Source organism: Kitasatospora sp. NPDC058184 (genome assembly GCF_042883725.1).
Taxonomy (GTDB): domain Bacteria; phylum Actinomycetota; class Actinomycetes; order Streptomycetales; family Streptomycetaceae; genus Kitasatospora.
The window spans coordinates 113,178-227,382 of the sequence record NZ_JBHVVE010000015.1; the positions used below are offsets into that span (position 1 = coordinate 113,178).

At 73.5% G+C, this 114,205-nt stretch carries 97 protein-coding genes, 1 tRNA gene and 2 pseudogenes (2 of these 100 only partly in view); 46 read left to right on the plus strand and 54 right to left on the minus strand.

Annotation, left to right across the window (positions count from 1 at the left end):
* The 5 genes from ACFVXH_RS26615 to ACFVXH_RS26635 form a co-directional block, all read right to left on the minus strand.
* Positions 1-62, minus strand: partial view of a cytochrome P450 gene (locus tag ACFVXH_RS26615; RefSeq protein WP_387827779.1) — the beginning only. Its footprint begins 1,138 nt before the window's first position; the window shows 62 of its 1,200 coding nt (coding positions 1-62); it begins with the start codon at positions 60-62; its stop codon lies beyond the left edge, outside the window.
* Complete coding sequence (locus ACFVXH_RS26620) at positions 59-814, minus strand: tRNA-dependent cyclodipeptide synthase (protein WP_049655871.1); 756 nt, start codon at positions 812-814, stop codon at positions 59-61. The genes ACFVXH_RS26615 and ACFVXH_RS26620 overlap by 4 nt, the downstream gene beginning before the upstream one ends.
* Positions 811-1,566, minus strand: coding sequence for a TylF/MycF family methyltransferase (locus ACFVXH_RS26625; RefSeq protein WP_387827783.1), 756 nt, complete (start codon positions 1,564-1,566; stop codon positions 811-813). Before ACFVXH_RS26625 ends, ACFVXH_RS26620 begins: the two co-directional genes overlap by 4 nt.
* Positions 1,567-1,640: 74 nt before the next feature.
* Complete coding sequence (locus ACFVXH_RS26630) at positions 1,641-2,885, minus strand: hypothetical protein (protein ID WP_387827786.1); 1,245 nt, start codon at positions 2,883-2,885, stop codon at positions 1,641-1,643.
* Complete coding sequence (locus ACFVXH_RS26635; protein WP_387827789.1) at positions 2,882-4,084, minus strand: nucleotide disphospho-sugar-binding domain-containing protein; 1,203 nt, start codon at positions 4,082-4,084, stop codon at positions 2,882-2,884. The genes ACFVXH_RS26630 and ACFVXH_RS26635 overlap by 4 nt, the downstream gene beginning before the upstream one ends.
* A 239-nt stretch (positions 4,085-4,323) precedes the next feature.
* Here ACFVXH_RS26635 and ACFVXH_RS26640 point away from each other — a divergent pair, with 239 nt between their 5' ends.
* Entirely contained in the window at positions 4,324-5,481 is a 1,158-nt protein-coding gene (locus ACFVXH_RS26640) for a hypothetical protein (RefSeq protein ID WP_387827792.1), read from the plus strand.
* Between the two features lie 209 nt (positions 5,482-5,690).
* On the opposite strand, the gene ACFVXH_RS26645 is transcribed toward ACFVXH_RS26640, so the two are convergent.
* A complete protein-coding gene (locus ACFVXH_RS26645; protein ID WP_387827795.1) occupies positions 5,691-6,746 on the minus strand; it encodes a PIG-L deacetylase family protein in 1,056 nt (351 codons plus the stop codon).
* 552 nt (positions 6,747-7,298) lie between these two features.
* Positions 7,299-8,015, minus strand: coding sequence for a flavodoxin family protein (locus ACFVXH_RS26650; protein WP_079272196.1), 717 nt, complete (start codon positions 8,013-8,015; stop codon positions 7,299-7,301).
* 271 nt (positions 8,016-8,286) lie between these two features.
* Between ACFVXH_RS26650 and ACFVXH_RS26655 the strand changes: the two genes are divergently transcribed.
* Complete coding sequence (locus tag ACFVXH_RS26655) at positions 8,287-9,312, plus strand: DUF5937 family protein (RefSeq protein ID WP_387827799.1); 1,026 nt, start codon at positions 8,287-8,289, stop codon at positions 9,310-9,312.
* Between the two features lie 23 nt (positions 9,313-9,335).
* Here ACFVXH_RS26655 and ACFVXH_RS26660 read toward each other — a convergent pair whose 3' ends face one another.
* The gene (locus ACFVXH_RS26660; RefSeq protein WP_387827802.1) at positions 9,336-9,851 is read right to left on the minus strand and encodes a hypothetical protein; all 516 of its coding nucleotides are present in this window, start codon (positions 9,849-9,851) and stop codon (positions 9,336-9,338) included.
* Positions 9,852-9,958: 107 nt separating this feature from the next.
* The gene (locus ACFVXH_RS26665; protein WP_375872929.1) at positions 9,959-10,744 is read right to left on the minus strand and encodes a class I SAM-dependent methyltransferase; all 786 of its coding nucleotides are present in this window, start codon (positions 10,742-10,744) and stop codon (positions 9,959-9,961) included.
* Between the two features lie 279 nt (positions 10,745-11,023).
* Between ACFVXH_RS26665 and ACFVXH_RS26670 the strand changes: the two genes are divergently transcribed.
* The 6 genes from ACFVXH_RS26670 (at position 11,024) to ACFVXH_RS26695 (ending at position 22,469) form a co-directional block, all read left to right on the plus strand.
* Positions 11,024-11,692: a DUF7019 family protein gene (locus ACFVXH_RS26670; protein WP_387827806.1), complete on the plus strand. Its 669-nt coding sequence runs from the start codon at positions 11,024-11,026 to the stop codon at positions 11,690-11,692.
* A 14-nt stretch (positions 11,693-11,706) separates the two neighbouring features.
* A complete protein-coding gene (locus tag ACFVXH_RS26675) occupies positions 11,707-15,300 on the plus strand; it encodes a WD40 repeat domain-containing serine/threonine protein kinase (protein WP_387827809.1) in 3,594 nt (1,197 codons plus the stop codon).
* 1 nt (position 15,301) lies between these two features.
* Complete coding sequence (locus ACFVXH_RS26680; protein WP_387827812.1) at positions 15,302-16,594, plus strand: protein kinase; 1,293 nt, start codon at positions 15,302-15,304, stop codon at positions 16,592-16,594.
* A 159-nt stretch (positions 16,595-16,753) separates the two neighbouring features.
* Entirely contained in the window at positions 16,754-18,550 is a 1,797-nt protein-coding gene (locus ACFVXH_RS26685) for an RNA ligase family protein (RefSeq protein WP_387827815.1), read from the plus strand.
* Positions 18,550-21,387 carry a poly(A) polymerase gene (locus ACFVXH_RS26690; protein ID WP_387827818.1) on the plus strand — a complete coding sequence of 946 codons (2,838 nt, stop codon included), beginning with the start codon at positions 18,550-18,552 and terminating at the stop codon, positions 21,385-21,387. Before ACFVXH_RS26685 ends, ACFVXH_RS26690 begins: the two co-directional genes overlap by 1 nt.
* Before the next feature lie 191 nt (positions 21,388-21,578).
* Positions 21,579-22,469, plus strand: coding sequence for a transglutaminase family protein (locus ACFVXH_RS26695; RefSeq protein ID WP_074002884.1), 891 nt, complete (start codon positions 21,579-21,581; stop codon positions 22,467-22,469).
* A 43-nt stretch (positions 22,470-22,512) separates the two neighbouring features.
* Here the strand turns inward: ACFVXH_RS26695 and ACFVXH_RS26700 are convergent, their stop codons facing one another.
* Complete coding sequence (locus tag ACFVXH_RS26700; RefSeq protein ID WP_049652949.1) at positions 22,513-23,019, minus strand: winged helix-turn-helix domain-containing protein; 507 nt, start codon at positions 23,017-23,019, stop codon at positions 22,513-22,515.
* A gap of 58 nt (positions 23,020-23,077) precedes the next feature.
* Between ACFVXH_RS26700 and ACFVXH_RS26705 the strand changes: the two genes are divergently transcribed.
* Positions 23,078-23,989 (plus strand): S41 family peptidase, encoded by a 912-nt coding sequence (locus ACFVXH_RS26705; RefSeq protein WP_387827822.1) that lies wholly within the window; start codon positions 23,078-23,080, stop codon positions 23,987-23,989.
* 90 nt (positions 23,990-24,079) lie between these two features.
* Here ACFVXH_RS26705 and ACFVXH_RS26710 read toward each other — a convergent pair whose 3' ends face one another.
* Positions 24,080-24,223 carry a hypothetical protein gene (locus ACFVXH_RS26710; protein ID WP_159028481.1) on the minus strand — a complete coding sequence of 48 codons (144 nt, stop codon included), beginning with the start codon at positions 24,221-24,223 and terminating at the stop codon, positions 24,080-24,082.
* A 10-nt stretch (positions 24,224-24,233) separates the two neighbouring features.
* On the opposite strand from ACFVXH_RS26710, the gene ACFVXH_RS26715 reads away from it, so the two are divergent.
* Entirely contained in the window at positions 24,234-24,905 is a 672-nt protein-coding gene (locus tag ACFVXH_RS26715; RefSeq protein WP_387827825.1) for a hypothetical protein, read from the plus strand.
* A 216-nt stretch (positions 24,906-25,121) separates the two neighbouring features.
* Here the strand turns inward: ACFVXH_RS26715 and ACFVXH_RS26720 are convergent, their stop codons facing one another.
* The 3 genes from ACFVXH_RS26720 to ACFVXH_RS26730 form a co-directional block, all read right to left on the minus strand.
* Positions 25,122-26,291 (minus strand): cytochrome P450, encoded by a 1,170-nt coding sequence (locus ACFVXH_RS26720; protein WP_387827828.1) that lies wholly within the window; start codon positions 26,289-26,291, stop codon positions 25,122-25,124.
* Between the two features lie 81 nt (positions 26,292-26,372).
* Entirely contained in the window at positions 26,373-27,350 is a 978-nt protein-coding gene (locus ACFVXH_RS26725; RefSeq protein ID WP_387827831.1) for a pentalenene synthase, read from the minus strand.
* A gap of 136 nt (positions 27,351-27,486) precedes the next feature.
* Positions 27,487-28,845, minus strand: coding sequence for a cytochrome P450 (locus ACFVXH_RS26730; RefSeq protein WP_387827834.1), 1,359 nt, complete (start codon positions 28,843-28,845; stop codon positions 27,487-27,489).
* A gap of 435 nt (positions 28,846-29,280) precedes the next feature.
* Here ACFVXH_RS26730 and ACFVXH_RS26735 point away from each other — a divergent pair, with 435 nt between their 5' ends.
* Complete coding sequence (locus ACFVXH_RS26735; protein WP_387827837.1) at positions 29,281-30,669, plus strand: pyridoxal phosphate-dependent decarboxylase family protein; 1,389 nt, start codon at positions 29,281-29,283, stop codon at positions 30,667-30,669.
* A gap of 68 nt (positions 30,670-30,737) precedes the next feature.
* Here the strand turns inward: ACFVXH_RS26735 and ACFVXH_RS26740 are convergent, their stop codons facing one another.
* Positions 30,738-31,241: a DinB family protein gene (locus tag ACFVXH_RS26740; RefSeq protein WP_074002893.1), complete on the minus strand. Its 504-nt coding sequence runs from the start codon at positions 31,239-31,241 to the stop codon at positions 30,738-30,740.
* An 83-nt stretch (positions 31,242-31,324) separates the two neighbouring features.
* On the minus strand, positions 31,325-31,771 hold the full coding sequence (locus ACFVXH_RS26745) for a hypothetical protein (protein WP_074002894.1): 447 nt from the start codon (positions 31,769-31,771) through the stop codon (positions 31,325-31,327).
* A gap of 214 nt (positions 31,772-31,985) precedes the next feature.
* Between ACFVXH_RS26745 and ACFVXH_RS26750 the strand changes: the two genes are divergently transcribed.
* Positions 31,986-32,414, plus strand: a complete 429-nt coding sequence (locus ACFVXH_RS26750; RefSeq protein ID WP_049652970.1) for a PPOX class F420-dependent oxidoreductase — start codon at positions 31,986-31,988, stop codon at positions 32,412-32,414.
* Positions 32,415-32,510: 96 nt separating this feature from the next.
* On the opposite strand, the gene ACFVXH_RS26755 is transcribed toward ACFVXH_RS26750, so the two are convergent.
* Positions 32,511-33,302 carry a putative protein N(5)-glutamine methyltransferase gene (locus tag ACFVXH_RS26755; RefSeq protein WP_117486140.1) on the minus strand — a complete coding sequence of 264 codons (792 nt, stop codon included), beginning with the start codon at positions 33,300-33,302 and terminating at the stop codon, positions 32,511-32,513.
* A gap of 357 nt (positions 33,303-33,659) precedes the next feature.
* Here ACFVXH_RS26755 and ACFVXH_RS26760 point away from each other — a divergent pair, with 357 nt between their 5' ends.
* Complete coding sequence (locus tag ACFVXH_RS26760; protein WP_387827841.1) at positions 33,660-37,349, plus strand: hypothetical protein; 3,690 nt, start codon at positions 33,660-33,662, stop codon at positions 37,347-37,349.
* Positions 37,350-37,469: 120 nt separating this feature from the next.
* On the opposite strand, the gene ACFVXH_RS26765 is transcribed toward ACFVXH_RS26760, so the two are convergent.
* From ACFVXH_RS26765 to ACFVXH_RS26775, 3 genes are all read right to left on the minus strand, one after another.
* Positions 37,470-38,189, minus strand: a complete 720-nt coding sequence (locus ACFVXH_RS26765) for a ScbR family autoregulator-binding transcription factor (RefSeq protein ID WP_387827844.1) — start codon at positions 38,187-38,189, stop codon at positions 37,470-37,472.
* A 155-nt stretch (positions 38,190-38,344) separates the two neighbouring features.
* Positions 38,345-39,244 carry a BTAD domain-containing putative transcriptional regulator gene (locus tag ACFVXH_RS26770; protein ID WP_387827847.1) on the minus strand — a complete coding sequence of 300 codons (900 nt, stop codon included), beginning with the start codon at positions 39,242-39,244 and terminating at the stop codon, positions 38,345-38,347.
* A gap of 314 nt (positions 39,245-39,558) precedes the next feature.
* The gene (locus tag ACFVXH_RS26775) at positions 39,559-40,314 is read right to left on the minus strand and encodes a ScbR family autoregulator-binding transcription factor (RefSeq protein WP_380782531.1); all 756 of its coding nucleotides are present in this window, start codon (positions 40,312-40,314) and stop codon (positions 39,559-39,561) included.
* A gap of 340 nt (positions 40,315-40,654) precedes the next feature.
* On the opposite strand from ACFVXH_RS26775, the gene ACFVXH_RS26780 reads away from it, so the two are divergent.
* Positions 40,655-41,527 (plus strand): glycosyltransferase family 2 protein, encoded by an 873-nt coding sequence (locus ACFVXH_RS26780; protein WP_387827850.1) that lies wholly within the window; start codon positions 40,655-40,657, stop codon positions 41,525-41,527.
* 382 nt (positions 41,528-41,909) lie between these two features.
* A complete protein-coding gene (locus tag ACFVXH_RS26785; RefSeq protein WP_387827853.1) occupies positions 41,910-42,524 on the plus strand; it encodes a hypothetical protein in 615 nt (204 codons plus the stop codon).
* A gap of 394 nt (positions 42,525-42,918) precedes the next feature.
* Here ACFVXH_RS26785 and ACFVXH_RS26790 read toward each other — a convergent pair whose 3' ends face one another.
* Entirely contained in the window at positions 42,919-45,384 is a 2,466-nt protein-coding gene (locus tag ACFVXH_RS26790) for a DEAD/DEAH box helicase (protein ID WP_387827856.1), read from the minus strand.
* A 60-nt stretch (positions 45,385-45,444) separates the two neighbouring features.
* Positions 45,445-46,743: a hypothetical protein gene (locus ACFVXH_RS26795; protein WP_387827859.1), complete on the minus strand. Its 1,299-nt coding sequence runs from the start codon at positions 46,741-46,743 to the stop codon at positions 45,445-45,447.
* 378 nt (positions 46,744-47,121) lie between these two features.
* Here ACFVXH_RS26795 and ACFVXH_RS26800 point away from each other — a divergent pair, with 378 nt between their 5' ends.
* Positions 47,122-47,973 carry an alpha/beta fold hydrolase gene (locus ACFVXH_RS26800; RefSeq protein ID WP_387827862.1) on the plus strand — a complete coding sequence of 284 codons (852 nt, stop codon included), beginning with the start codon at positions 47,122-47,124 and terminating at the stop codon, positions 47,971-47,973.
* Positions 47,974-48,129: 156 nt separating this feature from the next.
* Here the strand turns inward: ACFVXH_RS26800 and ACFVXH_RS26805 are convergent, their stop codons facing one another.
* Positions 48,130-49,494, minus strand: a complete 1,365-nt coding sequence (locus ACFVXH_RS26805) for a M14 family metallopeptidase (RefSeq protein ID WP_387827865.1) — start codon at positions 49,492-49,494, stop codon at positions 48,130-48,132.
* Positions 49,495-49,910: 416 nt separating this feature from the next.
* Between ACFVXH_RS26805 and ACFVXH_RS26810 the strand changes: the two genes are divergently transcribed.
* The 3 genes from ACFVXH_RS26810 to ACFVXH_RS26820 all read left to right on the plus strand — a co-directional run bounded on the left by ACFVXH_RS26810 (position 49,911) and on the right by ACFVXH_RS26820 (position 52,247).
* A complete protein-coding gene (locus tag ACFVXH_RS26810) occupies positions 49,911-50,492 on the plus strand; it encodes a hypothetical protein (RefSeq protein WP_380778713.1) in 582 nt (193 codons plus the stop codon).
* Between the two features lie 148 nt (positions 50,493-50,640).
* Positions 50,641-51,474 (plus strand): DUF4389 domain-containing protein, encoded by an 834-nt coding sequence (locus ACFVXH_RS26815; RefSeq protein WP_387827867.1) that lies wholly within the window; start codon positions 50,641-50,643, stop codon positions 51,472-51,474.
* A gap of 140 nt (positions 51,475-51,614) precedes the next feature.
* The gene (locus tag ACFVXH_RS26820; RefSeq protein ID WP_387827870.1) at positions 51,615-52,247 is read left to right on the plus strand and encodes a peptidase inhibitor family I36 protein; all 633 of its coding nucleotides are present in this window, start codon (positions 51,615-51,617) and stop codon (positions 52,245-52,247) included.
* A 33-nt stretch (positions 52,248-52,280) separates the two neighbouring features.
* Here ACFVXH_RS26820 and ACFVXH_RS26825 read toward each other — a convergent pair whose 3' ends face one another.
* Complete coding sequence (locus ACFVXH_RS26825) at positions 52,281-52,472, minus strand: hypothetical protein (protein WP_049652898.1); 192 nt, start codon at positions 52,470-52,472, stop codon at positions 52,281-52,283.
* A 152-nt stretch (positions 52,473-52,624) separates the two neighbouring features.
* Here ACFVXH_RS26825 and ACFVXH_RS26830 point away from each other — a divergent pair, with 152 nt between their 5' ends.
* Together ACFVXH_RS26830 and ACFVXH_RS26835 are read left to right on the plus strand one after the other, a co-directional pair.
* On the plus strand, positions 52,625-53,971 hold the full coding sequence (locus ACFVXH_RS26830; protein ID WP_387827873.1) for a hypothetical protein: 1,347 nt from the start codon (positions 52,625-52,627) through the stop codon (positions 53,969-53,971).
* Between the two features lie 66 nt (positions 53,972-54,037).
* Complete coding sequence (locus ACFVXH_RS26835) at positions 54,038-55,333, plus strand: hypothetical protein (RefSeq protein ID WP_387827876.1); 1,296 nt, start codon at positions 54,038-54,040, stop codon at positions 55,331-55,333.
* A 145-nt stretch (positions 55,334-55,478) separates the two neighbouring features.
* On the opposite strand, the gene ACFVXH_RS26840 is transcribed toward ACFVXH_RS26835, so the two are convergent.
* The 3 genes from ACFVXH_RS26840 to ACFVXH_RS26850 form a co-directional block, all read right to left on the minus strand.
* Entirely contained in the window at positions 55,479-56,777 is a 1,299-nt protein-coding gene (locus ACFVXH_RS26840; RefSeq protein ID WP_387827879.1) for a nucleotidyl transferase AbiEii/AbiGii toxin family protein, read from the minus strand.
* On the minus strand, positions 56,774-57,505 hold the full coding sequence (locus tag ACFVXH_RS26845) for a hypothetical protein (protein WP_387827882.1): 732 nt from the start codon (positions 57,503-57,505) through the stop codon (positions 56,774-56,776). Before ACFVXH_RS26845 ends, ACFVXH_RS26840 begins: the two co-directional genes overlap by 4 nt.
* Positions 57,506-57,650: 145 nt before the next feature.
* Positions 57,651-58,058 (minus strand): RidA family protein, encoded by a 408-nt coding sequence (locus ACFVXH_RS26850; protein ID WP_049652920.1) that lies wholly within the window; start codon positions 58,056-58,058, stop codon positions 57,651-57,653.
* Positions 58,059-58,286: 228 nt separating this feature from the next.
* Here ACFVXH_RS26850 and ACFVXH_RS26855 point away from each other — a divergent pair, with 228 nt between their 5' ends.
* Entirely contained in the window at positions 58,287-58,913 is a 627-nt protein-coding gene (locus tag ACFVXH_RS26855; RefSeq protein ID WP_375876804.1) for a C40 family peptidase, read from the plus strand.
* A 22-nt stretch (positions 58,914-58,935) separates the two neighbouring features.
* Here the strand turns inward: ACFVXH_RS26855 and ACFVXH_RS26860 are convergent, their stop codons facing one another.
* Entirely contained in the window at positions 58,936-59,433 is a 498-nt protein-coding gene (locus tag ACFVXH_RS26860; protein WP_387827886.1) for a MarR family winged helix-turn-helix transcriptional regulator, read from the minus strand.
* Between the two features lie 81 nt (positions 59,434-59,514).
* Between ACFVXH_RS26860 and ACFVXH_RS26865 the strand changes: the two genes are divergently transcribed.
* Entirely contained in the window at positions 59,515-59,943 is a 429-nt protein-coding gene (locus tag ACFVXH_RS26865) for a VOC family protein (RefSeq protein WP_387827889.1), read from the plus strand.
* 69 nt (positions 59,944-60,012) lie between these two features.
* On the opposite strand, the gene ACFVXH_RS26870 is transcribed toward ACFVXH_RS26865, so the two are convergent.
* The 7 genes from ACFVXH_RS26870 to ACFVXH_RS26900 all read right to left on the minus strand — a co-directional run bounded on the left by ACFVXH_RS26870 (position 60,013) and on the right by ACFVXH_RS26900 (position 66,329).
* A complete protein-coding gene (locus tag ACFVXH_RS26870) occupies positions 60,013-60,297 on the minus strand; it encodes a hypothetical protein (RefSeq protein ID WP_387827892.1) in 285 nt (94 codons plus the stop codon).
* 208 nt (positions 60,298-60,505) lie between these two features.
* Positions 60,506-61,807 (minus strand): threonine--tRNA ligase, encoded by a 1,302-nt coding sequence (gene thrS, locus ACFVXH_RS26875; RefSeq protein WP_387827895.1) that lies wholly within the window; start codon positions 61,805-61,807, stop codon positions 60,506-60,508.
* Positions 61,808-62,031: 224 nt separating this feature from the next.
* Positions 62,032-62,754 carry a leucine-rich repeat domain-containing protein gene (locus tag ACFVXH_RS26880; RefSeq protein WP_387827898.1) on the minus strand — a complete coding sequence of 241 codons (723 nt, stop codon included), beginning with the start codon at positions 62,752-62,754 and terminating at the stop codon, positions 62,032-62,034.
* 23 nt (positions 62,755-62,777) lie between these two features.
* A complete protein-coding gene (locus ACFVXH_RS26885; RefSeq protein WP_387827901.1) occupies positions 62,778-63,329 on the minus strand; it encodes a GNAT family N-acetyltransferase in 552 nt (183 codons plus the stop codon).
* Between the two features lie 151 nt (positions 63,330-63,480).
* Positions 63,481-64,278: a hypothetical protein gene (locus tag ACFVXH_RS26890; protein ID WP_387827904.1), complete on the minus strand. Its 798-nt coding sequence runs from the start codon at positions 64,276-64,278 to the stop codon at positions 63,481-63,483.
* A 153-nt stretch (positions 64,279-64,431) separates the two neighbouring features.
* Entirely contained in the window at positions 64,432-65,673 is a 1,242-nt protein-coding gene (locus ACFVXH_RS26895; RefSeq protein WP_387827907.1) for a serine hydrolase domain-containing protein, read from the minus strand.
* Between the two features lie 167 nt (positions 65,674-65,840).
* On the minus strand, positions 65,841-66,329 hold the full coding sequence (locus tag ACFVXH_RS26900; protein ID WP_074002918.1) for a carboxymuconolactone decarboxylase family protein: 489 nt from the start codon (positions 66,327-66,329) through the stop codon (positions 65,841-65,843).
* Between the two features lie 93 nt (positions 66,330-66,422).
* On the opposite strand from ACFVXH_RS26900, the gene ACFVXH_RS26905 reads away from it, so the two are divergent.
* Complete coding sequence (locus ACFVXH_RS26905) at positions 66,423-67,376, plus strand: pirin family protein (protein ID WP_387827910.1); 954 nt, start codon at positions 66,423-66,425, stop codon at positions 67,374-67,376.
* Positions 67,377-67,450: 74 nt separating this feature from the next.
* Here ACFVXH_RS26905 and ACFVXH_RS26910 read toward each other — a convergent pair whose 3' ends face one another.
* Positions 67,451-67,600 carry a hypothetical protein gene (locus ACFVXH_RS26910; protein ID WP_387827913.1) on the minus strand — a complete coding sequence of 50 codons (150 nt, stop codon included), beginning with the start codon at positions 67,598-67,600 and terminating at the stop codon, positions 67,451-67,453.
* Between the two features lie 431 nt (positions 67,601-68,031).
* Here ACFVXH_RS26910 and ACFVXH_RS26915 point away from each other — a divergent pair, with 431 nt between their 5' ends.
* Both ACFVXH_RS26915 and ACFVXH_RS26920 read left to right on the plus strand, forming a co-directional pair.
* Complete coding sequence (locus tag ACFVXH_RS26915; protein WP_387827916.1) at positions 68,032-70,026, plus strand: FkbM family methyltransferase; 1,995 nt, start codon at positions 68,032-68,034, stop codon at positions 70,024-70,026.
* A gap of 3 nt (positions 70,027-70,029) precedes the next feature.
* Positions 70,030-70,761, plus strand: a pseudogene (locus ACFVXH_RS26920) (glycosyltransferase family 4 protein).
* A 699-nt stretch (positions 70,762-71,460) separates the two neighbouring features.
* Here ACFVXH_RS26920 and ACFVXH_RS26925 read toward each other — a convergent pair.
* The 7 genes and pseudogenes from ACFVXH_RS26925 to ACFVXH_RS26955 all read right to left on the minus strand — a co-directional run.
* Positions 71,461-71,862, minus strand: a pseudogene (locus tag ACFVXH_RS26925) (acyl-CoA dehydrogenase family protein); the annotation flags it as partial.
* Positions 71,856-72,758: a CaiB/BaiF CoA transferase family protein gene (locus ACFVXH_RS26930; protein WP_387827919.1), complete on the minus strand. Its 903-nt coding sequence runs from the start codon at positions 72,756-72,758 to the stop codon at positions 71,856-71,858. The gene ACFVXH_RS26930 and the pseudogene ACFVXH_RS26925, both read right to left, overlap by 7 nt.
* 54 nt (positions 72,759-72,812) lie before the next feature.
* Positions 72,813-74,258, minus strand: coding sequence for a CoA transferase (locus ACFVXH_RS26935; RefSeq protein ID WP_387827922.1), 1,446 nt, complete (start codon positions 74,256-74,258; stop codon positions 72,813-72,815).
* Positions 74,259-74,327: 69 nt separating this feature from the next.
* Positions 74,328-75,065 (minus strand): helix-turn-helix domain-containing protein, encoded by a 738-nt coding sequence (locus tag ACFVXH_RS26940; RefSeq protein ID WP_117486169.1) that lies wholly within the window; start codon positions 75,063-75,065, stop codon positions 74,328-74,330.
* Positions 75,066-75,251: 186 nt separating this feature from the next.
* A complete protein-coding gene (locus tag ACFVXH_RS26945) occupies positions 75,252-75,977 on the minus strand; it encodes a DUF4232 domain-containing protein (RefSeq protein ID WP_380740864.1) in 726 nt (241 codons plus the stop codon).
* A gap of 127 nt (positions 75,978-76,104) precedes the next feature.
* Positions 76,105-78,822, minus strand: coding sequence for a BTAD domain-containing putative transcriptional regulator (locus ACFVXH_RS26950; RefSeq protein ID WP_387827926.1), 2,718 nt, complete (start codon positions 78,820-78,822; stop codon positions 76,105-76,107).
* A 478-nt stretch (positions 78,823-79,300) separates the two neighbouring features.
* Positions 79,301-80,575 carry a hypothetical protein gene (locus ACFVXH_RS26955; RefSeq protein ID WP_387827929.1) on the minus strand — a complete coding sequence of 425 codons (1,275 nt, stop codon included), beginning with the start codon at positions 80,573-80,575 and terminating at the stop codon, positions 79,301-79,303.
* 341 nt (positions 80,576-80,916) lie between these two features.
* Between ACFVXH_RS26955 and ACFVXH_RS26960 the strand changes: the two genes are divergently transcribed.
* Positions 80,917-81,102, plus strand: coding sequence for a hypothetical protein (locus ACFVXH_RS26960; protein WP_387827932.1), 186 nt, complete (start codon positions 80,917-80,919; stop codon positions 81,100-81,102).
* Between the two features lie 18 nt (positions 81,103-81,120).
* Here ACFVXH_RS26960 and ACFVXH_RS26965 read toward each other — a convergent pair whose 3' ends face one another.
* Complete coding sequence (locus tag ACFVXH_RS26965) at positions 81,121-81,747, minus strand: hypothetical protein (protein WP_387827934.1); 627 nt, start codon at positions 81,745-81,747, stop codon at positions 81,121-81,123.
* 792 nt (positions 81,748-82,539) lie between these two features.
* On the opposite strand from ACFVXH_RS26965, the gene ACFVXH_RS26970 reads away from it, so the two are divergent.
* Complete coding sequence (locus tag ACFVXH_RS26970; protein ID WP_387827937.1) at positions 82,540-82,977, plus strand: hypothetical protein; 438 nt, start codon at positions 82,540-82,542, stop codon at positions 82,975-82,977.
* A gap of 587 nt (positions 82,978-83,564) precedes the next feature.
* On the opposite strand, the gene ACFVXH_RS26975 is transcribed toward ACFVXH_RS26970, so the two are convergent.
* The 3 genes from ACFVXH_RS26975 to ACFVXH_RS26985 form a co-directional block, all read right to left on the minus strand.
* A tRNA-Met gene (locus tag ACFVXH_RS26975) sits at positions 83,565-83,641 on the minus strand.
* 33 nt (positions 83,642-83,674) lie between these two features.
* A complete protein-coding gene (locus ACFVXH_RS26980; RefSeq protein WP_074002931.1) occupies positions 83,675-83,938 on the minus strand; it encodes a hypothetical protein in 264 nt (87 codons plus the stop codon).
* Between the two features lie 171 nt (positions 83,939-84,109).
* A complete protein-coding gene (locus ACFVXH_RS26985) occupies positions 84,110-86,176 on the minus strand; it encodes an FG-GAP-like repeat-containing protein (RefSeq protein ID WP_387827940.1) in 2,067 nt (688 codons plus the stop codon).
* 433 nt (positions 86,177-86,609) lie between these two features.
* Here ACFVXH_RS26985 and ACFVXH_RS26990 point away from each other — a divergent pair, with 433 nt between their 5' ends.
* The 4 genes from ACFVXH_RS26990 to ACFVXH_RS27005 all read left to right on the plus strand — a co-directional run bounded on the left by ACFVXH_RS26990 (position 86,610) and on the right by ACFVXH_RS27005 (position 90,745).
* A complete protein-coding gene (locus tag ACFVXH_RS26990) occupies positions 86,610-88,562 on the plus strand; it encodes a PIG-L family deacetylase (RefSeq protein WP_387827943.1) in 1,953 nt (650 codons plus the stop codon).
* Between the two features lie 181 nt (positions 88,563-88,743).
* Positions 88,744-89,793, plus strand: a complete 1,050-nt coding sequence (locus ACFVXH_RS26995) for a LacI family DNA-binding transcriptional regulator (protein WP_387827946.1) — start codon at positions 88,744-88,746, stop codon at positions 89,791-89,793.
* A 153-nt stretch (positions 89,794-89,946) separates the two neighbouring features.
* Complete coding sequence (locus tag ACFVXH_RS27000) at positions 89,947-90,387, plus strand: helix-turn-helix domain-containing protein (RefSeq protein WP_387827949.1); 441 nt, start codon at positions 89,947-89,949, stop codon at positions 90,385-90,387.
* 178 nt (positions 90,388-90,565) lie between these two features.
* A complete protein-coding gene (locus ACFVXH_RS27005) occupies positions 90,566-90,745 on the plus strand; it encodes a hypothetical protein (RefSeq protein WP_387827952.1) in 180 nt (59 codons plus the stop codon).
* A 3-nt stretch (positions 90,746-90,748) separates the two neighbouring features.
* Here the strand turns inward: ACFVXH_RS27005 and ACFVXH_RS27010 are convergent, their stop codons facing one another.
* Both ACFVXH_RS27010 and ACFVXH_RS27015 read right to left on the minus strand, forming a co-directional pair.
* On the minus strand, positions 90,749-91,204 hold the full coding sequence (locus ACFVXH_RS27010) for a hypothetical protein (RefSeq protein WP_049651369.1): 456 nt from the start codon (positions 91,202-91,204) through the stop codon (positions 90,749-90,751).
* Between the two features lie 544 nt (positions 91,205-91,748).
* Positions 91,749-92,813, minus strand: coding sequence for a glycosyltransferase (locus ACFVXH_RS27015; protein WP_387827955.1), 1,065 nt, complete (start codon positions 92,811-92,813; stop codon positions 91,749-91,751).
* A 90-nt stretch (positions 92,814-92,903) separates the two neighbouring features.
* Here ACFVXH_RS27015 and ACFVXH_RS27020 point away from each other — a divergent pair, with 90 nt between their 5' ends.
* The 3 genes from ACFVXH_RS27020 (at position 92,904) to ACFVXH_RS27030 (ending at position 95,630) form a co-directional block, all read left to right on the plus strand.
* Entirely contained in the window at positions 92,904-93,653 is a 750-nt protein-coding gene (locus ACFVXH_RS27020) for a Stf0 family sulfotransferase (protein ID WP_158077789.1), read from the plus strand.
* Positions 93,654-93,887: 234 nt separating this feature from the next.
* Positions 93,888-94,535 carry a hypothetical protein gene (locus tag ACFVXH_RS27025; RefSeq protein ID WP_387827958.1) on the plus strand — a complete coding sequence of 216 codons (648 nt, stop codon included), beginning with the start codon at positions 93,888-93,890 and terminating at the stop codon, positions 94,533-94,535.
* Positions 94,536-94,871: 336 nt separating this feature from the next.
* Complete coding sequence (locus ACFVXH_RS27030; RefSeq protein WP_387827961.1) at positions 94,872-95,630, plus strand: endonuclease/exonuclease/phosphatase family protein; 759 nt, start codon at positions 94,872-94,874, stop codon at positions 95,628-95,630.
* A gap of 66 nt (positions 95,631-95,696) precedes the next feature.
* Here the strand turns inward: ACFVXH_RS27030 and hppD are convergent, their stop codons facing one another.
* From hppD to ACFVXH_RS27045, 3 genes are all read right to left on the minus strand, one after another.
* Positions 95,697-96,761 carry a 4-hydroxyphenylpyruvate dioxygenase gene (hppD, locus tag ACFVXH_RS27035; RefSeq protein WP_387827964.1) on the minus strand — a complete coding sequence of 355 codons (1,065 nt, stop codon included), beginning with the start codon at positions 96,759-96,761 and terminating at the stop codon, positions 95,697-95,699.
* Positions 96,762-96,910: 149 nt separating this feature from the next.
* Entirely contained in the window at positions 96,911-99,805 is a 2,895-nt protein-coding gene (locus tag ACFVXH_RS27040) for a phytanoyl-CoA dioxygenase family protein (protein ID WP_387827967.1), read from the minus strand.
* Positions 99,802-101,721, minus strand: coding sequence for an amino acid adenylation domain-containing protein (locus ACFVXH_RS27045; RefSeq protein WP_387827970.1), 1,920 nt, complete (start codon positions 101,719-101,721; stop codon positions 99,802-99,804). The genes ACFVXH_RS27040 and ACFVXH_RS27045 overlap by 4 nt, the downstream gene beginning before the upstream one ends.
* Before the next feature lie 796 nt (positions 101,722-102,517).
* Here ACFVXH_RS27045 and ACFVXH_RS27050 point away from each other — a divergent pair.
* Both ACFVXH_RS27050 and ACFVXH_RS27055 read left to right on the plus strand, forming a co-directional pair.
* Positions 102,518-103,852, plus strand: a complete 1,335-nt coding sequence (locus ACFVXH_RS27050; protein ID WP_387827973.1) for a hypothetical protein — start codon at positions 102,518-102,520, stop codon at positions 103,850-103,852.
* Positions 103,853-103,943: 91 nt separating this feature from the next.
* On the plus strand, positions 103,944-105,137 hold the full coding sequence (locus ACFVXH_RS27055) for an argininosuccinate synthase-related protein (protein WP_387827976.1): 1,194 nt from the start codon (positions 103,944-103,946) through the stop codon (positions 105,135-105,137).
* A 79-nt stretch (positions 105,138-105,216) separates the two neighbouring features.
* Here the strand turns inward: ACFVXH_RS27055 and ACFVXH_RS27060 are convergent, their stop codons facing one another.
* Positions 105,217-106,137, minus strand: a complete 921-nt coding sequence (locus tag ACFVXH_RS27060) for an ROK family protein (protein WP_074005877.1) — start codon at positions 106,135-106,137, stop codon at positions 105,217-105,219.
* Between the two features lie 121 nt (positions 106,138-106,258).
* Here ACFVXH_RS27060 and dcd point away from each other — a divergent pair, with 121 nt between their 5' ends.
* From dcd to ACFVXH_RS27095, 7 genes are all read left to right on the plus strand, one after another.
* On the plus strand, positions 106,259-106,786 hold the full coding sequence (gene dcd, locus ACFVXH_RS27065; RefSeq protein WP_074005876.1) for a dCTP deaminase: 528 nt from the start codon (positions 106,259-106,261) through the stop codon (positions 106,784-106,786).
* Positions 106,783-107,307 (plus strand): deoxycytidine triphosphate deaminase, encoded by a 525-nt coding sequence (locus ACFVXH_RS27070; RefSeq protein WP_375874638.1) that lies wholly within the window; start codon positions 106,783-106,785, stop codon positions 107,305-107,307. The genes dcd and ACFVXH_RS27070 overlap by 4 nt, the downstream gene beginning before the upstream one ends.
* Positions 107,304-108,404, plus strand: coding sequence for a glycosyltransferase family 4 protein (locus ACFVXH_RS27075; RefSeq protein WP_387827981.1), 1,101 nt, complete (start codon positions 107,304-107,306; stop codon positions 108,402-108,404). Before ACFVXH_RS27070 ends, ACFVXH_RS27075 begins: the two co-directional genes overlap by 4 nt.
* Positions 108,401-108,922 carry an HIT family protein gene (locus tag ACFVXH_RS27080; protein ID WP_387827984.1) on the plus strand — a complete coding sequence of 174 codons (522 nt, stop codon included), beginning with the start codon at positions 108,401-108,403 and terminating at the stop codon, positions 108,920-108,922. Before ACFVXH_RS27075 ends, ACFVXH_RS27080 begins: the two co-directional genes overlap by 4 nt.
* An 87-nt stretch (positions 108,923-109,009) precedes the next feature.
* Complete coding sequence (locus tag ACFVXH_RS27085; protein ID WP_387827987.1) at positions 109,010-110,317, plus strand: MFS transporter; 1,308 nt, start codon at positions 109,010-109,012, stop codon at positions 110,315-110,317.
* Positions 110,314-111,054: a class I SAM-dependent methyltransferase gene (locus ACFVXH_RS27090; RefSeq protein WP_387827990.1), complete on the plus strand. Its 741-nt coding sequence runs from the start codon at positions 110,314-110,316 to the stop codon at positions 111,052-111,054. Before ACFVXH_RS27085 ends, ACFVXH_RS27090 begins: the two co-directional genes overlap by 4 nt.
* A 74-nt stretch (positions 111,055-111,128) precedes the next feature.
* On the plus strand, positions 111,129-112,475 hold the full coding sequence (locus tag ACFVXH_RS27095) for a hypothetical protein (protein WP_387827993.1): 1,347 nt from the start codon (positions 111,129-111,131) through the stop codon (positions 112,473-112,475).
* A 102-nt stretch (positions 112,476-112,577) separates the two neighbouring features.
* On the opposite strand, the gene ACFVXH_RS27100 is transcribed toward ACFVXH_RS27095, so the two are convergent.
* Positions 112,578-113,336 carry a hypothetical protein gene (locus ACFVXH_RS27100; protein WP_387827995.1) on the minus strand — a complete coding sequence of 253 codons (759 nt, stop codon included), beginning with the start codon at positions 113,334-113,336 and terminating at the stop codon, positions 112,578-112,580.
* Positions 113,337-113,588: 252 nt separating this feature from the next.
* Between ACFVXH_RS27100 and ACFVXH_RS27105 the strand changes: the two genes are divergently transcribed.
* Positions 113,589-114,101: a SigE family RNA polymerase sigma factor gene (locus ACFVXH_RS27105; protein ID WP_387827998.1), complete on the plus strand. Its 513-nt coding sequence runs from the start codon at positions 113,589-113,591 to the stop codon at positions 114,099-114,101.
* A protein-coding gene (locus ACFVXH_RS27110) for a hypothetical protein (protein ID WP_387828001.1) crosses the window boundary here: on the plus strand, positions 114,094-114,205 show its beginning. Its footprint extends 731 nt past the window's final position; only the first 112 of its 843 coding nucleotides appear in the window; its start codon is at positions 114,094-114,096; its stop codon lies off the right edge, out of view. The genes ACFVXH_RS27105 and ACFVXH_RS27110 overlap by 8 nt, the downstream gene beginning before the upstream one ends.

Below are 114,205 nucleotides of genomic sequence, written 5' to 3' on the forward strand. Positions count from 1 at the left end.
GGGGTCCCGTGCTCCCCCGCGGGCAGCGGCCACTGGAGGATGTCGGTGTCCGACAGGGTCACGACTGGGCTCCTCTGGTACCGGCGTTCGGCGGCGCGGCCTGCTCGACGGCCGGTGCCACGGCCGGCTCGACGGCCAGTGCGATGGTGGCGAAGCCGTGGCCCGGCGCCGGCGCCAGGGCCGGGACCTCGCCGTTCCACAGGGCGAGCTGCAAGGGCCAGGGACGGTTGTAGAGGAGGAGGGCGGTCCGGGTCCCCGTGATGCCGGGCAGGTCCAGGACGAGCGGGAGTTCGGCGAGGACGTAGCCGAGGTTGAGTTCGATCTGCGCCGGGGTCGGTTCGCCGCCGAGGACCGTCATGAGGTAGCCGCGGGACGCTTCCCGGCACAGTTCCCGTAACCGGCCGTCCGAGCGGAAGGCGTCGTCGACCTGCGCGCGCAGCTCGCGGTAGCGCTTCCGGTTGATGAGCCGGGTCCAGCTGTTGACCCGGTCGTGCGGGTTCGGGCCGGAGGCGTGGAGGGCGCGCCGTGCCGCCGCGCGCATCCTGCGCACGGCCCGGGTCGCGCTCTGTGCGGCCTCCCGGGGTGCCCGCCCGCAGGCGATGAGGCCGAAGGCCGTCTCGTAGCCGGGCAGGACGGCTTCGACGTGCCGAAACCTTCCGGCGGCCCAGGCCAGCAGGGTCTCGACGGTCGCGGGCCGGTAGAACCCGTTGAACGGGCTCAGTCCGAACACCGCGGCCTCACCGGTGTCGAGGATCTCCCGCGACTGCTCGTTGAGCGGGTGGACCGTGACGGCTTCCGCCGGGACCGCGATCACAGGCTCCGCCGCCAGTACGCGCCGCAGACGTCGATCCGTCGGATCGGGTCGTCGATCCGCTGCTCCTCACGGAAGTCGTGCACAGCGGCCCGGCACGCCGGGATGACGTAGTCGTCGATGATCACGAACCCTCCGGTGGACAGCCTGGGGTACAGGTGGGTCAGGGCGTCCCAGGTGGATTCGTAGAGGTCGCCGTCGAGCCGGAGCAGTGCCAGCTTCTCGACCGGCGCCTGGGGCAGGCTGTCCCGGAACCGGCCCGGGAGGAAGGCGACGTGGTCGTCCAGCAGCCCGTAGCGGCGGAAGTTCTCCGCCACCTCCTCCTGGGGCACGCCGAGGACCCCGTTGGCCTCGTGCAGGGCCAGTTCGCGGTCCAGGGGGTGCCCGTCCGCGCCCACCTCGGGGATGCCGGTGAAGGAGTCGGCCACCCACACGCGGCGGTCGGTGATGCCGTGCGCCTTCAGGAAGGCACGCATGAAGATGCAGGCCCCGCCGCGCCAGACGCCGGTCTCGATGAGATCGCCGTCGACGCCGTCCGCGACGACCCGCTCCAGGCAGTCGTGCAGGTTGTCCAGCCGCTCCCTTCCGATCATCGTGTGCGCGGCAGCGGGCCAGTCCAACCCTCCGTGCCGCTCCTCGGCCTGGTAGCCGGTCGGTCCGTCCGGAGTGAGCCCACCGTCCTGGTAGATGACATTGGTCAGGACCTTCTTCATGAGGTCCAGGTAGAGGTGCCGGTCACTGTCGCAGTCATCCACTGGCTGTCTCCCTGGCAGGTCGGTTCTGGTCCGGATCGGTCCGGATCGGATCGGTCCGGAGGGCTTGGCGGACGTCACGCTGGTGGTGCGGACCACCCGCGGTCGATGAAGTCGGGAGCGCCCTCCTCGGAGTTGACGCCCTTCTCGACGAAGGCGAGGTTGTGGTAGACCGTCAGAGCCACGGCATGCCGGTCGGCGTAGGACGGTCCGGGCGCTGCCGCCGGTGGCACCCACTCCCGGTGGTGCAGGCCGTCGACGAGCTGCTTGAGCAGGCCGACCGAGGTTCCGGGCCCGGCGACGGGGCCGGCGGTGCCGCCGTAGCCGGGCCAGTAGGCGGTCTGGAGATCCTCGACGACGTACAGCCCGCCTGGCCGCACGTGCGGGAACAGGGCGGTGAAGGAGGCTCGCACATGGGCGTTGAGGTGGCTGCCGTCGTCGATGACGATGTCGAACGGCCCGAACCGACGGCCGAGGTCGTCCAGGAGTCCGGGGTCGCCCTGGTCCCCGACGGCGGTGGCGATGCGGGGGCCCCGAACACCGGGTTTGGGGACGATGTCGAGCCCGAGGACCAGTCCCGCCGGGAAGTAGCGCTGCCACATGCGCAGTGACGCGCCGCCCTGGTCGGGTGCGTCGTAGCCGCCGATCCCGATCTCCAGCACTCGGACCGGCGCGTTCCGGAAGCGGGCGAAGTGCCGCTCGTAGTGCTGGGTGTACCAGTGGAGGTCGGCCCACTTGTCCGAGCCGAACCGGGTCGAGAGCCCGCCGAGGTCGACCGGGTGCCGTTGGCAGGCGGCCACGACCGCCTGGACCGCGACCGCCAACCGCTGGCGTTCGCGGACGATCGCGGTGAGCCCACCGGGGTCCGGGTTTGGAGCATTCAGCTCGGCGCAGGTGGTGACCCGCCGACTGGTCCGGCGATCGGTGCCGGGGCCGTAGAGGCCGCGCAGGAGGTCGACGGCGTCATGGGTGATCCGCACCGGCGCCGCCTGCCAGCCGTCCCGCTTCGAGGTCAGCCCGTCGCGGTCGACGGTGAGGAGGCGACAGGCCCGTTCACCGTCCGACGTGAGCTCGAAGGCGAGGTGCGCGGCGCCGTCCACCGGCACCGGATCGCACCGCACGGCCAGTTCCTCGACGACGACCTCCGCGACCCGGTCGAGCCCGAGGTCGGCGACGGCCCGCGCCAGCCGGTGCTCGTCGGCCGCCGCGCGCAGCAGCGGTTCGATCGCGGGCCAGCCGGGGCCGGCCGCCGCGCCCACGGGGGCGTCTCCGGCCGGTGCCGCGGTCGGGGCGCCGACCGGTCCTGGGCCGGTGCGGGTCATGACGCGGCCTCGACCAGCTGCCGGACGACCTGCTCGGGGCCGGGCATGGCCTTGATCTCCTCCCGGACCTGCCGGCAGGCCTCTCGGATCCGCCGGTCGGCCAGTGCGCGGCGGATGCCGTCGGCGAGTGCCGCGGGGTCGATGTCCCGGTCGGGGAACGCCACCCCCACCCCCCGCTCCACCACCGCTTGTGCGTTCACCGGCTGATCCGCCACCTGGGGCAGGACCAGCTGTGGCACCCCGTTGGCGAGTGCGGTGAAGGTGGTGCCCGACCCGCCGTGATGGACGACGGCGGCGCAGCTCGGCAGCAGAGCGCTGAGCGGCGCCCAGTCGACGGCACGGAGGTTCGGCGGGAGCGGCCCCAGGCCGGACAGATCCGCCCCGCCCGTGGTGAGGACGACCTCGGCGTCCTCGGCGGCCAGCGCGTCGACCACGTCCCGCAGGACCGGGGTTCCACCGACCGCGGGAAGCACCGATCCCCAGGTGACGCAGATGCGTGGGCGCCGCGGCGCAGCGCTCACCCAGTCGGGCAGCACGGCACCGCCGTTGTACGGCACGTAACGCATCGGCCATCCGGCCTTGGCGTCCGGAGGGCGCAGGCTCTCCGGGCACAGGTCGACCGTCGCCACCGGACCGGTGAGCGCACCGGTGATCCCGTGGCGTGCCCGCACGTCCTCCAGCGCGCTCAGCACCGCGGCGAAGGACGGGTAGGGCAGCCCGATCCCGTGCATCACGCAGGGGATTCCGGTGGCCTCGGCGGCGAGCTGACCGCCGGCCAGGAAGGTCGTGAAGACCAGGAGGTCCGCGCGCCACCGGCGGATCAGGTCCACGGTGCCGTCCACCATCCGGCCTCCCACCCCGAGGACCAGGGCGGCGACGTCCTCGCGCGCGGGGTCCGGCCGATCGGCGGCCGTCGGGCCCGGCCGGCCCGCCGCACCGGTGAACCGGCGCCAGGCGTCGGACAGGTCGTACCGGTCCGGCCGGTTCTTCGTGACCCGGACACCGAGCCGGTGGTAGGCGTCGGCGGCGTCGCCGTCGGATACGTCCACGGCGGCCAGGCCCGAACGCGCGGCCATGTCCAGGCTCGGTCCGGTCGCGGCCACGAGTACCTCGTGGCCGGCCGACTGCGCCGCCCACATGGTGGGCACCGCGGGCATGAGGTGGCCGACCCCGGGTGCCACCACGAACAAGATGCGCACGAAGTGCTCCTAACCGGCTGGAGGCATCGAGGACCGCCGAATTCGGCGTGATTCGTTGGGATTGTCCAGCTCGGCCACACCGTATTCAAGTACGCCGGGCCGGGACCGTCACCCCGGGACCGATCGCACCGGATTGCCTGGCACGCGCATTCCGGGGGAGCTTGACCGGAAGCAACGGACACGAGAACGTGTCACGCGACGGTCATTCCAACAGAGTTCGGACAAAGGGATTTCATGTGATGAGCACATTCTCGGATCCCATGGCGGACAGGAAAGTCGATTCGGCCACACCCATCGAATGTCTCAGGCTGGCCGGAGACGACACCCGCTCCCTGCACTCCGTCGTCCACTCCTTCGAACTGGCCGACCTCACAGCCGTGTTGGTCGACGAGATCCTGTTCCGCTGCGATCCACCGGGCAACGCCGATCCGGTCACCGTCGTCCTGGACGTCACGCGCGGCGAGGACCGGGTCAGCACCTCCTTCCTCGTCCAAGCCGGTCGACCGGTCGGCCTGAACGGTGCGGACGGCCCGGCCGCACTCTTCCGCATCGAATACGATGTGCTCGACCTGGTACGGGAGTTGTTCGGGCCGTCCGCGCCCGGCGGGCCGGCGAACCGACGGACCGAGCTGCGGTTCGTCCCGGAGTCCATGACAGTGGAGGGTGTTCGCCCGCTCGGCTCGATCATGGCGGCGGCCAGCACCATCCTCACCGGCTGCTCCTCCGACCACCCCGGACTCGCCCGGCTGGCCCTGCGCCACGACTCGGACAAGTGGGGCGGCCTGCACTGGTTCGCCGCCCTGTACGAACGCCACCTGCGCCAGCTGCGCGACCAACCCGTCCGAGTGCTCGAAATCGGAATCGGCGGATACGACCACCCCACCCTGGGCGGCGGGTCATTGAAGATGTGGAAACACTACTTCCCGCGCGGTCTGGTATTCGGCGTCGACCTGTACGACAAGAGCGGCCTCGATCAACAGCGCCTGCACACACTGAAGGCGGACCAGAGCGACCCCGCCCAGATGATCGAAATCGCCGAACGGCACGGTCCGTTCGATATCGTCATCGACGACGGAAGTCATATCAACGAACACGTCAGGACAACATTCCGGGCGCTGTTCCCCCACGTCCGCGCCGGAGGCCTCTACGTCATCGAGGACCTGTGGACCTCCTACGCCCCGGGCTTCGGCGGAAGCGAGGACCCGGAGGCGTGCGACAGCACCACGCTCGGCCTCGTCAAACGGCTCGTCGACGACCTGCACTACGAGGAGCAGCCGTTGAAGACCACCGGCGGAGTCGGTCCGTCCCTGGCCGGAATGCACCTCTACCGCAACATCGCGTTCCTGGAGAAGGGCCGCAACGCCGAAGGGGGGATCCCGGGCTGGATCCGCCACTGAGTCCGCAACACCGCTCGTTCCACAGGCAGAGCCCGGCGAAGAGCCAGGCGGACCCCAGCACGGCGCGGGCCTCGTCGAGGGTGCGACAGTGCGTCCGACCGGGGTCGGCGATCATCACCTCGCAGTCCCGACCGGCGGTCAGGAAACGAACCGCCCGGGGCGGTCGGCGACCGACCGTCCCGGGCGCCGGACCGCGCCCGGCGGCCCCGTCAGGACCACCCCCACTGCGGCTTGGCGCCGTAGGGGCCGTCCTCGAGGCCGATGTCCCCGTACTGGTACTTGTTGTTGGGGAGGGCGAAGACGTACTCGCGCGGGTCGGCCGCTGCGCCCTCCAGCTTCTCCGGGACGCTGTGGTAGCCGAGCGCGTAGAGGTTCTTGGACGGATCCCAGCTGTTGTAGCAGGCGATGGCCTTGAGCTTGGTCTTCATGTGGGCGTCGGGGATGTTCAACACGTAGGCGGCGCCCCTGCTGCGGTCGGGGAGCTCGTGGTCGTAGGCGTAGACGAAGTTGAAGCGCACATCGGTGAGCTTGCCCTCCCTCGCCAGCTGCACGGCCGCGTCGGTGATCGCCTTGTGGGTCGCGCTGACCTCCAGCCAGCCCGCGGTGAACTTGTGCGAGGCGCCCGGGTACTGATCCGCGATGGACGCGATCTTCGACTTGACCGTGCTGGTGAACTTCTTGAAGGCGTCGTCCCCGCCCCACGCGGAGTCGGGGAGCTTGAGGTTGATCACCTTGTCGACGCCGAGGCGGGCCGCCGAGGCCATGAACTCGGCGGTCCGGGCGGGCACGATGACGCTGTCACTGGCGCTCGCAGGTATGGTCGGCCAGTTCAGCCCGTGGTGGCCGTGGGCCACGCACGGATGCCGGCGGTCCTCTGTGGTCATCGGACAGGGATCGGCGTTCATCCGCCTCGCCAGCCCGTCGTTCTCACCCCGTGTCACCAGCACCAGGTACACGGGCCGTCCGGCCGCCTTGTGCTCCAGGATCGACCCGGCCAGACCCAGCGCCTCGTCGTCCTGGTGCGGCGAGTAGAAGATCGCCGGAGCTGACGCGGCCGACGCCCTGCCCCCCGACAGACCGGTACCCAGGAGCGTCGCACCGGCCAGCGCCCCCGCCGTCAGCGCCCGCCGCCGGGACAGGCCCGCCCCTCCGCTGTCCACCATTGCCGCCTCCTGCCGGCCCCACCGGGCCGGCCCGTACCCCGGCCCGCCGTCGCCGGTGGCAGCGGAGGAGTCGAAGCGGTGGAGGAAGTGACGATCGGCCATGGGCAGGCTCCTTGGACAGCGGCCCCACGGGGGCGGCACGGGAAACGGGAGTCAACGGTGACGGCGGACGAGCCACCAGGTCACGCCCCCGACGCTACAGAGCGCCCCCGTCACCCGGCGTCACCCATCGGAACGGGGACCGTACTCCCGCTCCCACCCTCGCCCGGCACCGTGCTCCCGGGACCCACCCCGCCCATCGGCGGGGGTGGCGGCGCACCGAACCGGCTCCACGGCCGCCGGATCCGCTCCGCCGGCCGCCTCGCCCTGCCCGTTCGTGCGGGAGCACGGGAAGCGGCGGGCGCGTGCGGCGTCCGGGGCTCGTTCGGCCACCAGCGGCGGGCCGGCGCCCGGTGCCGGCGCACAGCGCGGGGCTCGTCCTCACGGGGTCGGTGCCGGCCGGAGCACGAAGCCGCAGTTCAAAACATGCGAGGACCAAGCCCGGGTGCGGGTTGCATCGGCTGTGCTGAGGACGTCTTCACGACGGCGAGGGTTCTTCACCCCACGAGGGCATACCCCGCACGCGTTCTGCTCGGCCGAGCCGTGGACGGCCGCTCAGCGGTGCTCGGGGTTCTCGAAGTCGAAGCGGCAGCCGGCGTCCCACTCGGAGCGCTGGTTGCCGTGGGCCGGGATGCCGCCGGCGTCCTTGAGCATGCGGGCCAGGTGGAGCTGGTTCCAGGTCATGAAGGTGGTGTTGCGGTTGGTGAAGTCGTTCTCGGGGCCGCCGGAGCCGGGGTCCAGGTAGGACGGGCCGGGGCCGGCCTCCCCCACCCAGCCGGCGTCGGCCTGGGGCGGGATGGTGTAGCCGAGGTGCTGGAGGCTGTAGAGGACGTTCATCGCGCAGTGCTTGGCGCCGTCCTCGTTGCCGGTGATCAGGCAGCCGCCGACCCGGCCGTAGTAGGCGTACTGGCCTTCGGAGTTGAGGATCGAGGAGCAGGCGTAGAGCCGCTCGATGACCTTCTTCATGACGGAGGAGTTGTCGCCGAGCCAGACCGGCCCCGCCAGGGTGAGGATGTCGGCGGCCATCACCTGGGAGTAGATGACGGGCCACTCGTCGGTCTCCCAGCCGTGTTCCGTCATGTCCGGCCAGACGCCCGTCGCGATGTCGATGTCCACCGCCCGCAGGACGTCGACCGCGACACCCTGGCGTTCCAGGATGCCGGTGCTGACGTCGATCAGTCCCTGGGTGTGGCTGCGCTCCGGGGAGCGCTTCAGGGTGCAGTTGATCACCAGGGCGCGCAGGTCGGCGTAGGACGTCGTCGGGTCCGGCACGGATTCCTCCTCCAGGGGCGGCGGGAGGCCGGTCGGGCCGCGGACTCCCGGTACAGCTCAGCAGTCCGGCCTCCTGGGCGCTCGCGGAACTGGGCCGGTCGCCTGACGGCACAGCACCTGATCAAACCGTTCGGGGCCGGCGGCCCGGTCCCGATTCCGGCCCGTCCCCCTACTGGCCCGCGTGCCCGCCCTCGACGAGGATGGCCGTCGAGCGTAGGAGGACGGCAGCACCGGCGGAGGCGCCGGTCGGGCTTGGGGAGAGGGCGACGACGTGCCGTTACGCATCCACTTCACCATGGAGGACCTCGCGCGGACCCGCGTCGCCGACGGACCGGCGCCCTGCATCGAGCTGAGCACCGCGGCGCGGCAGCTGCAGGAGCGCACCCAGCCGGTCCGGCTCGGGGCCTGGCGCCACCGCACCCTGTCCGCCCTGCAGCCCGCCTCGCGCATGGTCCTCGCCCTCATGCCCTCGCGCGGGCGGATCACCGACTTCCTGAGCGGCGCGAACGCCGCGACGCCCGCCGAACTGATCGAACAGGTCCGTGCCACGCCCCGCAGCCGCGTACGGGCCAGCCTGGAGAACACAGCCCGGCACCAGCCCCTGCCCTCGTGGGCCCGCCGGCTGCCCGACGACCCGCTGCTGCTGCGGCAGTTGTGCGACAGCCTGGAACACGTGGCCGGCCATGCCCTCGTCCCGCACTGGCGGGAGGTCGAGGCCCTGACGGCGGCCGACGCGGCGGTGCGGTCCCGCCAGCTGCTCGGCGGCGGCGTCGAGGCGCTGCTCGCGCGCCTCAACCCGCGGCGGGTCCGCTGGCGGGCGCCCGTGCTGGAGATCGCGACGGTCTCCGGTCTGGACGCCGACGTGCACCTGGCCGGGCAGGGGATGCTGCTCCAGCCGTCGGTGTTCGCCGTCGAGGCCCCGATCGTCAACCTCGACGCGGTGCCGCAGCCGGTCCTCACCTATCCGGTGGCCCGGCTCCAGGAGGGTGCGGCCATGCCGCTGTTCCCGGCCCTCCCGTCCGGCGGCCGTCGGGAGTCGCCGCCGGCGGTCGGCGCCGTCGGATCCCTGCTGGGCCACACCCGGGCGGCGGTGCTCGGCGCCGTCGCCAATCACCCGGGCTGCTCGACCCGGCAGCTCACCGCGCTCGTCGGCATCTCCATGGCCAGCGCCAGCGAGCACGCCACGACGCTGCGCAACGCGGGCCTGATCGCCACCCACCGGGACCGCCAGACGGCCGCCCACGTCGCCACCCCGACGGGCATCGCGGTGCTCGACGCGCCCTCCGGACGGCCCTGAGCGGCCCACTACCACCCCACCGGTCAGTCGGCGCCGGACCGATGCACGGCGTCCTCCCAGAGGTCCAGCCCGGCTCGCAGGAGTTCCCGTACGGCCGCGGTCTCCTCGTCCGTCAGGGCTTCCTCGTCGGCGGCCGGTTCGAGGGTGTCGCCGCCGAAGACCTTCTCGTAGGCGCGGTCGTGGACCGGCCCCTGGGAGGGAAGGGGCGGGCCGGCCGTCACGCTGTGGGCGAGGTCTTCGAAGAAGTTCCACGCCTCCAGCAGCAGTCCCGCCGGCACCGGGCCGGGGCCGGGGCCGGGCTCGGGGTGCTCGACCCACCGCCGTACGGCGGCCAGGTCGAGCGTGCCCTCGCCCTCCCAGACGAGCTCCCGGCCGTTGCGATCACAGTGGTCCCGCAGCGTCTCGATGTCCCGGAAGACGAGGAGTCCTCCGAGGTCGTCGACGAGGAGCTCATCGGGTGCGTCGCCCTCGCCGGGCCGCCAGATCACCGTCAGGTCCCCGCTCCTGGTCGCGATGCGGTACGGATAGTGGTCGGCCATGCGGGTCTCCCGTGGTGTCGCGGCGGCACCCGCCGCGCGGGTCGTTCTGCCCGCAGTGATCGTCACACACGAGGGCTGCCGGGAGGGGGCGAGGGCCGGGGAGCGACTCAGGCCCGGTCGGCCCGGCGGATGACGAGCATGTCCTGGGTGTGGCCGATGCCGTAGCCGCCGCCGGGAAGGGCGAAGTGCTCCTGGACGTAGGCGGCCAGGGCCGCGCGGGAGGGGCGGGGGTCGAGGGTGGCCAGGTCGGCGACGTTGACCATGAACTCGGCGACGTCCACCGCCTCGGCGAGGTCGGGCGCCCGGTAGTGGAGGTCGAGGGTTTCGAGGGCGTAGTCGTGCTCCGGGTGCCGCTCGTGCAGGCGGTCGGCGAGCGGGGCGAGGTCGTAGCGGACGCCGGTGAAGTGCGCGGCCATCCGCATGCACGGGCTCTCCGGGTTCTGGAGCACGACCAGGAGGGTGCCGCCGGGGGCCGTCCAGTCCAGGGCGCGGCTGACGGTGCCGAACCAGTCCGCCTCGGGCACGTAGTAGAGCACGTGGGAGAGGTGGACGAGGTCGGCCTGCTCGGGCGGGTGGACCCGGTCGAGCGGTTCCGGGAGGACGAGGGCGTCGGGGCAGGCCACGCCCAGCTTCTCGCGCATCGCGGCGCTGGGTTCCACCGCGATCGTGCGGTCGAAGGAGCGGCTCAGGTGGGCGGTGGTGCGGCCGTCGCCCGCGCCGAGGTCGAGCAGGACCCGGCGGTGCGGCAGGGTGGCCACGATCTCGCTCAGCCGGGCGTGGGTGATCGGCTTCTCGTCCGTCCCGGCCAGGAACAGTTCGAACGCCCGGCGGTAGTCGGCGCTCGTCACGTCCAGGACCCGGACCGGGTCCGCGTCCCTCGTCGTCGTCTCCACCTGTCGGCCTCCCCTGTTGACGGTGTGCCAGGTGGCGCCCATTGCACCCCGGGGCGGCGGCGCGGGGGTGCAGGGACGTTCCTGCCCGCGTGTCGGCCACACCTCCGCGACCGAGGACCCCGTCGGACAACCTGCTGTCCGGCAAGGTCAACTTCACTGCCGTCAGCAGGCGTTGGCGATCGCGAGGCACCCACGACCCGCCCGCCCTGACTCACCGGGCGGCCTCGAGGTTTCTCGGCGAAAGCCGTGACCGGCGGGACGGTGACGGGATACCCTCATATGGTGACGGTGCGCTATTACCTGTACATCAGCGACGCCAAGATCGACATGCTGCTCTCCCAGGTCGACCCCGCCTTCGGCCGCCGGAGCACCACCGAAGCAGGCCTGAGCGTCAGGCTGTTCAACATCAAGCGGAGCGTCGAGACGCCCGCGCCGGACCGGACCGCCAAGCTGGAGCGCGTCCTGCGCCACCTGGAGGAGACCGACCAGATCGGATCGGTGGACGAACCGGGGCCGTACTTCCGCGGCAGTCTGCCCATGCAGTGGGGCACCCTCCACGGCGGCGGCGACGGCTCGCTGGTGTACTTCGGCGGCCGAACCGACCGGACGGTCCTCGGCCTCGGCGGCGCCGTCGGCCACGTGCTCGGCACGACCGCACCGCAGGCCCAGGTGTTCGCCCCCTCCTCGGGGCCGACCCTCCTGGCCGGTCTGGCCTCGGCCTTCGCCCCCGAAGGCACCGAAGACAGCGAATGCACCGAAGCCCCTGGCGAGGAGGCCTCCCTGGCCGCGGTGCACACCGCCGGGCGGCTGCTGCGCGGCCCGCGGCAGACCGTCGAGTTCGTCGCCCGCCGCCTGCTGACCGGGCCCAGTCCCTACCCCGAACTCGACGCCGGGCCCGACATGCGGGTGCTACTCGGCAGCCCCCTGTACGTGGCACTGGCCGACTGACGATGCGGCGCACGATGCCCCCCGCCTGGCGGCCCGGCGACGTGGTCCTCGACCTCTACGAGGTGCTCGACGACGTGCGCAGCGGCGGCATGGGGGTCGTCCAGCGGGTCCGGCACCGCGGCTGGAACGTCGACCTCGCGGTCAAGACGCCCCGCCCGGGCCTCGTCGCCTCCGAAGCGGGCCGGCTCCGGTTCGAGGCCGAGGCCGGTACCTGGGTGGGCCTGGGCCTCCACCCGCACACCGTGAACTGCGCCTACGTCCGCACCGTCGACGGGCTGCCGCGGGTGTTCGCCGAGTGGGTCGACGGCGGCAGCCTCGCCGAGGCGGTGGCCGACGGCCGCCTCTACGAGGGCAGTCGGGAAGCCGCCCTCGCACGCGTGCTGGACGTCGCCGTCCAGACCGCGTGGGGGCTCCAGCACGCCCACGACAGCGGCCTGGTCCACCAGGACGTCAAGCCCGCCAACGTCATGCTCGAACCCGACGGAACCGCCAAGGTCACCGACTTCGGACTGGCCCGGGCCCGTGCGGCGGGCCCCGACGGCGCACCCGCCGCCGGCGCACCCCTCGCCGGGGCAGCCGTCACCTTCGGCGGCATGACCCCCGCCTACTGCTCCCCCGAACAGGCGCTCGCCGCCCTGGGCCGCCGGGCCGTCCGGCTGACGCCCGCGACGGACGTGTGGTCCTGGGCGCTGACGGTGCTGGAGATGTTCACCGGCCACCGGCCGACCCGGTACGGCCAGATCGCCGACGCCGTGTTCGAGGAACTGCTGGCGACCGGACGGCTCGACCCCCGACTGCCGCCCGTACCCCCCGCGGTCGTGGCGCTGCTGCGCCGGTGCTTCACGACCGACCCGACGACGCGGCCCGCCCGGCCGGCGGACGCCGCCGACGTCCTGATCGGCGTCCACCGCGACCTCACGGGCATGCCGTACCCGCGCCCGGCCCCGGAGCCGGCCGCGCTGCTGGCCGACGGACTCTCCAACCAGGCGCTGTCCCTGCTCGACCTCGGACGCACGGAGGAGGCCGAGGCACGGTGGCGGGAGGCGATGACGGCCGACCCCCACCACCTCGTCGCGGCCTTCAACTTCGGCCTGCACCGCTGGCGTTGTGCGCGCAAGACCGACCTGGACCTCGTCGCCGAGCTGGAGGTCGCCCGCCGGGCCGGTGGCGACGACGCCCTGGGCGCGCGGCTGCTCGGGCTCGTCCACCTGGAGCGCGGCGACCGCGAGCGCGCCGCCGAACTGCTGCGCCCCTCGGCCCCGGGGGAACCGGAACCGGCCGAGATCTCCGAGGCACTGGCGGAGCTCGCCCGCGACCCGGGGACGCGCCCGGCGGTCCTCGCCGGCCACCCGGCCGGGGTGGCCGCACTGGCGGTGTCGGCCGACGGCGGTCTGGTGCTGTCCGGCGACCACCGGGGTGGGCTGCGGCTGTGGGAGACGGGCAGCGGCCGCTGCCTGCGCGAGCTGACGCCGGAGGGCGAGGGGCCGGGCGTCGTGTCCGTCGCCACGGACGCCGCAGGACGGATCGGCCTGGTGGGCCGCGGGCAGGGTCCGCCGGAGGCGTGGGACCTCACCCGCGGCCGGCGGCTCCCCCTCCCGGCGGGCCCGACCGCCGGTCCCGTCGCGGCGGTCGCGCTCAGCGCCGACGGGACGGTCGCCGCCACCGGGCACGACGACGGCACCCTGTGGTTCCGGCGCCTGGACACCCCCTGGCTCCTGGGCCCGGTGCAGAGCCGGGCGGAGCGGTTGACCGCACTCGGACTCAGCGACGACGGCGAGTTCGCCGTGACGGCCGGCGACCTGCGCGACGACAAGCTCCGCGGCTGGCTGGTGTCCACCGGGGTGTGCGGGGCGGTCTTCACCGAGCCGCGCGCCAAGCCCCACCACTCGGCCTGGGGCGGCTTCGTGCGAGGGGCCGCCGTGGCCCCGGGGGCGATGTACGCCGTGCAGGTGTGGGCCGGGCCGATGGTGCTGTGGGACGTGCGGGCGAACCGGATCGCCGCCCAGGTGCGCCACGCGCTGACGGACGTCTCGGCGCTCGCCCTCACCCCGGACGGCTCGCTGGCCGTCGTCGGAGGCGGCCAGCCGCTGCAGGTCGTGCAGACGGCAACCGGCCGCTGCCTGCGCACCGTCGACGACGGCACGTCGCAGCACACGCGGGTCCTCGCGGTGAGCGCCGACGGCCGCTACGCCGTGCTGCCCCTGTTCGGCGACGGCCGGATCAGCGTGCTGCCCCTGCCCGTCCCCGGCTACCGCGCGCCGTGGGCGTACGCCAGGCCCCGGGCCGCCGGTGAACTGTCCGACCACGCCGGGCGGTTCAGGGCGGCGATGCGCGAGGGCGAACGGCTCCTGCGGGAGGGCCGCCACGCGCGGTCGGCGGACGCCCTGCGCGCCGCGCGGGCGGTGCCGGGCCACGAGCGGCACCCCGAACTGCTGCACGCGTGGAACGCCCTGGGCCGGCACGGGCGCACCACGGGCCTGCGCGGCGCCTGGCAGACGTTCGACTTCACCGTGCGCCTCGCGAGGCCCGCGGCGACGGCGTTCGCCGGGGACACCAGCTGGTTCCTCGCCGCGGTGCTGTACGACCGGTTCGTGCTGTGCGACGCCGCCAACGCCCGCCGCCACCGGGTGGTCGCCTCGGATGCCGGGGCCGGCCAGGCCCTCCTGCTGACCCACGACGGCGCCAGGGCCGTCCTCCACGGCGGCGGGGAGGCCGCGCTGTTCGACCTCCGGGACGAGCGGACCGTCACGCTGCTGCCCGACGGCGTCGAGGCCGTGGCGCTGGCCGACGCCGGCCCGTGGCTGCTGACCGGCGACGACGGCGGAAGGCTCTGCCGCTGGGACATCGCGGACCTGCCGGACCGCGGTGGCCGCCCCGGGCCCGCCTTCCGCTTCCCCGCCCACCGGGGACCGGTGGCCACGGTGGCGATCAGCCCCGACGGCCGGTACGGGGCCTCGACCGCCTCCGTCGACGCCCGGGACGGCGGCGGGGACGGCAGCCGACCGGGCTCCGATCGAGGCGAACTCTGCGGATGGGACCTCGCCTCGGGCGAGCGCCTCTGGCGGCATGCCGGGCGCCCCGTCCGGGCGGGCTTCCGCTTCGCCCCGGACGGCCGGACCCTGCTGGAGCACGACCACCTCGGCGTGCACGGCTACGACGCCGCGAGCGGCCGTCGGATCTACTCGCTCGACGGCCTCTACAACTCCCACCACCTGGCGATCTCCGCGGACGGCCGGCACTCCGTGGCCGCCGGGTACGGAAGGCTGGCCGTGTTCGACACAGCCACCGGCCGGGTGCTCCGGGAGTTCCGCGACCCCGGCCTCGTCAACGCGCTGAAACTGACCTCCGACGGCCGGTTCGCGCTCGTGGGCCTCACCGACCAGGAGGTGCACGTGTGGGACCTGGACCGGGAGCGGAGGCTGCGCGTCCTGGGCGGACACCAGGGCCCGGTCTTCGGCCTCGCCCTCAGCGCCGACGACCGCTACCTGCTGGCGTCCGGACTCGACTCCGTCCGCTGCTGGGAGCTCGACTGGGACCACACCTGGGAACCGGACCCGGCGCCGGGTGCGGGCGGCGGCCCGGGCGCCGCGCCGCGGCGGGAGCGTTGACATGCCGTTCTCCGTCACCCTGACCCTCCGCGGCTCGCCGGCGGCGGCCCGCGTCTTCGGCCGCCGCACCACCTGCCTGGTCGGCCGGGCGGCCGAGTGCGGGATCCGGCTGGCCCCGACCGAGACCCGGACCTCCCGCCACCACTGCGTACTCGACGTCGACCCCCCGCACCTGCGGGTGCGGGACCTCGGCAGCCGCAACGGCACCTACGTCAACGGCGAGCGACTGCGGCCGGGGCCGCCCGGGCGGCACCTGTCCGACGGCGACGAGATCCGCGTCGGGCGCGCGGTCCTGCGCGTCGCCGTCCACGCGGCGGAGCCCATGGCCGGCGACCCGGGCCCGGACGCGGACGCCCGCACGCCGGACCCCGTCGAGGCACTGCACGTGCTGCTCGACGCGGCCGGGGCCGGGGCGCCGGAGCTCACCGGCATCCGCGGCTACCAGGTGCTCCAGGAACTCGGCCGCGGCGGGCAGGGCGTCGTCCACCTCGCCCGTCACGAGGAGACCGGCGAACTCCTCGCCCTCAAGACCCTGTCGGCGCACGGCGCCGTCGACCCCTCGGCCCGCGAAGGCTTCCTGCGCGAGTTCGCCTGCACCCGCGCGCTGCGCCACCCGAACATCGTCGCCTTCCACGGTGCCGGCGCCCACGGCAGCACCTTCTACTTCACCTGCGAGTTCTGCCGTCTGGGCAGCGTCGCCGACCTCGTGGCCCGGTCCGGCGGCCGGCTGGATGTCGACCGCGCGGTGGGCATCACCCTCCAGGTGCTCCGCGGACTGCACTACGCCCACACCGCGCAGGTTCCGGTCCGGCACGCCGACGGGTCCTCGGCCCTCTATCGCGGGCTGGTGCACCGCGACATCAAACCGCAGAACCTCCTGCTCACCGGGACGCGGGAGAACCCGGCCGTGAAGGTCGCCGACTTCGGCCTGTCCAAGGCGTTCGACAGCGCCGGCCTCTCCGGCCACACCCTCACCGGTGCTCTGGGCGGCAGCCCGGCCTTCATGCCGCGCGGCCAGGTGCTCGACTTCAAGTACGCGCTGCCCGAGGTCGACCTCTGGGCCACGACCGCCTGTCTGTACTGGATGCTCACCGGCTCGCCACCGCGCGACTTCCCCTCGGACGCCGATCCGGTCACCGTCGTCCTGCACCGGCCGCCCGTACCCGTGCGCGACCGACTGCCCACGCTGCCGCCCCGGCTCGCGGCGGCCATCGACACCGCCCTCGTCGACGAACCCGGAATCGCCCCCACCACCGCGGCCGACCTGGCGGAGGTGTTCCGCCGGGCGCTCTGAGCCGCGCGGACTGTTCGCCGACCGCGGTGACGACGACGGCAAGTACCGTCGCGTCCTGCTCCGCCGCGCACCCACTCCGAAGCTCGGTAAATCGGTGGCCCGGCGTCCGTGGCGGCTCCTACAGTGTCCGCCTGATCAAGAACGCCCAGGGAGCCGGACATGCGTGTGCACTACCCCCGGACGCCGCATCTGCCCTGGTCACCGGGCGCCGCGGCGGACGACGTACGGACCGGGGACCTGTCCGCGCTGGCCGGCGCCGAGGTCGTCGTCACCGAGAAGCTCGACGGCGAGAACACCACGCTCTACCGCGACGGCCTGCACGCCCGCTCGCTGGACTCCGCCCACCACCCCTCCCGCGCCTGGGTGAAGGGCCTCCAGAGCCGGATCGCCCCGCGCATCCCGGACGGCTGGCGGATCTGCGGCGAGAACCTGTTCGCCCAGCACTCGATCCCGTACACCGACCTGGAGAGCTGGTTCTACGGCTTCTCGGTCTGGACGGGCGGCACCGACGGCGGGGACCTCGACGGCGACCACTGCCTGGACTGGGACGACACCGTCCGCTTCCTGCGCCGCCTCGGCGTGCCCGTCCCCCGGGTGCTGTGGCGCGGCCGCTACGACGAACGGGCCCTGCGCGCCCTGCGGTTGGACCTCGACCGGCAGGAGGGGTACGTGGTGCGGACGGTCCGGGGCTTCTCCCGGGCCGAGTTCGGCGAGCGGGTCGCCAAGTGGGTCCGTCCGCGGCACGTGCGTACCGACACCCACTGGATGCACGCCGCGGTGGTGGAGAACGGGCTCGCCCCGGGCTCCGCGCTCTGGGCCGTGCGCTCCGGTGCGCTGCCCGAGCCCGCCGCCCTCGCAGCGGCCTTGGGCATACCCGAACTCTCCTGCTCCCCCGATGAGTTGGCCGAGGTGTCGGCCCGGCTGGACGAGCTGGGCCGGGGCGGGGACGCCCGGCTGGCCGGCGTGCTCGCCACCGCGCTGCGCACCGCCCGCCGCCAGTCGCTGGCACCGCTGCTGGCCGGGCCGCTCGGGCTGCCGCTGGCCCGGCGGGTCGCCGACCTGGTCGGGCTGCACCCCGCCCTCCAGCACCCGTACCCGGACGAGGAGCGCCGCGCCGGGCTGGTCCGGCTCTCGGCGGCCGCCGACCTCGGAGTGCTGCACGCCGTCGCGGCGACCGCCGCCCCCGGACGGGCGGAGCGCGAGCAGGTCGCCTGGTCGGCGCTGTACGCCGAGGACGCCGGGCTGCTCACCGAGGCTCCGCTCGCCCGGCTGCGGGCCGAGCTGCGGACGGCGCTGGCCGGTCTGGACCGCGACGCCGCCGACCGCTGCTGGGCCCAGGCCCGCGAGGCGTACGCCCTCGGCCGGATCGCCACCGCCGAGGAGGCCGTCGCGGCCACCTGGCGCTGGCGCGACGGCCGGTTCCCCCGGCTGGTCCACCTGTGCGGCCCCTCCGGCAGCGGCAAGAGCAGCTTCGCCGCCGGGCTCACCGGCGTGACCGCCCGGATCAGCCTGGACGACCTGCGCGCCGCCCGGGGCTCGCGCGCCGACCAGCGCGACAACGCCGATGTGCTGCGCGAGGGCCTGGCCCGACTGGACGCCGCCCTGGCCGCCGCACCGGCCCCCGGCCCTGGAGAATCCACCGGTGACCCTGCGGGATCCACCGGCGCCACCGCCGTCTGGGACGCCACCTCGCTCAACCGCCAGCAGCGCTCCCACGTCCACGCCGTCGCCCAGCGCCGCGACGCCCTGGTCACCCAGGTGGTGCTGGTGGTCGGCGAGGAGGAGCTGCTGCGCCGCAACGCCGTCCGCCCGCACCCCGTGCCCGACCAGGTGCTCACCGCGCAGCTGCACCGCTTCGGCCCGCCCTACCCCGGCCAGGCGCACCGCACCTGGTACGTCGGCCCCGGTGGCACCGTGGAGGACACCGCGGGCACGCTCGACGAACAGGAGGACTGATGCGCCCCATCGAACAGATCTGCCAGCGCATCCGCTGGGACGCCCGCTTCGACCCGGCGCGGTTCTCCCTGGGCGTGCGCCACCGCGACGACCGCACCGAGCGCGTCCCGCTGGAGGCCTTCACCGCCTCCGGCGAGATCCCCTGGCACCGGGTGCACTGGGTCGAGGCGGACGGCGTACGGGTCTGGGACCGCGCCTCGGGCGTGGACCTGCTCGACCGCACCGAGGCCGGGCGCCGCACCGACCCGCCGCTCCTGCCCGCGCCCTTCTTCACCGCGACCACCCCGTACGCCTGGCACCCGGACGGCGGCTGGCGGCCGGCCCGGACCGGCGAGACCACCGAGACCGCCGAGGGCACCCCGACGACCACCGGCCTGCGCGTGGTCACCTGGAACACCCTGTGGGACCGCTACGACGCCGACCGGATCGCCACCGCCCGGCGCCGCCCGCTGCTGCTCGCCGCGCTGGCGGCCGCCGACGCCGACGTCATCGCCCTCCAGGAGGTCGAGCCGGAGCTGATCGCCCTGCTGTTGACAGCGCCCTGGGTCCGCGCCGGGTACACCCTCGGCGCCGACCCGCTCGGGCCGGAGGTCGACGACCACGGCCTGCTGCTGCTCAGCCGGCTGCCGGTGCTGGCGGCCGGGCGGCACGCGCTGGGCCCGCACAAGGCCGTCACGGCCCTCGCGGTACGGACCTCCGGCGCTCCGCTGACCGTCGCCGCAGTCCACCTCAGCAGCGACCACTCCCCGGACGGCGCCGACCGCCGCCGCTCCGAACTCGCCCGGCTCGCCGAGGGATTGGCGGGCGTGGAGGGCGAGCTGCTGCTGCTCGGGGACTTCAACGACGGCCGCTCCGGCCCGGCCGGCCCGGCCGCCGCGCTCGGCCTGCGGGACGCCTGGGCCGAGGTGCACGGGCCGGGCGACGACACCCCCACCTTCGACCCGACGGCCAACCCGCTCGCCGCGGTCTCCTCGCTGACCGGCCGACCGGGCCGGCTGGACCGCGTCCTGCACCGCACCGACGGCACCCGCGCCACCGCGGCCGTCCTGCTCGGCGACCGCCCGGACGAGGACGGGCTCCTGCCCTCCGACCACTACGGCGTGGCCGTCGACCTCCTCCTCGAAAGCGGCGACGGCGACGGAGCCGCGGCCCTCGACGCCGCGCCCACCGCCCGCACCGCCGTCGCCTGGCTGCCGCCCGAGGAGCTCTGGCCGCCGATCCAGCGCCTGCGCGAGGCGTACGACCCGCAGGTGCGCCGCTGGCCCCCGCACGTCAACCTGCTGTTCGGCTTCGTCCCGGAGGCCGAGTTCGACCGCGCCCTGCCGCTGCTGGGCGCGGCCGCCGCCGAGGTGGCGCCGTTCACCGCCCGGCTGGAGGGCGTGCACACCTTCGGGCACCGCGAGGACGCCACCGTCTGGCTGGACCCGGCCGCCGCCTCCGCCGCACCCTGGTCGGCGCTGCGGCACGCGCTGGAACGGCGCTTCCCGCGCTGCCGCGGCCGGGCCGAGGGCTTCACCCCGCACCTGAGCCTCGGGCGCAGCGCCGACCCGCAGCGGGTGGCCGCCGACTGCGCGGCCCGGCTGACCGGGGCCTCGGCCCGGGTCGGCGAGCTGGTGGTGCTCTCCCGCCGGGGCACCGAGCCGATGCGGCCGCGCGCCGTGGTCTCGCTGGGGACCGGCGAGGTTCGGCCGGTGCCCGAGCAGCCGCTCGCCTCACCGGCCCCGGAGCCGCCCGAACATGCTTCAGCAGCAACGGAGTTGGCCCGCCGGATCGCGGCGGCCCTGCCCGAGGGCGTGGTGCACACCGTCGGCTCCCGACGGCTCGGCTGCCAGTTGGACGGAGGCGACCTGGACCTGGTGGTGGCGCTGCCCGGCGCCGCCGATCTGCCCGCCGTCCGCGCCCGGGTGGCGGCCGCGCTGCCGGAGGCCCGGCGGCTGCGCGAGGTGCGCGGTGCCCGGGTGCCGGGGCTCCGGCTGACCGCCGACGGCCTGTCGGTCGACCTCGTGGTGGTCTTCACCGGCGCTCTCGATCCGACCCAAGCCGTAGACCGCCGTACGGAGTTGGGCGAGGCGGAGGCCGTCGCGCTGAGCGCCGTCACGGACGCCGAGGCGGTCCTGGCGGCGCTCGGCGACCGCCACGCCCGCTTCGTCCGGCTGGCCCGCCAGGTCAAGGCCTGGGCGCGGGCGCGCGGCCTGGACTCGGCACCCTTCGGCCAACTGCCCTCGCTCGCCTGGTCGGTGCTGGCCGCCCGGACGGTCCTGGAGGCGCCCGACGGCCCCGAGGACGACCTCTTCCAGCGCTTCACCGAGACCTGGGCGGGCTGGGACTGGCGCCGGCCCGTCGCCCTCACGGGTGGTCCGACGCCGCCCTCCTCGGGCCCGCTCACCGTCCTCACCCCCTCCGCCCCGGTCCGCAGCTGCACCACCCAGGTCAGCGCCGACACCCGCGACCTGCTCACCGAGGAGCTCTACCGCGCCTGGGAACTCACCACCGAGGCCGCCGAACCCCCGTGGCCCGCCCTGCTCGCCGCTCCCCCGCTGCACCGCCGGCACGCCGCCTGGGCCGTGGTCAGCGCCGACGAGGAGTCGCTCGGCCTCGCCCGGGGCCGCGTCCGCGCCCTGCTGGCCGCCCTGGAGGACGCCGGGGCCACCCGGCTGCACGCCTGGCCCCACCCGTACCGGACCGCCGACGGCCGCTTCCACCTCCCGATCGGCCTCGGCCCCGCCCCGCTCTCCGCCGCCCGTCTCGCCCCGCTCGCCAAGGCCTGGTCCCGGAACCTGTCCGGCGTCCGGGTCGAGCACGTCGACGGCGGCGGCGCTCCCACCCCGACCCGCTGAACCATCCCTCCCGCCTGGACCACCCCTCCTGCCTGGACCACCCCCACCTGCTGGACCGAGCCGACCACCCCGATGGGCCGAACCACCCCTGCCCATCGGTCTCTTCTGGACAATCGCCCCCGAAATTTGCCACGGTGAGGACCAGCGGCCCAGTCATCGATCATGCGGCCGAAGCCCCATGGGAGTTCCCCGTGCCCTCCGCCGACTTCCCCGCCTTCTACCTCGGGCAGAGCACCTTCTCCGACCCCGGCGCCCACCTCCCCCGCTACGCCGACCTCCCCAAGGATCCGCGCCGCCTCGCCCGGATCGCCCGCGACCTGATCATCCACCGCCTCGAAGGCTGGCTGTTCCACCACCCCATTCCGGCGAACCGGCTCCACCACGACGCCGAGACCCGCTACCTCGACGACATCCTGCACCTGATCACCGACCGCGACCCGGCCCCGCTCAACCACCCGCGCGCGCCCGCCGACCGCTTCGTCGGCGTCTGCCGGGACCTGGCGCTGCTGCTCTGCTCCTTCCTCCGCCACGTCGGCGTGCCGGCCCGGTTGCGCTGCGGCTTCGCCGGCTACCTCGGCCCGGACGGCTTCCACTGCGACCACGTGGCCACCGAGTACTGGGACGACCGGCGCGGCTGGCTGCTCGCCGACCCTCAGCTGGCCGACCCGAAGGTCGCCGCCGCCTGGCGGGTGGACTTCGACCCGATGGACGTCCCGCGCGACCGCTTCCTGGTCGCCGGCCGGGCCTGGCGCACGATCCGCGCCGACAGGTCCACCGCCGGCTCCTTCGGCGTCCACCCGCCCGAGGAGGGCCCGCTCAACGGCGAGTGGTTCGTCGCCCACTCCACCCGGCTCGACCTCGCGGCCCTGAACAAGGTCGAGACCCTCCTCTGGGACACCTGGGGCACCGGCTCCACCAACACCCCCCACGCCCCGTACGACGAGGTCGCCCACCTGACCGTCGGCCCGGTCGACCTCCCCGCCGTCCGCCGGCTCTTCTCCGAGCACGACGCGCTGCGCACCCCGAAGACCGTCCTGTCCCTGGCCCCCTTCAACGGCCCCCGCGAGGTCACCCTGCGCTGACGGCCCCGGCCCCCTCGCCCCCTCCTGGCCGAGCAGGCCGCCCCTACGCCCCGGCCTGCTGGTAGAGCGTCACCAGCAGGCCGTACACCGGCTCGCCCTCCGCGTCCTCCTCCGTCTCGTCGACCAGTCCGGCCAGCGCCTCGACGAGCCGCGCCGCCTTGGCCGGGCTGAGTCGGAGGTGGCGCAGCGCCAGGAGGTGGTCGACGGGCGAGCGGTCCAACTCCTGGGCGACGGCGCCGAACAGCGCGGCCGTACCCTCGACCTGCGGCTCGGCGACGAAGAAGCGATCGGCGGTCCGCCGGTAGTACTTCTCGGTGCCGCCGCGCACCCGTCGCGTTCCCGCGTCCTGGACCAGCCCCGCCTCGCCCAGCACCCTGAGGTGGTGCGAGACGCTGCCCTTGTTCGCCCCGAGCTGCGCGGCGAGCCGGCTGATCGTCGACGGACGGCTGCTCAGGGCGAAGAGCAGGCGTTGGCGCAGGGGGTGGGCGAGCGCGGCGTGCTGCAGCGGCGCGCTGATCTGCTGGACGGTCTCGTCCGGTCGGTGACTCATCTGATCAAGCGTTAAGTACGGTTGACGCTTTGGCAAGTCGCTGGTCTACTGCCTCTCCATGACCTCCACCACAACGCCGTCCGCCCTGGACACCGTCACCCTCGTCGAGTCGATAGCCGACCTGGTCCGTGAGAACTACGTCTTCCCCGACGTCGCCGGGCAGCTGGCGGACCTGCTGAGGGGCCGGAGCGCCGAGGGCGCCTACCGGACCGAATCCGCCGAGGAGCTGTCCGAAGCGGTCACCGCGGACCTGCGGTCCGTCAACGGCGACCTGCACCTGGGCCTCAAGTACCACGCCGTGCCGGTGCCGCCGGAGCCGGGCGCGGCGGTACTCGCCATGGTGCGCAGGGAGTTCGACACCTTCCTGAACGGCGTTCCCCGCGTGGAACTCCTCGACCACGGCGTCGCGGTCCTGGAGATCGGCCCCAAGCTGTTCCCGCTGGACTGGGCGGCACCGCCGCTGACCGCGGCGCTCTCCCTGGTGGCCCCCGCCCGCGCCCTCATCCTGGACCTGCGCCGCAACACCGGCGGCGACCCGAACACGGTCGCCTTCGTCTGCGCCTACCTGCTCGACGGCCGCACCCACCTGAACACCATGTTCTCGCGGAAGGACGAGGTGGGCGCGCAGTCCTGGACGCCCCCGTTCGTCCCCGGCGCCCGCTTCGGCGGCACCAAGCCGATCTACGTGCTGACGAGCGCGGACACCTTCTCCGGGGGCGAGGAACTCGCCTACGACCTGCAGCAGCTCGGCCGCGCCGAGGTCGTCGGGGAGGTCACCCGCGGCGGCGCCCACCCGCGCGAGGGCTTTACGGTGCACCCGCACCTGGAGCTCAGCGTGCCCTTCGCCCGCGCGGTCAACCCGGTCTCGGGCACCAACTGGGAGGGCGTCGGCGTCCAGCCCGACGTCCCCTGCGACGCCGACGCGGCACTCGACCGCGCCCTGGCCCTGGCCGCGACGCGCCTGGCGTAGGGCCTGTCCTCGGACTCGCCTCTGCGGGACGAGGCCGGGGCATGGTCGAGACGGCGAAGGAGTCCGGGGCCCCGATGACCGCGGCCCCGTTCACCTGACGGGCTCGCGGTTGATGCTCAGCAGGGCCTGGACCAGGCCGCCGGGCACCCGGCCGGTGAGCACCGGGACCCGGGCGACGGCCCCGCGGCGGCGGTCCAGGCAACCTGCGGCAGTGATGTCGCTGTCACTTGGCATGATGCCCGGCATGGTGAGAACACAGCGCATCAAGGGCTTCTCCGCGACCGGCCGGCTGATCTCCACGCCGACCACCAAGTTCGGCGGCCAGCCCGTGTGGCTGGCCGGCCCGCAGTGGCCGATCAGCGCGGCATGGGACCGGCCGATGCGGTTCGTCGGTCAGATCGAGCTGGGCCCGGTGATCGGAGCGGCCGGCGACGGAAAGGTCGCCTACGTGTTCGTCACCCACGCCGATCACGAGGAGCACTTCTTCGACCCCGACATCATCGACCCCGACGGCGGCGAGAACGCGGTGATCGTGCAGCCGGGCGGCGGCTATGCCGGCCCGGTGCGCCCACTGCTGACCGGCCCCGGGCTGTACGGAGTCGACGGGTCGGAGGTGGAGTTCACCGTCGACCTCCGCCCCGCCGACGAGCCCGATTCCATGACGGACGGGGAACTCGACTCCCTGCCCTCCGCCGACCGGGACCGCTGCATCGAGCTGATGGACGGCGACAAGATCGGCGGAACACCGCTGTTCTTCCAGGGCGACGAGTGGCCGGAGGGCGGCCCTTGGCGGCTGCTGCTGCAGCTGGACTCGAACTGGGTGCCGTTCCAGCTCAATCTCGGCTCGTCGCCGAGGTTGTTCGCCTTCGTGTCCGAGGACGGCGCCCAGGGCAGGCTGCTCGTCCAGGACTCCTGACCTGATCAGGCTCCTGGAAGCCCGTACCCGCCTGCCTGGCCCTCCTCAAGGCCGAACGCGGCGAGGTCCTCGCCTCCCCCGCCGTCCGCCGCGCGGAGCTCCCCCGCGCCGAACTCCCCCGCGTGGCCTCCGGCTGAACCCCCAGCACCGGGCTCGGCCGCCCGCCCGCCAGACACCGCCGACCCGTCACCAGGTGACCGGGAGCGCCTCGACGCCTTAGACCGTCGACCCCTCGCGGAAGCGGAGCCCGGCCTCGGGAACGGCGAGGCGCAGGGTCGGGAAGCGCCGCAGCAGGGCCGGCAGGGCCACCTTCAGTTCCAGCCGGGCCAGCTGCTGGCCGAGGCACTGGTGGGCGCCGAAGCCGAAGGCCAGCTGGGCGACCGGACGGCGGCGCAGGTCGAGGTCGTCCGGTCGTTCGGGGACGAGCTCGGGGTCGCGGTTCGCGGTCAGCGGGGAGAGCAGGACGTGCTCGCCCTCCGCGATCCGGTGGCCGTTGACCTCGACGTCGGCCACGGCGGTGCGCAGGAGCGGTGCGGGGATGGCGAGATGGCGCAGCAGTTCCTCCACCGCCGTGCCGGTGACCGCGGGGTCGTCGCGCAGGGCGGCGAGCTGGTCGGGGTGGCGGAGCAGCGCCAGCACGCTCAGGGCGAGCTGGGTCGCGGTGGTCTCGTGGCCCCCGACCAGGAGGGTGGTGCCGAAGCCGATGAGCTCCTCGTCGGTGAGCTCCGCGCCGTGCTGCCGCACCACCGCGCCCAGCACGGCGCCCCCGGGGGCGGCCCGGTTGCGGGCGACGATGTCCGCCATGGCGGCGTTCAACTCGTCGGAGGCGGCGACCAGTTGGCCCGCGTCGGCGGTCCCGTCCATGATCACCTGGGAGCAGCGCTGGAACATCGTCCTGGTCCCGTACGGGACGTCGAGCAGTTCGCAGATCGCCGCCGAGGGGATCGGCAGGGCGAAGGCCTCGACCAGGTCGACGACCGGCCCCTGCTCCGCCATGGCGTCGAGGTGCTCGGCGACGATCGCCTCGATCGCGGGCCGCAGCCGCTCGACCTGACGGACGGTGAAGCTGCCGGTGAGCATCCGGCGCAGCCGGGCGTGCTCCGGGCCGCTGTACGCGGGCAGGAAGCCCGGGTGGTTGAACAGGGTGCGCGGCAGTGCCGGGTCGATGCCGTTGCCCGTCACCAGGCGCTCCTCCGCGAAGGCGGCCCGGACGTCGCCGTACCGGGTGATGACGACGGCGTCGATCTCGCCGCGGACCGGATGGGTCACGCGCAGCCGCGGCAGGCCGTCCTCCTCGCGCATCCGGCGGAGGTCCGGCGACGGGTCGAACGGGCAGGTCCGGTCCCGTTCGGAGGCGACGAAGGACGCCGAGCGGTGATCGGGCATGGTGCGGGCTCCTCAGCTGGATCGGTCCGGGGGCGCGGTCGCGCGACGGGAGTCGTGCGACAAAAGACGGGAAGCGTCGGCCTAGCCGTGGTACCGGGTGGAGGCGTGGTGCCAGTCGTGGGCGCCGCGGATGGTGGTCTGCAGCGCCTCGGTGCAGTAGCGCCGCAGCAGGTCGCGTTCGGCCGGGGTGAGGTGGTCCGCCGCCGTGCCGGCGAGCAGGGCCCGGTGGGCGCCGGTGAACAGTTCCAGGGCTTCGGCGCGGCGGCGCAGGGCCCGGTCGAGCGCCTCCGGCCGGGAGAGCCCGTGCTCCCGTTCCAGGCAGAGCACCAGGTTGTTCCGCTCCCCCTGGGCCGCGTCCTTCTCCAGGGAGACGATGTCGTTGTCGCAGATGATGAAGGTCTTCGTCATCTCGCGCATGACGGACAGGTGCGGCAGCGCGTACAGGTGGTCCGGCAGGACGCAGGAGGACAGCCGCTCGGCGAGGTCGACGACCGGTGCCACCCCGATGGTGTGGCGCCGGACCCGCAGGTAGGTGCTGAGCGGCATGGGCGCACCGGACTGCCGGCTGCGCGCCTCGTGGACGTGGTGGTCGAGGTACGAGGACCAGTGGGCCGCCGAGCGCCGGATCCAGTCCTCCGGCATGCCGTGGCAGCTGCGCCGCCGCATGTCGGCGAAGGCGGCGGCCAGCGGCAGCGGGGACGCCTGCCCGGTGACGCCCTCCTGGACGAGTCCGACGAGGTGGCGGACCCGCTCGGGCGTGCCGCCCCACTGTTCGTCGAGCGCGTCGTCGAACAGGAAGTACCAGCTCTGCTGGTCGACGCCGATGTCCAGTTCGGCCCCGGTCGCGTTCGGGTAGAACATGGCCGCGATCAGCGGGAACTGACCCTTGAGGTGGTGGTCCCGCTCCGCGTCCGTGGCCAGGAAGCCGAAGGACCGCGGCCAGTGGAGGTGGCGGTCGTGGGCGGCCCGGAAGTCCGGGCTGGTCCGGCTCGGGAAGGGGAGCGGGTCGGGGGCCGGGGCCTGCGGGCCCGGGGAGAGGGTCTCCGCCGTGGCTGTCATGGTGAGGTGCACCTCCGGGAACGGGAACAGGAACGGGGCCGGGTCAGGGTCGGGGCAGTGCGGAACGAAGCCGTACGGAACGGAGCCGAGCGCAACCGGGCCGTACGAAATCGGAGCCGTACGGAACGGGGCTGGTTCAGTCGCCCGGCCAGGGTGAGACGCGCATGGGCAGCGCGTTGGGCCGGATCAGCGCGTGGGCCACCGGCCGGACCCGACGGCCCGCCACCGGTCGCGGCCGCCACCGGGAGACGACCGCGCGCAGGACGACCAGCATCTCGGTCATCGCGAAGTGGTCCCCGATGCACCTCCGGTTGCCCAGGGCGAACGGGACGTAGGCGCCCGGCGGCAGGTCCTTCTCGGGGCGGTCGAGCCACCGGTCCGGGTGGAACCGCAGCGGGTCCGGATAGTGGGCCGGGTCCCGGTGCATCGTCAGCGCGCTGTAGATCAGCTCGGCCCCCTGCGGGAGGTCGACCCCGCAGACCCGCACGGGCTCCAGGGCGCGTCGCATCAGCAGCCAGCTGGGCTGGTGCAGCCGGAGCACCTCGCGGAGGAACCGCTCGGTGAACGGGAGCGTCGCCGCGCCGGGCGGGGCGCCGGCGGGCAGGGCGTCGCACTCCGCCTTGATCCGCGCGGTGAGTTCGGGGCGCCGTCCGATCTCGTGGAGCGCCCAGGCCAGGGTGGTGGCCGTGGTCTCGGCGCCGGCCATGAGCAGGGACAGCAGTTCGTCGCGGGCCTCCACGTCGGTCATCCCCCGCGGGTTGCCCGGGGTGCCGGCGAACATGATCGACAGCAGGTCGCCGCGGTCGGCCGGGTCCTGGCGGGCCTGCCGGACGGCGGTATCCGCGAGTTCGCGCAGCGCCGTGGCCGCGGCCAGGTACCGGCGGTGCCCCAGTGCGGGTGAGGAGGCGAGGGGAGCGGGAAGCAGAGTGCCGACGAGGACCCCGCGCATCACCGTGTTCAGGTGCTCGGCGACGCGCTCCCCCAGTTCGGCGACGGCCCGGGCCCCGTCCGGGCGTTCGGTGCTGAACAGGGTGGCCACGAGCATGGCCGTGACCGTCCGCCGCAGCACCACGTCCATGGCGATCACCTCGCCGGGGCGCCAGGAGGACACCTGTTCCTCGGCGATGCCGGTCATCGTGGCGACGCCGCCGGCGATGGTGTCCCGGCGGAACGCGGGCTGGAGCGCGCGCCGTTGACGGAGGTGGACGTCGTACTCGGAGGTGATGATGCCGTTGCCGATGAAAGGCCGTGCGACGTCGAACAGCAGGCCTTTGCCGAACTTCCGGCTCTGCGTCAGGAGAACCTCGTGGACGGCCTCGGGCGAGTTCAGGACGAACACCGGCCGATTGCCCAGGAATATCCTGACGATGCCGCCCTGCGCCCGGATCGACTGGAGGAACTCCACGCGTTTGACGGCGAGTTGCGGCAGGTGACCGAGCAGTGGAACCCGCCCCCGCGCCACGGGCGCCGCCGTGGAAGCGCTGATGGAACGCACGGCCCCGCACCTCCCTGAAGTCTCGGACCGGAAATCAGCCCAGTATTGGAACGTTCATTCGCTCGCGGTGCACGGTGATCATCGTCCGACGGATCGGGAGAGGTCAAGGGACCGGCTGGAATTGCACCACCGGGGTGATTTTGAGCCGCACGGCGTGAATTCCCCCACCGCCCGCACATTCCGGCCTCGGGGAACACCACCCGGTCGCTCAGAGGAGGACGCCGCCGGAGACCTCGACGCGCTGGGCCGTCATCCAGCGCAGGCCCTCCGACGCCAGCGTGGACCTGTGCTCCGGCCTGACCTCCATCGGCCACCGCTGTACCGATGTTCCCCGAAGCCGCGTTCCAGGCCACCAGGACCGGATTGGACCGGGACGCCGTCCGCCCCGGCGGCTAGCCTCGGCCGCACCGCACAGTCGATCAACGGAGAGCCCCCATGCACCCCGAACTCGCCGCCGACCTCGGCCGGTTGCCCGAAATCCTGGAGGAGACCCGGCAGCACGCGCTCGCCTTCCTGGCGGGCCTCGACGAGCGGCCCGTGGTCGAGCGGGCCGGGCCGCCCGCCGTCGCCCCGCTCACCGAGGAGGGCGGCGGGACGCGCGCCGCTCTCACGGAGTTCGCGGAGCGCTGGGAGCCCCGGCTTTCGGCGAGCGCCGGGCCGCGCTACTTCGGGTTCGTGACCGGCGGGGCGACGCCGGCGGCGCTCGCGGGCGACTGGCTGACCTCGGCCGTGGACCAGAACTCCAACTCCTCGCTGGACCCGGCCGGTCAGCAGCTGGAGCGGGAGACGGTCGGCTGGCTGGGCGAGCTGTTCGGGCTCTCGGCAGCGCACCGCGGCACCTTCGTGAGCGGCGCGACGATGTCGAACACGGTGGGGCTGGCGATCGCCCGCGAATGGCTGGGCGAGCGGCTCGGTGTGGACGTCGCCGAGGACGGGGTCGGCGCGCTGGGGCCGGTCCGGGTGCTGTCGGGCAGTGCGCACTCCAGCGTCGCCAAGGCGCTGTCGGTGCTCGGCCTGGGCCGTACGGCGCTGCGGACGGTGCCCGTCCTGCCGGGCCGGGAGGCGGTGGACGTGGCCGCGCTGGAGCGGGTGCTGGCCGAGGCCCCGGGGCCGTGTGTGGTGGTGGCCAACGCCGGGACGGTCAACACCGTCGACTTCGACGACCTGCGCGCGATCGCGGCGCTGCGCGAACGGTACGGGTTCTGGCTGCACGTGGACGCCGCGTTCGGCGCCTTCGCCGCGCTGTCCCCGGAGCACGCGGAGCTGGTCGCGGGGCTGGACCTCGCCGACTCGGTCTGCGTCGACCTGCACAAGTGGCTCAACGTGCCGTACGACAGCGCCGTGCAGTTCACCCGCCGCCCGGACCTCCAGGCGCGGGTCTTCCAGAACGCCGCCGCCTACCTCGGCCCGCTGAGCGAGCACCCGGACCTCGTCCACCTCACGCCCGAGAACTCCCACCGGCTGCGCGCCCTCGCCGCCTGGTTCACCCTGCGGGCGTACGGCCGTGCCGGGCACCGGGAGATCGTGGAGCGCTGCGTCGCCGGCGCCCGGGCGCTCGGCGCGGAGGTGGCGCGGATCGACGGACTGGAGCTGCTCGCCCCGGTCCGGCTGAACGTCGTCTGCTTCTCGCTGACGGCGGACCCGACCCCGGAGCGGCTGGCCGCGCTCGCCGCCGAGCTGGCCGACGAGGCCTTCCTGACGCCCACCCGCTACGCGGGACGGCCCGCCCTGCGCGCGGCGTTCAGCAACTGGCGCACCACCGGGGCGGACGTCCGACGGACGGCGGAGGCCCTGGACCGGGCCGTCCGGAAGCTGACGGCCTGAGCGGACGCACCGGTCGGAACCGGCACCGGCCAGTGTCAGTTCCGGCCGGTACCGGCTCCGGGTCGGCCTCAGCTCCGCTTGTGGTCCCCCGTCCCGCCGTCGATCAGCTCGCGCAGGATGTCCATGTGCCCGGCGTGCCGCGCCGTCTCCGTGGTCATGTGGATCAGCACCCAGCGCAACGAGACGGAGTTGCCGAACCAGGAGGTGCCGAGGTCGTCCAGCGCGAGCTCCCCGATCGTCTCGTCGGCGTCGGCCCTGGCCCGGGCGTAGAACGCCAGGACGTCCGCCGTCGACTCGCCGGGATCCACCCGCATGTCGGAGTCGTCATCGGCCTCGATGTCGAACGGCAGCGGGCCCATCTCCCGGCCGAACGTCCCCCGGAACCAGCCGAGTTCGGCACCGCCGAGGTGCTTCACCATCCCCAGCAGGTTGGTCCCGGAGGGCGTCATCGGACGACGCAGCTGCTCGTCGTCCAGCCCCTCCAGCTTCCACAGCACGGCCTCGCGGTGCCGGTCCAGCGCCGCCCGGAGGCTTTCCTTCTCCCCACCCGTGAAGGGCACACGATTGCTCATGCGCGGGACCGTACCAGCCGCCACCGACACAACCGCGGGGGTGGCGGGACAGCCCTACGGCCACTGCCCCCAGCCGTCCGGGCTCACGGGTGCGCCCCGTCCCCGTACACGCCGCCCGCCTCGTCGGTGAGCTCCGCGATGAGCTCCGCGTGCGCGAGGTTCATGTACCGCAGCGGGCGCCAGCGGGAGCGGTGGTCGGGGTGGTCGCCGAACATCTCCGCCGTCACGCACAGCCGCCTCCACCACAGCATGGCGTCCTGGCGCATCCGCTGCGTCCAGCCGGGCTCGTCCTTGCGGCCCTCCAGGACCACCTCCTCCCAGGCCACCAGGACGTCCGAGAGGAAGATGCAGTCGCTGGCGGTGACCTCCGCCAGTCGCGCGGCGGCCAACCGGGCGCTGGTGCCCTCGGGTTGGGCCTCGACCAGCTCACTCATGCGGGCGGCCAGGAAGGCCCGCAGCGGGGAGACGTCGTCGGTGTGGAGGTCGTCGGCGAACTCCAGCAGTTCCACCTGCTTGCGTACCCGTGCCATCGTGCGGCGTTTCCCCTCGGCTCGGACGGTGCACGCACACTGACGCACCGTCACCGTTCTCGCCACCGACCTTATCGGCTCGCACCGGACACCACGGCCGATTTCCGAACATCCCGTACCGACTCGCCGGCCCGTGCCACCATGCGCGGCCTCCTCGCCCAACACGCGTGGCGGACCTTGCCCTCACACCGGTGTGAAGGCCGATGATGCTCCCATGACCGCCACTCCTTTCGACCCGTACGAGCTGCTCGCGCAGAGCCGCCTCGGCATCCTCGCCACCATCAAGGCGGACGGCCGGCCGCAGCTCTCCCCCGTCATGCCGTTCTACGACCGGGAGGCGAACGCCATCCTGGTCTCCACCCGGGACGGGCTGGCCAAGACCGCCAACCTGCGCCGGGACCCGCGGGTCAGCCTGGAGGTGACCGGGCCGGACGGCCGCTCCTGGACCACCGCCGAGGGCGTGGCCACCCTGACCGGGCCGGGCACCGACCCCGAGGGGCCGGAGGTGGAGGCCCTGGTGGACTACTACCGCCGCGCCGCCGGCGAGCACCCGGACTGGACGGAGTACCGCGAGACGATGGTCGCCGACCGCCGGGTGCTCCTCACCATCCCGGTCGACCACGTGTACGGCACCCGCATCTGACCGGCCCCGCCCGGCCACCGTCACGGGGGAACGGTGGCCGGACCGCAAGCCCCTTCCGGAGCCGAGGAGTTCAGCGCGTCGCGTCGACGCCGCCGGTCAGCGCAGCGTCGCCGTGACCACGGTGGCGTCCAGATCCTCCCGCCGGCTCTCCACCGCCGCCAGCCCGGCCGCCCCGGTCACCGCGAGGGCCGCCGCCACCTGCCGCTCGCTGGTCTCGAACAGCAGCGACCCGCCGGGCGCCAGCCACCGCGGCGCCTCGGCGGCCACCCGCCGCAGCACGTCCAGCCCGTCCGCCCCGCCGTCCAGCGCCGGCCGTGCCTCGTGCAGCCGCGCCTCGGGCGGCAGCAGGCCGAGGTCGCCGGTCGGGACGTACGGGACGTTGGCGATCAGCACGTCCACCCGGCCGCGCAGTTCCACGGGGACGGCGGCGAACAGGTCGCCCTCGAAGACCCGCGCCGCGACGCCGGCCAGGTTGCGGCGGGCGCAGCGGACCGCGCCCGGGTCGATGTCCGCCGCGTACAGCTCGACCGGGTGCGCGGCCGCGGCCGCCACGGCGGCGCCCAGCGCGCCGCTGCCGCAGCACAGGTCGAGCACCACCGCGCCCGGGGCGGTCAGCGCGGTGGCGGCGGCGGCCAGGAACTCGCTGCGGCGGCGCGGGACGAAGACGCCCGGGTCGACGGCGATCCGCAGACCGGCGAACTCGGCCCAGCCGACGACGTGTTCGAGCGGCCGCCCGTCGGCGCGGAGGCGGACCATGGCGGCCAGGTCGGCGGGCGAGGCGGCGGCGGAGAGCAGGATCCGCGCCTCGTCCTCGGCGAACACGCACCCGGCGGCGCGAAGCCGGGAGACCACCGAGGAACGGAGGGAGGCGGAGGAGAAGACCGACAAGAGAAACCCCTTGGGGGAGGACGGGAGAGCTGACGACTCCGTCAGGGCTCCCGCGGGGGCCGACACCGCGTCGGCGCGCCGTTCGCGCTATGCGCGCGAGGCGCCCACGCGGCCGCGCTCCGGGAGCACCCGCTCGGACATTCCGTAAATGGGGCTCACCTCCCTGAGTCGCGGTCATACTCGGCGTCGGCCACCCTACCGCACCGTCAGTCGGGAACGGTCGAACAATGTCCACCGGCCCCGCCGAACCCGCCCTGGCGCGCGCCGTGCCTCACGCTCGTTCATCCGAGCTATTCGATAGCTCCACTGACAGTACACAGCTTGTAGCGGATCGTGACGGCCACCCATAGTGACGCTATGACGAGACAATCCCGCGGAGCGTCACGGCTTCGCGCCCGAACGGCCCGCTTCATCAGCGCCGCGGCCACGCTGGGTTTGCTCGGCGCAGGCCTCGCCGCCCCGCTCGCCCCACTCGCCCAGGCCGTCACGCCCGCGCACCACCCCGCCGCGCCGCTGCCGGAGCGGGTCCGGGCCACCGGCACCCCCCTGCTCCAGGAGGCCTTCACCGGTGCCACCACCGACTCGCGCTTCATCGCCGTCGGCTCCGCCTGCCTCACCGGCGCGGCCCCCGCCCAGCCCGGGCCGGGCGACCACCCGCTCGGCGGCTGCCCCGCCGCCGAGACCGGCCCGGTGCCGCCGCTGGACTCCGCGCCGCTCGGCTACCTGCGGATCACCGACTCCGGCAACGACCAGAGCGGCGCGGTGCTCTTCGACCAGGCCCTGCCCGCCGGCAACGGCCTGGACGTGACCTTCGACCAGTGGCAGTACGGCAGCACCACGCCGAACACCCCGGCCGACGGCATCTCGTTCTTCCTGGTGAACGGCGACGTCTCGCTCACCCACCCCGGCGCGTTCGGCGGCAGCCTCGGCTACGCCCAGAAGCTGCCCGACGACAACCCGAACCTCGGCTTCCTGTCCGGCGTCGACCGCGGCTACCTCGGCGTCGGGCTCGACGTGCTCGGCAACTACTTCGGCGACTGGGAGCAGCGCGGCAACGGCTGCTCCCAGCGCTCCCCCGCCGGTACGTCCTTCCGCGTGCCCGCGCCCGGCGCCAACATGGTCACCGTCCGCGGCCCCGGCGACGGCACCACCGGCTACTGCTTCCTCACCGCGACGACCGGCAACTTCACCACCAACGGCCCGTGGCCCTCCACCCTGCCCGGCAAGCTCCAGGGCCCGCTCACCACGCTGCCGGCCGGGGTGACCCCAGCTGAGGCCCAGACCCTGCTGGAGCCCTCGCGCCGCCGGGTGAACGTGCACCTGACGCCGGCGCCCTCCCCGGTGCTGACGGTCTCCGTCGACTTCAACGACGGCACCGGCTCGCACCAGGTGCTCCAGACCCCCGCACCGGAACCGGTGCCCTCGACCTACAAGTTCGGCTTCGCCGGCTCCACCGGCCTGTTCACCGACGTCCACCTGATCCGCAACGTGGTGATCTACACCGACCAGCCGCTGCCCGAGCTGAACCTGGTCAAGCAGCCGCACGAGCCGCTGCCCGGGCTGCTGACGGTGGGCACCCCGATCCCGTACGACTTCGTGGTCACCAACTCGGGGAACGTGCCGATCACCAACCTGGCCGTCAACGACCCGACGGTCGGGCCGGTCACCTGCCCGGTGAGCACCCTGGCGCCCGGTGAGACGGTGACGTGTACGGCGACGTACCTGGTCACCGCCGCGGACGCCGCCCAGGGCCACGTGACCAACACCGCCCAGGCCACCGGAACCACCGACGTCGGCCCGGTCACGTCGCCGCCCGACACGGTCACCCTGCCGGTGGTGGCGCCGCCGGGCATCACGCTGACCAAGCACGTCGACGCGCCCGAGCCGTTCCACGTCGGCGACACCGTGCCGTACAGCTACGTGGTCACCAACACCGGCGGCAGCCCGGTGACGGCGCTCTCGGTGACGGACGACAAGGCCACCGGGATCACCTGCGACTCCACCGTCCTGGCACCGGCCGGCAGCCCCGGGGACAGCACGGTCTGCCACGGCAGCTACGTCGTGACGGCGGCCGACGCCCAGGACGGGAAGGTCCTCAACCACGCCACGGCCAACGGGACCTCGGACGGCCGGCCGGTCACCGCGGAGGCCCAGGCCACCGTCACGGTGATCGGCCCGTCCTCGATCTCCCTGACGAAGCAGGCCGGCACCCCCGGTCCGGTCCACGCCGGGGACACCGTCACCTACACCTACACGGTGACCAACACCGGCACGACCACGCTGACCGACGTGAGCGTGGCCGACGACCACGTCCAGAACGTGGCCTGCGACCACACCACCCTGCTCGCGGGGCAGGCCGCCACCTGCCACGGCACCTACACGGTGACCGCCGCCGACGAGCAGCTCGGCCACGTCACCAACACGGCCCAGGCGGACAGCACCGGGCCGCTGGGCGAGCTGGTGCAGAGCCCGATCGCCCAGGTGACGCTGCCGGTGGCGGGCGTCCCGAAGCTCGACCTGACGAAGCGGGCCGACAGCGCCGGGCCGTTCCACGTCGGCGACACCGTCGCGTACACCTACACGGTGACCAACTCCGGGACGACGGTGATCGACGACCTGACCGTGGCCGACGACCACGTCTCGTCCGTGAGCTGCGACCGGACCACCCTGGAGCCCGGCCAGACGGCCGCCTGTCACGGGACGTACACCGTGACGGCGGCCGACGGGCAGGCCGGGCACATCACCAACACCGCCCACGCCAACGGCACCGACCCCCAGGGCCAACCCGTGCAGAGCCCACCGGCGCAGGCGACGGTCGACGTCGTCACCCCGGTGTCCGCTTTGGCCGTCGCCAAGCAGGCCGACAGCGCGGGCCCGTTCCACATCGGTGACACCGTGCACTACACCTACACGGTCACCAACACCGGCAACACCACCGTTAACAGCATCACCGTCAGCGACGACCACGTCCCGTCCGTCACCTGCGACCAGACGACCCTCACCTCCGGCCAGAACACCACCTGCCACGGGACGTACACCGTGACGGCGGCCGACGCCCAGGCCGGGCACATCACCAACACCGCCCACGCCAACGGCACCGACCCCCAGGGGCAACCGGTACAGAGCCCGCCCGTCGAGGCCACCGTCGACGTCGTCACCCCGGTGTCCGCGCTCACCATCGCCAAGCAGGCCGACAGCGCGGGCCCGTTCCAGGTCGGTGACACGGTGCACTACACCTACACGGTGACCAATTCCGGGATGACGGTGATCAACAGCATCACCGTCAGCGACGACCACGTGTCGTCGGTGACCTGCGACCAGACGACCCTCACCTCCGGCCAGAGCACCACCTGCCACGGCACCTACACCGTCACGGCGGCCGACGCCCAGGCCGGACACGTCACCAACACCGCCCACGCCGACGGCACCGACCCCCAGGGCCGGCCCGTACAGAGCGCGCCGGTCCAGGCCACGGTGACGGTCGGTACCGCCACCTCCTCGCTGGCCGTCACCAAGCGGTCCGACGCCGCCGGGACGGTGTACCCGGGTGACACCGTCACCTACACGTACACCGTCACCAACACCGGGAGCACCACGCTGACCGGCCTCACCGTCGGCGACGACCGCGTCCGGCAGGTGACCTGCGAGCAGACCACCCTCGACCCGGGGCAGAGCACCACCTGCCACGGCACGTACACGGTGACGGAGGCGGACGCGCAGGCGGGCAGCGTCACCAACACCGCCCAGGCCTCCGCCCACGACCCGCAGGGGCAGACCGTGCAGAGCCCTCCGGTCGAGCTCTGCATCTCCGTCGCGCCCTGCCCGCCGAAGGGGCACGACCACAAGGGCGGCGGGGGCAAGGGCTGCCCGAGCCGTCCGGGCCACCATCCGATTCCGCCGCAGAAGGGCGGCCCCGGCGGCGAGCTGCCCCAGGCCGGGGCGCCGGTCGCCGTCCTCGGCCTGGCCGGGGGCGGGCTGGTGACCCTCGGTGGGGCGCTGTTCTACCGGGCCCGGCGCCGCGCGGCCGCCGGTCGGTTCGTGGCGTAGCAGCCCCGATCACCGCCTGATCCCCGCCGTCCATCGGTCGACTGACCGCCCTCGGTACCTTCGGGCACCGAGGGCGGTTCCGTGTCCGGACCGGGGCTGCCACCCGGGTCGGACCGGGATTCAGGCGGGCTGCGGGGCCGGCGGCCTGGTGCGGTAGCCGCCGCCCCGGCCCGGGGGCACCAGGCAGGGCAGCAGCCAGTCCCAGAGGGCGCCGACCCGGCGGGCGCGCTCCCCGGCGGGGCAGCCGTCGGCGAACACCACCTCCAGACCGCAGGCGGCGGCCACCACCAGGGTCTCCGGGCCGAGGCCGCCCGAGCGGTCGCGCAGCTCGCCCGCGCGGCGGGCGCCGGCCAGCAGGTCGCGGACGACGCCGGCCCAGACGCTGTGGAAGCCGCGGATGTCGGCGAAGGCCTGCTGCCCGGGGTCGGCCGCGGCAGGCCTGGTCGTCGCGGGTACGGGCGCAACCGTGGCGGGCGCAGCCGTGGTCGGCGCAACCTGCCAGCCGCCGTCCTCACGGCCCAGGCGGAAGGCCGCCCGGATCACCGGGTCCGTCCCGAGGGCCTCGACCAGCCAGTAGCCCGCGTCGATCAGCCCCTGGAGCGGGGACGACGCGGCGCGCAGCTCCGCGCAGGCCGACCGCAGCGAGCGTTCGGCCTGCGCGGACACCGCTCTGGCCAGCTCCTCCTTGGAGGCGAAGTGGAAGTACAGCGCCCCCTTCGTCACCCCGGCGGCCGCGGCGATCTCGCCGAGGGTGGCACCGGCGTAGCCGCGGCGGTCGAACAGTGCCGCCCCCGCCTCCACCAGCCGCCCGCGCGTCCGTTCCGACCTCTCCTGGACCACCCGTCCCACAACCCCTCACAACGACAAGCAGGTTCCGACCAGACCGCGGCCGCCCCACGACGGACGTCGCGGCCTCCGACAGCCGTCCGCGGCCGGTGCCGCCGATGCGACACCGACCGGGACGGCCCGGCCCACGACCCGGACAACCGGCCGGTTCAGCCGGCCCGGCTGAACCGGGCCGCCGCCTCCGGCCCGGCGGCCGCACCGACGGCCACGCCGGCGGGCTCGCGCTCCGCCGCACGCTCCGATCCGCGCTCCGGCCCGCGCTCGGACACACGCTCGGGACCGGCGAGCAGGATGGAGCGCTGGAGCCGCCGCAGTCCGACCGAGGGCTCCATGCCCAACTCCCGTACCAGGGTGTTCCGCAGGCGCTGGTAGGCCTCCAACGCCTCGCCCCGGCGGCCGGAGCGGTGCAGCGCGACCATGTACTGACCGTGCAGGCTCTCGTGGGTGCGGTAGCGGTCGACCAGGACGGTGAGTTCGGCGAGCAGCACCCGGTGCCGGCCGAGGCGCAGGTCGGCCTCGATCCGCTGGTCCAGCGCGCAGAGCCGGGTCTCCTCCAACCGCCGCGCCTCGACGGCCAGTTGGCCGCCGACCGGGACGTCCGCGAAGGCCGGCCCGCGCCACAGCGCGAGCGCCTCGCCGAGCAGCCGGGCCGCCCCCGGGTAGTCCTCGCCGTCCATCGCCCGGTAGCCGGTGCCGGCCAGGCGCTCGAACTCCCGGAGGTCCGTCAGTCCGCCGCCGCTGTTGAGCATGTAGCCGCCCGGCGAGGTCACCAGGACGTCCTTGGCGCAGGACACCCCCCGCGCCGTACCGGCCGTCGCGAGCGCCCGGTCGATGAGGTCGCGCAGCTGGAGCACGTACGTCTGCACGGTGGTGCGTGCGCTGCGCGGCGGACGGCCGGACCACAGCTCGTCGGCCAGCACCCCGGCCGACACCACCTGGTCCGCCCGCAGCGCCAGCAGTCCCAGCACCTGCCGCGGCTTCGGCGCCGACGGCACCACCGATATCCCGCACACCCGGACGTCCAGCGCCCCGAGCACCCGAATTTCCACGATGACCACCCCAATCACACGGAACGCCGCAGCCTCCACGGCCACGGCCGGCACCCGGGTCGACACCCTGGGTCAACTGCTACCAGTGAAAAACAGGACGAGCGGTTTGTCAATACAAAACCGAACGTGCTGTTTGTTTTGCGCGGACGTTGCGGCCCGCCACCCTCGGCAGTGCCACCGCCGCACCGCGTGACCGGGCCCGGGCAAACCAAAGGCGGCGCCGGACCCCCGTGGTCCCGTCGCCGCCGATTCGCCCGCCCCCGCCGCCCTCGCCCACCCGGATTCCCGCAGGTGGGTCGGGCGGTGAGCCGCCGTCAGCCCACCCCGACCTCCGTCTGCACCTCGGCGCGCACGGCGCCGCCCGCACCGTCCGGACCGCCGTCCGGACCGCCGTCGATGTCGCCGCCCTCCGGGTCGCCCTCCGCCGCCGCACGGGCCGCCGCGGCCTCGGCCACCACCTGGGCACCGCGGTTCGGCCCCATCTGCAGCGAGCCGAGCACGCCCGGCACCGCGATGCTCGGCATCAGGTGCTGGTACAGCGCGGACACCCGCAGCTCCAGGTCGGCCCGGCCGCAGAGCTTCTGGGACTGGATCTGCACCCCCGTCCACGCAGCGACGAGCAGCCACGCGGTGTCCGCCGGCACGACGTGCGGGAGCAGCTCGCCGCGCTCGCCGGCCGCGACCAGCAGCGCCTCGAACCGGCTGATCCAGCCGGGGATGGCGCCGCCGCCCAGATCGTCGAAGAGGTCCTGCCCGAGCGACAGCCGGGCACCCGCGCTGAGCAGCGGGTCACGCGGCATCAGGTACGCCACCACCATCCCGGTGTCCACGAACTCCTGGAGCTTGCAGCTCCGTTCGGGAACTCCGTCCTGGACGAACTGCTCCTCCACCACGCCCTGCGCCAGATCGCGCTTCGAGGCGAAATGGAAATACACCGCACCGCGCGTCACACCAGCCCGGGAGACCACCTCGCCGATGGTCGCGCCCTCGTACCCGAACTCGTCGAAGACCGAGGCCGCCGCCTCCAGGATCAGCCGACGTGTCCGGAGCGCCCGTTCCTGCCGTACCACCGAAACCACCCCGCCCTGAGCTCCCGGAAAACAAAACCAAACACCCCGTATCTTAGCTTCGCCCCACCCACGACCGACAAGACGATGCCGAGGAATCCCGCCAACCACTCCCCCTCCCCACACCCCGTCAGACCCCACCACCCCGTGGGTGACCGCACGCCTCGGCCGCCCCGGTGGATCGGCCTCTGGCGCACCGCCTCCCGCACCCGAAAAACCGAACGAACGGTTTCTTCCAGGCGTTCGCCTTCGTACCAACATTCGCTCCCATCCGTACGTGACCTCCGAGCCGGGCCGGTCGTTGCACCGGATCTGCGGGATTCCTCGACGGAAGCGGGTGCGGATGGGCCTCAGGCTGGGCGTGGTGGTACTGACGATGGGCGACCGGCCCCGGGAGCTGGGCGCGCTCCTCGACTCGGTGGCAGCCCAGGAGGGCGAGGCCGCCCGGGTCGTGGTGATCGGGCAGGGCGTGCGGCTGGCGCCGCTCCCGGACTGGGTCGACGCGGTGGAACTGCCGGAGAACCTCGGCATCCCCGGCGGCCGCAACCTCGGCGCCCGGCGGCTGCGCGAACTCGGCGGCGTGGACGTGGTGGTGAACCTGGACGACGACGGCCTGCTCCCCCGCACCGACACCTTCCGGCTGGTCCGGGAGGCCTTCGAGCGGGAGCAGCTCCTCGGCGTCGTCGGCTTCCGGGTCGCCGACGGGACGGGGCACACCCAGCGCCGCCACGTCCCGCGCCCGGGCTCCTCCGGCGCCCTGCGCTCCGGCGAGGTGACCACCTTCCTGGGCGGCGGCCACGCGATCCGGATGAGCGCCATCGACCGGGTCGGCGGCTTCCCCTCGCGGTTCTTCTACGCCCACGAGGAGACGGACTTCGCCTGGCGCGTCCTCGACGCCGGCTGGTCGATCCGCTACCGGGCCGACCTCCTGCTCCAACACCCCCGGACCGAGCCCGCCCGGCACGCCGCCTACTACCGGCTGACGGCCCGCAACCGCGTCTGGCCGGCCAAACGCCGACTGCCCGCCGTCCTGGTCCCGCCGTACCTCGCCTCCTGGTCGGTGTACACCCTCTCCCGCCGCCCACCCGCCGCCGGACTGCGCGCCTGGTACTCCGGCTTCCTGGAGGGCGTCCGTACCCCGTGCCCACCCCGCCGCCCGATGCGCTGGGCCACGGTCTGGCGGATGACCCGACTGGGGCGCCCCCCGGTGTTCTGACACCCGGGCGCGGGGGCCACCCCGGCCGCACCTGGGCGCCGGTGAGGACACGTGAGAAGTCGAACCGGCCGACTTCTCGTGCAACACCCTCAGGACACCCGGTCGCCACAGCCTCAGCCGCCGGCTCCTCGGCCGCCGGGCGCCCCCGCCCCGGTGTCCTGTCGCAACTGATCTGGTCCGTGAAGCCGTTGCCCAATCGAGCTTGGTGACCGTGAGTTCGGGTCTGCTGTCTCGGTCGGGTGGTCCTCTGGTCGGCCGGGCGTGGACGTGGGGCCGCCCGCACAACCCAGGTGCGAGGACACCTCGGGGCCGGGCCGCCCGCCTCCGGTGTCACCGGCAGCGAATAGCCTCCGGCGGGAACGAACGGCTGACGGGAGTGGGCGTGGACATCGAGGACACACTGGACCGGCTCGGCGCGGTCATCGGGCCGCCGCCCGCGGGCGGCGTGGTCCCGGTCCCGTGGGAGCTCGGGCCCGAGGTGCTCGGTTTCCAGCTGCCGGCGGACTACCGGGCGTTCGTCGACCGCTACGGGATGGTCAGCATCAGCGACGAGCTGCACATCTACGCACCGTCGGCGGCGCCCAGTCCCAAGGCCTGGCAGCCGTCCGGCTTCGAGGGATTCCTGTTCTACACGACGGAGCCCTACGGATACTGCGCCATGCTGGCCCAGGCCTACGAGGACGGGGACCACGACGAGTGCCCGTACCCGCTGTTCCCCGCCGAGGGAGGGCTGCTGAAATGGGGGAACAACTACAACTCCGACCAGTTCTTCTGGTTGATGCGGGGCCCGGACCCGGACCGCTGGCCGGTCGCCGCCAAGTTCGACTCGATGCGGGAGTGGGACCTCTTCGAGGGCGGCTTCCTGGAGTTCCTGCTGGCGGCGGTGACGGAACAGTACCCGTACCACGGGGACGTCGTACCCGGTGGGACGAAGCAGGTCGGCGACGGCCGCGCCTACCGCCCCGGAGGAGACTGGTCGAAGCACCTACCGCAGTGAATCCGCGGACACGGCCAACGGCCGACTCCGGGCGGCTCCGGTTCGGTGACCTGCCCAGCCGTTGTCGTACGGATCGCGGTGGACACGGGTTCAACTGCGGCAGCCCGGTCGGGTGGTCTTGTCGCGTGCCGCGCATGAGGGCTGCGGCGGGCGGCCGGAGGGCTACTGCCACCGGCCGCTGGCCGATGCTGTGCGCTACCCGGTCACAGGTGGCATCGCCTGGAGGCCGTCGCACTCCGCGACGACCGTCCTGACGGCAAGCACTCTCCACGCTCCCATCATCGGACCGCCGCTCACCGTACGCGGGGCCTCAGCCCGGACCTGACCACACCTGAGAAGTCGGACCGGCCGACTTCTCGTGCCAACACCATCAGAACGCCCCGTGCCCGCATGCTCAGCCGGCGGGGCCGTCGAGGGGCCAGGTGGCGCGGTCGTGGACGTGGTCGTAGGCGGGGACTTCGGCGGCCAGGACGTCGAAGTGGAGCAGCGGGGCCCACAGGGCGCGGTCGCCGATGACGTAGAGGCGGCGTTTGGCACGGCTGGCGGCGACGTTCAGGAGGTGCGGGGTGCCGGCGGCCCAGGCGCGGGCGCCGGGGCGGCCCGCGCCGAGGAGCAGGATCACGACGTCGGCCTCCTTGCCCTGGGCCTTGTGGACGGTGGCGCATCGCTCGTCGAGCAGTTCGGCCGTCCAGCCGGGGAGCGTGCGGCAGGTTTCGCGGGCCTCGGCGACGAGGGCGCGGAAGGGGGCGATGATCCGCAGGCGTTCGACGGTGACGCCGTGGTGGTCGAGGCGGCCCAGGAGGAAGGTGAGGGCGCGGCGGTCGCGTTCGCCCCAGGGGGCGTCGGCGGGGCGGTCGGGGTCGGGGGTGTCGAGCCAGCGGCTGGGGAGGAGGCCGTCGTGGTCGGGGTCGGGGAAGGGCTGGGGGTGGGTGCCGTGGACCATGAGGCCGCCGTACGCGACCTCGTTGCTGACGGTGAACATGGGCTCCTCGCAGCGGCGGTGGACGCGCAGCGGTGAGCCGACCCAGACGGTGTCCTCCTCCGCGCCGGCGGGCGCGGGCAGGTAGGTGCCGTAGCGGTTGACGCGGTCGGCGACGGCCTGGGCGGAGGTCGCCGAGGGCAGCCATTCCTCGTCGACGCCGTAGGCGAGCAGGAGTCGGCGCTGCAGGGCGGTCGGCATGGTGACGACGGGTTCGAGCTGGAGCGGGTCGCCGACGAGGACGGCGCGGCGGGCCCGCCAGAGGGCGCCGACGGCGGCCTGCGGGGTGGCCTGGCCGGCCTCGTCGACGAGGATCCAGCCGATGGAGCCCTGGCCGAGGCGGGCGAACATGCTGCCGATGGAGGAGAAGGTGGTGGAGACGACGGGGACGAGGAGGAAGAGGGTCTGCCAGGCGTGCAGGACCTGCTCCTCGGGGACGGGCCCGCTGTTGCCGGCCATGAGCTCCACCAGGACCTGGAGGTTGCCGCGGATCCGCTTCGCGGTGTTGGCGACGAGGGCGCGGTGCAGGTCGAGGGCGCGCAGGAACAGGTCGCTGCGGGCGGTGCTCCAGGCCTCGTCGGCCCAGGGGGCGCCGAGTTCCTGCTCGTGGTCGGGGAGCCGCGGCCAGTCGAGGGGCAGGGACGGGAGGTCGGCGACGGCCGCGCGCAGGGCCCGGTGGGCGGCGTCGAGTTCGGCGGTGGCGCCTTCCAGCTCGCGCCGGGCGGCCCATGCCTCCTGCCGGGCCCGCTCGGCGTCCGTACGGGCCGTGGATTCGGCGGCGCGGGCGGCGGCCTCCTGGGCGCGGGCGCGGCCGGCGGCCGCCTCGGCCTCGGTGACGGCCGAGGTGGAGCGGCTGTCCTGGTCGGCCGCGGCGTCCTCGGCCTGGGCGCAGCGGGCGATGTGGGCGTGGGCGGCCTCCAACACGGTGCGCTGCTGGACGAGTTGGGCGAGGAGTTCGCCCCGGCTCTGTTCGCGGTGCTGCTCGGCGGCCTCGCGTTCGGCGCCGCTCCGGAGCAGCCGGCGCAGCCCGGCGCGCAGGCCCGGCTGGGCGCCGGGCGGCTCGTCGTGCAGGGCCGTCAGCACGTCGACCTGCCGGCGGTGCCCGTCGGCGTGTTCGCGGGCGGCGGCCAGCGCGGATCGGGCGTCGGCGAGGGCCTCGCGGGCCCGGGGGACGCGCTCGACCGCGGTCCGGTGGGCGGCCTCGGCAGCGTGGGTGGCGGTGCGGGCCGTCTCGACGGCCGTGCCGGCGGCGGCCTGACGGGCCTCGGCGGCCGCCGCGCGGTCGTCGGCGCGGGCGATGGCGGCGCGCAGGGCGTCGAGGCGGTGCTGGGCCTCGCCCGAGGCCGTCTCCGCCAGGGCGGCGGCGAGGCGGACGCGTTCGGCGCGCAGGCGCTCGACCTCGGCCTGGGCGGCCTTGAAGGCGGCGACGGCCTCGGGCCAGGAGGGGACGGGCTGGGCGGGGGCGGCGGGCGTGGCGGGGACGGTGGGTGTGGCGGTGGGTGCGGTCGTGGCCTCGGCTGTACCGGTGCCCGGGGCGGCGCGGCGGTCGCTCGGGGTGCGGGCGGGTCTGGGCACGCTGGGCGGGACCCAGTCGCCGAGGACGGCGTTCATGCCGCGCAGCGGCGGGAGCCCGGCGGCGTCGCGGGCGGCGTTCTCGTCCTCGGGCAGCCGGCCCCACCAGAAGCGCTCGGTGAACCTCGTCCGGTTGGACTTGTTGCCGAGCACGGCGGCGACCAGCCCCCAGGCGGGGGCGCCGCCGAGCAGGGCGGAGGCGAGGTCGGAGAAGTGGTCGGGGCCGTCGTGCCAGTGCTCGTCCAGGGCGTCGGCGCCGGGCAGTTCGGCGGTGATGTTCTCCACGGCGCCGTTGTTCGAGGAGGTCACCACGATCTCGCGGCCGGTGAGCCGCGGGTCGAGGGCGGAGACGAAGCGCGCGTGGACGCCCTAACGGTCCTTGCCCCGCCAGGGGCGGCCGACGAGCGCCTCCTCGGGCCGCCGGTAGCCGGCCATCACGGCGGCGCGTTCGACCACGAGGGCGGCGACGAGGTCGCGCAGCATGGTGGTCTTGCCGGTGCCGGGCGGGCCGTTGACGGAGAACAGGCCGCCGGCGTCGGCGTCCGCGGCGGTGCGGTCGGCGAGCATGCGGTCGACCGCGAACTGCTGGCTCAGCGCGAGCGGGTACCGCGCCTTGGCGGGCCAGCGCCCGGCGGGGACGAGGGCCGGGTGGACGCCGTCGAGGACGGTGAGCCGGTCCTCGCGCAGATCGGTGCGGGCGCCGACCGGGATGTCCCGGCGGCCGGTCAGGTAGGCCTCCAGCGCGGGGCCGAGGCCGTCGTCGAGCGCGGCGCGGACCCGGGCCAGGTCGGGCGGCAGCAGGCTGTTGAGGAACGGCTGCGCGGCGGCGGGCTTGGCCTTCGGGTCGCGCGGGCGGTGGACCAGCCGGCTGCGGACCCGGATCACCCGCGGGTCCAGGTGCTCCTCGACACCGCAGAGGTGGGCGATCTGGGCGGTCAGGGCGACCAGGTCGGCGAGCCCGACCGGGCGCGGGCCAGTATCCTGCGCCACTTCGTCAGCGGGCGGCTCCGGCAGCACGGGCGCGGGCTCCCCCGTCGCGCTCTCCTCGTCCGGACGACGGGCCGCCGACCAGTCCGCGACGCGCCGCACCAGCGGCTCCGTCGCCCCGCGCACCGCCGCCCCGGCGACCTCGCCGAACAGCGCACCGACCGCCGCCACCGCCGCGCCGCCCAGGATCTCCGCGATCAGTTGCCGCCAGCCGCGGACGGCCTCCTCCCCCACCGTCACCGGGTTCGGCAGCGGCGAGGGCCCCGGCGCGTACGGAATCGGCGTGGCGGTCAGCCGCCCCACCGCGACCTCGAACGCCTCCCCCAACTCCTCGAACCCGTCCAGCCACCCGGCCACCGACGGCCCCGGGTCGAACAGCCGACCCGCCGCCCAGCCGCACGCGGAGACCACCGAGGTGTCCTCGACCGGCCGCCCGTGCTCGTCCAGGACCAGCGCGAACATCGCGCTCCGCCCCGACAGCACCAACTCCTCGTCCGGCACCCCCGGATCGGGGTCGGTCCCCTCCGGCAGCACGGCGATCATCGCCTGGCGCAGCAGCTCCAGGTCGTACACCCCGCCGTACACCTCGTGCCGCCACACCATCCCCCGCGGCGCCCGCCGCGCCGCCGTCTCCGGGTGCTCCGGCGCCCACGGCAACAGCACCGCCGCCTGCCCGGCCACCGGCGTCACATCGACGACGACCGCGTCCGACGCCCGAGGGCGACCCGCCCGACGCTTCCGCGGCACCTCCGGAATCGGCGGCGGACTGAACAACTCAACGGCCCGCCAGCACTCCAGCAGACCCCCCACGCGCCCGTCCCCGCTCCGCACCCGTCGCCCCCCTGCGTCGAACCCACGGCACCCGGCCACTTCGTGTGCCGATCAACCGGGCGCAGAATCTACCGGACGCCGGGCGGGTTGGCCGAGTGCCCACCGCACGCGCACGCCTCCCCGCGCCGCACGGCACGCTGCCCCGTGGCACCCCGGCACAGGCGTCAACAGTGGATCGAGGTCTAGGCTCACGGGAGTTGACGTTCCTCGGCTTCGGGAGGATGCCCCATGGCAGCCGTGCACGTGACCGTCTGGGATGACCGCGACCGGGTCGGCGGAGGCCGGGCCCCGACAGCTTCGGAGGCCCCGGCGGCCCCGACGGCCGTCCCCGCCCTCTTCGTCCACAACATCTTCACCTGGGGCAGCGACCCCGCGTACGGGTTCGCCGGGCAGCGGCCCCTCGCGGACAGCCGGCGGCTCCTCCTGATGGACCGCCGGGGCTACGGCGACAGCCCGGACACCGCGCGCGGCGACTTCGACGTCGACGCCCAGGACATCGAGGGGCTGCTCGGCGACGGGGCCTCCGCCGCGGGGTTCGGCGGCGCCCACCTCGTGGGGCACGGCAACGGCGCCGTCGCCGCGCTCATCGCCGCCGCGCGCCGACCCGACCTGGTCCGCTCCCTCACCCTCGTCCAGCCCTCCGCCTTCACCGCCGCCGCGCACCACCCGGTCGTCGCCGAACTCCTCGACCGGGTGCGCGACGGCGCCCCGGGCATCCCGGACGACGTCACGCCGGAGCAGTACCTGCGGGCGTCCACCGAGGGGCTGGGGATGGCCATGCCCGAGCCCACACCGCGCCGGCTCCGTGCCGTCGCCACCTCCATGGGGGAACGGCCCGTCTGGGAGGCGCGGATCCCCCTGGAGCCGATCCGGCGCGCCGCCCTGCCGGTCCTGGTGATCTGCGGAACGTGGGAGAACGCGCCGGCCGCGTACCGCGAGCACGTGGGGCTCCCCCTCATGGCCGTGGCCGAGCCCCTCACGGACTCCCTCGACGGCCGCCTCCTGCGGGTGCCCGGCTACTACCCGCACACCCAGGAGCCCGCCGCCGTCAACGCCGCCCTGCGGGAGTTCTGGGGCTGAGCCTGTTCCGCGAGGGGAGCCGTCACGCAGCTACCGGTTCATCGGTCAACCGGTGTGCCCCCTCACGGAGATGGCCGACCCGAAGCCGGCCGCGGGGTGGTCCCGCAGCCGGCGCCGGGCGGTGGCACGCGGAGCACGCGTGCCGGGGGCGGGTGCTCAGGCGGAGATGCCGCAGTACTGCTGCTGCTTGCCGATCGCGCGGTAGACGCAGTCGGCCGTCTCCACCAGGCGCAGGACCGCTTCGCGGTTGCGGGCGGTCTCGCGGCCGATGACCTCGTCGGGCGGGTAGAAGCCGCTGCTGCCGTTCGGGCCGGGGTACATCTCGAAGGTGTAGGCGAAGACCCGCTGGGCGCCCCACAGCCAGTCGTCGATCGCGCCGTCGGTGATGTAGAGCTCGCTGGACTGCTCGGGCGTGTAGCCGTTGGTGCCGGCCATGTCCCGGCCGATGGCGGCGAAGGTGTTGTACTCGTCGGCGGTCATGCCGGGGGCGGTCTCGGCGGTGGTCCAGCCGAACGGCCAGAGCACCAGTTCGCTGTAGGTGTGGAAGTCGATGGCGGCGGTGATCTGCTGCTTGCCGCCGACGACCCGGCTGCGGACGAAGTCGGCGACCACCTTGGTCTCCTTCGCGGACTCCGGGGCGCTGCCCCGGTAGGTCTCGTTGGAGGTGGAGCCGGAGGAGCCGCCGCAGCAGCCCCACTTGTAGTTCCAGTTGCGGTTGAGGTCGGTGCCGACGCTGTTGCTGCCGGAGTTCGGCTGGCGGTCCTTGCGCCAGCTGCGGTAGCGGCCGGTGGCGATGTCGTACTCGCCGCCGTCCGGGTTGAGGTCGGGGATCACCCAGATCTCGCGGCTGTTGACGGCGTTGGCGATGCGGCTGTCGGTGGCGTACTTGTCGCCGAACTCGTGCAGCAGGTAGAGCGCCATCTCGACGGTGAGGTGCTCGCGGGCGTGCTGGTGGGCGGTGAACAGCACCTCGGGCTCGTCCTCGTCGGTGCCGACGTTGTCGCTGATCTTCACCGCGACGATCGGACGGCCCTCGTAGGAGGTGCCGATGACGCGCTTGCTCATGATGTCCGGGTGCGCGGCGACGACGGCGTCGATGTCGGCGGTGGCCTCGGCGTAGTTGTGGTAGCCGGAGTCGGCCGGCGGGAAGTCGTACACCGGCCCGGCCAGGCCCGCGCCGCCTCCGTCGCCTTCGTCGCCGTAGCGGGGGCCGGGCAGCGCGACGGGCGACCAGCCGAGCGTCCGCAGCCGGGCGGCCTCGGCGGGGGTGGCGGTGACCACCACCGCGTCGGGCAGGACGGCGTCGACGGAGGCACCGGTGGCGGCGACGGCGGTGCGCTCGGCGACGGTGCGGGGGCCGTCGAGCCGGTACTGCCGCGCGCCGTCGTTGTCGGCGGCACCGATGGTGAACGGGGCGGGGGTGCCGGTGTCGGCGGCACTGGCGGTGAGCGGGGTGGCGAGGGCGAGGGCCAGCAGGACGGCGGTGGCCGCGGCGGGCTTCCCTCGGCGGGGCAGTCGCATGACTGTCCTCCTGTGGGGGTCCGTGGGGGGCGGAACGGTGGAGGAGGTTCGGCGCGCGCCAGCTTGATGGTCCGCCAGTGTCATGGGTTCGTCAAGACATCGGAAAGCCCGCGATCCGGCGACGGCCGGCACGGGCGAAGCAGAAGGCCCGACGGACCCCACAGGTCGCCAACCCGCACCGGCGCCGTCGGCCGCTCGCGTCCAGGAGGAGGTCGTCAAACGCTTACCGATGGACCTGACGCCGTCCCTCCTGCCCCACGGGTGAACAACCGGAGAGCGAGCACTGGCTCGGGACACGGATCGCCCAGCGGGAGGCTTCGGGCGGCGGCGGCCCGGGGATCGTGGTGAGAATCCGGTCGGGGGCGACCGCCAGGCTGGGCCCCCGCACATCTGACACCTCGCCAGGAGGACCGATCATGCGAAGAATCCTGCTCACTGCCGCGGCCACGGCGCTGGCCGCCGTCACGGGTCTGGCGGCCGCTCCGGCCGGCGCCGCGACCGTCCCGCCCGCCTCCGCCGCTTCCTCTGCCGCTTCCTCCGACGCGCCCGGGGCCGTCGCCGGTCAGGGCGGGTGGGAGGCGTGGCCCACGCCGGCCTCCGACCTCCCGGCCGGCTCCCGCTGCGACTTCCCCGTGCACCTGGAGCCCGTCGTCGACGAGGGGCAGCGGCGGGTGCTGGAGTACGCCCCCGACGGCACCACCGTGCGGCGCGCCGCCTTCCGGGGCGCCCTCGTCCTGCGGATCACCAACACGACGACCGGCGCCTCGTACGTCGCGGACGCCGGCGGCCGGGCCGTCGTCGACTACCGCGCCGACAGGTCCCAGACCTGGCACGCCCACGGCCCGGTCCTGCTCGGCGTCGGCCCGAACGGCGGCAACCTGCCCCGCGACCTCTATCTCGTCGACGGCGTCTATACCATCGACATCAGCTCCACCGGCTACAAGACGCTGACCCTCAGGCACGGCTCCGCCGAACCGCTCTGCGCGAAGCTCGCCTGACAGCCGCTGGAGCATCCCCGCCACTTCTGCGGCTGCCCCGTCCGGCGCAGCGTGGCGCGCGCCGCGGGCGGGGGGCTGCGATCTTCGGAGGGCACCCGGTCGCCGCCCGACGGCCGGGTCCCGTCGTCCCGAGACCGTGGAGGCCCGGATGTGGCAGGCTCCTCCCGCCCCCGTCAGCCGTGAGTGGCTCCCGGTGCTGGACATGCCGGCGCCCGCCCCGCAGAACCGCTGGACGGTGCTGCTGCGCGCGCTGCTGCTGATCCCCCAGTTCGTGGTGGTCTGGGTGCTGTCGGTGGTGGCGTTCTTCGTCACCGTCGTCGGCTGGTTCGGCGCGCTGGTGCTCGGCCGGCTGCCCGACTTCGTGGCGGACTACCTCACCGTGTTCGTCCCGTACGACACCCGCGTCACCGCGTACCTGATGCTCACCGTGGACCGCTATCCGCCGTTCCGGTTCGAGGTGCCCGAGTACCCGGTGCAGGTCGAGCTGCGGCCGGGCGAGCTGAACCGGCTGGCCGTGCTGTTCCGCATCATCCTGGTCGTCCCGGCCTCGATCGTGCAGGGCCTGGTGTACGCGGGGTGGTGGACGGTGTCGTTCGTCCTCTGGCTGGTGGTGCTGGTCCTCGGCCGGATGCCGCGGCCGCTGTACGAGGCGACGGCCGCGATCCTGCGCTACCGGGTGCGCTACACCGCCTATCTGACGATGATCTCGTCCGCCTACCCCAAGCGCCTGTTCGGCGACGAGCCGGGCAGCGAGCCTGCGGGCCCGGTCTCGGCCACCCGCCCGCTGGTCCTGAGCGGTGCCGCGCGCGGCCTGCTCGTCCTCTTCCTGCTCCTCGGCCTGGCCTCCTCGCTGACGGGCTCGATCACCGCCTCGGTGAACTCGGACGACGACGACAGCACCGCCCCGACCCAGCGCGTCACCGCGCCCCTCGTGCCGGGCCCCGCCGACCGTGCTCCTCGGGGGCCGCTCGGCGAGGCGTAGCGGGTAGCAGGTAGCGGGTAGCGGGTCGCGGGCACGCCCGATCCGGGGGCGCGTACGCACCGGCGCACCGCTGCCGCGTACGCGCCGTCTGATCGAGAAAGCAAGGTTACCGGCGGTATGTGCGCGGCTACGTTTGGCATATGACGCACTCTCGAGTCCGCCGACTCCTCGTCCGTACCGCCGGGGCCCTCGTGCTCCTGGTCGCTCCCCTCGGGGCGCAGGCCGCCGCCGCGCCCAGCCAGGCCGGGGACCAGAGAGCCATCATCACCTCCCTGAGCGACAGCGACCGCGACGTGCTGCAGCAGGCGGTGGACGCCCAGCTCGCCGCGGGCAAGGGCGGCCGGCAGACCGCCGCCAACGAGATCACCTTCCCGGGCGGAGCGGTGCTGGTGCTCCCGCTGCCCGGGCAGGCGCAGGCGCCGCCATGGAGCGGCGACCACCGCCGCCGCACCGTCCGGAGCCCGGACTGGAAGCACTGCCCCACCCCGGTCAGCGAGCCGTCCTACTACTGCTTCTACTCCGACCGGAACTGGGGCGGCCGCCGGCTCCAGTTCAACCTCTTCCACGAGGACGCCGCCGTGTACTTCACCGACTACGGCTTCCGCGACCAGGCGAGCAGCTGGGTGAACACGGCACGCGGTCTGGAGGTGATCGTGGACAACGACCCGGGCGACGGCCAGTGGCAGATGCTCTGGAAGGAGCCGGCGGAGTCACTGTCCGCGTCGGTCGCGTACGACAACATGGCCGACCGGTTCTGGGCGGTCCGGCAGTAGCGGCCGCCCCCGCCTCCGGACACCGGCCGCCCGCTACCGGCTACCTGCCGAGGCAGCCGAGGCCGGGGGCGAGACCGCGCCGGTGGCGACCGGCTCCGGCGTGACCGTGATGTAGGTCGGCGCCGGAGCGGTCTGCCGGGAGTCCGCCGCGAACCAGCCGGCACCGAACGCGACGATGCCGAGTAGGAGGCCCGCGAGGACCAGCGTGACGATGTGCTGTTTCATGGCCCAAGGGTAGGGGCGGAGCGGCCAACTTCCTTGCAAACACGGCCCGCTGGGCACGGTAAGCGTCAATCGACGTTGACGCTGAGGCGGCCGCCGCCCCGCTCGGCGGGACCCGTCCGCGGACCGTCGCCGCCGACTGGGAGAATCTCCGCATGACCTCCCCGCTCCACCCCGTCCGCGTCCTCCGGGTCCTCGGCGACCGCCCGTTCGCCGAGGTCGGCCGCCCCGTCCTCGCCGTGCCCGACGAGGCGCGCGGCCTGCTCACCGTCGCGGGCGAGCGCGCGTTCGCCCGGACCGCGACGGTGGGGGTGTACGGCACGGGGGACCTCGGCTGCCGGGCCGTGCTCCGGACGCGTTTCCCGGTGCACGCGCTGGCCTTCCACCCCACCGCGCCCCTGCTCGCCGTCGGCACCGGCGCGTACGACGGCGGCTACTTCTTCGAGGGCGAGCTGCTGCTCCTCGACTGGGAGACGGGCACGACCACCTCGCTCATCGAGCACGACTTCGGCCGCAGGGTCCTCGGACTGACCTGGCTCGACGACCAGGCCCTGCGCGTGCTGATGTCACCGCCCGACGACTGGAAGGACCGGAAGGCGCACGTCGAGGGCCACGTCGCCGTCGTACGTCGGCCCGACTGGCGCACCGCCGCGCCCCGTTCGCTCACCTTCGACGACCTGGCCGGCCCCCGGGTCCCGGCCCCGCGGACCGACGGACACGAGGAGGCCCGCCGGGCGCTCTCCGCCCTGAGCCCCGACTGGGAGCCCCGGCGGCACGTCCTCGCCGTCGAGGAACGACCGGACGGCGCGGTCCTGGCCACCCTCGCCCGCGAGGAGGGCGACCAGGACGACGCCCCGGAGCAGCCCGGGCGTACCACGCTCCCCGACGGCCTGCTGCTCCGGCACCGCACCGTCCCGTACCTCGACGTGCACGACCGCCTGCGGATCCGGCGCGGGAGCCGGGACTACGTCAACCAGGCCCCGCCGCCGGGCCGTCGGGAGACGGAGCCGTACGTGCTCTCGGTGCGCTCCCCCGACGGGGCGGACCTCCAACCCCTGTTCCCGTTCTCCTGGGAGCCCGGGGAGACGCACTTCCCCGGCCCGGGCGTGGAGACCGCCGACGGCGACCTGGTGTACGCCGGCACCGTCTACAGCGGCCACGGGCTGCAGCCCGGTGGCTCCTTCGTCGTCCGCCGCTCGGGCGCCGACGGCACGCCGCGCTGGGTGTTCCGGACCGACCACGTCGCCCTCGACCTCGACACCGACCCGGACACCGCCCACGTCGCCTACCGCGACGGCGAACTCCTGGCCCTCGACCTCCGCACCGGCGCCCTCCGCCGGCGCCACCGGCTGACCGTCGCCGGTGTCCCCGTCGTCCCGACCGCGCTCACCGCCACCGGGGCCGGCCGCCTGCTCGTCGGCACGGCCGACGGCCGGGTCCTGGAGTGCACGACCGGTTGGCCCTCCGGGCCCGGGGCGGCGGACCGGGAGGGCACCGTCTGAGCTTTCCTCCGGCATCGGCGAACTCCCCTTGTATAAAGGGACGGAGGGGACCGAGGAGGTCGCAGCATGCACTCGAGGGAACAGCCGCAGAAGGCCGGGCAGCCTCAGCGCGACGCGGGCCCGGCCCGGCGCCCCGGCACCGGAGCACGCTCCGAAGGGGACGCGCCCGCGCGGGGTGCCGCGGCCCTGCAGCGCACCGTCGGCAACGCGGCGACGGCGCGCATGATCGCGGAGCAGCGGGACGGCACCGGCCGGGACGACCGCCGGGCGGCCGTGGGACTCCAGCGCGCACCGGGCGACCAGGCCGCCCCGCGCCGGCCCCGGGTGCAGCTGGACCAGAACAACGTGCTGAGGATCTGCGAGGCCGCCACGCCCGACGGGCAGGCCGCCTCCGGCGGACGGGCGGCCGACCTGCGGACCATCGTGTGGGAGGACCACTGGGCCGCCATCTCCGAGGTGTGCCGGAAGCACAAGTACACCATCGCCGTACGGGAGACCGGGGAGCACTCGATCCGGCGCATCGCGGAGGGCGCCAAGCCCAAGCCGCACACCATCCTGGAGAAGTCCATCAAGCCCTCCTCCGTCCGCAAGAAGTACGGCACCGGGCCCGGGCAGGCCGAGGGCGACCCGGCGACGGTGCTGCACTGGCTGCAGGCCCAGGACCTGAGCGGCTTCGTCGGCCACTGGAACGACCAGGGCCTGGCCGGCATCCGGATCGACCGCCCGCCCCGGTCCGTCCTGGACCTGGGCATCGTGCAGACCGGCCCCGGGGGCGAGCAGTACGTGCCGATCGACCTGCGGACACAGGACGGCGGCCCGGCGCTGACCCGGCTGAAGGCCGATCCGCACTGGAAGCGCTACCTCTACACCGGGGACTACGACCTGCACGAGGTGTACTCCGCGCAGGGCGGCACGGGCGGCGGCCAGATCCCGGAGGCCACCCCCGAGAAGGCCAAGCTGTTGGACCGGCTCAACGCCGGGATCGCCGGGACGGCCCAGGAGGGCGAGGTGGTGCGCAGCGGCAAGGTGGCCATGGAGCACGGCCGGCTGCACATGGCGGGCGGCTCGGAGTACGCCATGTTCCAGCACGGCGACCAGGCCACCTACCGGATGAACCAGTACCTGGAGGCGCTGGAGGGCGAGGTGGCCCGGCACGCGGCGCAGCTGGTGCGGGCGGTGGCCACGGAGGCCGACGAGCCGCTGGCCTGGTGCCGCATGGGGCAGTGGTACGTGACCAGGAACCGCGAGGAGCACGCCGTCCTGCGCGCCCGCTGGAAGCTGGCCGTGCCGCACACCTGGGGCGCCGACGAGGTGGACCGCACCGCCCGCGGCGGCTACCGCACGGCCGGCTACATCGACTGACCGCGGAGCGGGCCGCGCCGGCCTTGCCGCCGTACCGGCCGCACCGGGGCCGCGTCCCGTGCGGCGGCCCCGGCGGCCGGGCGGCCTGTCCTGACGGTCGGTCGTACGGCCCGGCGCGGTGTCAGGCGGCGGTGGCGGCGGGGTGTCAGCTGTCGGAACCGCCTCCCGTCCCGTGGCCGTCGGCGAGTTCGGCGGCGTAGCGGTCGGCGGCCTCCGCGAGCCGGTAGGTCATCCGGTCCACCTGGCTGCCGAGGTGGCCGGAGACGATGCGGTGGGCACCGTCGAGGTCCCCGCCGAGCAGTTCACTGGTGATCACCAGGGTGTTGTCCGGGAGCATGCGGCGTCCGGACATCCGCCGCTGGACCTCGTCCATGCCGGCGTCCGCCAGCGTCTGCCGCAGCTCCTCGGTCAGCGGGGCGAGCCAGCGGGCGCGCAGCGCGTACTCACCGTGGTCGGCGAAGGTCGGGTGGAGCCGGGCGAGGAGCTGCGCGGGGTACTCCTCGACGGGTTCGGCGAACTGCGGGTAGTCCTTGGCGAATTCGTCCCAGTCGACGTCGAGTCCGGTGATCTGCTCCGGGAAGACCGGCCAGTACAGGCAGTTCGGGTCGGACTGGGTGAAGACCTCCCGGAGCAGCTCGTACGGGACCTCGGCGGTGCGCGAGAGCAGGGCCGCGTCGTAGAGGTCCTTGCCCTGCGGGTGGATGTCCGAGACGAGCCAGAGGATCTTCCAGGCGAGGGAGAGCTCGGGCGTGGCGCCGAGCAGCGGGCCGGTGACGCCGGGGAGCAGGTAGGGCTGCGGCGGGACGGGCAGGTGCTCGGTGAAGACGAAGTCGAGCTGGACCGAACCGCCCGGAACGCCCGGGGCCGTCCACGGCAGGACGAGCCGGCGCCCGGGCACCCGGTCGTAGGTCCAGATCTCGTCGCTGACCGCCTGGTCGGCGTGCACCCGCACGGTGCCCGAGAGCCGTTCGGCGCCGGCGGCGAGCTCCCGGAACATCCGGCCAGTGCGCTCGTCGGCCAGCTCCCAGTCCGTCGGGCAGACCACGAAGTCGAGGTCGCCCGGCTCCCGTGCCTGCTCGCCGTACCAGGCGCGCAGCAGGACGCTGCCGCGCAGCACCAGGTGGTCGGCCCACGGCGAGTCGGCGACGGCGGAGAGCACAGTGGCCAGCGCCTCGCGCCGGGCGGCGAGCCAGCGTTCGGCGAGCCGCGGGTCGGCGAAGGCCGGCTCGCTGGGCCGGAGGGCCCGGGCGTACCCGGCGAGGGCGGGGTCGAAGACCGGCTGCTGGCTGACCGCCTCGTCGTCGACCGGCCGGATGGTCCTGGGCAGGTCCCGGTCCTCACGGACCTCCTCCGACGGCGGCCGCTTGGGCAGCACCACGCCCTGCCACGGTCCCCAGTTCAGGTTCTCCCACGCCACCGGCGACGGGGGCTTGCCCTCGGTCATCCCTGCTCTCCTTCTCCGTCTCCGTACGGCCGGGCGCCGTGCCCGTGCTCGCTGATCCATCCCGCGTCCAGGTCCTCGTGGCTGTCCACGACGACGAACTCACGCTCCACGGACACCACCTCGCGGCCGTCGGCGGCGAGGTCCCGCAGCAGCGCCTCCAGCCGGCGGCCAGCGGTGTCCAGGCCCACCGAGCGGCACCGCTGGGTCACGAACCACTCGTACCGGCCGTCCGCGCGCACCCGGCGCGGATTGCGCGACAGGTGCGCACCGTGCCGGACGGCCAGCTCGGTGAGGGTGGCGAGGCGCGCGTCGTCCGCCTCGGGCACCGGGCCCGGGAGCAGCAGCTTGACGTGGTGTTCGAAGTACCGGCCGGCTCCGTGCGGCACGGCGTCCTCGTCCGAGGCCGGGACGCCGTGTGCCCACGGCGCGGCCTCGATCTTCGCCCGCAGGACGGTGAACCCGGCTCGGGCCAGCCCCTCGGCCGTCCGGGACGTCACCGCGGCGACCTCCGCCAGCGTGCCGTCGGCGCGCAGGGTGAGCATCGGCTGCGAGGGCGCCGCACCGCGGGCCAGCAGGATGTGGGTGAACTTCACGTCGTGGCCCCGCGCCCACGCGGCCAGCGCCTCGGCGGCTCCGGGCTCCACGGTCAGGTGGACCTCGAAGTCGCCCCGGACGTCGGGAGGCGCGGGCCGGTCGTCACGGCGCTGGTCGGAACGGGTCAGGAGCATGGGGAGCATCCTGCCAAGCCGCTCCGACAACGCCGCGGGCGCCCCGGTGCCGCCGCGGCCCTCCTCCGCCGGGACGGCCGGGCGGGGCCCGCCGGCCCCGTCGACTCCGGTCGGCACCGGTCGACTCCGCTCGGATGAGGACGACTCAGGAGGGCAGGACGGCCACGGCCTCCACCTCCACCAGCTGGTCGTGGTACCCGAGCACGGCGACGCCGAGCAGGGTGCTCGGGGCGTCGTGCTCCCCCATGTAGGCGCGGTAGACGTTCCACACCTTCACCAGGTCCGCCTGGTCGGCGGAGGCCACGTAGACCGTCGTCCGGGCGATGTCGGTGAGGGAGGCGCCGGACTCCTCCAGCACGGTTATCAGGTTCCGCATCACCTGGTGGGCCTGGGCCTCGAAGTCGCCGACGGCGACCGTCCGGCCCTCCTCGTCGAGCGGGCAGGCCCCGGCCAGCCAGAGCGAGCGGACCGGGGCGTCGACCTCCGCCGCGTAGGCGTAGTCCACCGCCCTGGTCAGCCGCGTGGTGCGGATCAGTTTGACGGCGCTGCTCATGTGGTCCTCCGACGGTCCCGACCGAACGTTCGCGCCCATCGTTGGCCTCTCCTGAGCGACCGTCAAACCATTTAACCGGTGAACTCCCTTCCGTTCCGGGCCTCCTGCGTCCACGATTCACCGTTGCGGGGGATGGCGGACCGGCCCGCCGGAGCGCCATCCTGGTGCCTGCGCCCGGGGACCACGCCCCCGGGCGCTCATCCACCTCCAGCCCCGGGAGGCACCGTCATGGAGCCCCAACCGTCCGGCCGCGACCAGGCCTCCGGAGTCCGTCGGCGCCGCATGCTCGGACTCGCGCTCGGGGCGGGCCTCGTCCCGGCGCTCGGCCCGGCGGCCCAGGCGGCGTCCGACGCCCCGCCGGAGACGGCCGGGTCGCTGCCGGCCGCAGCGCTGGGCCGCCGGGTCGCCGCCGTGGCCGCGAGCCAGCTCGGCGTGCCGTACGCCTGGGGTGGCGGCGACCGGCTGGGCGCGAGCCTCGGCTTCTGCGACGAGGACAACGGCTGGTTGAACGGCGTGTGCATGGGCGAGAAGACGGTCGGCTTCGACTGCAGCGGCCTGTCGCTCTACTGCTGGTACCGGGCCAGCCACGGCACCGTGGAGCTCGGGCACTACACCGTCGCCCAGTTCAACCTCAGCGCCCCGGTGGAGCGCGACGCGCTCGCCCCGGGCGACCTCCTCTTCTTCTCCCGCCCCGACGCCCCCCTGCACCACGTCGGGATCCACGTCGGCGAGGGCGCGATGATCCACGCCGAGCGGACCGGCACCCTGGTCGCCCGGGTCGAGAACGTGCTCGACGTCCCGCGCTGGGCGGGCGAGTTCGCCGGTGCCCGCCGCCCGGGGCAGCCCACCTCCTGAGCCGGTCAAGCCGCCCGGCTGTTCACGGGCCGCCACGCCGCTCCCCCATCCCGTGGTGCACCCGCAGCAGCAGCTCCTGCAGCGTCCGCCGCTCCCCCGCGTCCAGCGGCGCGAGCACCTCGTCCCGCACCGCCCGCGCCTGGGCGTCGAGTTCGGCGAGCAGCGCCCGTCCGGCGTCGGTGACGGAGACCGAGACCCGCCGCCGGTCGGTCTGGTCCCTGGCGCGCTCGACGTACCCGGCGGCGGCGAGCTGGTCGGCGACCTTCGCCAGGTCGCTCGGGTCGATGGCCAGCCTCCGCACCAGGTCCCGCTGGGCCTGCGGGCCGAAGTCGGCGAGCGCGGCCAGCACCGCCATGTCCCAGAGCCGCAGGCCGCGTTCGGCCAGCCGCTCGGCGAATCGGCCGCGCGCCGCCTTGCCGACCCGGGAGAGCAGGTAGGTGGTGAGGTCCAGCAGGGTCGGGGGGAGCCCGGCGGCGGACCTGGCGTTCTCGGTGGCGTGCTGGGGGTTCTCGGAGGCCATGGCGACAGTCTAGGGTCCGTCCCTATAGTGGGTGCCGACCCATCAGTTCGGAACCGCCGCCCCCTTGCCAGGAGTTCGCCCGTGGACGCCCTGTACCCCCGCCTGCTCGCCACCCGCTTCGCCGAGTGCTTCGACTTCTACCGCGCCGTCCTCCCGCCGCTCACCGGCGCCACCCTGGTCAAGGGCTCGCCCGAGGGCCCGTACGCCAACTGGGACCTCGCCGACCAGGCCCTGCTCGCCCTCTTCGACCGCTCCGCGATGGCCGCCGCCCTCGGCACCGCCGAGCCGCCCGGGCACACCGGCGCACCCACCGTGCCCGCCGCCCTCGCGCAGGACGCCGCGATGCTGGTCCTGCGGGTGGCCGACGTGGACGCCGCCCTCGATCTCTGCCTGCGCCACGGCGGCACCCCGGTCGCACCCGCGACCGACCGCCCGGAGTGGGGCCCCACCCTGCGCAGCGCCCATCTGCGCGACCCGGACGGCCGCCTGGTCGAGCTCCAGTCCTACTGACCGGCCCGCGCCGCGCGGGGCCTCGGACTCCAGCGGCGCGGGCCGGTCGACGGAACGTCCCGGCCTGGCCTACTCCATCGGCAGCGAGGGCTGGTCTGCCGGCCCGGACGCCGCGAAGTCACGTTCGGCCTGGGCGAGTTGCTCGGCCCGGTAGTCCGAGGAGCAGGCCCGCCCGAGGGCCTGCGAAGCGGCATCGGCGCCCGAGACGTGCCCGAGTACGGCGGCGCAGTACTGGACGGCGGGGCTGGGCAGCGGCCGCAGCTCGGCCGAGCCGGCCGGGGTGGCGGCCACCGCCCCGGCAAGGGCGAGCGAGCCGGCCAGGACGGGAGCGGCGAGGCCGCGGGGAATGCGCATCGGGGTACCTCCGGACGGGTGGGGACAGCGGCGGTGGACTCGGCCGCCCGGCCCATTCGACGGGCGTCCGCCACCCGCGGCCCGGCCGACACACCGTGCACCGCACTAGTCGTACGTACGCCACCGGCGCGGCGGCCGACGGAGCCGACGGCCGCCACCCCCTCGATCACGGCCGCCACCTCCCCGTTCCCGGCCGCCGCCCCGGCGATCAGCTCTCCGGCCGCCCGGAGGCGCCCTCCGGCCACAGCTCCGCGTCGCACGCCGCCACCAGCGCGCCGATCCGCGCCCACGCCTCCTCGCCCGGCAGCGGCTCCAGCCGGCGGCCGTCGCGCAGCCGCAGCGCGACCCGGTCGTCGACGGCCTCCTTCGCCCCGATCACCGCCTGGTACGGCACCAGCCGGGCCGCGCGGATCCGGGCGCCGAGGCTGCCGTGCTCGGGGCCGGCGACCTCGGCGCGTAGCCCGAGGTCCAGGCAGCGCTGCCGGAACCGCTCGGCCTGCGGCAGTTCGGCCTCGGAGACGGGCAGCAGCATCACCTGGACGGGTGCCAGCCAGGCCGGGAACGCGCCCCCGTACAGCTCGATCAGGTGGGCGACCACGCGCTCGACGCTGCCGATCACGCTGCGGTGCACCATCACCGGGCGGTGCTTGGCGCCGTCCGCGCCGATGTAGTGCAGATTGAACCGCTCGGGCTGGTGGAAGTCGATCTGCACGGTGGAAAGGGTGAACTCGCGCCCGGCGCCGTCGGTGATCTGCACGTCGATCTTGGGACCGTAGAACGCCGCCTCGCCCTCCGCCGCCTCGAACGGCACCCCGGAGCGCTCCAGCACCTCGGTGAGCAGGGCGACGGCACGCTCCCAGAGCGCCGGGTCGGCGACGTACTTGCCGCCCGCGCCGGGCAGCGAGAGCCGGTAGCGGACCGGGACGACGCCCAGTGCCCGGTGCGCCTCGCGGATCAGCTCCAGTGCGGCGACGGCCTCGTCGGCCGCCTGCTCCGGGGTGCAGAAGATGTGGGCGTCGTTCAGCTGGATCGCCCGGACCCTGGTCAGCCCGCCCAGCACCCCGGACAGCTCGGACCGGTACATGCCGCCCAACTCGGCCATGCGCAGCGGCAGTTCCCGGTAGCTGTGGGAGCGTGAGCGGTAGATCAGCGCGTGGTGCGGACAGAGGCTGGGGCGCAGCACCATCTCCTCGGAGCCCAGCTCCATCGGCGGGAACATGTCCTCGCGGTAGTGCGCCCAGTGGCCCGAGATCTCGTACAGCTCGCGCTTGCCGAGCACCGGGGAGTAGACGTGGCGGTAGCCGGCCCGGCGCTCGCGGCCGCGGATGAACTCCTCCAGGGAGTGCCGGATCGCGGCGCCGTCGGGGAGCCAGTACGGCAGGCCGGAGCCCATCAGCGGGTCGGTGTCGAAGAGGTCGAGTTCACGGCCGAGCTTGCGGTGGTCGTGGGCCGGGTGGCCGTGGGACTCGTGGTCGTGGGCCGCGTTGTCGTGCGAGGGCTGGTTACGCATGGTGGTCTCCACTCGGTCTGCGGGCGAGTGGGACCGGAAACGGCGAAGCCCCGGGGCACTCGCCCCGGGGCTTCGGACTAGGTCAGCAGTCAGCGCGCCGGGACTCTCTCCGGCGTCGTCGTGGCGAGTGCAGCGCGCTTCATACGTTCCACGGTAACAGCTCCGGTCCGCCGGCGGTGATCTTTTCCAGAGCGGGATCGGGGCCCGAATCCCGGCCCGGCGGCTCAGAAGAGCGTGACGCACCCGCGTGCGGCCAGCGCCACCAGCAGCCGGGCCGACGGCCGCACCTCGTTCCACCGGAGGTCCAGCTTCTCCAGCGCGGGCAGCGCCCCCGGGTCGGCCAGCCAGTCGGGCAGTTCGGTGACCCGGTTGCCGCGCAGGTCGAGGCGGCGCAGTCGCGGAAGCCCGGCGAGTACGGCGGGCAGTTCGGTGAGGGCGTTCTCCCGGAGTTCCAGCTCGCGCAGCTCCGCAAGGCCGCCGACCGACTCCGGCAGTCCGGTCAACTCATTGCCACGCAGCCAGAGTTCACGCAGCGCACCGAGTCCGCCGATCGACTCCGGCAGGGCGGTGAGCCGGTTGTGCTGGGCGCGCAGCTCGACCAGCGAGGCCAGTCCGCCGATGGTGGCGGGGAGTTCGGTGAGCCGGTTCTCACCGACGTTGAGGTAGCGCAGCGCGGTGAGCCGGCCGAGCTCCTCGGGCAGGGCGGTCAGCGCGTTGTCGTGGAGGTAGAGGAAGTCCCGGAGCCCGGTGAGGTCGCAGAGCTCGGCGGGCAGCGCGGCGAGCCGGTTGTGCCCGAGGTCGAGGGTCCGCAGCCCGGTCAACCGGCCGATGCCGGGCGGGAGTTCCCGGATGCCGGTCTCGGCGAGGATGAGCACGGTCAGCTCAGTCCGGTCCCACACCTCGGCCGGCACCTCATCAAGCGGGCGGCGCCAGAGGTTGAGCGTCACGTCCGCCGCTCCTCCCCCCGCTGTCATGCCTGCCCGCCCTGGGCCAGGCCGATGCGGAACTCCGCCAGCTCCCGGCCGTACCAGCGGTCGGTCAGTCCGGTACTGGTCATCCCGAGGCGCCGGCAGACCGCCGCCGACCGGGTGTTGTCCGGGGCGAGGATGGCGCGGATCTCGGTCAGGCCGTCGGCGAAGCCCTTGGCCAGGACGGCCCGGGCGGCCTCGGTGGCGATGCCCCGGCCCCAGCTGTCCGGGTGGAGGTGCCAGCCGATCTCGACCTCGCCGTCCCCGTCCGGCACGGGAAGCAGCAGGACCGCTCCCGCGACCACGCCGGTGTCCCGCCGTTCGACCGCCCAGACCCCGTACCGGGGGCCGGTGGAGCGCTCACGGCAGTGTTCGATGTACTGGCGGGCCTCCTCGGGGTGGGCCAGGGCGCGCGGCGTCCGGCCGAGCCACTGAGCGACCTCCCAGCGGGAGTAGATGTCGAACGCGCGCTCCTGGTCCGCCACCGTCCACTGACGCACCACCAGCCGTTCGGTGGTCAACACCGTCTCCGAGCCCGGTTCCGTCCCCGCCATGGCGCGCACCCCTCTCCGATGATCTGTGTGGATCACCGTACGCACACCACGCCGCCGACGGGAACTCCGAAGCCCGCCCGGCCCCCTGTTGCCGAGACAGGCCGTAGCGCAGCTCAGGGCGCGGTCGCAGCTCAGGCCGTGGACCCGCAGCTCAGGTCGCGGGCGGGAGTTGGGAGGCGGCCGCCAGCCCGGCCACCGTCCGGAGCCTGGCGAAGTACTCGCGGCAGTACTGCTCGTCGATCAGGGGCACGATCTTGTCGAGGTCCGCGATGCGGTGCCAGAGGTCGGAGATGCTCCGGTGGTCGAATCCGCCGTTCTGTTCCCGGAGTACGGCGGAGGCGACGGCGTCCTCCAGGAGGATCAGGCACACCCCGGCGATCTCCACCCCGAGGAAGCTTCTGGGGAACGGCGCCCGCTGGTGCTCCTCCCAGAGCCGGTCGAGCCGCTCCCGGGCCGACTCCCCGTCCGCGGCCCTGCCGGTGGCGTCGGCCACCACGGGCGAGCGGAGGAGCGCGGACACCGCGTCGAAAACGGCGCGCACCAGCTGGACGGCCGGCGCCGGGCTCACTTCGTCGCTCGCCACGGTGCCCCGTGCGAGCCGGTCGCGCAGCCGTAGGCAGGGGTCGAGTCCGGTCGCGAGCCCCTCCCCGAGGAGCCCCTGGGCGTCGGCCCGCCCGACCAGGTCCCGGAGCGGTTCCTCTACGGCCAGCCGTTCGACGAGGACCTGCTCCAGGGCGAACAGCGCGTGGGTGACGGCGACGGTGGCGAACTCGTACCGGTAGTAGGAGTGCCGGATGAGCTCCCGGGAGGTCTCCAGCGCGGTCATGACGCCCATCGGAGCTCCGGCGGGCACCTCCAGGTCGGCGACCAGGTCCCGCATCCCCGGATAGTCCGGGGCGACGGACCAGGCGCGGGGGTCCTGGGCAGGGGACAACGGCGAGGGGATCACCGGTGCATTCTCACCGCCGACGGAGGCCGGAGCCACCGATTTTCCCCCGGGCGCCCGCCTCCGCGCTGAGGGCCTCCCGTCGGCGGAAGCGCCGCCGCTCCGCCCGGTCCGCGCAGTCGGTCCTGTGCACGGACGAACCGGAGCGGCGGGCGGTCAGCCCAGCTTCGGCGCCACGGCGGCCGGGCCCTGCCCCGCCCCCTTCGCCGTCCCGCAGAAGGCCTGCTCCAGGAAGCCGACCTCCGCCCGCATCTGCGCGACGAGCTCCGCATCGCCACCACGCGGGGTGACGGACATCGACACCTGCCGGTCGCCCGAGCTCCACAGCTCGGAGCTGTACCCGGACACCGAGCCGTTGTGCCCGTAGATCGGACCGCAGGAGAGCTGCCAGCTGGCCATCCCGAGCCCGTAGCCCAGCCCGCTCGGCACGCCCTCGACCTCGATCGGGGTCGTCGTGTTCATCTCCTTCAGCAGCGCGGGCGGCAGCAACCGGCCGCCCTGGAGGGCCTTGTCGAAGCGGTTCAGGTCGCCGAGGGTGGAGACCGCCTCGCCGGCCGCGTTCGCCCAGGTGACGCTCGCCACCGTCACGTCCCGGTCGCTGTAGTCCGCCGGGCCGGGGCCCTCGGGCACCGTCCAGTAGCCGTGCGCGTGCGGGCCCCGGATGCCGGTGGCCGTGCCCGGGAAGTACGTGTCGGTGAGGCCGAGCGGGCGCAGGATGCGCGCGGTGACCTCCTGGGCGTAGGCGTGCCCGGTCACCTTCTCGATGATCATGCCGAGCAGGGTGTAGTTGACGTTGGAGTAGCCGTACCCGGTGCCCGGCGGGAAGTCGGGCGCGTGCGCCACCGAGGAGGCCACCACCTGGGCCGGGGTGATCTGCCGGGTCAGGCCGCCCTGGTCCAGCCAGTTCCGGACGACCGCCGCGTCCGTCCAGTCGGGGAACACCCCGCCCTTCTCGTTGGTGGAGTCCCAGAGCCCGGAGCGGTGGCTGAGCAGTTGACGGACGGTGATGTGGTCGCCGTTCGGGACCAGCCCGGGCAGGTACCGCTCGACCGGCTCGTCCAGGCCGATCCGCCCCTCCCCGACCAGTTGGAGCACCGTGGTGGAGACGAACACCTTGGTGACGCTGCCGACCCGGAACCGCCCGTCGGCGCGGACCGGTGTGCCGGTGGCCAGGTCGGAGACGCCGGACGCCCCGCGCCAGACCCCGTTCCCGTCCCTGACCTCCGCGATCGCCCCGACCGCGCCGGCCCCGGTGACCGCCCGCAGCGCCGCCGCCCTCGGGTCGCCGGAGCCCGGCCGCGCGTCGGCGGCCCCGGCCGCACCGGCCGAGACCACCGGCCCGGCCAGTGTCAGACAGACCGCCCCCACCAGCGCGGAAACAAACGTACGACGTGCCATGCGACCCACCTTCGCAGTCGGCGAGCAGCTCCTCGCCTTCGTCGCCCAGCCTCGCCGCACCGTTGACGGTCCGTCATCCCCCGCCGGGAGGAGCCGGTCGTACACCGCACAACGGAGGGCGTCCACCGGAAGGCGTACATCCCCGCCGGCGCCACCACCGCGCGTGACTACCGGGCCGGGGCCGGACGGACCGGGTGCTTGCTCAGGATCGACACCCGATTGAAGGCGTTGATGGCGATCGACACCCAGACCGCCGCCGAGATCTCCTCGTCGCTCAGCACCTCGCGCGCCACGCCGTACGCGGCCTCCTGGAGCGCCGCGTCCGCCGGGGCGGTGGTCGCCTCGGCCAGCCCGAGCGCGGCGCGCTCGCGGTCGCTGAACACCTCGGTGTCCCGCCAGGCCGCGAGCACGCCCAGGCGCTGGGCGGTCTCGCCCTCGCGGATCGCGGCCCTGGTGTGCACGTGCAGGCAGTAGGCGCAGCCGTTGATCTGCGACACCCGGAGGTTGACCAGCTCGATCAGCCGGCGGTCCAGTCCGGCCGCGGCCGCGACCTCGCGCGCCGCCTCGGCGGCGGCCAGGAACGCCTTGTACGCCTGGGGGCTCTGCTTGTCGATGAACACCCGCCGGTCCGTCGGAACCGCCGCCACATCACTCACCTGGACTCCTTAGGCTGATCAGGCTGTCGTGCGCCACTCTGCCATGGCATGATAGTTGAATATAGAACTAATTGCACCTGGGAGGGACCACCCGTGAGCACCGCCGAGACCGACCGCGCCGCCACCCCCGCCGCCGACCCGCGGGTGGAGGTCCTGCCCGCCCGGGACGTGCCGCTCGGCGGCCCGCGCGCGATGACCGTACGCCGCACCCTGCCCCAGCGCTCCCGCAGCACGATCGGCGCCTGGTGCTTCGTCGACCACTACGGGCCCGACGACGTCACCAGCACCGGCGGCATGGACGTCGCCCCGCACCCGCACACCGGACTGCAGACCGTGAGCTGGCTCTTCACCGGCGAGATCGAGCACCGGGACAGCCTCGGCGTCCACGCGTACGTCCGGCCCGGCGAGGTCAACCTGATGACCTCCGGCCGCGGCATCGCCCACTCCGAGGTCTCCACCCCGGCCACCACCGTCCTGCACGGCGTCCAGCTGTGGGTCGCCCTGCCCGAGGAGCACCGGCACACCGGACGCGACTTCCACCACCACGTGCCCGCCCCCGTCGCCCTGGACGGCGGCGAGGCCCGGGTCTTCCTCGGCACCCTCGCCGGCGACACCTCCCCCGTCCCCACATTCACCCCGCTGCTCGGCGCCGAGCTGACCCTGCACCCCGGGGCCACCGTCACCCTCGACGTCGACCCCGCCTTCGAGCATGGCCTGCTGGTCGACAGCGGACACGTCCGCCTCCTCGACACCCCGCTGCGCCCCGCCGAACTCGGCTACGCCGCCCCCGGCCGCGACACCCTCACCCTCACCAACACCGGCGACACCGACGCCCGCCTGGTCCTGCTCGGCGGCACGCCCTTCGAGGAGCAGATCGTCATGTGGTGGAACTTCATCGGACGCTCCCACGAGGACATCGTCCAGGCCCGCGACGAGTGGCAGGCCGCCACCGACCGCTTCGGCGCCGTCCAGGGCTACCCCGGCGACCGCCTCCCCTCCCCCGAACTCCCCGGCCTCCCCCTCAAGCCCCGCGGAAACGCCCGCTGACCCGCGCGTTACGCGATCGGGGGTGCGGCGCCCGGGTCCACCGCACCCCCGAGCCGGGGCACAGGGCCGGCCGTTCAGCGGTGGAAGCCCCGGTGGGGGGCGCGGGCCGTGACGTTCCCGAACGGTTCGAACCAGGCCCCCGCGCGCAGGTCCCCCACACCGGGCTGCCGGTTGGCGTCGCCGTCGGGATCCTCGATGCCGTCGAAGCGGGAGCTGTAGAGCATGAGGACGTCGGTGTCCTGTGAAGAACATGTCCGTGCCGGCACCGAAGTCGTAGTCGTCGCGGTGGGCCGGCGGTGTGCTGTGCGGGCGGCAACGGTGCCACCGCGCACGCCGCCGTGACCAGAACCGTCATGGAGCCGATGCCGGCGGACGTGATCTCGACGACCGCGACCACCGCGGGTACTACCCCGGTGGCATACGGGAACGCGGCCGAACGGCTCCAGGCCTGCAGGTGGGCGAACGCGGAGCGCCACACGGGACTCATGCCCCGATTCTGCGGGAGAGGACGGTGATCGTCGTCAACTGACGGGTTGATAACGGGGGTTGGCGTCATACCACGGGTTGACGTCCGGGATCGCATCCCGGTTTGACGATCCCGGCCTCCCGGATCCCGAGACTGGTGTGCACATCCCGACCAAGGAGGCTGGGCCGGTTGAGCGCACCACGTCTGCTGACGCACCGCACCGTTTCCACCACCGCGTCCAAGCCCGGTGCCTGGTGGGCACACCGGCTGCCGCCCGTCGTCGCCTGGACGCTGTGCGCGCTCTTCGCCGGAGGACTGGGCCTGGCATCGACCCTCGGCCCTCACCGGGTGTGGGGCGCGACGGCGGCCGGGGGGTACCTGGCGGCCGCACTGCTCAGCGGACTCGGGCAGGGGGCGTGGCGGCGCCGGGCGGTCCGGGTGGCCGCGGCCGGGTCGGTTCTGGTCCCGCTGGTCCTGCTGGTCCTGCGCGGCCAGGGGCAGCTGGAGCTCGACGTCGTCCAGCGCTCGGGTGAGCGACTGCTGTCCACGGGCGTTCCGTACCTCGACCGGCCCGCCGCCCTCGCGGACTACAACCCCTACCTTCCCGGCATGGCGGTCTTCGGCCTGCCACACGCGCTGCTGGGCGACGTGGTCGCCGGCGACGCGCGCTGGTGGTTCACGCTGTCCTTCCTCGCGGTGATCGCCGTCTCGGCCCGCATCACCGCGGGGCGTCGCGGAAGCGTGGGGCTGGCGGCACTCGCCGCTTTCCCCGCCGTCGCCCTCCCACTGGCCGTCGGAGGGGTGGACCTGCCGGTGAGCGCGCTGATGTGCCTGGCGCTGGCGCTGGCCGGGACCGGGCGGCCGGGCGGCACCGGACTGGCGCTGGGCGCGGCGGCCTCCTTGAAGTGGACGGCCTGGCCGCTCGTCCCGGTCGCGCTCGTCCTGCTCGCGACGGTCCGGGGACGGAGCGCGGCGCTGCGGGCCCTCGCCGTCACCGTCGCCGTCGCCGGGACGGTGGTGATCCCGTCCGTACTGGCGACCCCGGGTGCCCTCCTGGAGCACACGGTTCTGTTCCCCACCGGCGCCGGCGTCACCGCCTCCCCCGCGGACAGCCCGCTGCCCGGTCATCTCCTGGCAGCCCACGTGCCCGGGGGCCGCGCGCTCGCCCTCGCCCTCCTGGCGCTGGCCGCGGCCGCGGTGGGCACCTCGCTCCTGACCCACCCGCCCCGGACCGTCGTCGCCGCCTCCGACCGGCTGGCCCTCGGGCTGGCCCTCGCCATCTGCCTGGCCCCGGCCACCCGCTTCGGCTACCTCGTGGTGCCCTTCGTCCTGGTCGGCTGGGTCCGGCTCCGCCCGGATTCCCTCGATCAAGGAGACCGCATGCGCACCGTCGCCGTCCCCCGGCAACACCCCACCGGCCGTCACGCCCCCCGACGCCGACTGCGCTGGACCCACGCCCTGCTCCGGCGACTGGGCCGCCGGGCCTCCTTCGTGGAGGCGGAGATCGACGGCCTGGACCGCGTCGTGCGCGAAGGGGACGTCTGCCTGGACATCGGCGCGGAGTACGGGCTGTACACCTACGCCCTCGCCCATCTCGCGGGCCCCGACGGCACGGTCCACAGCTTCGAACCACTGCCCGACGCCCACCGGGTACTCCGCGCCGGCACCCGGATCCTCGGCTGCCGAACCGTCACGACCCATCGCGTCGCGCTGGGCCGCAGCGCCGGAACCCATCCGATGAGCGTTCCGTACCGGCACAAACTCCCGGTGCACGGACATGCGTTCGTCACCGACGGCGCGCACGGAATCGGGCCGAACGCCGAGTTCCCCGAGGAGCGGCGGCTGATGGTGCGGGTCCGGACGCTCGATGCGCTGACCGACGCCCGGACCGGAGGGCCGTTGCCGGAGCGGATCGACTTCATCAAGGCCGATGTCGAGGGAGCGGAACCGCTGGTCGTCGAGGGCGCGCGGGCCACCCTGTTGCGGAACCGTCCCGCGCTGTTACTGGAGATCGAGGCCAGGCACCTCGCCAAGTACGGCGAGCATCCGGACCGTCTGGTCGGCCGACTGCGCGAGCTCGGGTACGCGATGTACGTCTGGCGCGACGACCACTGGCATCCCGTGGACCGGGTCACCGAGGCCCACCGCAACTACCTGTTCACCATCGTCCCGCCGGAGGCCTGAACCATGCCGCGCACACTCGTGGTCACCAACGACTTCCCGCCCCGACAGGGAGGGATCGAGACCTTCGTCCACGCGATGACGGAACGCTTCGCCCCGGACGGCGTCGTCGTCTACACGTCCTCCACCCCGGGCGCCGCCGCCTTCGACAACGCCTTCCCCTGCCCCGTCGTGCGCGCCCCGTCCCGCACCCTCCTGCCGACACGGCGCGTGACCGCCCGGGCGGTCGAGCCGGCCCGCCCAGTACGACTGCGACAGTGCGTGGTTCGGCGTCGCCACAGCGCTCGGAGCTGGGGGCAGGACCCTATGAACGGGGCTTGCGCAGGCTGGCAGCGCGCAGGGGGATGAGCGGCTCGGTCGTCTTCGCAGGAGGCCGCCCACACCACGAGATGCCCCCCTACTACGCCGCCGCGAACGTCTTCGCGATGCCCTCCCGGACGAGGCGGGCCGGCCTCGAAGTGGAGGGGCTCGGCATCATGTTCCTGGAAGCGGCGGCGGCCGGCCTGCCGGTGCTGGTCGGCAACTCCGGCGGCGCCCCGGACGCCGTGCTCGACCGGGAGACGGGGAGACGGGGAGACGGGACAAGTCGTGGACGGACGGCGACCGGACATCCTGACGGACCGGCTCTCGGAGCTGCCGGCCGATCCGGAAGCCGCTCGGACGATGGGGCGCAAGGGGCGGACATGGGTGAGCGAACAGTGGGGTTGGGACGACGCGTTCCGTCGACTCGCCGGGTGACTGGGCACGGTGTCGCACCCAGACACGCACCTCCGCCATCAACGACCACGTTTCCAGGGCCCCGACGGCAAGCCCCTCCACCCCGCCACGGTCAGCTGCGGGACGCTTCCACGAACTGCGCGAGCAGGCCGGGCTCCCCCACGTCACCATCCATGACCTGCGCCACCTCGCCGCGACCCTCGCCCTGGAGGGCAGCGTCTCCATGGCCGTCATCTCCAAGACCTCGCGGCACTCCACCCTGTCGACCACCGCGAATGACGACAGGCGCGGGGCGAAGGCGAGCAGTTCCGGGTGGCTGCCGGGGATGGCGTGCGGGTCGGCGGTGGTCGGCAGGACGCTGCGGACGGTGTCGACCAGGGTGCCATCCAGGCGGGTGCCGAGGTCCTTGACCAGGGCGGCCTGGGTGTCGGGCGAGGCTTCGGTGTCCAGGGCGGCGGCCACGCCGAGGGACAGTCGGCGGATGCCGTGCAGACGCGCTGCCAGAACGCCGACCTCGGTGAGCTGTTCGGCTGTCGCGGGGCGCCGCTCCAGTTCGCGGAGCAGGGAGACCAGTAGGGGGAAGGTGGACAGGTAGGGTTCGGGGCCGCTGCGTTCGAAGGCGAGTTCGCCGGTGACCTGCTTCCAGCCGCCGCCCCGCTGCCCGAGCAGCATGCCGTCGGGGACGTCGACGCCTTCGAGGTGGAGGGCGTTGAAGCGGTGCTCGCCGCTCATCAGCCGGATCGGCTCGACCCGCACGCCCGGGGCGCGCAGGTCGACGATGAACTGGCTGAGGCCGGCGTGCCTGTCCTCGGCCTCATCGGTGCGGGCGAGGACGATGGCGTAGTCGTTGACGTGAGCGCCGCCGGTCCACATCTTGGTACCGGTCAACCGCCAGCCGTCAGCGGTCCGTTCGGCACGGGTGGCGACCGAGGCGAGATCGGAGCCGCTGCTCTTCTCACTCATGCCGATGGAGAAGAAGCACTGCCCGGCGGCGATCCGGGGCAGGAAGAAGCGGCGTTGCTCCTCGGTGCCGTGCTGGAGGACGGACGGACCGGCCTGCCGGTCGGAGACCAAGTGGGCGCTGACCGGGGCGCCGGCGGCGAGCAGTTCCTCGATCACCACGTAGCGCTCCAGGAAGGGTCGAAGCCGGCTTCGCGGAGGACCTCCTCGGTGTGCTGGCCGATGGCCGGGCAGGGCCGTGGCTCCGGCTCCGGGTAGGCCGAGTAGCGGACCGGGAGGCCGATGACCCGGTAGCGGCCCTCGGTGGGGTGGTCGGCCTCGCGCAGCAGGCCGCCCTCGCGGGCGTAGGCGGTGGTGGCGGCGGAGGCCAGGTCGAGCACGGGGGCGGCCGCGATGCCCGCCCGGTCGCAGAACTCCTGCCACTGGGCACTGGTGTGGTGTCCTGTCAGTCCGGCGAGCAAGGGATAGAACGCGTCGGCGTTGCGGGCCCGGTCGGGGCCGGTGGCGAAGCGCGGATCGGCGGCCAGTTCGGGGCGGCCCGCGAAGGCGGTGAAGTCCCGCCAGTTGCGGTCGCTCTGCGGCAGGATGCACATCCAGCCGTCGGCGGTGCGCAGGGCGCGGCGCCGGGGGCTGAGCGAGCGCGGCGAGCCGAACGCCCCGTCGGTCGCCAGGGCGGCCGCGCCCAGGTGCTCGACCAGGTTGAAGGCGAGCATGGTGTCGGCCATCGGGACCTCGATGTGCTGTCCGGTGCCGCCGTGCTCCCGGTGGTGCAGCGCGGCCAGGACCGACTGGGCGATCTGCATGCCGCAGATCTTGTCGGCCAGCACGGTGGGAACGTAGTGGGGTTGGCCGGAGACCTGGTGGTTGAGCCAGACCAGGCCGCTGGCCGCCTGGATGATGTCGTCGTACGCGGCGCGGGTGCCGTAGCGGCTGTCGCTGCGGAAGCCCTGGGCGTTGGCGTAGATCAGGCCGGGGTTGACGGCCGCGACGTCGTGGTAGCCGAGGCGGAGCTTCGCCAGGGCCTGCGGGCGCAGGTTGGTGATGAGGACTCGCTGCATCGGTCCGCACGGGGCGGCGGTTCCGGTTGCCAGGGCTGGTCGCGCAGAAGTGGCTTAGCGCCAGTGGAGAGCAGCGGACCCGAGCGGGGTCCGCCGGCCGGGCTGGGGGACCGTGCGCCCGCTGTACGCGAACGGTGTCGCCGGTTCGGTGAGCGGGCCGAAGTCCGTCTCCGTGGTCGACAGCGCGGCGAGCGGCGCGCGCCCGGGCCGGGGCAGGCCGAGTACGTCCTCCCGCGCGAGCAGACCGAGTTCTCGCACCCAGTGGCACACCCCGGCCAGGGTCACGCGGATCCGCCACGAGCCGCCCTCCGCCGCACGTCGGCGCAGGACGGTTGCGACGGCGGCAGCCCCGAGGTAGGCGGCGAGGTAGTCGTTGAGCAGGTACGTCGGCGGCAGCGACGGCCGGTCGGTCCACTCCTCGATGGCGAATCCGGTTGCCGAGCAGGCGAGTTGGTCGAACCCGCCGCGCTCGCCCCACGGACCGTCGGCGCCCCAGGCGTGGTATTCGAGGGTGATGAGTCCGGGGCGGCGCCGGACGAGTTCCTCGGTCGACGCCCCGTGCCGGGCAAGTCCCCGGTAGGCGTGGACGAAGACGTCCGCGTCCTGGAGCGCGTCGTGGAAGGCCGCACGGTCGTGGTCGTCGCGCAGGTCGCAGTAGGCGTTGCGCTTGCCGCCGCCGGTCATCGCGATCATCGGGATCGGGTCGGGGCGGTCGGGACGCGACAGGTGCAGCACGTCGGCGCCGAACTGGGCGAGGAGCCGCGCCGCGACGGGACCCGCGATGACGTGGGTGAGATCGAGCACCCGTACGCCCGCGAGCGCCTCGTCGGCCGCGCCGATCGGCTCCAGCGGCCGGACCGGTCCGTCGCCGACACGTTCGATCTCGACGACCGGGCGCTGCGCGACGTACCGCCCCGCGGGGTGCGCGAGCCACTCGTCCCGGCTGCGCACCGCGCAGGCGACGCCGCCCCGCGCGCAGACGGCCTCCTCCAGCGTGAAGGCGTCCCAGCCGGCCACGGCCTGCGCGATCCCCACCTTGTCGAGCCCGCACCTCAGCACGGAGTGGACCGCGTCCCGCAGATGCGGATAGGTGGTGATGATGAAGATCCACCGGCCGTCGCGCGCCCGGTAGAAGTCGCTGTTGCCGAGCAGGGTCGGGTCGTCGAGGAGGGAGAGGAGCGGGCGTCCCGAGAGCGTCGTGTGGTACGTCGCCATGAGCTGGTCGATCGCGGCCCCGGCCTGCACCTCGACCCTCTGGTGCGGGTGGCCGCGCTGTTCGCCGACCGCCGCCGTCTGCCGCCCGAAGACACCGATCGCGGCGGACATGGCATCGGCGAGGCGGTGCACCGAGGGCACCAGGGGATCCGCCCCGACGACGGTGACGTCCTCGACCCCCCGGGCCGGATCGGGGTCGCCGAGCGTGTGCAGCAGCCGGAGGACGATCTCGGCGGTGGACGGCGGAGGCGTCGGCCCGGCCGTGGTCAGCGGGTTCGAAGTCATGCCGGGATGCTCGTTCCCGACACGGCACGAGCGCCCGCGTTCACGGATATCCGTGAACCGGTGCGGACGTCACGTCCGCCCCTCCTGGATGTGCGCGAGGAGCCGGGCCGCCGCCCGGTCCAGACTCAGCCGCTCCGAGCGGCCACGGCGCCGGTGCGTCAGGACGAGGGCGCCCGTGACGACGGGGCCGTCGGTGACGGGGATCGCGAGCGCGCTGACCTCGGGATCGGCCAGACCCTCGCTGCGGCTGATCCGCGACGCCCGGATCCCCGGAAGAGCGCGGCGGAACTCGGCGACCGCCTCGGGGTCGTGGCGGGCGAGCTCGTCGAGCAGCCCGCGGCGCTCCGCCTCGTCGGTGAGAGCCAGCAGCAGACGGCCCGCGGCGGTGCGCAGGAGCGGCCGGGCCATGTGCTCGTCGGCCAGCGGCAGGAGGCGGGGGATCTCGTCCTCGCCGCCGCGCGCCAGGTGCACGGCGTCGAGCCCGACCCGCACCGTGAGCAGCACCGGGGTACCCGCGACGCGGCTCAGTTCGTTGAGCTCGGCCTGGCCGATCCGCGGGACGACCCGGCCGGCGATGAGGTTGAGGACGTGCGGGGCGGGCCCGAGCCGGAAGCGCCGGCGCTGCTCCAGCAGGAACCCCGTCGCGACAAGCCCGTTGACCAGGTCCTGCACCGAACTCGCCGGTGCCCCGGCCGCCCGCGCCAACTCGGCCACGGTCACCCCGCCCGGCGCCCGCGCGGCGGCCTCCAGGATCCACACGACCCGGTCCACCGTGCGGTGCGGCCGTCGTCGGCCGTGCTCGCTCATCCCGCCCGCCCTGTCCCTGTCGTACGTCGCCGGCCGATCACGCCGGCACGGCCCGCCGGTTCTCCCCCGCCACCCGACGATCAGGCCGGCCCCGGCCTGGCACCTGCACCTGCCCCTGCCTACATCGGCGCCTGATCCACGCCGTCATGCCGAGGATCGTGCGAACGGACGGGGCCGCGCCAGGCGCTACCGTGCCGCGAAGGCCCCGACCTTGAAGTCGGTGCCGCAGACGCTGAAGACGCCGCCCGGCGAGCCGTTCGCCTTCATCACGTTCACCGTGGTGCCCGCGTCCTTGGGCAGCGCGACCTTGACGTGGGACGCCTGCACCGCGCACGTGTAACGGGCCGACGCGGTGCCCTCGCCGTTCACGTCGTTGTACAGCACGTCCGCCACCACCGCGGCGCCCGCCGGGATGTCGACCGCTGCCGAGCCGGCCGTGGAGTTGTCCCCCGAGACCGGGCTCGCCTTGCCCTGGTCGTCGGCGGCGACCACGGTCGTCGGGCCGACGATGGTGCAGGGGGCGCCCGAGCTGTTGGTGATCTTGAGGGTCGCGGCGGCGGGCTGCGCGTCACTGGCGTGGCCCGAGGACTGGAGGAACGCCACCGAGGTGTTCTTGGTCGTGCAGGCCGCGGTGACGCCGCCCCCGCCGGTGCCGGAGGACGTCTTGCCTCCACCGCTCGTGCTCGTCTTGCCCCCGGACGGCGCCGAGGCCGCAGCCGATGCCGAGGCCGCAGCCGAGGCCGCAGCCGGCGCCGACGCCGAGGTAGAACCCGACGGGGCGGCTGCTGACGCGCTGGTGCCGGCGGCGCCGCTGTCCTGCGTGCCGCTGACGTCGTTGCAGGCGGTCAGGGACAGGGCGAGCGCGGCGACGGCGCCGACGGCGAGCAGGGTGGGACGGGTGGTGGTGCGCATGGCTGGTTCCCCCGGTTCTCGTTCGTGGGTCGCGATCCTGTACGAGGTCGCTTCCCCTTGCAGGAACGAGGGTGTTGCGGCGCGCTGGCAGATCACTAACGAGCGCGGCGGCGGTCCTAACGCCTGGCTAACGCGCCCGGATCCTGGCGTGTGCCGCCGCGTGCCGGCGCCGCAGTTCGGGCAGTGCGTCCTGGTCGGCGATGTGCAGCAGGGCATCGAGCGCGGTGACGGCGCCCGCGTCGTAGCCGGTCCGCTCGGCCTCGAGCGCGGCCTGCGTTAGGCAGCGCCGCCCGGCCACGGTGTCGCCGAGCCCGGCCAGCGCCTCGCCCTGCCAGGTGCGCAGGAGCACCCGCCGGGCGACCGCCTCGTGCTCCGGGCCGAGGCCGAGCGCCGCCTCGGCCGCCTCGTACGCCTGCCGGTGGCGGCCCGCGCCGAGGTGGATGCGGGCCAGGTGCTGGAGCGCGAGCATCCGGGTGTGCGCGTCGTCGACCTCGGTGGCGAGCGCGAGGGCTCGGGTGCAGGCCGTTTCGGCACCGGGTTCGTCGTCGGGGAGGGCCGCGGCGAGGTTGACCAGGGCGGTGGCCTCGCCGAGTACGTCGCCTGCGCAGGCCGCGAGTTCGGGTGCGACGCGCAGGTGCCGGACGGCCTCGGCGGTGCGGCCCTCCTCGGCGAGCACCCAGCCGAGCAGGGTCAGGACGCGGGCCTCCGCATAGGGGTCGGCGCAGGCGCGGGCGTCGGCGAGGGCGGCCTCCAGGGTGGGCGCCCAGTCGGCGAGGACCCGCCAGACGACGAGCGGCCACTGGGTCACCGCGATCCGCCAGGCCCGCTCGGGCCGGTCCTCGGCGCGGGCCGCGGCGGCGATCAGGGCGAGGTCGTCGCGTTCGGCGGCGAACCAGCCGAGCGCCTCCTCCCGGCTGGTGAAGTCCCGTACTGCGGGCGGCTGTTGAAAGTCATCGGGCTGCACGAAGGCGGGCTCCCCGCCAGGTTCCGCGGCCTCGGACGCGGACAGCGCGGTCGCCACGCAGTGGTCGTACAGGCGCAGCCGGGCCGCGGCACGGGCGGCCGGGTCGCGGCTCTGGCCACGCGCGTAGAGCCGGACCAGGTCGTGCAGGACGTAGCGGCCGGGGGCGGTCTCGGTGAGCAGGTGCGCGGCGACCAGGCGGTCGAGGGCGCGGGCCGCGTCCGGCGGGGTCGTGCCGGCGAGCGCGGCGGCGCTGAACCGGTCGACGTGCGTGCCCGGGTGATGGCCGAGCGCGGTGAACTGCTGCGCCGCGTCGGCGGGGAGGTGGGCGGTGGTGAGCCGCAGCGCGGAGGCGACGCCGATGTCCTCGGCGGCGAGCAGCTCGAGCCGCTGGCGCTCGTCGGCGAGCCGGTCGGCGAAGGAGGCGAGGCCGAGGGTGGGGAGTTCCACGAGCCGAGCGGCGGCGACCCGCAGCGCGAGCGGCAGCCCGCCGCACAACTCGGCTGTACGCCGGGCCGCTTGGGGATCGGCGGCGGTGCGGTGCTCGCCGAGGAGACGGGTGAGCAGGGCCACGCTGTCGTCGGTGGCGAGGACGTCGAGGGCGAGGACGCGGGCGGCGTCGGAGGCGACGAGACCGGCGAGGCGGGCACGGCTGGTGACGACGGTGACGCAGCCGGGTCCCGTGGGCAGCAGCGGACGCACCTGGGCGGAGGTACGGGCGTTGTCGAGGACGACGAGCAGGCGCAGTTCGGCGGTGAGCGAGCGGAACAGGGCACCGGCGGCGTCCGCCGACTCGGGCATCCGGCGCGGTGGAACGCCGAGAGCGACGAGGAACTCCCGCAGCAGCTCGGCCGGTTCGGGGTCCGAGGTGTCGCTGAACCCGCGCAGATCGGCGTAGAGCGTCCCGTCGGGGAAGTCGGAGTGCCGGTCGGCCGCCCAGCGCACGGCCAGCGCGGTCTTGCCGACCCCGGCGGGCCCGGTGACCACGACGACCGGCCCGTCAGGTCCGGCCGCGGCCGCGGTCAGCGCGGCGCTCTCGACGGTGCGGCCGTGGAATCCGCGCGGGGTACGGGGCAGCAGGTTGGGCCGGAACTGCACTGACTCCAGGACGGGTTGGGGCGCATCTGCCCGGACCGCGGGGGCGCTTTCGGGGCCGAGAGCGACGGTGAAGGCGGCGGTCAGCTCGGCGCCCGGACGGGCGCCGAGCTGGTCGGCCAGGACCTGGCGGGCGTGGTGGTAGGCGTCCAGGGCCTCCGAGGAACGCCCCGCGTGGTGCAGCGCCTCGACCAGTCGGGCGGCCAGCGGCTCGCGCAGCGGATGGGCCCCGGTCTCCGGCCGCAACAGCTGGACAGCGCGCTCGTGTTCGCCGCCCGCGACGTACGTGTCGGCGAGCAGCTCGACCGCGGCGAGCCGCGCCTCGTCCAAGGTGTGCGCTGCGGAGCGCAGCAGCGGCGACGGGTAGGCGCCGGCCAGCGCGGGGCCCTGCCACAGGGCGAGCGCCTCGGTGAGCAGCGCGGCCCGGTCACCGGGGTCGGTGGCACGGCGGGCGAGCGCCACCAGGCCGTCGAAGCGGTGGGCGTCGAGCAGCGTCTCCGGCAGTTCCAGGTGGTACGCGGAGCCGCGCGTGCTCAGCTCGACGCCGTACGCCGATGCGTCGACACCCGCCAACAGTGCCCGCAGGCGCGAGACATGGCCTTGGATCACGGTGCGCGCGTGCAGGGGAGGTTCGTCGTCCCACAGCGCCTCGGTGAGCGTGTCGACCGAGACCGCGACATTGGCCCGCAGCAACAGCATCGCGAGCAGGCTACGCCGCTTGGCGGGCCCGAGCGGCAACGGCCCGTCGCTCCCGCTGACCGACACGGGGCCGAGGACCTGGAACTCCATGGACGGAACCCTATCGTCCGATGGCTACTGGGAATCGGGAGGTCGAACTTCACGGATACCGCACCGCTCCGTCACCGACCACGTACTCCCACTCGACTGCTCTGTGCCCCGGCCCGCACCCTCGCCGGACACCGACTGCTGCGCGAGCTGCGCCGCCGACACCCCCTGAACGGGGCGGCAGCGCCAGGTGGCACACCGCCGGGGCCTGACGGGGCAGGACTACTGACCGCGCTGTACGGACGCCGGGCGCCGCGCCTGCTGCCGCCGGACTTCGCCATCCGGGCCGCGCTGCTCGGCGGGCGCGGGGCCCGGAAGAGCGTCGCCCGCACCGGCGGCGACTACGGCCCGTACGAGGGGGCCGGCCGCACGGTAGGTGGTACCGGGCGGCGGGTGGCGGAGGGACTGCCTCGCCCCGCCCACCGCGTGCCCCGGAGTCCCCGGGCGGTCCTGTGGAAGCCGACCGCGCTGGTCCTGGTGCTCACCGTCGGGCGGTCCTCGCCCGGCAGGCCTCGCAGGCGTGGACGCCGGTGTCGCCGTAGCGGCGGATCGGTGTCCCGCAGCCGGCGCACGGGCCGATCTGCCAGGGCTCGCAGCCGTGGGCGAGGGCGGCTTCGCGGCGCTGGGTCTCGGTGGCGTCGAGCCGGCGGTCCTGCCGGGGCACCGTGAACAGCCGTTCGGGGACCTCGTCGAAGGTGTGCAGGCCGGTGCCCGCGGAGTTCCCGCGCCGGGGCCGGGGGTCGTTGAAGGTGAAGGTCTCCTCGCCGTAGCGGCAGGTCGCGTCGAGTTCCTGGCGGGTGTAGGTGATGCCGGCGTCCCCGGCCCCGGGTTCGGCCGGGGAGTCCTCGTCCTCGTCGGGGCCGAACATGTCGTGCCAGCGGTCCCGATCGACCGCGGGCACCCACATCCGGGAGACGGAGCGCGGGTCCCGCTGGTCGGGGATGCGCATCGGAACGAACTCGCCGTCCGCGCTGGCGACGACGAGCTGGTCGACCTCGGTGGGCGCCTTCGCGGGCAGGCACAGCGCGGGCAGGAACCACTCGGCGTGGAAGCGCCCGCAGGAGCTGCCGTTGACCGGGCAGGGCCGCACGCTGCTCGGCAGGCACTTCCACTGCTGCAGGTGCCGCACCCCGGCGCGCACCACCATGGCGAGCGGGGAGGCGATCTCCTTCCAGCTGAAGTCGTCGACCCGGGCCCAGGGTGCCCGCTCGACGACGGCGGAGCGGTCGGTGTCGGTCACCCACAGCGGGACGATCCCGTGCTCGGCGGCCGCGCGGGAGCGGCGGCGGACGGTGTCGGCGGTGATCGGCGAGTACTGGGCCTCCCATCCGATCCGCCGGCCGTCGTCGCCGGTGACGAGGACGTCGGTGCGGATCCGGCCGTCGGTCGCGCGGGCTTCGATCTCGGCCCGGTGGCCGTGGCGTTCGGCGGCCCGGGCGATCCGCTCCTTCATCGCCTGGTGCTTCGCGCTCTCCTCCGGGGTGGGGGTGTGGCGCACCGGCAGGTGGGCGGCCACCCAGACGGTGCGGCCGCCGACCGTCCGGCGGCGGATCGTCATCCACGGGGACCGGCCGTCCTCCTCGGCCTGGCAGGCGCCGTCACGGTGGTGCTCCAGGCACTCCAGGAGCTCGCGCTCGCGCCGGTCGATCGGGGTGGTGACCTCCTCCAGCAGGCCGGGCCGGCCCGGATGGCCGAGGTCGGGCATGGTCAGGTTGATCTCGATGCCGTACGCGGTGTGGAAAACTCCGTTCGCCATATCCGGAGAATAGAAACAGGAAGCGGCAATTTAAACACCGGTGCGAATGTTTAGAATCGGCGAATAAAAGCCTCGAATAACATCAGCCCCACGGTCAACAGGGTCCGGCATTCTGTTTGAATTCCACCCGTGCCCGCCGATCCACCGGCCGACGCCACTCACGCCTTCGTGGCCCGGTCCGTTTTGCCGACGTGGGGGTGGCCCAGTGAGAGGGCCCGTAGCATCCGAGTATCCGTACGGACGCGGAGCGCACACTGCCCACCTGGCGTTCTGCGGGGCGGGCCGAGCATCGCCTTCGGGGAGGGGAGCCCACGTGGCCGACAATGTCACCGGCAAAGGTTGTGCTCCGACCAGCGGACCTGCGGGCATCCGCGGGTACCGCGAAGGGCCTGGGAGAGGACCTGGGCGCACCCGCCCGGACCGCGGCGGCCACCGTCCCGGCCCACGTCGGCGACCACCAGGCCGAAGACGTCCTCGCCCGGGTCGCCACCGGCATCGGCATCACGGAGAAGCCCGCCCGGCCCTAACGGGCCAGCGCGGCGGAATCAGCGGCGCGAGGCCGCACAACGGTCGCGAGGCCGCACAACGGTCGCCTCCGGGCGGTACGGATCGGGCCTCAAGGCATTCGCCAGAGGCGACGAGCGCAGGACGTGCCGGTAGCCGGCAGCACCGCCACCCCGCAGGGACTCCAGATAGAACACCTTCAGGATCACGGCGAGCTCGGCCTCGGTGACGTCCACGCTGCGCCGGCTGGAGCCCTCTACGGTCCGCGCCCTGGCGATCGCCGCGCCCAGCAGGTCGGCGTCGACCCCGGGGAGGAGGCCGGCCTTCGCGTCCTCGCGGACGGCGTGGAGAAGGGGCATGTCGAAGGCACGCACGCTGATCGTGGTGTCCGGCACGCAGTCGTCCACCGGTACGACGGGCTGCTCGGCTGGACGGTCCCGCAGGGCCCGGTAGCGCAACAGGTCCTGCCCCAGGCCGGTTACGCGAACCGCCCACGCCGGGCGGGCTTCGCCGACGGCGAGACCGTCGAGCAGTTCGGGACTCGCGAACTCGCACACCTTCGCTCCGACGAGCCGGCGCACGGTCCCGTGCTCCGCGATCCGGCGCTGTAGGGGCAGCTCCCCGGCCAGCCAGCCCGAACTCTCGGCAGCGACGGCCTCCAGCAGCACCCACTCATCGTGACCCAGAGCCACAAAACCCTCCCTCAACGTGACTGTGCCGCCGATCCTGCCACGCCGCCCTCGACGGCGCCCCGGCCTTCACAAATCCCGGGGGAACACGGCCGGCACCGTCCGATCCCTGGTCCCTCATGCCACCCTCGCCCGGACCGGGCGCAGCGCGATGCCCAGGCATCGGTCCGGACAGGCGGCTCCCGGACGACGGGCAGGCCGTCGGGACGGCGCTGATCCAGCGGGACTCTCACACCACCACCACTCCCCCGCCGTTACCGCAGGCAACGCCCACCGCGGCCATACACCCGCGCAGTCAGCCGTCGTACGGGGTGGGGTCGGCGCCGGCCGCGAGCCGGCCGAGCACCGAGCGGCCGGCGGACTTGTACGCGGCGACCTCGCAAGGCGATGCCTGGCTCGGTCGGCAAGTCCCTTTCCAGGCAAAGGAGTTGAACACTGGCGGCGACCGCCGCGACGTCGGCTACCGCCGTCGCCGGCGCCCGCTCCGGCCGCGGCGCAGTGCGGGTGCGAGAGGACTACGTGCCCCGCACCCGTCAGCGCCGAACCCCGCTTTCCCGGCAGGGGGTTCGGCGGCCCGGGAGGCTCGGGCCAGGGGTTTGCGCGATCACCGACAGGCCATTCCGGTCATTCGGTGGCCGATACCCGCGGAAGGTCGCCTTCTTCCCGGATGCCGCACCCCGGGGTGCGGGGGACTGCCATGCTGGCACCAGCGGAATGTGACATTTCACATTCCGCACATCCTCCTATCCCTGCCCCCGAGGAGAGACACCCATGAAGACCACCGTCATCGCCGTCGTTGCCGCCGCCGCGACCCTGACCACCCTGGCCACCGTCCAGGGGGCCGCCGCCGCGCCGGCCGGGCCGGTCGGCGCGGTCGTGACCTGCGGCACCCCTGGCGCGCCCGGTCCGCTGCTGACCCGGGCCTGCGTCGAGGTGACCGGCAACCAGGTCCGCTTCTACGGGGTGGCCACGGCCGGTGACCCGTCCTGGCAGCCCCAGTCCGTCGGCTTCGCCGTCTCCGGCACGGTCGTCGGCGGCGCCCCCCTCGCCCCCGTCAACCCGACCGTCCTCGTCCAGGCCGGCTCGAACCAGGTCGGCAGCGTCTTCTCCAACGCCCCGTGCGGCGCCACCGTCAGCAGCACCTTCTCGGTGAACCAGCCCGGCTGGCCCGCCTCGACCGCCACCGTCTCCACCGTGGTGGCCTGCTGACACCGGACTCCCGCAGGTGTGCCCCGGCCCGCCCGGGGCACACCCCGCCACCGCCCCTCGGCGGGAGGGCACTCTTCCCGCCGCAGCAGGTCAACCGGTACCCGCAACCCGCCACGACGAACCGGCCGATGTCGCGCAGCCCGAGCACGGGAGTCGGCCGCCGCTTCCTCCCTGGTCGCGGCGGCAGCGTCCAGCGCAACCGCCCGCTCACGGCGCCTCCCGACGCCGCCGGAACCCCGTTCGCCGCCGGCCGCACCCTCGGGAATCCGGGCGATCGAAGCCCACTTCCGGGTGCGGGAGGGCTACCGGGTACTGGCGACGTGGGCCATTGTCGACCTGGGAACGATCGCCCGCGACACCTACCGGAACGACGAGCTCGGCCGGGGCAATCACTCGCCGACCGACCTGGCCGAGCGGCTCGGCGGCTCGCCATCGGCAATCTCCGGCGCCGCGTCCGGGACCGGCTGGAATGCCCCGATCAACAGGTCGACCGGCGTGCTGGCGCACCGAAGAACCGGCGCCTTCAGCAGAGGTCGAGGAACGCCGAAGGGGCGGACACGTGACTGTGTCCGCCCCTTCGGCGTTCGTGGTAGCGGGGACAGGATTTGAACCTGCGACCTCTGGGTTATGAGCCCAGCGAGCTACCGAGCTGCTCCACCCCGCGTCGTGCTCCCGACTGTACGGCACCAGTCGCTGATCACCAACTCGGTTCGGCCCGGGCACCGGCGAACAGCGCGAGGACCGCGCCGATCTCGTTCGGCTTGAGGGCCGCCGTGGCCAGGTTCTTGCTCTCGCCCGTCGGGGGCTCGGGCGGCCGCCAGTCGATGCCGGCGGCGGTCAGCACGGCGACCAGGTGCTGTACGGCGGAGGCCAGGCGGTCGGCGTTCTCTCCGGACAGGACGCGTCCCGCCTTGCTCTGGAGGTCCGCCAGGGCCTTCCTCTGGGAGGCGACCCGTTCCACGTCGGGCGTAGGGCGGCCACCGCCGCGCCGGGGTCGGTGCGGTGGTGGCCGCCCTCCTCGCCGTCGGCGAGCCGCCCCGCCCGGTTGGCCGCCGCTGCGAACGGTGGTCCCGTGCAAGCGCATTGGCCGGGCAGGACGAGTCGGAGGAGTTGGACGGGGCCGACCGGCCGGTCACCAGCCGTCGGTGAGCCGGAGGGCGTGGGAGAAGGAGGCTCCGCCCGTGTTCGTCCATTCGTCGAGGACGCCGTAGGTGTCGTTGCGGGCGATGAGGTCGGCGCGGCCGGTGCCCCGGAAGTCACCGGCGACCGTCTGGGAGAACGGACCCCACCCGTCGGTGACGAGCACCCGGTCGGCGAAGGTGCCGTCCCCGTTACCGGGCCACATGTACAGGTTGCCTGTCGCGTCCTCCCTCGCCATCAGGTCCGCGTGCCCCGTCCCCCGGAAGTCACCGGCGACCGTCTGCGAGAACGGACCCCACCCGTCGGTGACGAGCACCCGGCCGGCGAAAGTACCGTCCCCGTTACCCGGCCACATGTACAGGTTGCCCGTCGCGTCCTCCCTCGCCATCAGATCCGCGTGACCCGTCCCCCGGAAATCACCGGCGACCGTCTGCGAGAACGGACCCCACCCGCCAGTGACCAGCACCCGGCCCGCGAAGGTACCGTCCCCGTTACCCCGCCACATGTACAGGTTGCCCGTCGCGTCCTCCCTCGCCATCAGATCCGCACGACCCGTCCCCCGGAAATCACCGGCGGTGGTCTGGGAGAACGCGCCCCAGCCGGCCGTCAGGTCGGTCCTGGCCGCGAAGGACCCGTCTCCCCGCCCCGCCCACTCGTACAGGTGCCCGTCCGAGTCGTCGCGGGCGACGAGGTCGCCGGTGCCCTTGCCGTGGAAGGCTCCGGCCGTCGTCTGGGAGAAGGTGTGGGAGGGGCTGGCCGGGGCGGGCCGCGGGGCGAGGACCTCGGCGAGGGCCGCGTTCCCGTTGGTGGTGAAGTGCAGGTGGTCGGAGGAGACGTAACCGGCGAACGCGGCGCTCGGGTTGAGCGGGTCGCGGGTCGCCCGGTCGAAGTCGTGGAAGCCGTCGATGGCCGTCGTCGTGCGGATCCAGTCGTTGACGCACCGGCGCACCCGGTCCCGGGCGGCGGTGTAGTCGGCGTGGCCCTGGAAGGCGGGGATGGTGGCGACGGTGAAGCGCAGCCCGGCCGCGTGCGCGCGTGAGGCCAGCTGCTGGATCCCCGACTCGAGCGCGGAGTCGGAGGCGTCGTCCATCGTGATGTCGTTGATGCCCTCGTAGAGCACGACGCTCCGCACTCCGGTCTGGGAGAGGACGTCCCGGTCGAAGCGGTTGAGCGCGCTCTGACCGAAGCCGACGCGTCCTCCCGTCCCGTCGGTGAGGATCCGGTTGCCGGAGATGCCCTTGTTGACGACGCCCTCGGGCGTCGGTCGGGCGCTGAGGGCGCGCCCGTAGTCGTCGGTCCAGCGGGTGTTGGAGTCCTGGTCGGTGTGCCCGCCGTCCACCTGCGAGTCGCCGAGGGCGACCACCGTCCCGTCGCTGCCGGCGGCCGTGACGTCCAGGCCGGCCAGGAAGGCCCAGTAGGCGTACGGGGTGGAGAGGTTGGCGCCGCCCGTGTCCTGGGTGCGGTCGGCACCGTCGCCGGGGGCGGAGGTGTAGGAGGTGGTGAGCGTGTACGGGTGGTAGGGCGCGGTGGTGACCTTGTCGGGCAGCCAGAGGCTGACCAGCAGGTTCTCGTCCGCGGTGACCGGGAAGGCGACGGGGTCGCTGTAGACCTCGCCGCCGGGTGGGATGACGGTCCGGCCCGAACCGCCGAAGGTCAGGGTGACCGGCGTGGCCGCCGCCGTGGCCGGGTTCCCGTTCCGGGCCGAAGTCCGGTCCTGGGCCGCGACGGTGACGTGCCCGATGGTCACCGGGTCCGGGCTGAAGGTGTTCACCAGGCGGATCCGGGCGGAGCTGCCGCCGATGCTGGTGTGGACGACCATGCGCAGGGTCTGCCGCCCCGTCACGCCCGAGGCTGCCGACGGTCCGGCCAGGCTCATGGCGGTACCCCAACTCCCCGTCCAGGCCGCGGACTCGGGGCGAGGCACGCCCGGGCCCGACGCGAGCGCGGCGGGGACCGGCGGGAGCGCGGCGGGGACCGGCCCGCAGCCGGCGGCCGCGTTCGCCGGGGCCGCGGGCGGCAGGGCGGCGAACGCGCCGAGGACGACGGCGGCTGCCGTCATGGCGGACAGGCGGCCCCGCGGTGGGCGGTGGGCGACGTGCACAGGAGTCCTTTCGCCGGGTACGGAAGACCGTTTTCCCGCATGGTTCGGGTGACCAGGAAATGGCGGCGATCCGCTTCCCGGAGGAGGAGGTCCGAGAATGCGCCGAGAAATCTCGGAGACCGCTCGCCATCCACCATGTAATCACCGCCGGCCCGGCTTCCGCCAGGAGGAACATCAGGCGGAAGCCATGGGGAAGTTCCAGCAGAAACCGCGCTGTACAGGCGAGATCGGCGGGAAGCAGACAGAGTGGCCTGATCGTGCGTCAGCTGACTGTCGCGCCTGACGGAATTTGCGATATACCGTCTCGGGCACTTTCCGCCCGACAATCCGCCAATCTCCTCCTGGCGTGATCACCTGTCGAACCTCGAAATCTCGAATGAGGGGACATCACATGGCAATCGGACGACGGCAACTCCTCACCTCCCTCGCGCTGACCGCCCTCGCCGCACCCGTCCTGGCCAAGGGGACCGCGACCCGAGCCTCCGCGGCCACGGGTACGGGTACGGGTACGGCCGCACGTATGGCCGCCGGCTCCGGGCCGCTGTTCATGCAGGTCGTCGCCCACGAGGACGACGACATCCTGTTCATGAACCCGGACCTGTCCAACGCCCTCGCCGACGGCACCCCGTCCGTCACGGTGTTCGTCACCGCCGGGAACATCACCGGTGACCCGTGCGCGGGCGGCTGCTGGGACCCCGCCGGCGACCCGCTGCGCACCTGGAACCGCCAGATGGGCGCCGTCAACGCCTACTCCCGGATGACCGGGGTCGGCGACAACGACCTGGCGACCGACGAGATCGGGCACTGGACGGTCGAGGCGTGGACGGTCGCGGGCAAACAGGTCGAGCGGTACATGCTCAAGGACCGGTCGGTGCACCTGATCTTCCTCAACCTTCACGACGCCGGGCTCGCCAACGTGCTGAACGGCGGCACCGACACCACGGTCGTCCCGAAGGGCAGCCCGCTGTCCGGGCCGTCGACCTACACGGCGGCGGACGTCGTCGAGGTGCTGCGGCAGATCATGGTGACGTACCAGCCGACCGTGCTCCGGGCCCAGGACGAACTCCCGGACACCCGCTACAAGGACGACCACTCGGACCACATCTCCGCCGCGAAGTTCGCGGGCATGGCGGCGAGCCAGTACGGCGGCTCGCTGGTCCAGGTGAACTACCGGGACTACAACATCAGCGACTGCCCGGTGAACCTCGACCCGGCGACGGTCGGCACCAAGGGCGTGTTCGTCTCCGAGTACGCGAGCCACGACCACTCGGGGAACTACGAAACCGCCTGGTTCTCCCGGATGTACTACCGCTGGTCGCGCGGCACCTCCTGGGCCGGGCTGAACCAGGACGGCCGGCCGCAGGTCTTCGTCGTCCGGGCGGGCTCCCTCTACACGTACTGGCGCCAGGGGGACGGAAGTTGGGGCGGCCCGGCACGGTTCGCCGACCCGGGCGGGCGGCTGGCGCCGGGCATCGCCGTCGGGACCAACGCGGACGGCCGGCTGGAGGTCTTCGCCCGCCGCCTCACCGACCACCACATCGTCTCCGTCCCGCAGACCACGCCCAACGGCGTGTGGCGGGACAGCTGGGCCGACCTCGGCAACCCCAACGCCGGGCTCGTCAACGCGGGCCAGGTCGGCGTGCCCGCGGTGGTCGCCTCCCAGGACGGCCGGCTGGAGCTCTTCGTCAAGAACGGCGGCGGCGGCCTCAGCGCGATCCGGCAGACCAGCCCGAACGGCGCCTGGACGACCACCTGGGACGACCTGCACGGCACCGACATCCAGGATCCCGTCACCGCGATCCGCAACGGCGCCGGGAGGATCGAGGTCTTCGCCAGCACCCGCGACGGGGTCGTCAACTGGTGGCAGACCGCTCCGAACGACGCCATCAACGGCCCGGGCCCGATCCCGAACTCCCGGCCGGCCAGCCCGCCCAGGGCCGCGCTCGACCAGGACGGCCGCATCGAACTCGCCTACCGCGAGGCCGAAACCGGCGCGATGCTCGTCAGCTACCAGACCCGGCCCGGGGGACCGTGGAGCCAGTCCCCGACCGACCTCGGCGGCCACAAGGGCGTGGGCGAGCCGGCGATGGCCAACCTCGGCGGTCGGGTCGTCCTGTTCGAGCGCAACGGCGGCGGCGGTGTGAGCACCACCGCCCAGACCGCGCCGAACGCCGGCTACGGCGCCTGGCAGGACCTCGGCGGCACCGTCCTCGACTACCCGACCGCGATCGTCGACGGCGGCGGCGTCCTGTACGTGTTCGCCATCGGCACGGACGGCCGCGTCTACTTCCGCACGGGCACGACGCCCACCAACCTCGGCGGCTGGCAGGGCATGCCCCTGTGACCGCCGGTCCCGTCGGCCGGTCGGGCACCCTCCCGACCGGGCGACGGGCCGGGCGACGGGCCGGGCGCGTGGAAGCGCCGGTGGGGGGGCCCACGGGAGCACCCGTGGAAGCGCCGATGGGAGCGCTCTCACGCCGTGTAGGATGGCCACTCCCGAGAGTGAGCCACACCGGAGTGTGATCATGCCCCGAACTGACAGGCCGGGCCCCGGTGGCGCCCGGCCTGCCGCGCGACCGACGGTGGAGGACGTGGCCGCCCGCGCGGGAGTCAGCCGGGGAACGGTGTCCCGGGTCATCAACGGTTCGCCCAAGGTGAGCGCCCGGGCGAGGGAGGCCGTCGAGCACGCCGTCGCCGAGCTCGGCTACGTACCCAACCAGGCGGCACGGTCCCTGGTGACCTCGCGCACCGACGTCGTCGCCCTGGTCGTCCCGGAGAGCCTGTCGCGGTTGAGGTCGGAGCCGTACTTCGCGGACGTCATCGCCGGGATCTCCGACGAACTCGCCTCAACAGACCTTCAGTTGCTGCTGACCTTGGTCCGTAATGAGGACGAGCGCGAGCGTCTGACGCGCTACCTCACCGCGCGTCGGGTCGACGGGGTGCTCCTGGTCTCGGTGCGCCAGGACGACCTGTTGCCCGACCTGCTCGAACAGCTCGGGATGCCGGCCGTACTGGGCGGCCGCCGGTCCGAGCGCGAATCGCTGAGCTACGTCCACGCCGACAACGCCGGCGGGGCCCGGGCGGCCGTCCGGCACCTGGTCGGACTCGGCCGCACCAGAGTGGCCACCATCACGGGGCCGCTCGCCATGGAGGCGGCCGGGGCACGCCTGGCGGGGTACCGGGAGGCGCTCACGGAGGCCGGCCTCGCTCCGGAGGACGCGCTCGTCGCCCACGGCGACTTCACCGAGGCGGGCGGCTACGCGGCGATGCGCGAGCTCCTGGCCGAAATGCCCACCCTCGATGCCGTGTTCTGCGCCTCCGACCTGATGGCCGTGGGCGCGTTCCGGGCACTGCGCGAGGCCGGGCGGCACGTGCCGGAAGACGTGGCCGTCGTCGGCTTCGACGACTCCGTCATCGCCCGTAGCACCGAGCCGTCCCTCACCAGTGTTCGCCAACCGACCGAGGCGATGGGGCGATTGATGGTCCAGCTGCTGCTCGAGGAGATCGCCGACCCCGGGCGGCCGCGTCGTCAGGTGATCCTGCCGACCGAACTGACGGTCCGCGCCTCGGCCTGAAGGCCTCGAACGGCCTCGAACTGAAAGGCCGTCACGTCCCGTTGTTCCGGTATGAGCCACGGCCGCGTGTCACGGCTGACCTGGGCATAAGGTGCTGCTACGCTCCCGATGGGTGTGGGAGCGCTCCCATGCGCCAAGATTCTGGGGGGTGACATGTCGAAGGCACAACAAGGGGATTCGGCATTCGGGGGCATACTGAGGGCGCTTCGTCGTGAAGTGGGATTCACGCATGAGGAACTCGCCCGGCGTTCCCAGGTCAGTGTGAGAACGATCAGCGACATCGAGCGGGGCCGGGTGCTCCGACCACAGCGCCGCTCCGTCCAACAGCTCGCGGCGGCGCTCGGCCTGAGGGCCTCGCGACTGGAATGGTTTCTCCGTGCCGCGCGCGCCGTTCCCGGCGGCGGGCTCGATCAGCCGGACGGGAGCCGTAGCGAGACGCCGGCCGCCGGGGAGGTGGACGAACAGCCGTCCGCGGTGGTCGTGATGGTCCTGCCGATGACCGCGACCGGCGGGAGCGGCCCGTGCTGCAGGCACCGCCGACGCTGTCCGCAACCCCGCCCGACCGGGCCCCGACCCGTGCGCCGGGCCGGTTGACGGCCGTCGCGTGCGGCGGGCAGGCGCCGGCGGCCACACCTCCGCCACGAGGACGCCGAACGCGTACGCCCGCCCCACCGGCGCCGTCCGGTTGGGGACGTGCCACCGGCGACTCGGCCGGGCGAGGCGGTAGTTGACGCCGTCCGCGGCCAAGCCGACCTCCCTGCCGATCCGGGCGGTGGCGTCAACCCCAGGCGGCCGCGGGCCAGGATCCCGCGCCTCGGTCGGGCTCGCCTCGGCACGCGACGCGGGCAGCGGCGAGGAGATCGAATCACGCGGCTCCATCGAGACCGAAGCAGCCCGCCGCCTCGCCGACGACCTCAAGAACCTCACGTACAGTGCGGTCGCGCGGGCCTGACGATCAGCGCAGCGTCAGGATCCAGGCGCTGACGGCCAGCCAGCCGGTCAGCGTCAGCGCCGCGCACGCCCAGGCGAAGCGGGCCGGCCCACGGCCGCGGTCCCGCCCCTTGGCGCGCTGGAACCCGGCGGCCAGGCCGGCCACCGCGGTGACGGGGAGCGCGAGGAAGGCCAGGTACAGGGTGCCGTAGTAGAGGAACCTCGCGAACAGGGCGCCCACGAACACGAACGGCGCGGACACCACGGTGACCACCACTCCGCCGGCCGTGCACGCGACGCGCAGCCGCTTCTCGTCGGAGAAGAACGGCGGCACGGCGCACACCACCGCGCAGCCCAGGCCGAAGACGTACAGAACCAACCCGCCCGGGCCATACCCCCGGTGGATGCTCCACGCCGGCAACAGGAACGCGACCGCCCCGACCCCGGACAGCCACCGGGCACTCACCGGCACCGCGGCCATGTTTCCCCCTTGCACAGCACCCTCTTTGAACGCGTTCGAATCTAGCACCCAGGAGACGACGCCCAGACGGACAAGTCGCCGAAAATCGCGGCAGGCACAGCGGAACGCGGCGGCTCTCCGCGGAGAGCAGACGCATGCCGATCTCGTTGCGGCCCATCCCGAGGCTGTGGACCACAGCGGGCAGGCCGTGGCCGGAGGAACAGGCCGCGGGTTCCGCGTCCCGATGTCCTATGGCGAGTCCGCGAGCTGTGCGTTTCGTTGGATCCGCGCTCCGTGCCACCTTGATCGTTCCGGGTTTCGTGCCACTTCCCCGGGACGGTGTGCTGAAAGCTAGGTGACACATCTTCTGCCTGACCGGCTTGCTGAGGCTTCAAGGAGCACTGTGCCGCAGCGGGTGCGTCGCATGGGCGTGGTGGAGCGGACCGTGCGAACAGAAGACGATGGCGATGGCTGGAGCCCGGAGCCGTCTGGAACGCCTCCAGCTCCGCCGCCAAGCGTCCGACCAGAACGACGTGGAGGACGTCGCCGTAGGCGTACTTCTTGGTCAGACGAAGCGAGGCCTCTTGCGACGCTCGGGTCGTTTGTCCTGATCACGCCGGTTTGGGTAGCCGAACACCGCCGCCGGCGATGTCGCCGACCCCCCTCCCCCGGTAAGCGCCAGGGGCGACGTCTCCGGGACAGTCGGGGAGGTCGGCCGAGATGGCGAGGTGACAGGATTCGGCGTCAAGTCCTCGACGGTCGGGGAGATCGGCCGAGACGGCGAGGTGACAGGATTCGGCGTCAGGTCCTCGACGGTGGGCGTGGTGAAGTGACGATATCGCCTGAGGTTCTCGGTGTCCGGGTACGGGTGACGCCATGGCTTGCGGGAGCCGATGAAGTGGAGCACGAAGGCGCGTCGCTCCTGATCCCGGTACGCGTGGTACTCCGTACCCAGTCGCGGCGGCCAAGCCTCGGGCGGGATGTCGCGGAAGTCAGTCATCGGGAACACGTTCCAGCGCGGATCCAGCTCGATCCATCGACCGTGCGTGAGCGCGTTGAGCGCATCTTGCTCCAGACAGACCGGGACCTGATCCTGGCTGGCGAGCCAGTCGAGGGCCCGCTCGGTCAAGCTCTCCCGACGCCACTGGCGGAGGTTGCACAGCATCACCCCCGCATTGAAGTAGGGCGCGTCGGGCGCGAATCGTCCGTTGCTTCCGCCTGCCAACGCCTCGCGCAGGTTGGGACGCCACATGTCCCGCACGGCCGCGAGGGGTCTGTCACCGAGGTCCGTCGCGAACAGCTCTGTCACGTCTCGCATCAGCACGACGTCCACGTCCATGTACAGCGCCACGTCGTCCGGCACCAGCTCTGGCAGGAACAGGCGCGCGTACGTCGCGCCGGTCAGGTAGCGCAGCAGTGGCAGGTCGGACAGGTCGCGGCGCAGACGGACGACCTCCAGATCGAGCCCGCGGGACATCGCGTGCTCGACGACGTCGGCACTCGGCGAGTCATCTGTCATCAGTGCCGAGATGCGCACACCGCTCTTCGGCGGGAGGCAACGGGCCAGCGACGACAGCATGTTGCGTGCCGCCGATGCGTACTGACCGTCGAACGCGATCGCTATGCGCATCCCCCGACCCCCCACGTGTGCGACCCAGGAACCACTACGCTAAGGGGGGGTCGAGCGACGGTCAAGGCGCTCAAAGAGGGGGTGCGACCTGTGGCGCGAACGAGCGACGTGGCGCCGGCGGCGGGCAGATGCCTGCTCATCTGCAGCACACCGAGGTCAGGGACTCATCTGCTGGCCGGTCTGCTGGAGAGCACGGGCTTGTCGGGCAACCCGCAGGAGTACCTGTACAACCACGTTACCGAACTGGACGGTGAGGACATCCCGATCGGTCCGGCGCACCGGACGCAGCCGGACCAGCTACGAAAGCTGATGCGGATCGGGACTTCAGCCAACGGCGTGTTGGGCCTGATCGTCATGGGGTCGTACCTGGACGAGGTCGTCGCCGGGCTGCGGCGATACCAGTCCGCGAGTGGAGCGAGCTGGCGCGAGGTGATCGAGCGCGCCTTCGACCGCCCGGTATATGTGTGGAACCGGCGGTTGGACACGGCGGCACAAGCGGTGTCTCTGTACCGGGCGCTGGAAACCGACGTCTGGTATGCCGACGACGTTCGTGGCGTGGGTGCTGACGTTCCCTACCGTCGCGACCGGATCGCGCACTGGGAGCACATGATCCGGGAGCAGAACGAGGAGTGGGCGCGCCGGTTCTCCGACAGCGGGATCACGCCGATCACGGTGACGTACGAGGACGCGCTGGCGGACCCGGAGGGTGTGGTGGACCGGCTCCTGGACAGCCTGGGAGTCGCGCGAGGCGGCCGGCCAGTGGAGCCGCTCACGCGCCGGCAGGGAAACGACGTGAGCTTGGAATGGCTGGCCCGGTACCGCCGGGACGGTTCAACGTGACCGCTGCCTCCGCGACCTCGGCGACGGCCGGCACGCGAGGCGGGCGCGAGCGTCGGTCTCTGGCAGCGTTGGAATGGATGGCCGGCCTCGGTGAGGATCGGCGCACCTGGATGATCGAGCAGGCTGCGGCCGCCGGGCACTCGTTGGACGGGCTCCTCGCTCCCTGGAACCGTCCACGCCCGGCCGTGACTATCTGGGACAGGTGATGGCCAGGGTGACCTGGGCGCCAACGCCATGGCCGCAGCGACCGTTCTGCACCGCGCCATGCTGGACGTCCGCATGGTGCGTAGTCCCCGGCATGCGGGCCGGATCCCCGTACGCGACTTCCACCGAGCCTTCACCGGAGCCGGCGAGGCAATCCTCGCCGCGGGTGCTCACCGCCTGCCCCACCGACGGGAAGCCGCCTTCCGCCACCTGGTCGAGACCTGGGTCGGACGCGGCGGCCCAGCCCTCGCGGAGTGGTTCACCAGCGAGCTGGCGGAGACCGTCCACCGACCGGATCTCCTCGTCGTCCTCCGCGACCAGGACCAACCACACCCGATCACCGGCACATCGCAGCAGCCCGCTCCGAACCTCGCGACGGTACCCGGCCCGGTAGAGGTCGAACTCCGGATGGCCTCCTACACTTCGGCACACACACGCTACGGCGCAGACCACGACGCCTCTGCCCTCGTGCACCTGGCGGTACCACCGCACCCGCGGAACGCCGAGAACGACCCGTGGCGGCTGCGCGCGATGTGCGGCGCCGGCCCCACCCGCTTCCAGTTGCGGACGGCGGCGTTCCAGGGCGCCGGCCGGCCCTCCGTCACGGCTGACGACAAGGCGGCCCGCCGCTTCGCCCTACACGACGGAGCCCTCGACATCACACGAAGGGAAGGCTGAACCCACTATCCGCCGCGCGCACGTTGGTCTGTACCGGCCTGAGCGGTTTCCCTGTACACCGACAGGGGGTCAGCCGACGCCGAGCAGAACGGCGACGGCCGCCAGGTCGTCCTCCCCGCACCCGCGGGTTCGTACCTCCACGTCGGCCGGCGCACCGCCTTTCCGCGTCTGCCGTCCCGGGGTGTTTTTCGGCGGGGCGGCGGGAATTCCGACAATGTTGATGCCCGTTCGCCAGGAGGGGAATTCCTGCCGGCCCGGCCGGCGATCGTATTCAATGGGCTCCGGCCGATCAGGCAACGCAGCGGCGGAACGGTCCGCCGTGGAAAAGGAGTGCGCATGGACAGCCGGTTGGATTCCGCCGAAGCTACCGTCGACGTCCTGTCCTTCAACATCCACCACGGGGAGGGAACGGACGGCGTCCTCGACCTGGAACGGATCGCCCGGGTGATCCGGCGCAGCGGTGCGGAGATCGTCGGGCTCCAGGAGGTGGACCGGCACTTCGACGGGCGCAGCCAGTGGAACGACCAGGTGGCGGAGCTGGCGCGGTCGCTCGGCTACCACCCGGCGTACGGGGCGAACATCGACCTGGACCCGCCGGCGCCGGCGGCTCCGCGGTGCCAGTACGGTACGGCGGTGCTGTCCCGGCACCCGATCACCCGTGCGCGGAACACCCACCTCTTCCGGTCCCCCGGGGAGGAGCAGCGCGGCCTGCTGCACGTCGAGATCGACCTCGGCGGAATTCCGCTGCAAATCTTCGTCACGCATCTGGAGCTGTTCTCGGAAATCGACCGGATCCGCCAGGCGGAAGAAGTCGTCGAGCTGATCGGGGAAACCAGCCCGGCCATTTTGCTCGGCGATTTCAACGCGACCCCGGGAACGTCGGAGATAACCAGGCTTCGGGCTGCTTTCACCGATTCCTGGACGGTTTACGACGGTGGTCCGGTGGCGACGTTCCCGGCCGATGCTCCGCGGGACTGCATCGACTACGTCTTCGCGGGCCGGGGGGTGACGCCGGTGCGGGTCGGCCTGGTCACCGAGGAGCCGGTGGCCTCGGACCACCTGCCGGTGCTGGCCCGGCTGGTGGTCTCCGGCTGACCGCCGGCCCCCGAGGGTCCGGGCCGGGGCGGCGGGCCGGCCCGGACCCTCGGGAGGCGGTGGCGGTCACTCGTGCCGTTCCGCTTCCACCGCTTCGTACAGTGCCTTGATGTTGCCGCTGCCGAAGGTCGTGGCCCCGACCCGCTCGATGACCTCGAAGAACAGGGTCCGCCGAGGGTGCAGCGTCCGGGTGAAGATCTGGAAGAGCTGGCCCTCGTGGTCCTCGTCGACGAGGATGCCCAGGGCGGCGAGCGCGGGCACGGAGTGCCGGGTCAGCCGCAGCCGCTCGGCGAGCATCCGGTAGTAGGGGCCCGGCGTCGACAGGAACGCCACCCCCTGCTCGGCCATCGTCCGGACGGTCCGCACGGCGTCGTCGGTGCGGAAGGCGATGTGCTGGACGCCGGAGCCGCCGTGGTTCTTGATGAAGTGGTCGATCTGGCCGGGTTCGCGGCTGGTGTCGGGCTCGATGATGGTGAGCGTGAGGCCGCCGGACACCGACTGCACCACCTCGGAGTCCATGGCCTGGGCGCCGACGACGATCCGCTCGGTGAAGGTGTTGCGCAGGCCGAGGACCTGCTCGTAGAACGCGACGGTGGACCGGAGCAGGCCCGCCTCGACGCACACCGCGAAGTGGTCGACCGCCAGCAGGCCGGTGTCCGCTTCCGGCTCGCTCCGCGGTGCCGGGGTGAAACCGGGCAGCGGCCGGTGGTCGGTTCCCGCGCGGCGCTGGACCAGGGTGTGCCGGAGGTCGCCGAAGCCGGCGACGGCCGCGGTGACCACGCCGTCCTTCTCCTCGGGTTCGGCCAGTGGCCGGGCGCCGCGCCGGACGGTCGCGGCGAAGGCGGCGACCACGTCGGGTACGGCCAGGGCGATGTCGGCGACGCCGTCCCCGTGCCGCCGGACGTAGTCGGCGGCGGGGTGGTCCTCCGCCAGGGCCTGGGTGAGGACCAGCCGGATGTGCTCCCGGCCGATGGCGACGGACCTCGCCTCGCCCGGCCGGTCGGCCGTGGCGTACACGGTGAACCCGTAGGCCCGGGCGTAGTGGCGTGCGCTGGCGTCGAGGTCCTCCACGTACAGCTCTACGTGGTCGACGGACGGGTCGAGCGGTATGCCGTCCGGGTGTGTCGTCATGGTGGTGGCCTCCTTGAGGGGTGGTCTGCCGGGCGTGCCTGTGGCAGTGCCAGTGCCGGTGCCAGTGTCGCTGCCAGTGCCGGTGTCGCTGCCGGTGCCGGTACGGGTGACCGGTCCACTGGTGCTGGACCGGCCACCGCCAGGGCCCGCTACCAGGGGTCGACGCCGAGCAGCCGGCGGCCCAGCGGGGTCATCGCCGCGGTCTGCAGGTCGTTGTAGGAGTGACCGGCCGGGCGGTCACCGGGGCGTTCGCCGGCGTCCCAGGGCTGGTCGTCCCGCGCGTAGCGGACGAACTGGGCGACCCGGACGTCGGGGCGCCGGTTGTGCGAGGCGGCGTGCGGCATCAGATGGTGGGTCAGCACGAAGTCGCCTGCCTGCCCGGTCACTTCGGCGCTCTCGAGGTCCGGGATGTTGCGCCACTTGTCGTGCAGCTGCCGCCCCCGGCGGACGGCGCGGGCCTCGGCCTCGACGATCCGGTGGCCGCCGGGCACGACGTGGATGCCGCCGCCGCCCGGGGCCACGTCCGTGAAGTAGTAGCAGCCCCCGATCTCGACCTCCTCGGGGGTGAGCAGGAACTCGTCCGCGTCCTCGGGTACCGCCGGGTCGATGTGCAGGTCCTGGCTCAGCTCGCTGGGGTGCGCCGTGTCGTTGCGCATGGTGATGGCCACCGAGCCGTCCCGGACGAGCAGTCGGGGGTGTCCCAGGAGCTGGGCCGCCACCCGGTAGAGCCGCTCGTTCTGGAAGAGCGGGATGAACTCCGGTCCGTCGAAGGTCTGGTTCCCCGGGGTGTTGAAGGGTTTGAACCGGCCGTCGTACGCCTCCCAGTGGTCGGGGACGCGCAGGTCTCGCGGGAGCAGGTCGAGGATCAGGCCGGCGTGGTGCCTGGCCTGCTGCCTGGTCAGGACGCCGCGGATCAGCAGGTACCCGTCCCGCCAGAAGCGATCGACCTCCTCCTGGGACAGGACCGGCTCCGGCGTTGCGTTGGTCATGGGTGCTCCGAGGGTCGGTGGGTCACGGATCGGTTGGCGCGGTCGCGTCCGCCGGGGCCCAGTCAGCCGGCCGGCGTCGCGGGCCGGCCTCCGGCCCGGCCGGACGGACGGAGTTCCCGGGCCAGGCTGCGCAGGGTGGCCATGCCACTGACCTGGGCGAAACCGGGCGGGTGGTAGCCGAGCCGGCGGAGCAGCTCCGCGAAGCGCGGGTAGTGCTCCGGCCGGCCGCCCGCCCGCAGGTAGCAGAGGTCGAGGTCGGGGGCCCGGCCGGGCTCGGTCCCGGCCCCGCTCAGGGCGGTGAGCAGCGCGGTCTCCTCGGCCGTGGCCGCCGGGCGGCCGGGGAGCGACCGCCCGTCCGAGACGTCGCCGCCGTCGATCTCGAACCAGTCGGGGACCACCGGGATCGCGCCCGTGTGCGCGGCGCGGAGCAGTTCCTCCCGCAGGTCGAACGGGGTGAGCGCGCTGCCGTCGGCCGCGGTGACCCGGGCGGTCAGCCGGGGGGGTGCCGGACGCGCCGCCGGGTTCGAGCGACGCCCCGGCCGCCGTGACCCCGGGCAGGGCGAGCAGGAGGTCCTCGATCGCGCGGAGGTCGATCCACCGCCCGCCGGAGTACCGTTCGCGGGGGCCGCGGGGAAGCCGGAGCAGTCCCACGGCGGACGCGACCTCGTCCGGCGAGCAGTCCCGGCCCGTCGCGGCCCGGGTCAGGACCAGCTCGACGCCGCGCAGCAGTGCCGCGCACTGCTCGGGTTCCAGGACCCTGGAGTCGCCGTGGACGGACAGCCGGACGGTGTGCGGGTCGGCCCAGCGGACCGACAGGCTGGCTCCGTACTCGTAGGAGGTCTCCGCGGTGCTCGCCCAGCTGATCCGGGAGCCGGGCCGGTCCGTCGAGCCAGGCCCGCCCGTCGAGCCGGACCCGTCCGTGGAACCAGGCCGATCTGCGGAGCCGGGCCCGTCCGTGGGGCCGGGCTCGGCCTCGATCAGCTCCCGCCAACCCTGCGGCGGCGGAATGAAGTTGAAGGCGAGGTCGGTGGAGAGGCAGACGCCTCGACGGTGTTGGGCCTCGACCCGTTCGCGGATCAGGTCGAAGGGGTCGTACCGGCCGTAGGCGGGGTGCCCCTCGGCCAGGGTCCGCTGGACCTCGGCGGCCGCTTCCAGCAGACTCCGGCCCTGCCGGCGGAGGGCCACCGGGGAGCGCTGCGCGGTGGCGCACAGCACGCGGCGGAGGTCGGCGTTGTGCCGGTTGTCGAGCGACACGTTGACGGTGCACGCGTCGGTGTCGGCACGCAGGCAGAGCAGTTGGGCGAAGGCGGCGAGGACGACGGCCGAGGGCAGCAGCCCGGTGTGGGCCATGCCGCGGGCGAAGAGGCCGTCCGCGCCGGGCAGGGTGAGCGTGCTCCGGTAGTAGCGGCCCGCCGTCCCTTCGCCCGGAGGGTGGTGCGGGTGCATCCGTGCCGGTGCGTGGGAGAAGTGCCGCCGCAGGTAGTCGAGCGCCCTGGTGCGTTCGGTGTCCTCGCCGGGGTCGGCCTCGCGCCGGGCCTGCTCGGCCGGCTGGATCCCGGGTCCCCGGTGCGGGACTCCGGTGTCCGGGCTGTCCGTCCGTCCGTGCAGCAGGTCGGTGAGCTGCTGGTCCACCACGCCGTGGAACCCGGCGTCCACGGCCACGTTGTCGGCGACCACCGCCAACCAGCGCCGGTCCCCGGACCGGAGCAGGTGGAACTGCACGAGGAACCGGCCGACCCTGCCGTGGGTGTGCGCGGTGAACACCCGTACCAGGTCGGCCAGGCTCCGCTCGGCGGTGCCGTCCGGTGCGACGTCGACGACCCGCACCGGGGAGCCCGACGGGTGGACCAGCTGCCGCAGTTCTCCGTCGATGACGGCGAGGGAGGTGCGGAGGATCTCGAACCGGTCCTCCAGCGCGTGCACCAGGCGCTGGGCGGCGGCCTCGTCGGTCCCCGCCGGGAGCGGCCGGAGTCCTTCGGCCAGCCCCTTCTCCAGGAACCACTGGAACTTCTGCGCCCTGGTCAGGGGCGCGTCGGCGGGGGCCCGGCCGCTCATGCGGGGCCTCCGGCGGGAGTCGGCCGCGGCGAACCGGCCGGAGCGCCGGCCGCACCGTCGGTCCGTACCGCGGCGGATCCGTCGGCCAGGGCGGACAGTCCGCGGATGGTCGGGGAGCCGATGACGTCACGCACCGTGACCGGGACGCCGGACAGCCGGGTCGCGGCGGTGGCCAGCTGCACCGCCGAGACGGAGTCGCCGCCGAGCGTGAAGAAGTCGTCGTCGATCCCGACCTCGGTGAGTCCGAGCATCTCGCGCCAGAGCGCGGCGAGCGCCGACTCCAGCTCGTCGCGGGGGGCGGTCGGGGAGCCCTGGGCGGCATCGCGCTCCTCGGCGGGGGCGGGCAGCTTCGCCGCGTCCACCTTGAGGTTCGTCGTGAGCGGGATCGCCGGTATCACGGTGATCGAGGCCGGGCGCTGGTACCGCGGCAGCTCCGTCGAGAGCCGCCGGCGCAGGTCGGCCACGAGTTCCCGGTCGCGTCCCGCGCCGTCGCCGGTGCCGACAGGTCCGGAGGTAGGTCCCGAGGCAGATCCGGAGGCAGGTCCGGAGGAGGGGACGACGTAGGCGTCGAGGCGCTTGTCCCCCGCGCCGTCGTCCCGGGCCACCACGACCGCGTCGTGCACCCCGGGGTGCCGGGTGAGCGCGGCCTCGATCTCGCCCGGTTCGATCCGGTAGCCGCGCACCTTGATCTGGCGGTCGATCCGGCCCAGGAAGCGCAGCGCCCCGTCCGGGCCGCGCCGGACGAGGTCACCGGTGCGGTAGAGCGGGGAGCCGGCGCGGTCGTCGGGGTCCGGGACGAAGCGTTCGGCGGTGAGTTCGGCGCGGCCGAGGTAGCCGCGGGTCATGCCGGCTCCGCCGATGTGGAGCTCTCCGCTCTCCCCGTCCGGGACGTCCGCTCCGTCCGGCCCGAGCACCCGGACCCGGACCCGGTCGAGCGGGGTGCCGATCGGGATCATCGTGGCGTCCGGTGCCATGGTCCGGACGTCCTGGTAGGTCGCGAAGCCGGTCGTCTCGGTCGGCCCGTACAGGTGGATCAGCCGCCCCGCGAAGGCCTGCCGCGCGAGGTCCGCCACCTCGGCCCGGATGGAGTCCCCGCCGAACAGGAGGGTGTGCACCCCGGAGAGGTCGGCGAGGTGCGCCGGCTCCAGCAGCCGGAAGACGGGGCTGGTCAGGTGCAGGACGGAGACGGCGTCCCGGCGGACCCGGCGGCAGAGGGCGGTCAGGTCGGTGCCGCCGAAGCTGTAGACGACGCAGGTCGCGCCGTTGAGCAGGGGCCCCCAGATCTCGAAGGTGGAGGCGTCGAAGGACAGCGTGGCGAGGGCGGCGACCCGGTCGTCCGGCGCGATGGACACGTAGTCCTGATCGGTCACCAGGTGGACGACGCTCCGGTGCGGAACCAGGACGCCCTTGGGTGTTCCGGTGGATCCGGAGGTGTAGATGACGTTGGCGAGCTCCGGCCGGCCGACGACGGGCGGGTTCCCGGAGGGGTGGTGGGCCGGGTCCTCGTCGAGCAGGACGACGGTCGCCCGGCCCGCGGGGAGCCGGTCGGCGAGCCGGCGCTGGGTCACCAGCACCGGGGCGGCGGTGTCCCGGAGCATGAACTCCAGCCGCTCGGCGGGGTATCCGGCGTCGAGCGGGACGTACGCACCGCCCGCCTTCAGGATGCCCAGCAGCCCGACGATCATCGCCGCGGAGCGTTCGACGCAGATGCCCACGAGCGTGTCGGGCCCGACGCCCGCCTCGCGCAGCCGCCAGGCCAGCCGGTTCGCGCGGGCGTTCAGCTCGCGGTAGCTCAGCTGCCCGTCGTCCGCGACCACGGCCGTCCGGTCCGGGGCGAGCTCCGCATGGTGTTCGAACAGGGCGTGCACGGTGGCCCCCGGCTCGTCCCCGGTCGGTCCGTTGTTCCGCTGGATCACTGGCTGACTCCGTCCTCTCGTGCGCTGACCGGGTCGATGGACACGGCGCCGCGTAATGCGTGTTGATGGGACCGACGCCGACGCCGCACGGGTGGGCGGGAATCCCGGCGGCCGACGGGTCGCGCGGGTTCCCGTGAAGGTCCGGGTCGGCCGGGACGGAATTGTCAGGTGTCCTCACTCCGGCCGGGCCGGGAGGCGGAAAGGGCCGACCGCGGCGCGTCCGGGAATTCCGTCGGATCCCGTTTTCCGCCGCACCGGGCAAGTGCCGGAACCTCCAGGAGCCTAAGCAATCGGAAGAGGTCCCGCCACCCTCTTCCGGGGAATACCGGCAATCATGCGCTATGTCCGATCCGGCCCCGCTTGCCCAGATCGCCGGAGACACGCCCGGTTGTCCGATGGTCCGTCACATGCCCTCCGGGGAAGCCCTGTCGAGCGCGCTGGAGGATCCGACTCCACTTGTGATCCGATGTGAAAATAGACGGCCAAAACAGGTCAAATAGGGACGCCGGCACCGCGAGATGCAATGTGCCATTGCACATCAACTGCTTGTCATGGACTATGGATCAAGAACCACGACGCCATGGTTCCGGAGCCGACCGGGGGGTTCGCGTATCCGTCGGAGCGTGACGGATACGTGGAACGGGACGCATTCCGCGCATCCCCGCAGGCATTCCCCCGGTCATTCGCGCCCGAGGCCCCGGCGAATTCGCCGAAGCGGCGGCATCAGGTGGGGCATTGCCACTGAATCGATGCACGAACATCGTGGGCTGGACCCGCCCCGTTCCAAAGGAGACCCGTGTCTGAGAACCGATCCTCGGCCCTGATCGTCGGAGCGGACCCGTACCTGATCCGGGCCGCGCTCCGCAACGGAATCGAGCCCGTCGTGGTGCACGGCCCCGGCCTGCGCGACTGGGGGTTCATCGGAATTCCGGACGGGGTCGAGACCGTCTTCGCCGAGGACACCTCCAGCGTGGAGAGCGTGCTGCTCGCGCTGCACCGGGCCGGCCTCGCCGACCGGGACTTCGACTGCGTCCACACCGGGGACGAGTTCGCCCTGGTCACCGTGGCGGCCCTGGGCGAGGTCCTGGGCGCCCCGGTCGCCGTGGACCCGGACACCGCCGTGCGGTTCCGGGACAAGTGGCTGCAGAAGGAGGCGCTCGCCGCGGCCGGCATCGAGGTCACCCGGTCCCGCCTGATCGAGGACGTCCACCACCTGGATCCGGCGAGCGTCGAGGACTTCGACAAGGCGGTCCTCAAGCCGGTCGCCGGTGCCGGCACCCGGAACACCTCGGTCGTCGAGGGCCGCGCCGGGCTGATCGCCCGGTGTGCCGAGCTCCGGCGCGCCGGCATGCCCCAACGGACCTTCGTGCTGGAGGAGTTCGTTGCGGGCGACGAGTGGATCGCCGACGGCGTGGTCTTCGACGGAGAGCTGCGGTTCCTCAGCGTCAGCACGTACGGCGAGCCCTGCCTGAGCACGGTGGACTTCAACCGGGCGCTCCAGGTCGAGGTGTTCGACCCCGTCGCCGACGCCTCCGCCTACGACCTCGCACGCTCGGTCGTGGAACCGGCCCTGCGCGCGCTCGGCCTGCGGCGCGGCACCTTCCACATGGAGCTCTTCCACCAGCCGGACACCGGGAGGCTGGTGTTCGGCGAATGTGCGGCCCGGACCGGAGGCCTGCTCCAACCCGAGCTGGTCGAAGCCAAGTTCGGCGTCGACCTGGCGCTCGCCGGGCTGCGCTGCGCGGCCGGGACCGACCCCCGGATCGAGCCCTCGGTACGGCCCGAAACGATCGGCTCCACCTACCTCAACAACCGTCCCGGCGTCCTGGTCGGCTACCCGACCCCGGCCGAGGTGCGCGCCCTGCCCGGGGTCGAGTACCTGCGACTGGAACTCCCGTACGGCTTCCGCATGGCGGACGCGCTCGCGAGCACCACCGAGGCCGTCGGCCAGGTCGTGCTGAGCGGCCGCACCCGGGAGGAGTTCCGCGAACGCCGCGACTCCCTGACCGCGTGGTTCGACGAGCGGCTGCTGGTCGTGCCCGCGCACGCGAGCTACCCCGAACTGCGCCGGTGGCAGAAGGAGAACTGGCCGGAATCCGCTTCCTCCTTCGGCACCTACTCGGACGACTGAGGCCGCCCGCCGCCCGGGCCGCGGACCTCACCCGCGGGACGGCCGCCGCACGCGCCGAACCACTTCCCCCACCGCGTCTCGAAGGACCATCATGCAAAGCCATCACCGCTTGATCCGCTCCTTCCGTCAACTCACCACCGATGCCCTGCCGGCGGAAGCCCCCGTCGTCACGCTCTTCAGCGGAGGGCTCGACAGCAGCTTCCTCCTGCTGCGGCTGAAGAACGCCGGGTTCCGGAACGTCCACGCGCTGAGCGTGGACCTCGGCGAGGACGAGACCAGCGAACAGAAACAGCAGATCGCCGACGAGCTGGGGGTCCGGCTGCACGTCGTGGACGGCCGTGGAGCCTTCGCCGACGAGTTCGTGCGGGCGGCCATCGTCAGCCAGGCGGTCTACCTGGGGACCCACCCGGTGAGTTCGACCCTGAGCCGCCCGCTGATCGCCCGGTTCGCCACCGAACTGGCGGAGGAGCTCGGGGCGGCGGCCGTCCTGCACACCGCCAACCGCTCCCAGAACACCATGCGCAGACTCAACGGCGCCATGGAACTGCTGGGCTTCGACGGCGCCTACGGCAGCCCGTACGACCTCGACCCGGTGGGCCGGGAGGTCAAGATCCAGGAGCTGAAGGAGGCCGGCCTCGCCCGGATGAGCGAGCGCGTCGTGAGCGGCGACTCGAACCTCTGGTGCCGCGAGTTCGAGTCCGGGCTCCTGGACGACCCCGAGCAGCACGCGGTGCCGGAGCAGCTGTTCCGGTGGAGCGCGCGCCGACCGGCGGTCACCGAGGACGGCGTCGAGGTGCGGTTCGAGGGGGGTACGCCGGTGGCGGTCGACGGCACCCGCCTGCCGCTGGTGCCGCTGATCGACCAGCTGAACCGGCGGGTCGGCGCCTTCGGCCTCGGGCGGTACAGCGGCCTGGAGCACCTCGCCGGCGGCGAGAAGGTGCTGGAGATCCGGGAGATGCCGGCCGCGTGGCTCCTGCTGCGCAGCTACCGGCACCTCGAGTCGGCGGTGCTCTCGGCCGAGACGATCCGCGAGAAGATGCACCTCGAACAGCTGTGGGTGCGGGAGGCGCTGGAGGGCCGCTGGTTCGGCGAACTGCGGGCGGCCACCCAGTCGTTCATGGACTTCTGCGCCCGGCCGGTGACGGGCTCGGTGCGCTGGCGGCTCACGCCGGGCGGGGCCGAGACCCGGGCCATCGAGGCCGACCGGCCGGTCTACCTGCGCGATCGGGAGAGCTGGGAGCAGCAGTCCGTGAGGGCGGAGCTCGCCGTGCTGGCGGGGGCCTGATGCGCGGCCCGTACCGTCCCGTACCCGCGCCGTCGGCCCGCTGCGGGAGCGGCGGGCCGACGGCGGGGGGCGCGGGACGTCAGCCGCCGAGGAGGTCCCAGGCCAGCAGGCCGGCGCCGAGGCAGCCCGCCGTCTCCCCGAGTGCCGCCGGCACGATCTCCGGCATCCGCTCGAAGGCGAGCCGCTTCCCGACCGCCGCGCGCAGCGGTTCGAACAGGGTGTCCCCGGCCTCGGCCAGCCCGCCTCCGATGATCACGGTGCCCGGGTCGAGCAGGGTGAGGCAGGTGACGAGACCGTCGGCGAGCGCGGCCAGGGCGTCGTCCCAGACCGTCCGGGCGCGGCTGTCGCCGGCCTCCAGCGCCCGGACGCAGTCCGCCGCGTCGGCGGCCGGTCGGCCCGAGGCCGCGGCCCAGGCCCGTCCGACGGCCGAGGCCGAGGCGTACTGCTCCAGACAGCCGCGCCGGCCGCAGGGGCAGGCGGCGCCTCCGGGCCGGACCACGATGTGGCCGATCTCGCCGCCGGCGCCGTGGGCGCCCGCCTCGATCCGTCCGCCGAGGGCGATCGCGCCCGCGATGCCGGTGCCGATGGCCAGGAAGAGGAACTGTTCGGTGCCCCGGCCGGCGCCGATCCGCTGCTCGGCGAGTCCTCCGGTGCGGACGTCGTGGCCGAAGGCGACCGGCACGCCGCCCAGGCGGTCGGCCAGCAGCGCGCCGAGCGGGAGGTCGTGCCAACCGAGGTTGGCCGCGAACACGACGGTGCCCGTGCCGACGTCGACGATGCCGGGCACGGCGACGCCCACCGCGGCCGCGGGCCGGCCGAAGCGGCGCTCGCCGTGGGCGCGCATTTCGGCGGCCGCCTCGAGCACCGATTCCACGACGGTGTCGGTGCCGCGTTCGCGAGGGGTTTCCCGGCGGGCCTGGTGAAGTAATTCTCCGCTGCTTCCGATCAGGGCGGACTTGATTCCGGTACCGCCCACATCAAGGGCTATGACGTGTTTCATGGGGGATGAGTATGGAGCATGCTCGGACGAGCTGGCAAACGTCCTGGAAAACGACCCGTAAAAGCCTCGTCGGTGCGCGCCCGCCGTTTTGTCCGGCAGGCCGGAAGAGTGGGAGCCTCCTGTGATCCTGACGGGACCAGAAATCGTTGAATCCGCCCGCGACGGCAGGATTTCCATATCCCCGTTCAACCGGGACCAGGTGAACCCGAACAGCTACAACGTCTGCCTCGGGGAGACGCTGATCACCTACACGGACAGCGTCATCGACGCGTACCGGCCCAACCGGACCGACGCCACCAAGATCGACTCCAGCGGCTTCGTGCTGGAGCCCGACCAGCTCTACCTGGGGCACACCGTGGAGGAGGTCGGATCCGACGTCTTCGTACCCCTGCTCTTCGGGCGCTCCTCGGTCGGCCGGCTCGGGCTCTTCGTGGAGATCACCGCCCCGATCGGGGACATCGGCTTCCACGGCCAGTGGACCCTCATGCTGTCCGCGGTCCGACCGCTGCGGGTGTATCCCGGGATGAAGATCGGGCAGATCATGTTCTTCGACACGCTCGGCGATATCGAGCCCTATTCCGGGAAATACCAGGGCGCGGTCGGACCGCAGGAATCGCGCTACTGGCGGGACAAGTTGGGGCAGCTGTGATCCTCACCCGGGCGGAAATAGCCAGGTCGATCGACTCCGGTGACATCGTCATAGAGCCGTTCGACCCCCGAAGGATTTCCCCGAACGCCTACGACTGGCGACTCGGCGACACCATCCGGGTGTGCGAGTCCGAACTCGACGCGGCGCATTCCACCGAGTTCGAGGAGCGCACCATCCCGCCGGACGGCATGGTGCTGCTGCCGGGCAGGCTCTACCTCGGGGTCACCCACGAGCGCACCCATTCCGAGCGTTTCGCGCAGATGATCAACGGTGACCGCACGGTGGGCGCGCTGGGCGTCTGGGTGCACGTCTCGGCACCGCTCGGCCACGTCGGCCACGCCATCCGGTGGACGCTCGAGATCCGCGTGGTGCGCCCGGTGCGGATCTACCCGGGGATGACCTTCGGGAAGATCATCTTCCTCAAGACCCTCGGCGCGGAGGCCAGTTACCAGAGCATGGGCCGGAAGTACACCCGGACCAGCGGCATCGACACGTCGCGACTGTACGAGGAGCTCGCGTGAACGTCCTCACCGGGATCGACCTCCCCCCGGACAGCCCCGGCGGCAGCGTCGAGCTGCTGCGCGACCTGTACGGCGGGCCGGAACCGCTCATCCCCGCCGACGTCTTCATGCTCGCCCCGGAGGACCGGCAGGCGCCCGACACCTCCGGTTCACCGGCCCTGCTCGCGGTGCCGGGCAAGACGGTGTCGGGGCCGGCGTTCTGGGCCTACGTGGACCGGCTCGGCGCCGCCGTCCGGGACAGGTACCCCGCCGCCGACCACGACGTGCTGCACCTCCAACACCTGGCCTTCGGCGCGACGGCCGCCCTGCAGCAGGTCTTTCCCGACCGGCCGAGCATCGCGCTGGTGCACGGCACCGACCTGCTGTTCGCCGAGGACCACCCGACCCAGGCCGCCGTTCTGCGGGAGACCGCGGCATCGGCCGACGCGATCGTCGTCCCCACCGGGGCGATGGCGGACCGGCTGCGCCGGATCGCCCCGGTCCCGTCGGACCGGATCGTCCACATCCCCTGGGGCGTCCCCGACCGGCTGCTGGCCGACCGGCCCACCGGGGCGGCGGGGCACGGCGCGGAGCGCGAAGCGGGCGTCCTGCGGGTGCTCTACGCGGGTCGGCTCACCGCCGAGAAGGCCACCTCCGGCCTGATCGCGGCGGTGGCCTCGCTCCCCGGGGTGGAGCTCTCCGTGGCCGCTCCCCCGGCGGAGTTCGCGGCCCTGGCCGCACGCTCCGACCTGTCGCGGGTGCGCTGCCTCGGCTGGCTGTCCCGGGAGGACCTGTGGCGCGCGTTCGGCGGACACGACCTCCTGATCGTCCCCTCGCTCCGGCTGGAGGCGTTCGGGCTGGTGACCATCGAGGCGCAGGCGTGCGGCCTGCCGGTCGCCTACCAGCCCGTGCCGGGCCTGACCGAGGTGCTCGGCCGCTCCGCGCTCCCGGTCGACTTCGGGGACTTCACGGCGCTCCGGGGCCGCATCGAGGAGTTCCTCCGCTCGCCGGAGCGGCTGGACGACCTGGCCGCGGCCGGCCTGGTCAACAGCGGGCGCTTCCCACTGTCGCGGACCGCCGGCGACCTGGCCGAACTCTCCCGCCGGGTCGCGCGATGACGGCCCGGCCGACCACCGCGGCCCCTGGGCCCACCGCGCCCACCGCCGGGCCGGAGCGGGACCGGGGCGACGGCCCGCGGTCCGCGGACTGCGTGTTCTGCGCCATCGTCGGGGGCCGGCTGCCCGCCGCCGTCGTCCACGAGGACGAGCGGACCATCGCCTTCCTCGACATCACCGCGGTCATGGACGGGCACACCCTGGTGATCCCCAAGCGCCACGCCGCCGACCTCTGGGAGATCACCCCGGAGGACGCCGCCGCCGTGATGGCCACCGTCCACCTGATGGCCGGGCGGATCCGGGACGTGCTGGCTCCGGACGGCCTGACGCTGTTCCAGGCGAACCGGGACGCGGGCTGGCAGGACGTGTTCCACCTGCACGTCCACCTGGTGCCCAGGGCGGCCGGGGACCATCTCCACCGCCCCTGGACGGCCGACCCGGTGCCACTGGAGCGGCTCGCCGCCACCCGCGCCCGCCTCTCGGCACCGTCCCCCGAACACCCGGACCGGACCGCGGTGTGACGGCTCCCCGACCACCCGGACCGGACCGCGGTGTGACGGCTCCCCGACCAGCTCGATCCCGTCGGGCCAGAACGTGAAAGGCCTTGTGTGCGCGCCGACCTCTCCATCCTCCGAGACCGCTCCTTCCTGCTGCTGTTCTCCGCCCGGTCCGTCTCCCTCCTGGGTGACGCCATCGCACCGGTGGCGCTCGCCTTCGCCGTCCTCGGAATGCCGGACGGCTCGGGTTCGACCCTCGGGATCGTCGCCGCCGCCCGGATCGCCGCCCAGGTCGCGTTCCTGCTGTACGGCGGTGTCCTGGCCGACCGGCTGCCGCGGCACCGGGTCATGGTCGGGGCGGACCTGACCGCGGGTCTCGCCCAGGGAGCGGTCGCGGTCCTGGTGCTGACCGGGACGGACTCCCTGGCGGGCCTGGTCGTCCTGTCGATGGTCAGCGGCGCCGCCAGCGCGCTGTTCACCCCGGCGTCCCGGAGCGTCACGGTGCAGCTCGTGCCCGCCGAGAAGATCCAGTCCGCCAACGCGCTGGTCCAGCTGTCGATGAACGCGGGCAGCATCGGCGGCGCGGCCCTCGCGGGCGTGCTGGTCGTCCTGCTCGGCGCCGGCTGGGCACTGGTGGTGGACGCGGCGACGTTCCTGGTGTCCGCGGTGCTCCTCGCCGGAGTCCGGCTGACCGGCACGGCGGACCAGCCGTCGCCCACGGAGGAAGGGATCTTCTTCCAACTCCGGCACGGGTGGCGGGAGTTCACCGAACGGACCTGGCTGTGGGCGGCGGTGGCGCAACTCGCGCTGGTGAACGTGTGCATCGGCGCCGGCTTCATCGTGCTGGGACCGGTCGAGGCCGAGGCGCACCTCGGCGGCGCCTCCGGATGGGCCGCCGTCCTCACCGCGCAGGCGGTCGGCTTCGTGGCGGGCAGCCTGCTGGCCATCCGGCTGCGGCCCCGCCGGCCCCTGCGGGCCGCGGTGCTGTTCACCCTGGGGATCGTGCCGTCCCTGGTCGCGCTGGCCTGCGCCGCGCCGGTCGCCGTCACCGCCGGCGCGATGTTCGTCACCGGCCTGTGCATGAGCCTCAACGACGTCACCTTCCTCACGGCACTGCAGAAGCACGTGCCGGAGGAGTCGATGTCCCGGGTGATGTCCTACGACGCCTTCGGCTCGTTCGTCTTCCTCCCGCTCGGCCTGGCGGTCGCCGCCCCGATCGCGGACCGCGTCGGCAGCGGCGCCGTCTTCCTGGGCGCGGCCTGCCTGGTCGCCGCGACCGCGGGCGTCGTGCTGGCCGTCCCGGGGGTCCGCACCCTGCCGTCCGAGCCGCAGGCCGCGGCGGAGGCGGGGGCGGACCGTCCGCAACAGGCTTCGGCAGCAGTGCCGGCATCCGTCCGTACGACCAAGGAGGACCAATGACCGACGACACCCGGGAGCAGGGCACGCGCGGTTCCGTGGCGGCACCGGAAGCCGACGGGCCACCGCGCGTGCCGCTCCAGGAGACCTTCGCCCGGATCTACGCCAGCGGGGCCTGGACCCTGACCGAGGACAGCGGGGCCGACGACGACGAATCCCGCTCCGGCCTCGGGTCGAACCTGGCCCAGACGGCCGCGCTGCGTGCCGAACTGCCGTCCCTGCTCGCCGAGCTCGGCGTCCGGAGCCTGCTCGACGCGCCGTGCGGGGACTTCTTCTGGATGTCCAGGGTCGACCTGGGCGTCGACCGCTACACCGGTGCCGACATCGTCCCCGCGGTGGTCGAGCGCAACCGGGCGCGCTTCGCCCGCGCCGACCGCGAGTTCCGGGTCCTCGACCTCACCCGCGACCCGCTGCCGGAGGTCGACCTGGTGTTCTCCCGCGACTGCCTGGTGCACCTCGGAGACGACGACGTCCACCGCGCGCTGGACAACATCCGGCGCAGCGGCTCGACCTACCTGGCGACGACCACCTTCATCGGGCGGGCCGGGAACGAGGCCGCCACCGATGCGGGCGGCTGGCGTCCGCTCAACCTCCGGCGGGCCCCCTTCCTGCTGCCCGAGCCCTTCCGGGTGCTCGACGAGCAGTGCACCGAGGTCTACGTCACCGAGGAGGACGGCACACGGGTCGAGCACCGCTTCGCCGACAAGTCGATCGGGGTGTGGCGGATCGCCGACCTCTAGACCTGCCGTCCCACCCGTCTTCCCGGTCCGCCCGCGGACCGCCGCCCCCTCAGCCCCACAACGAAGGAGAAGCCTTGCCCCAGGACCAGCCCTCGGCCCTGATCGTCGGCACGGACCCGTACGCGATGCGCGCCTGCCTCAGGAACGGCATCACGCCGTACGTGGTGCACGGCCCGCACCTGGCGGACTGGGGCTACCTGAAGCTCCCGGACGGGGCCGTGGGGATCTTCGCCGAGGACCCGACGAGCATCGAGAGCGTCCTCCTCGCCCTGCGCCGGACCGGCGCCGCCGAGCGGGAGTTCCGCTTCCTCCAGACCTCCGACGAGGAGGCCCTGGTCACCGTCGCGGCACTCGCCCGGGTCCTGGACCTCCCGACGGCCGTGGCCGCGGACATCGCCCCGAACTTCCGGGACAAGTGGCTGCAGAAGCGGGCCGTCGCGGCGGCCGGCCTGGACGTCGGCGCCTCGCAGGTCATCGAGGACATCCACCACCTGGATCCGTCCGCCCTCGCGGACTTCGACAAGGCGGTGCTCAAGCCCATCGCCGGGGCGGGCACCCGGAACACCTCGGTCGTCCGGGGGCTGTCCGAGCTGATCGACACCTGCGCCGAGTACCGGCGCCGGGGCGTTCCGCAACGCACCTTCGTCCTGGAGCAGTTCACGCCGGGCGAGGAGTGGATGGCGGACGGCGTGGTCTTCGACGGCGAACTCCGGTTCCTCAGCGTGGGCACCTACGCGGAGCCGTGCCTGACCGCCGTCGACGCCAACCGGGTGCTCCAGCTGGAACGCTTCGACCCGACCGAGGACGCGGACGCCTTCGCCCTGGCGCGGCCGGTCGTGACGGAGGCGCTGCGGGCCCTCGGCCTGCGGCGCGGGGTGTTCCACATGGAGCTGTTCCGCCGGCCCGACACCGGCGGGCTCGTGTTCGGCGAGTGCGCCGCCCGCACCGGCGGCGGGCTGATCTCCGAAGCGGTGGCGTTCAAGTTCGGCGTGGACCTGGGCGAAGCCGCCATCCGGTGCGCGGAGGGGATCGAGCCGGCGATCGAGCCGGCCGTCCGCCCCGAGAGCGTCAGCACCCTCTTCCTCGCCAACCGGCCCGGTGTCCTGGTCGGCTATCCCTCACTGGAGCAGATCCGGGCCCTGCCCGGTGTCGAGCACGTGCGGCTGGACCTCCCGTACGGCTTCCGGACGGGGGACACGGTGCAGGACACCACCCAGGGGGTCGGGCAGGTCATGCTGAGCGGGCGCACCCGGGAGGAGGTGCGCAGCCGGCGCGAGTTCCTGACCCGGTGGTTCGACGAGCGCCTGGTGGTCGTGCCCGCCCACGCGACGTACCCGGAGCTGCGGAGCTGGCAGCGGGCCAACTGGCCGGAGACCGCCTCGGACTTCCGCACCTACGCGGAGCCCGAGCGGCAGCGCTGACCCGCTCGGCCCGGTTCGAAAGGCAGTGAGCCGGATCCTCCGCGGAGGATCCGGCTCACTGCCCCTGCGGAGGTCGCAACGGCCGCCCGCCCGGGGTGTCGCCTACGGGTGGGTGTTCTTGACCGTGGGCTGCGTCTTCTGGTTGTAGATCTCCTTGCCGTCCGCGTTGTAGGCGTGGACGTAGGGAGCCGGGGGGAAGGCGTTCGCGTCGGAGCCGGTGGAGATGGCAGCCGTGTAGGCGAAGGCGCCGCCCGCCATGACGGCCGGGTACTCCGTCGCGTCGTCGCCGTAGCTGATGGTGACCTTGGCGACGTCGGCGGTGTAGTGCCCGGCGCCCAGCGAGAGGACCTGCCCGGCACCGGCCGGCGTGCTGAAGCTGTCGAAGAACTCGACCAGGTGACCGGTGCCCCACAGGCGGTCGTTGATGAACGTCGCGGGCGAGGACATGCTGGTGCCCTTGTCGCCCTTCGACTCGCACTGCACGTACTGGCCGGCGGAGTCGACGGCGATGACCACGCCGTCGGTGTCCGACGAGGCGACGGGAGCGCGGACCCCGATCACCGCCTGGTACTGCGACGCCTCGGAACCCAGGCACGAGCCCAGGATCCCGGCGACGGTCCCGGCGTCGATCGGGGTCGTCGTCGTGCTGGTGACGGTGGAGGCCGCCGGGGTGGCAGTCGCTCCGGTCGCGGCCGAGCCGCCGCCGGAGGCCGGGGCGGCCGGGGCGGCCGGCGCGGCGGCGGGCTTGCTCTGGGCCGTGGGGGTGGCCGTGGGGGTGCCGGTCGCGGCGGTGGCCATTCCCCCCGCGGTCGCGATGGCCGCGGCGGTGGCGGTGATGATCATGATCGGGCGGATACGCATGAATCCGTGTCCCTTCCTGCGGGCGTCCGGTTGATACCCGCGCCCCTGTACGCCTCCCGACGCCCGAGCGGTCGCACCCCGCGCATGTGATCCAGGTCATAGGCCGTCGATGTAACCCTGGGACGGCGCTCGTGCGTACAGGGCGGGAGGCTCCACCCAGGACGCACGGCTGACCCGCCGTGGCCGAGAAGTGCTCCCTCGCGCACCGCCCGTGCCGCGAGCTGACGGACAGCCCCGGAGGAGAGGCCCTTGATGACGCCACAGGAGTTCGACGCGTTCTACGCGGCGTCCTTCTCCCGCCTCACCGGGCAGCTCTACGCGATAACCGGCAACTGGTCCGAAGCCCAGGACGTGGTCCAGGAGGCCTTCATCCGCGCCTGGGACCGCAGGCGCACCTTCGACCCCGGCAACGCCCCGGAGGCATGGATCCGGACCACGGCCCGGCGGCTGGCCCACTCCCGCTGGCGGCGCCTCGCCCGGGGCCTGCACCTGGCCGGACACCACCACCGCCACGAACCGTCCACCGTCGAGCCGCCCGCCGAGGAGCACCTGATGCTGGTCACCGCGCTCCGCGACCTACCCGAAGCACAGCGGATCGCCCTGGTCCTGCACCACATGTGCGACCTCTCCATCGAGCAGGTCTCCGCCGAGACCGGCGCCGGCATCAGCACCGTCAAGAGCCGCCTCGCCCGCGGCCGGACCGCGCTCGCGGCCAGACTCTCCGACCGGACCCCGACCAGCGAGGAAGGAAAGCTCCGTGTCTGACCCCGTCCACGACAGCCTCGACGACCGGCTGCGGCTGCTCGGCACGCAGATGCCGGCACCGACCCTGCCCGCTGCGGAGATCCGCAGACGCGCCGACCGGCGCC

Coding starts and splice junctions, on each gene's coding strand:
- ACFVXH_RS26630 (WP_387827786.1), bottom strand. CDS start 2,885: ATGACCCGCACCGGCCCAGGACCGGTCGGCGCCCCGACCGCGGCACCG.
- ACFVXH_RS26640 (WP_387827792.1), top strand. CDS start 4,324: ATGAGCACATTCTCGGATCCCATGGCGGACAGGAAAGTCGATTCGGCC.
- ACFVXH_RS26645 (WP_387827795.1), bottom strand. CDS start 6,746: ATGGCCGATCGTCACTTCCTCCACCGCTTCGACTCCTCCGCTGCCACC.
- ACFVXH_RS26660 (WP_387827802.1), bottom strand. CDS start 9,851: ATGGCCGACCACTATCCGTACCGCATCGCGACCAGGAGCGGGGACCTG.
- ACFVXH_RS26670 (WP_387827806.1), top strand. CDS start 11,024: ATGGTGACGGTGCGCTATTACCTGTACATCAGCGACGCCAAGATCGAC.
- ACFVXH_RS26675 (WP_387827809.1), top strand. CDS start 11,707: ATGCCCCCCGCCTGGCGGCCCGGCGACGTGGTCCTCGACCTCTACGAG.
- ACFVXH_RS26680 (WP_387827812.1), top strand. CDS start 15,302: ATGCCGTTCTCCGTCACCCTGACCCTCCGCGGCTCGCCGGCGGCGGCC.
- ACFVXH_RS26685 (WP_387827815.1), top strand. CDS start 16,754: ATGCGTGTGCACTACCCCCGGACGCCGCATCTGCCCTGGTCACCGGGC.
- ACFVXH_RS26690 (WP_387827818.1), top strand. CDS start 18,550: ATGCGCCCCATCGAACAGATCTGCCAGCGCATCCGCTGGGACGCCCGC.
- ACFVXH_RS26700 (WP_049652949.1), bottom strand. CDS start 23,019: ATGAGTCACCGACCGGACGAGACCGTCCAGCAGATCAGCGCGCCGCTG.
- ACFVXH_RS26705 (WP_387827822.1), top strand. CDS start 23,078: ATGACCTCCACCACAACGCCGTCCGCCCTGGACACCGTCACCCTCGTC.
- ACFVXH_RS26710 (WP_159028481.1), bottom strand. CDS start 24,223: ATGCCAAGTGACAGCGACATCACTGCCGCAGGTTGCCTGGACCGCCGC.
- ACFVXH_RS26715 (WP_387827825.1), top strand. CDS start 24,234: ATGGTGAGAACACAGCGCATCAAGGGCTTCTCCGCGACCGGCCGGCTG.
- ACFVXH_RS26720 (WP_387827828.1), bottom strand. CDS start 26,291: ATGCCCGATCACCGCTCGGCGTCCTTCGTCGCCTCCGAACGGGACCGG.
- ACFVXH_RS26725 (WP_387827831.1), bottom strand. CDS start 27,350: ATGACAGCCACGGCGGAGACCCTCTCCCCGGGCCCGCAGGCCCCGGCC.
- ACFVXH_RS26735 (WP_387827837.1), top strand. CDS start 29,281: ATGCACCCCGAACTCGCCGCCGACCTCGGCCGGTTGCCCGAAATCCTG.
- ACFVXH_RS26740 (WP_074002893.1), bottom strand. CDS start 31,241: ATGAGCAATCGTGTGCCCTTCACGGGTGGGGAGAAGGAAAGCCTCCGG.
- ACFVXH_RS26745 (WP_074002894.1), bottom strand. CDS start 31,771: ATGGCACGGGTACGCAAGCAGGTGGAACTGCTGGAGTTCGCCGACGAC.
- ACFVXH_RS26750 (WP_049652970.1), top strand. CDS start 31,986: ATGACCGCCACTCCTTTCGACCCGTACGAGCTGCTCGCGCAGAGCCGC.
- ACFVXH_RS26760 (WP_387827841.1), top strand. CDS start 33,660: ATGACGAGACAATCCCGCGGAGCGTCACGGCTTCGCGCCCGAACGGCC.
- ACFVXH_RS26780 (WP_387827850.1), top strand. CDS start 40,655: ATGGGCCTCAGGCTGGGCGTGGTGGTACTGACGATGGGCGACCGGCCC.
- ACFVXH_RS26800 (WP_387827862.1), top strand. CDS start 47,122: ATGGCAGCCGTGCACGTGACCGTCTGGGATGACCGCGACCGGGTCGGC.
- ACFVXH_RS26805 (WP_387827865.1), bottom strand. CDS start 49,494: ATGCGACTGCCCCGCCGAGGGAAGCCCGCCGCGGCCACCGCCGTCCTG.
- ACFVXH_RS26810 (WP_380778713.1), top strand. CDS start 49,911: ATGCGAAGAATCCTGCTCACTGCCGCGGCCACGGCGCTGGCCGCCGTC.
- ACFVXH_RS26815 (WP_387827867.1), top strand. CDS start 50,641: ATGTGGCAGGCTCCTCCCGCCCCCGTCAGCCGTGAGTGGCTCCCGGTG.
- ACFVXH_RS26820 (WP_387827870.1), top strand. CDS start 51,615: ATGACGCACTCTCGAGTCCGCCGACTCCTCGTCCGTACCGCCGGGGCC.
- ACFVXH_RS26825 (WP_049652898.1), bottom strand. CDS start 52,472: ATGAAACAGCACATCGTCACGCTGGTCCTCGCGGGCCTCCTACTCGGC.
- ACFVXH_RS26830 (WP_387827873.1), top strand. CDS start 52,625: ATGACCTCCCCGCTCCACCCCGTCCGCGTCCTCCGGGTCCTCGGCGAC.
- ACFVXH_RS26835 (WP_387827876.1), top strand. CDS start 54,038: ATGCACTCGAGGGAACAGCCGCAGAAGGCCGGGCAGCCTCAGCGCGAC.
- ACFVXH_RS26840 (WP_387827879.1), bottom strand. CDS start 56,777: ATGACCGAGGGCAAGCCCCCGTCGCCGGTGGCGTGGGAGAACCTGAAC.
- ACFVXH_RS26845 (WP_387827882.1), bottom strand. CDS start 57,505: ATGCTCCTGACCCGTTCCGACCAGCGCCGTGACGACCGGCCCGCGCCT.
- ACFVXH_RS26850 (WP_049652920.1), bottom strand. CDS start 58,058: ATGAGCAGCGCCGTCAAACTGATCCGCACCACGCGGCTGACCAGGGCG.
- ACFVXH_RS26855 (WP_375876804.1), top strand. CDS start 58,287: ATGGAGCCCCAACCGTCCGGCCGCGACCAGGCCTCCGGAGTCCGTCGG.
- ACFVXH_RS26860 (WP_387827886.1), bottom strand. CDS start 59,433: ATGGCCTCCGAGAACCCCCAGCACGCCACCGAGAACGCCAGGTCCGCC.
- ACFVXH_RS26870 (WP_387827892.1), bottom strand. CDS start 60,297: ATGCGCATTCCCCGCGGCCTCGCCGCTCCCGTCCTGGCCGGCTCGCTC.
- thrS (WP_387827895.1), bottom strand. CDS start 61,807: ATGCGTAACCAGCCCTCGCACGACAACGCGGCCCACGACCACGAGTCC.
- ACFVXH_RS26885 (WP_387827901.1), bottom strand. CDS start 63,329: ATGGCGGGGACGGAACCGGGCTCGGAGACGGTGTTGACCACCGAACGG.
- ACFVXH_RS26895 (WP_387827907.1), bottom strand. CDS start 65,673: ATGGCACGTCGTACGTTTGTTTCCGCGCTGGTGGGGGCGGTCTGTCTG.
- ACFVXH_RS26910 (WP_387827913.1), bottom strand. CDS start 67,600: ATGCTCTACAGCTCCCGCTTCGACGGCATCGAGGATCCCGACGGCGAC.
- ACFVXH_RS26930 (WP_387827919.1), bottom strand. CDS start 72,758: ATGCAGCGAGTCCTCATCACCAACCTGCGCCCGCAGGCCCTGGCGAAG.
- ACFVXH_RS26935 (WP_387827922.1), bottom strand. CDS start 74,258: ATGACTTCGAACCCGCTGACCACGGCCGGGCCGACGCCTCCGCCGTCC.
- ACFVXH_RS26940 (WP_117486169.1), bottom strand. CDS start 75,065: ATGAGCGAGCACGGCCGACGACGGCCGCACCGCACGGTGGACCGGGTC.
- ACFVXH_RS26945 (WP_380740864.1), bottom strand. CDS start 75,977: ATGCGCACCACCACCCGTCCCACCCTGCTCGCCGTCGGCGCCGTCGCC.
- ACFVXH_RS26950 (WP_387827926.1), bottom strand. CDS start 78,822: ATGGAGTTCCAGGTCCTCGGCCCCGTGTCGGTCAGCGGGAGCGACGGG.
- ACFVXH_RS26955 (WP_387827929.1), bottom strand. CDS start 80,575: ATGGCGAACGGAGTTTTCCACACCGCGTACGGCATCGAGATCAACCTG.
- ACFVXH_RS26970 (WP_387827937.1), top strand. CDS start 82,540: ATGAAGACCACCGTCATCGCCGTCGTTGCCGCCGCCGCGACCCTGACC.
- ACFVXH_RS26985 (WP_387827940.1), bottom strand. CDS start 86,176: ATGACGGCAGCCGCCGTCGTCCTCGGCGCGTTCGCCGCCCTGCCGCCC.
- ACFVXH_RS26990 (WP_387827943.1), top strand. CDS start 86,610: ATGGCAATCGGACGACGGCAACTCCTCACCTCCCTCGCGCTGACCGCC.
- ACFVXH_RS26995 (WP_387827946.1), top strand. CDS start 88,744: ATGCCCCGAACTGACAGGCCGGGCCCCGGTGGCGCCCGGCCTGCCGCG.
- ACFVXH_RS27000 (WP_387827949.1), top strand. CDS start 89,947: ATGTCGAAGGCACAACAAGGGGATTCGGCATTCGGGGGCATACTGAGG.
- ACFVXH_RS27010 (WP_049651369.1), bottom strand. CDS start 91,204: ATGGCCGCGGTGCCGGTGAGTGCCCGGTGGCTGTCCGGGGTCGGGGCG.
- ACFVXH_RS27015 (WP_387827955.1), bottom strand. CDS start 92,813: ATGCGCATAGCGATCGCGTTCGACGGTCAGTACGCATCGGCGGCACGC.
- ACFVXH_RS27025 (WP_387827958.1), top strand. CDS start 93,888: ATGGCCGCAGCGACCGTTCTGCACCGCGCCATGCTGGACGTCCGCATG.
- ACFVXH_RS27030 (WP_387827961.1), top strand. CDS start 94,872: ATGGACAGCCGGTTGGATTCCGCCGAAGCTACCGTCGACGTCCTGTCC.
- hppD (WP_387827964.1), bottom strand. CDS start 96,761: ATGACGACACACCCGGACGGCATACCGCTCGACCCGTCCGTCGACCAC.
- ACFVXH_RS27040 (WP_387827967.1), bottom strand. CDS start 99,805: ATGAGCGGCCGGGCCCCCGCCGACGCGCCCCTGACCAGGGCGCAGAAG.
- ACFVXH_RS27055 (WP_387827976.1), top strand. CDS start 103,944: ATGCAAAGCCATCACCGCTTGATCCGCTCCTTCCGTCAACTCACCACC.
- ACFVXH_RS27060 (WP_074005877.1), bottom strand. CDS start 106,137: ATGAAACACGTCATAGCCCTTGATGTGGGCGGTACCGGAATCAAGTCC.
- ACFVXH_RS27080 (WP_387827984.1), top strand. CDS start 108,401: ATGACGGCCCGGCCGACCACCGCGGCCCCTGGGCCCACCGCGCCCACC.
- ACFVXH_RS27090 (WP_387827990.1), top strand. CDS start 110,314: ATGACCGACGACACCCGGGAGCAGGGCACGCGCGGTTCCGTGGCGGCA.
- ACFVXH_RS27100 (WP_387827995.1), bottom strand. CDS start 113,336: ATGCGTATCCGCCCGATCATGATCATCACCGCCACCGCCGCGGCCATC.
- ACFVXH_RS27105 (WP_387827998.1), top strand. CDS start 113,589: ATGACGCCACAGGAGTTCGACGCGTTCTACGCGGCGTCCTTCTCCCGC.